Annotated in this window: 85 protein-coding genes (1 of these 85 running past the window's edge); 38 read left to right on the top strand and 47 right to left on the bottom strand. The window is 73.1% G+C overall.

Features of this window, described 5'->3' with window-relative positions:
• Positions 1-12 precede the first annotated feature (12 nt).
• The 3 genes from ABTY59_RS28545 to ABTY59_RS28535 all read left to right on the top strand — a co-directional run bounded on the left by ABTY59_RS28545 (position 13) and on the right by ABTY59_RS28535 (position 8,642).
• Positions 13-6,999 carry a hybrid non-ribosomal peptide synthetase/type I polyketide synthase gene (locus ABTY59_RS28545; protein ID WP_352021926.1) on the top strand — a complete coding sequence of 2,329 codons (6,987 nt, stop codon included), beginning with the start codon at positions 13-15 and terminating at the stop codon, positions 6,997-6,999.
• A gap of 102 nt (positions 7,000-7,101) precedes the next feature.
• On the top strand, positions 7,102-8,217 hold the full coding sequence (locus ABTY59_RS28540; RefSeq protein ID WP_352021916.1) for a flavin-containing monooxygenase: 1,116 nt from the start codon (positions 7,102-7,104) through the stop codon (positions 8,215-8,217).
• Positions 8,214-8,642, top strand: coding sequence for a hypothetical protein (locus ABTY59_RS28535; protein WP_352021915.1), 429 nt, complete (start codon positions 8,214-8,216; stop codon positions 8,640-8,642). Before ABTY59_RS28540 ends, ABTY59_RS28535 begins: the two co-directional genes overlap by 4 nt.
• A 54-nt stretch (positions 8,643-8,696) precedes the next feature.
• Here ABTY59_RS28535 and ABTY59_RS28530 read toward each other — a convergent pair whose 3' ends face one another.
• The 3 genes from ABTY59_RS28530 to ABTY59_RS28520 form a co-directional block, all read right to left on the bottom strand.
• Positions 8,697-10,340 (bottom strand): long-chain fatty acid--CoA ligase, encoded by a 1,644-nt coding sequence (locus tag ABTY59_RS28530; protein ID WP_352021914.1) that lies wholly within the window; start codon positions 10,338-10,340, stop codon positions 8,697-8,699.
• Between the two features lie 114 nt (positions 10,341-10,454).
• Entirely contained in the window at positions 10,455-10,976 is a 522-nt protein-coding gene (locus ABTY59_RS28525) for a hypothetical protein (RefSeq protein WP_352021913.1), read from the bottom strand.
• Between the two features lie 217 nt (positions 10,977-11,193).
• Positions 11,194-11,739, bottom strand: coding sequence for a hypothetical protein (locus ABTY59_RS28520; RefSeq protein ID WP_352021912.1), 546 nt, complete (start codon positions 11,737-11,739; stop codon positions 11,194-11,196).
• Positions 11,740-11,974: 235 nt separating this feature from the next.
• On the opposite strand from ABTY59_RS28520, the gene ABTY59_RS28515 reads away from it, so the two are divergent.
• Together ABTY59_RS28515 and ABTY59_RS28510 are read left to right on the top strand one after the other, a co-directional pair.
• Positions 11,975-12,604: a TetR/AcrR family transcriptional regulator gene (locus tag ABTY59_RS28515; RefSeq protein ID WP_352021911.1), complete on the top strand. Its 630-nt coding sequence runs from the start codon at positions 11,975-11,977 to the stop codon at positions 12,602-12,604.
• Positions 12,601-13,164, top strand: coding sequence for a DUF1707 SHOCT-like domain-containing protein (locus tag ABTY59_RS28510; RefSeq protein ID WP_352021910.1), 564 nt, complete (start codon positions 12,601-12,603; stop codon positions 13,162-13,164). The genes ABTY59_RS28515 and ABTY59_RS28510 overlap by 4 nt, the downstream gene beginning before the upstream one ends.
• 55 nt (positions 13,165-13,219) lie before the next feature.
• On the opposite strand, the gene ABTY59_RS28505 is transcribed toward ABTY59_RS28510, so the two are convergent.
• The 4 genes from ABTY59_RS28505 to ABTY59_RS28490 all read right to left on the bottom strand — a co-directional run bounded on the left by ABTY59_RS28505 (position 13,220) and on the right by ABTY59_RS28490 (position 17,971).
• Positions 13,220-14,677: a carboxylesterase/lipase family protein gene (locus ABTY59_RS28505; RefSeq protein WP_352021909.1), complete on the bottom strand. Its 1,458-nt coding sequence runs from the start codon at positions 14,675-14,677 to the stop codon at positions 13,220-13,222.
• Positions 14,674-15,693 (bottom strand): alpha/beta fold hydrolase, encoded by a 1,020-nt coding sequence (locus ABTY59_RS28500; RefSeq protein WP_352021908.1) that lies wholly within the window; start codon positions 15,691-15,693, stop codon positions 14,674-14,676. Before ABTY59_RS28500 ends, ABTY59_RS28505 begins: the two co-directional genes overlap by 4 nt.
• Before the next feature lie 92 nt (positions 15,694-15,785).
• Positions 15,786-17,087, bottom strand: a complete 1,302-nt coding sequence (locus ABTY59_RS28495; protein WP_352021907.1) for an esterase/lipase family protein — start codon at positions 17,085-17,087, stop codon at positions 15,786-15,788.
• 170 nt (positions 17,088-17,257) lie between these two features.
• Positions 17,258-17,971: a TetR/AcrR family transcriptional regulator gene (locus tag ABTY59_RS28490; RefSeq protein ID WP_352021906.1), complete on the bottom strand. Its 714-nt coding sequence runs from the start codon at positions 17,969-17,971 to the stop codon at positions 17,258-17,260.
• Positions 17,972-18,050: 79 nt separating this feature from the next.
• Here ABTY59_RS28490 and ABTY59_RS28485 point away from each other — a divergent pair, with 79 nt between their 5' ends.
• From ABTY59_RS28485 to ABTY59_RS28470, 4 genes are all read left to right on the top strand, one after another.
• Complete coding sequence (locus ABTY59_RS28485) at positions 18,051-20,006, top strand: hypothetical protein (protein WP_352021905.1); 1,956 nt, start codon at positions 18,051-18,053, stop codon at positions 20,004-20,006.
• Positions 20,007-20,058: 52 nt separating this feature from the next.
• A complete protein-coding gene (locus tag ABTY59_RS28480; protein WP_352021904.1) occupies positions 20,059-21,720 on the top strand; it encodes a S8 family serine peptidase in 1,662 nt (553 codons plus the stop codon).
• A 21-nt stretch (positions 21,721-21,741) separates the two neighbouring features.
• On the top strand, positions 21,742-22,011 hold the full coding sequence (locus tag ABTY59_RS28475) for a hypothetical protein (protein WP_352021903.1): 270 nt from the start codon (positions 21,742-21,744) through the stop codon (positions 22,009-22,011).
• Positions 22,012-22,100: 89 nt separating this feature from the next.
• Positions 22,101-23,141 carry a LacI family DNA-binding transcriptional regulator gene (locus tag ABTY59_RS28470; RefSeq protein WP_352021902.1) on the top strand — a complete coding sequence of 347 codons (1,041 nt, stop codon included), beginning with the start codon at positions 22,101-22,103 and terminating at the stop codon, positions 23,139-23,141.
• A gap of 40 nt (positions 23,142-23,181) precedes the next feature.
• Here ABTY59_RS28470 and ABTY59_RS28465 read toward each other — a convergent pair whose 3' ends face one another.
• Genes ABTY59_RS28465 through ABTY59_RS28455 form a run of 3 tightly spaced genes read right to left on the bottom strand, consistent with a single transcriptional unit; the run spans position 23,182 to position 26,677 of the window.
• On the bottom strand, positions 23,182-23,892 hold the full coding sequence (locus ABTY59_RS28465) for a TSUP family transporter (protein WP_352021901.1): 711 nt from the start codon (positions 23,890-23,892) through the stop codon (positions 23,182-23,184).
• Positions 23,889-25,316: an amidohydrolase family protein gene (locus tag ABTY59_RS28460; protein WP_352021900.1), complete on the bottom strand. Its 1,428-nt coding sequence runs from the start codon at positions 25,314-25,316 to the stop codon at positions 23,889-23,891. The genes ABTY59_RS28465 and ABTY59_RS28460 overlap by 4 nt, the downstream gene beginning before the upstream one ends.
• Positions 25,313-26,677 carry a uracil-xanthine permease family protein gene (locus ABTY59_RS28455; protein ID WP_502995438.1) on the bottom strand — a complete coding sequence of 455 codons (1,365 nt, stop codon included), beginning with the start codon at positions 26,675-26,677 and terminating at the stop codon, positions 25,313-25,315. The genes ABTY59_RS28460 and ABTY59_RS28455 overlap by 4 nt, the downstream gene beginning before the upstream one ends.
• Before the next feature lie 535 nt (positions 26,678-27,212).
• On the opposite strand from ABTY59_RS28455, the gene ABTY59_RS28450 reads away from it, so the two are divergent.
• From ABTY59_RS28450 to ABTY59_RS28440, 3 genes are all read left to right on the top strand, one after another.
• On the top strand, positions 27,213-28,637 hold the full coding sequence (locus ABTY59_RS28450; RefSeq protein ID WP_352021898.1) for a nucleobase:cation symporter-2 family protein: 1,425 nt from the start codon (positions 27,213-27,215) through the stop codon (positions 28,635-28,637).
• Between the two features lie 60 nt (positions 28,638-28,697).
• Positions 28,698-29,399: a helix-turn-helix domain-containing protein gene (locus ABTY59_RS28445; protein WP_352021897.1), complete on the top strand. Its 702-nt coding sequence runs from the start codon at positions 28,698-28,700 to the stop codon at positions 29,397-29,399.
• A 144-nt stretch (positions 29,400-29,543) separates the two neighbouring features.
• Positions 29,544-30,911, top strand: coding sequence for an MFS transporter (locus ABTY59_RS28440; protein ID WP_352021896.1), 1,368 nt, complete (start codon positions 29,544-29,546; stop codon positions 30,909-30,911).
• Positions 30,912-30,952: 41 nt separating this feature from the next.
• Here ABTY59_RS28440 and ABTY59_RS28435 read toward each other — a convergent pair whose 3' ends face one another.
• The 6 genes from ABTY59_RS28435 to ABTY59_RS28410 form a co-directional block, all read right to left on the bottom strand.
• On the bottom strand, positions 30,953-32,848 hold the full coding sequence (locus ABTY59_RS28435; protein WP_352021895.1) for a helix-turn-helix domain-containing protein: 1,896 nt from the start codon (positions 32,846-32,848) through the stop codon (positions 30,953-30,955).
• Positions 32,849-32,916: 68 nt separating this feature from the next.
• Entirely contained in the window at positions 32,917-33,756 is an 840-nt protein-coding gene (locus ABTY59_RS28430) for a 3-hydroxybutyrate dehydrogenase (protein WP_352021894.1), read from the bottom strand.
• A 55-nt stretch (positions 33,757-33,811) separates the two neighbouring features.
• Positions 33,812-34,294 (bottom strand): NUDIX hydrolase, encoded by a 483-nt coding sequence (locus tag ABTY59_RS28425; RefSeq protein WP_352021893.1) that lies wholly within the window; start codon positions 34,292-34,294, stop codon positions 33,812-33,814.
• Between the two features lie 195 nt (positions 34,295-34,489).
• Positions 34,490-36,088, bottom strand: coding sequence for an apolipoprotein N-acyltransferase (gene lnt / locus ABTY59_RS28420; RefSeq protein WP_352021892.1), 1,599 nt, complete (start codon positions 36,086-36,088; stop codon positions 34,490-34,492).
• A gap of 100 nt (positions 36,089-36,188) precedes the next feature.
• Positions 36,189-36,761: a hypothetical protein gene (locus ABTY59_RS28415; RefSeq protein WP_352021891.1), complete on the bottom strand. Its 573-nt coding sequence runs from the start codon at positions 36,759-36,761 to the stop codon at positions 36,189-36,191.
• Positions 36,762-36,884: 123 nt separating this feature from the next.
• Positions 36,885-37,679: a glutamate racemase gene (locus ABTY59_RS28410; RefSeq protein ID WP_352021890.1), complete on the bottom strand. Its 795-nt coding sequence runs from the start codon at positions 37,677-37,679 to the stop codon at positions 36,885-36,887.
• Between the two features lie 58 nt (positions 37,680-37,737).
• Between ABTY59_RS28410 and ABTY59_RS28405 the strand changes: the two genes are divergently transcribed.
• Positions 37,738-38,916 carry a glycosyltransferase gene (locus tag ABTY59_RS28405; protein ID WP_352021889.1) on the top strand — a complete coding sequence of 393 codons (1,179 nt, stop codon included), beginning with the start codon at positions 37,738-37,740 and terminating at the stop codon, positions 38,914-38,916.
• A gap of 250 nt (positions 38,917-39,166) precedes the next feature.
• Here ABTY59_RS28405 and ABTY59_RS28400 read toward each other — a convergent pair whose 3' ends face one another.
• Both ABTY59_RS28400 and ABTY59_RS28395 read right to left on the bottom strand, forming a co-directional pair.
• The gene (locus ABTY59_RS28400) at positions 39,167-39,427 is read right to left on the bottom strand and encodes an Imm32 family immunity protein (protein WP_352021888.1); all 261 of its coding nucleotides are present in this window, start codon (positions 39,425-39,427) and stop codon (positions 39,167-39,169) included.
• An 82-nt stretch (positions 39,428-39,509) separates the two neighbouring features.
• Entirely contained in the window at positions 39,510-46,160 is a 6,651-nt protein-coding gene (locus ABTY59_RS28395) for a polymorphic toxin-type HINT domain-containing protein (RefSeq protein ID WP_352021887.1), read from the bottom strand.
• 443 nt (positions 46,161-46,603) lie between these two features.
• On the opposite strand from ABTY59_RS28395, the gene ABTY59_RS28390 reads away from it, so the two are divergent.
• From ABTY59_RS28390 to ABTY59_RS28370, 5 genes are all read left to right on the top strand, one after another.
• Positions 46,604-50,827 (top strand): FG-GAP-like repeat-containing protein, encoded by a 4,224-nt coding sequence (locus ABTY59_RS28390; RefSeq protein ID WP_352021886.1) that lies wholly within the window; start codon positions 46,604-46,606, stop codon positions 50,825-50,827.
• Between the two features lie 277 nt (positions 50,828-51,104).
• Entirely contained in the window at positions 51,105-51,593 is a 489-nt protein-coding gene (locus ABTY59_RS28385; protein WP_352021885.1) for a DUF6643 family protein, read from the top strand.
• A gap of 53 nt (positions 51,594-51,646) precedes the next feature.
• Positions 51,647-52,471, top strand: a complete 825-nt coding sequence (locus ABTY59_RS28380; protein WP_352021884.1) for an MOSC domain-containing protein — start codon at positions 51,647-51,649, stop codon at positions 52,469-52,471.
• 121 nt (positions 52,472-52,592) lie between these two features.
• Positions 52,593-53,201: an Rv1733c family protein gene (locus ABTY59_RS28375; RefSeq protein ID WP_352021883.1), complete on the top strand. Its 609-nt coding sequence runs from the start codon at positions 52,593-52,595 to the stop codon at positions 53,199-53,201.
• Between the two features lie 267 nt (positions 53,202-53,468).
• Entirely contained in the window at positions 53,469-55,877 is a 2,409-nt protein-coding gene (locus tag ABTY59_RS28370) for a right-handed parallel beta-helix repeat-containing protein (protein ID WP_352021882.1), read from the top strand.
• On the opposite strand, the gene ABTY59_RS28365 is transcribed toward ABTY59_RS28370, so the two are convergent.
• Positions 55,847-58,246, bottom strand: coding sequence for a hypothetical protein (locus tag ABTY59_RS28365; RefSeq protein ID WP_352021881.1), 2,400 nt, complete (start codon positions 58,244-58,246; stop codon positions 55,847-55,849). The two genes, ABTY59_RS28370 and ABTY59_RS28365, sit on opposite strands and share 31 nt — an antisense overlap.
• A gap of 134 nt (positions 58,247-58,380) precedes the next feature.
• On the opposite strand from ABTY59_RS28365, the gene ABTY59_RS28360 reads away from it, so the two are divergent.
• The 3 genes from ABTY59_RS28360 (at position 58,381) to ABTY59_RS28350 (ending at position 60,232) form a co-directional block, all read left to right on the top strand.
• Positions 58,381-59,208 carry a DeoR/GlpR family DNA-binding transcription regulator gene (locus tag ABTY59_RS28360; protein WP_352021880.1) on the top strand — a complete coding sequence of 276 codons (828 nt, stop codon included), beginning with the start codon at positions 58,381-58,383 and terminating at the stop codon, positions 59,206-59,208.
• The gene (locus ABTY59_RS28355; protein ID WP_352021879.1) at positions 59,205-59,645 is read left to right on the top strand and encodes an SRPBCC family protein; all 441 of its coding nucleotides are present in this window, start codon (positions 59,205-59,207) and stop codon (positions 59,643-59,645) included. The genes ABTY59_RS28360 and ABTY59_RS28355 overlap by 4 nt, the downstream gene beginning before the upstream one ends.
• A gap of 86 nt (positions 59,646-59,731) precedes the next feature.
• Positions 59,732-60,232: an SRPBCC family protein gene (locus ABTY59_RS28350; RefSeq protein ID WP_352021878.1), complete on the top strand. Its 501-nt coding sequence runs from the start codon at positions 59,732-59,734 to the stop codon at positions 60,230-60,232.
• On the opposite strand, the gene cds1 is transcribed toward ABTY59_RS28350, so the two are convergent.
• Entirely contained in the window at positions 60,192-61,322 is a 1,131-nt protein-coding gene (cds1, locus tag ABTY59_RS28345) for an L-cysteine desulfhydrase Cds1 (protein ID WP_352021877.1), read from the bottom strand. The genes ABTY59_RS28350 and cds1 overlap by 41 nt on opposite strands.
• A 187-nt stretch (positions 61,323-61,509) precedes the next feature.
• Between cds1 and ABTY59_RS28340 the strand changes: the two genes are divergently transcribed.
• Positions 61,510-61,827: a hypothetical protein gene (locus ABTY59_RS28340; RefSeq protein WP_352021876.1), complete on the top strand. Its 318-nt coding sequence runs from the start codon at positions 61,510-61,512 to the stop codon at positions 61,825-61,827.
• A gap of 171 nt (positions 61,828-61,998) precedes the next feature.
• Positions 61,999-62,583, top strand: a complete 585-nt coding sequence (locus tag ABTY59_RS28335; RefSeq protein ID WP_352021875.1) for an ATP-binding protein — start codon at positions 61,999-62,001, stop codon at positions 62,581-62,583.
• Positions 62,584-62,653: 70 nt separating this feature from the next.
• Here ABTY59_RS28335 and ABTY59_RS28330 read toward each other — a convergent pair whose 3' ends face one another.
• From ABTY59_RS28330 to ABTY59_RS28300, 7 genes are all read right to left on the bottom strand, one after another.
• Positions 62,654-64,417 carry a trypsin-like serine protease gene (locus ABTY59_RS28330; protein ID WP_352021874.1) on the bottom strand — a complete coding sequence of 588 codons (1,764 nt, stop codon included), beginning with the start codon at positions 64,415-64,417 and terminating at the stop codon, positions 62,654-62,656.
• A gap of 163 nt (positions 64,418-64,580) precedes the next feature.
• Entirely contained in the window at positions 64,581-65,129 is a 549-nt protein-coding gene (locus ABTY59_RS28325) for a hypothetical protein (RefSeq protein ID WP_352021873.1), read from the bottom strand.
• 214 nt (positions 65,130-65,343) lie between these two features.
• Positions 65,344-65,664 (bottom strand): hypothetical protein, encoded by a 321-nt coding sequence (locus ABTY59_RS28320; protein WP_352021872.1) that lies wholly within the window; start codon positions 65,662-65,664, stop codon positions 65,344-65,346.
• 34 nt (positions 65,665-65,698) lie between these two features.
• Positions 65,699-69,511: a polymorphic toxin-type HINT domain-containing protein gene (locus tag ABTY59_RS28315; RefSeq protein WP_352021925.1), complete on the bottom strand. Its 3,813-nt coding sequence runs from the start codon at positions 69,509-69,511 to the stop codon at positions 65,699-65,701.
• Positions 69,512-69,983: 472 nt separating this feature from the next.
• Positions 69,984-72,542, bottom strand: a complete 2,559-nt coding sequence (locus tag ABTY59_RS28310; protein ID WP_352021871.1) for an ABC transporter permease — start codon at positions 72,540-72,542, stop codon at positions 69,984-69,986.
• Positions 72,539-73,309 (bottom strand): ABC transporter ATP-binding protein, encoded by a 771-nt coding sequence (locus tag ABTY59_RS28305; RefSeq protein ID WP_352021870.1) that lies wholly within the window; start codon positions 73,307-73,309, stop codon positions 72,539-72,541. The genes ABTY59_RS28310 and ABTY59_RS28305 overlap by 4 nt, the downstream gene beginning before the upstream one ends.
• Positions 73,306-73,605 carry an SHOCT domain-containing protein gene (locus tag ABTY59_RS28300; protein ID WP_352021869.1) on the bottom strand — a complete coding sequence of 100 codons (300 nt, stop codon included), beginning with the start codon at positions 73,603-73,605 and terminating at the stop codon, positions 73,306-73,308. The genes ABTY59_RS28305 and ABTY59_RS28300 overlap by 4 nt, the downstream gene beginning before the upstream one ends.
• Before the next feature lie 157 nt (positions 73,606-73,762).
• On the opposite strand from ABTY59_RS28300, the gene ABTY59_RS28295 reads away from it, so the two are divergent.
• Together ABTY59_RS28295 and ABTY59_RS28290 are read left to right on the top strand one after the other, a co-directional pair.
• On the top strand, positions 73,763-74,353 hold the full coding sequence (locus ABTY59_RS28295; protein ID WP_352021868.1) for a TetR/AcrR family transcriptional regulator: 591 nt from the start codon (positions 73,763-73,765) through the stop codon (positions 74,351-74,353).
• A 158-nt stretch (positions 74,354-74,511) separates the two neighbouring features.
• On the top strand, positions 74,512-75,096 hold the full coding sequence (locus ABTY59_RS28290; protein WP_352021867.1) for a DUF4865 family protein: 585 nt from the start codon (positions 74,512-74,514) through the stop codon (positions 75,094-75,096).
• Positions 75,097-75,337: 241 nt separating this feature from the next.
• Here the strand turns inward: ABTY59_RS28290 and ABTY59_RS28285 are convergent, their stop codons facing one another.
• Positions 75,338-76,114 carry a cyclopropane-fatty-acyl-phospholipid synthase family protein gene (locus ABTY59_RS28285; RefSeq protein ID WP_352021866.1) on the bottom strand — a complete coding sequence of 259 codons (777 nt, stop codon included), beginning with the start codon at positions 76,112-76,114 and terminating at the stop codon, positions 75,338-75,340.
• An 85-nt stretch (positions 76,115-76,199) separates the two neighbouring features.
• On the opposite strand from ABTY59_RS28285, the gene ABTY59_RS28280 reads away from it, so the two are divergent.
• Entirely contained in the window at positions 76,200-76,658 is a 459-nt protein-coding gene (locus ABTY59_RS28280) for an SRPBCC family protein (RefSeq protein ID WP_352021865.1), read from the top strand.
• A 114-nt stretch (positions 76,659-76,772) separates the two neighbouring features.
• Here ABTY59_RS28280 and ABTY59_RS28275 read toward each other — a convergent pair whose 3' ends face one another.
• Entirely contained in the window at positions 76,773-77,999 is a 1,227-nt protein-coding gene (locus tag ABTY59_RS28275) for an ROK family protein (RefSeq protein WP_352021864.1), read from the bottom strand.
• A 106-nt stretch (positions 78,000-78,105) separates the two neighbouring features.
• Between ABTY59_RS28275 and ABTY59_RS28270 the strand changes: the two genes are divergently transcribed.
• Complete coding sequence (locus ABTY59_RS28270; RefSeq protein WP_352021863.1) at positions 78,106-79,329, top strand: MFS transporter; 1,224 nt, start codon at positions 78,106-78,108, stop codon at positions 79,327-79,329.
• 32 nt (positions 79,330-79,361) lie between these two features.
• The gene (locus ABTY59_RS28265; RefSeq protein WP_403539108.1) at positions 79,362-80,105 is read left to right on the top strand and encodes a maleylpyruvate isomerase family mycothiol-dependent enzyme; all 744 of its coding nucleotides are present in this window, start codon (positions 79,362-79,364) and stop codon (positions 80,103-80,105) included.
• Between the two features lie 112 nt (positions 80,106-80,217).
• On the opposite strand, the gene ABTY59_RS28260 is transcribed toward ABTY59_RS28265, so the two are convergent.
• From ABTY59_RS28260 to ABTY59_RS28250, 3 genes are all read right to left on the bottom strand, one after another.
• Complete coding sequence (locus tag ABTY59_RS28260; RefSeq protein ID WP_352021861.1) at positions 80,218-80,883, bottom strand: response regulator transcription factor; 666 nt, start codon at positions 80,881-80,883, stop codon at positions 80,218-80,220.
• The gene (locus tag ABTY59_RS28255; protein ID WP_352021924.1) at positions 80,880-82,067 is read right to left on the bottom strand and encodes a sensor histidine kinase; all 1,188 of its coding nucleotides are present in this window, start codon (positions 82,065-82,067) and stop codon (positions 80,880-80,882) included. Before ABTY59_RS28255 ends, ABTY59_RS28260 begins: the two co-directional genes overlap by 4 nt.
• Before the next feature lie 107 nt (positions 82,068-82,174).
• Positions 82,175-82,870, bottom strand: coding sequence for a TetR/AcrR family transcriptional regulator (locus tag ABTY59_RS28250; protein WP_352021860.1), 696 nt, complete (start codon positions 82,868-82,870; stop codon positions 82,175-82,177).
• Between the two features lie 253 nt (positions 82,871-83,123).
• On the opposite strand from ABTY59_RS28250, the gene ABTY59_RS28245 reads away from it, so the two are divergent.
• The gene (locus ABTY59_RS28245; RefSeq protein ID WP_352021923.1) at positions 83,124-83,576 is read left to right on the top strand and encodes a nitroreductase family deazaflavin-dependent oxidoreductase; all 453 of its coding nucleotides are present in this window, start codon (positions 83,124-83,126) and stop codon (positions 83,574-83,576) included.
• 41 nt (positions 83,577-83,617) lie between these two features.
• On the opposite strand, the gene ABTY59_RS28240 is transcribed toward ABTY59_RS28245, so the two are convergent.
• Positions 83,618-84,943, bottom strand: coding sequence for a geranylgeranyl reductase family protein (locus ABTY59_RS28240; protein WP_352021922.1), 1,326 nt, complete (start codon positions 84,941-84,943; stop codon positions 83,618-83,620).
• Positions 84,944-85,204: 261 nt separating this feature from the next.
• Between ABTY59_RS28240 and ABTY59_RS28235 the strand changes: the two genes are divergently transcribed.
• Both ABTY59_RS28235 and ABTY59_RS28230 read left to right on the top strand, forming a co-directional pair.
• On the top strand, positions 85,205-86,569 hold the full coding sequence (locus tag ABTY59_RS28235; protein WP_352021859.1) for a dipeptidase: 1,365 nt from the start codon (positions 85,205-85,207) through the stop codon (positions 86,567-86,569).
• A 176-nt stretch (positions 86,570-86,745) separates the two neighbouring features.
• Positions 86,746-87,450, top strand: coding sequence for an MBL fold metallo-hydrolase (locus tag ABTY59_RS28230; protein ID WP_502995436.1), 705 nt, complete (start codon positions 86,746-86,748; stop codon positions 87,448-87,450).
• Between the two features lie 8 nt (positions 87,451-87,458).
• Here the strand turns inward: ABTY59_RS28230 and ABTY59_RS28225 are convergent, their stop codons facing one another.
• Positions 87,459-88,493, bottom strand: coding sequence for an NUDIX hydrolase (locus tag ABTY59_RS28225; RefSeq protein WP_352021858.1), 1,035 nt, complete (start codon positions 88,491-88,493; stop codon positions 87,459-87,461).
• A gap of 238 nt (positions 88,494-88,731) precedes the next feature.
• Positions 88,732-89,688, bottom strand: a complete 957-nt coding sequence (locus ABTY59_RS28220; protein WP_352021857.1) for an ROK family protein — start codon at positions 89,686-89,688, stop codon at positions 88,732-88,734.
• 156 nt (positions 89,689-89,844) lie between these two features.
• Here ABTY59_RS28220 and ABTY59_RS28215 point away from each other — a divergent pair, with 156 nt between their 5' ends.
• Positions 89,845-90,879 (top strand): LacI family DNA-binding transcriptional regulator, encoded by a 1,035-nt coding sequence (locus tag ABTY59_RS28215; RefSeq protein ID WP_352021856.1) that lies wholly within the window; start codon positions 89,845-89,847, stop codon positions 90,877-90,879.
• A gap of 9 nt (positions 90,880-90,888) precedes the next feature.
• Here ABTY59_RS28215 and ABTY59_RS28210 read toward each other — a convergent pair whose 3' ends face one another.
• From ABTY59_RS28210 to ABTY59_RS28185, 6 genes are all read right to left on the bottom strand, one after another.
• On the bottom strand, positions 90,889-93,093 hold the full coding sequence (locus tag ABTY59_RS28210; RefSeq protein WP_352021855.1) for a protein kinase domain-containing protein: 2,205 nt from the start codon (positions 93,091-93,093) through the stop codon (positions 90,889-90,891).
• Between the two features lie 75 nt (positions 93,094-93,168).
• On the bottom strand, positions 93,169-94,461 hold the full coding sequence (locus ABTY59_RS28205) for a DUF6986 family protein (protein ID WP_352021854.1): 1,293 nt from the start codon (positions 94,459-94,461) through the stop codon (positions 93,169-93,171).
• A 155-nt stretch (positions 94,462-94,616) separates the two neighbouring features.
• Entirely contained in the window at positions 94,617-95,579 is a 963-nt protein-coding gene (locus tag ABTY59_RS28200; RefSeq protein ID WP_352021853.1) for an electron transfer flavoprotein subunit alpha/FixB family protein, read from the bottom strand.
• Positions 95,580-95,677: 98 nt separating this feature from the next.
• Complete coding sequence (locus ABTY59_RS28195; protein WP_352021852.1) at positions 95,678-96,463, bottom strand: electron transfer flavoprotein subunit beta/FixA family protein; 786 nt, start codon at positions 96,461-96,463, stop codon at positions 95,678-95,680.
• A gap of 200 nt (positions 96,464-96,663) precedes the next feature.
• Positions 96,664-97,188: a flavin reductase family protein gene (locus ABTY59_RS28190; RefSeq protein ID WP_352021851.1), complete on the bottom strand. Its 525-nt coding sequence runs from the start codon at positions 97,186-97,188 to the stop codon at positions 96,664-96,666.
• A gap of 220 nt (positions 97,189-97,408) precedes the next feature.
• Entirely contained in the window at positions 97,409-97,720 is a 312-nt protein-coding gene (locus tag ABTY59_RS28185; protein WP_030686007.1) for a TlpA family protein disulfide reductase, read from the bottom strand.
• A 223-nt stretch (positions 97,721-97,943) separates the two neighbouring features.
• Between ABTY59_RS28185 and ABTY59_RS28180 the strand changes: the two genes are divergently transcribed.
• On the top strand, positions 97,944-98,666 hold the full coding sequence (locus ABTY59_RS28180; protein ID WP_352021850.1) for a lysophospholipid acyltransferase family protein: 723 nt from the start codon (positions 97,944-97,946) through the stop codon (positions 98,664-98,666).
• A 28-nt stretch (positions 98,667-98,694) separates the two neighbouring features.
• On the opposite strand, the gene ABTY59_RS28175 is transcribed toward ABTY59_RS28180, so the two are convergent.
• The 5 genes from ABTY59_RS28175 to ABTY59_RS28155 form a co-directional block, all read right to left on the bottom strand.
• Positions 98,695-99,294: a transglutaminase-like domain-containing protein gene (locus ABTY59_RS28175; protein ID WP_352021849.1), complete on the bottom strand. Its 600-nt coding sequence runs from the start codon at positions 99,292-99,294 to the stop codon at positions 98,695-98,697.
• Positions 99,295-99,368: 74 nt separating this feature from the next.
• Entirely contained in the window at positions 99,369-100,448 is a 1,080-nt protein-coding gene (locus ABTY59_RS28170) for a threonine aldolase family protein (RefSeq protein ID WP_352021848.1), read from the bottom strand.
• Positions 100,445-101,206, bottom strand: a complete 762-nt coding sequence (locus ABTY59_RS28165) for an SDR family NAD(P)-dependent oxidoreductase (protein WP_352021847.1) — start codon at positions 101,204-101,206, stop codon at positions 100,445-100,447. The genes ABTY59_RS28170 and ABTY59_RS28165 overlap by 4 nt, the downstream gene beginning before the upstream one ends.
• Positions 101,207-101,241: 35 nt before the next feature.
• Positions 101,242-102,648: a DUF6421 family protein gene (locus tag ABTY59_RS28160; protein ID WP_352021846.1), complete on the bottom strand. Its 1,407-nt coding sequence runs from the start codon at positions 102,646-102,648 to the stop codon at positions 101,242-101,244.
• A gap of 157 nt (positions 102,649-102,805) precedes the next feature.
• Positions 102,806-103,360, bottom strand: a complete 555-nt coding sequence (locus ABTY59_RS28155; protein WP_352021845.1) for a GNAT family N-acetyltransferase — start codon at positions 103,358-103,360, stop codon at positions 102,806-102,808.
• Between the two features lie 181 nt (positions 103,361-103,541).
• Between ABTY59_RS28155 and ABTY59_RS28150 the strand changes: the two genes are divergently transcribed.
• The 4 genes from ABTY59_RS28150 (at position 103,542) to ABTY59_RS28135 (ending at position 106,988) form a co-directional block, all read left to right on the top strand.
• Positions 103,542-104,108: a DUF5134 domain-containing protein gene (locus tag ABTY59_RS28150; RefSeq protein WP_352021844.1), complete on the top strand. Its 567-nt coding sequence runs from the start codon at positions 103,542-103,544 to the stop codon at positions 104,106-104,108.
• A 342-nt stretch (positions 104,109-104,450) separates the two neighbouring features.
• Positions 104,451-105,386, top strand: a complete 936-nt coding sequence (locus ABTY59_RS28145) for a M56 family metallopeptidase (protein ID WP_352021843.1) — start codon at positions 104,451-104,453, stop codon at positions 105,384-105,386.
• 162 nt (positions 105,387-105,548) lie between these two features.
• Positions 105,549-106,220, top strand: coding sequence for a phosphatase PAP2 family protein (locus ABTY59_RS28140; RefSeq protein WP_352021842.1), 672 nt, complete (start codon positions 105,549-105,551; stop codon positions 106,218-106,220).
• Positions 106,221-106,349: 129 nt separating this feature from the next.
• Positions 106,350-106,988, top strand: a complete 639-nt coding sequence (locus tag ABTY59_RS28135) for a TetR/AcrR family transcriptional regulator (protein WP_352021841.1) — start codon at positions 106,350-106,352, stop codon at positions 106,986-106,988.
• On the opposite strand, the gene ABTY59_RS28130 is transcribed toward ABTY59_RS28135, so the two are convergent.
• Positions 106,985-108,520: an LVIVD repeat-containing protein gene (locus ABTY59_RS28130; RefSeq protein ID WP_352021840.1), complete on the bottom strand. Its 1,536-nt coding sequence runs from the start codon at positions 108,518-108,520 to the stop codon at positions 106,985-106,987. The two genes, ABTY59_RS28135 and ABTY59_RS28130, sit on opposite strands and share 4 nt — an antisense overlap.
• Before the next feature lie 208 nt (positions 108,521-108,728).
• Between ABTY59_RS28130 and ABTY59_RS28125 the strand changes: the two genes are divergently transcribed.
• Positions 108,729-109,081: the 5' portion of a DUF305 domain-containing protein gene (locus tag ABTY59_RS28125; RefSeq protein ID WP_352021839.1), read on the top strand. The gene runs 265 nt beyond the window's last position; the window shows 353 of its 618 coding nt (coding positions 1-353); its start codon is at positions 108,729-108,731; the stop codon falls past the right edge of the window.

Genomic DNA, 109,081 nt, shown 5'->3' with positions numbered 1-109,081 from the left:
CTCGGCGACCCGATCGAAGCACAGGCCCTGCTCGCCACCTACGGCACCGAGCGCGACGGACACCCCCTCATGCTCGGCTCCCTCAAATCCAACCTCGGACACGCACAGGCCGCCGCCGGCGTCGGCGGCATCATCAAGATGGTCATGGCCCTGCACCACGCCGAACTCCCCGCATCCCTCAACATCACCAAGCCCAGCGAACTGATCGACTGGACCAGCGGCGGCGTCCAGATCCTCACCGAACCCCACCCCTGGCCCGTCGAGGAAGGCAAGACCCGCCGCGCCGGCGTCTCCTCCTTCGGCATCAGCGGCACCAACGCCCACGTCATCCTCGCCGAACCCCCGCGAAACACACCCACCGAAGAGGCGGCCGAGGAGCCGACTCAGGACGGCGCCGCACTGCCGTGGCTGGTCTCGGCGCGTACGCCCGGGGCCGTGGCCGAGGCGGCCGCTCGCCTCGCCTCTCACGTACGGGAACGGCCCGAGCTGAGCACCGCCGATGTGGCGCTCTCCCTGGCCACCGGGCGCTCCGCCTTCGAGTCGCGGGCCGTCCTTCCCGGCGCGGAGGGGCGCGAGGGGCTGCTCGCCGGTCTCGACGCCCTGGCCTCCGGGGAGATCGAGGCGGTCACGACGGCCGTCTCCGGTGCCAAGCCGGGCCGCGCGTCGAGCGCCCCCGTCGTGTTCGTGTTCCCGGGGCAGGGTTCGCAGTGGGTCGGCATGGCCACCGAACTCCTCGCCACCTCACCGGAGTTCGCCCGCGTCATCGCCGACTGCGAGACGGCCCTGACACCCTTCGTCGACTGGTCGCTCACCGCCGTCCTGCGCGGCGACGACGACGCCCCCGGCCTCGACCGCGTCGACGTCGTCCAGCCCGCCTCCTGGGCCATGATGATCGCCCTCGCCAACCTCTGGCGCGCCAACGGCGTCAACCCCACCGCCGTCGTCGGACACTCCCAGGGCGAGATCGCCGCAGCCGTCGTCGCCGGCGGCCTGACCCTCGAAGACGGCGCCCGCGTCGTCGCCCTCCGCTCCCAAGCCCTCCGCGTCCTCTCCGGCGGCGGAGGCATGGCCTCGCTCAGCGTCCCGGAAGCGCAGGCGGAGCAGCTCCTCGCCCCCTGGAGCGGCCGGGTCTCCGTGGCCGCCGTGAACGGCCCCTCGTCCACCGTGGTCGCCGGGGAGCCCGGGGCGCTCGACGAACTCCTCGCCCAGTGCGAGGCCTCGGGGGTCTGGGCCCGCCGCATCCCGGTGGACTACGCCTCCCACTCGGCCCACGTCGACGAGATCAAGGACACCCTGGCGCGCGAGCTGAAGGACGTCGCGCCCCGTGCGGGCCGGGTCGCCTTCCACTCGACGGTGACCGGTGGGGTCCTGGACACCGCCGAGCTGGACGGCTCCTACTGGTTCCGGAACCTCCGCAGCAAGGTGCGGCTGGCGGAGGTGGTGGGTGAACTGGGCGCGCCCGGCGTGGTGTTCGTCGAGGTGAGCGCGCACCCCGTGCTCGTCTCCGGCATCACCGAGACGCTCGGGGACGGCGGTGCCGTCGTCGGCACCCTCGGCCGCAACAGCGGCGGCCTCGACCGGTTCGTCCGGTCCGCCGCCGAGGCCTGGTCCCACGGCGTCACCGTCGACTGGACCACCCTCCTCGCCCCGTACGACGCCCACACCGTCGACCTTCCCTCGTACCCCTTCCAGCGCGGGCACTTCTGGCTGCTGAACGAACCCGCGGCCGTTCCGCGCGTCGCGTCGCGGCCGGTGGAGCGACCCGCCGAGCAGATGGGCCTGCTGGGCGTACGGCTGCCGTCGTCGCCGCTCGCGCAGGCGCAGTTCGCCCCGCGGCTCGACCCGGTGGCGCACCCCAGCCTGGGTGACTTCGTGGTCGGCGGGCGGCCGGTGGTCAGCGCCGGTGTGCTCGTGGAGTCGCTGATCGAGGCGGTCACCGAGCTCGCGGGGCCGGGTCCGGTGTCCGTCGAGGACCTGGAACTCCCCGTCGACCTGGTGCTCGACCCGGTCGGAGCCGCGCCTTCGGCGCCGGGTGCCGAGCGTGCCGCCCAGCTCGTCGTGGACGGGGGCGCGTTCCGGTACTACGCCCAGGACGCGTCCGGCGCCTGGCAGCTCCACGCGCGGGGCCGGGCCGGGGCGGGGGCTCCGGCCGCGCCCACGGTGACGCTCGCCCCGGTGGGTTCGGGCCGTGAGCTGTCCGGCGACGAGCTGTACCGGCTGCTCTGGCAGCGCGCCCTGTACCTGGGCTCCGCCGCGCGCTGGGTGGAGCGGATCCGGCTCGGCCGTGGTGAGGCCACGGCGGAGCTCCGGTCCGCGCTGCCCGGCGAGGCGGAGGGCTATCTGATCCATCCCGGTCTCGTCGACGCCATGTTCCAGACGGCGCTGGCCTGCTTCCCCATGGACGGCCCGGCGCTCGTGCCGGCCGGTCTCGACCGCTTCGTCCACTACGGCCGCGGGGGGACGCAGGACGGGCTCCGCTGTCATGCCGAGCTGTTCGAGGGCGGTACGCGGGCGCGGATCCGGCTCATGACCGCGCAGGGCCGGCTGGTCGCCGAGGCCGACGGCGCCCGCTTCGACCCGGCCCCGGGCCGGGCGGTGGCGGAGCCCGCCGCCGTGACCGCCCCGGCCGTGGCACCCGTGTCCGCGCTCGTCGTGTCCGAGCCTCGGCGGGAAGCCGCCGCTCCGACGGCCCCGGTCGTCGCCGAAGCGGACGGGACCCCGTCCGCCCCGGAGCCCGAGGCGGTGCGTGCGCTCGTGGCGCGGACCGTCGCCCAGGCGCTCGGCACCGTGGCGTCCCGGCTCGACGCCGGGCAGTCCCTGCAGGCGCTCGGTCTGGACTCGCTGATCGCGATGAAGATCCGGACCGCGCTGAACCGGGAGTTCGACGTCCTGCTGCCGATGGCGGCGTTCCTGAACGGCCGCAGCACCGGGGACATCGCCGCGGACGTGCTCGACGCCCTCGGCGGCGAGGCGGACGCGGAGTCCGCGCGGGGCGCCGCCGTGTCCGAGGGGAACGACGAGCACGACGCCGACGAGGACGACGCCGAGCGGTACGAGCCGTTCGGCCTGACCGATCTCCAGCAGGCCTACCTCGTGGGCCGTGGTGACGCCTTCGAGCTCGGCAACACGTCCACCTACTTCCAGATCGAGATCGACCTGGAGCAGGTCGACCTGGACCGGCTCGGCGCGTCCTTCCGGGCGATGATCGAGCGCCACGACATGCTGCGGGCCGTCTTCACCGCCGAGGGCGAGCAGCGGGTCCAGCGCGAGGTCCCGGCCTATGTGATCCGTGAGACCGATGTGTCCGCGCTGGCCCCGGCCGCGCGCGAGGCGGCGCTGGTCGCCGTCCACGAGGAGATGCGGCACCAGGTCTTCGACACCGCCCGCTGGCCCCTGTTCGACGTGCGGGTGACCCGGATCGACGACCGGGTGATCCGGCTGCACGCCGGTTTCGACGCGCTGGTCATCGACGGTTTCAGCACGTCGATCCTGTTCAAGGAGTGGGCCGCGCACTACCGCGGCGAGGAGCTGCCCGAGCTGGAGCTGCGCTACCGGGACTACGTCCGGCAGGCCCGCGAGCTGGAGACCGGGCCCGAGTACGACCGGGCGCTCGCCTACTGGAGGGACCGGTTCGACACCCTGCCGGCGGCGCCGCAGCTGCCGCTGGCGGTGGCCCCGTCGACGCTGGACCGGCCGGTGTTCACCCACCGTGGGGCGACGATCCCGAAGGAGGAGTGGGACCGCTTCAAGGAGCACGCGGCGACGGCCGGGGTGAGCCCATCGGCGGCGCTGTGCACCGCGTACGCGCAGGTGATCGCGGAGTGGAGCGCGACGCCCGACTTCTCGCTGAACCTGCTGTACTTCAACCGGCTGCCGCTGCACCCGCAGGTCGGCGACGTGATCGGCAACTTCTCCACCACGCTGATGCTGGAGATCCGCGACTCGGCCGACGACGCGTTCGCCGTCCGGGCGAACGAGGTGCAGGCCCGGCTGTGGAGCGACCTGGAGCACAGCCAGGTCAGCGGTGTGCAGGTGCTCAGGGAGCTGCACCGGGCCCGTGGCGGCTCGGTGCGGGCCGCCGCGCCGGTCGTCTTCACGAGCCTGGTGAACTTCGCGGGCCAGCAGGACACGGAGCGGCGCGGAGTCGTCCAGCACCTCGCCGGGATCGGTGAGAACGGCCGTCTGGTGAGCAACTCGGTCCGGACGCCGCAGGTGTGGCTCGACCACCAGGCGGTCGAGGAGGCCGGGGAGCTCGTCCTGAACTGGGACGTGATCGAGGAGCTGTTCCCGGCGGGCTGCGTGGACGCCATGTTCGCCGGGTACCAGCGGATGCTGCGCGAGCTCGCCGCCGACGCGGCGGCCTGGCAGCGGCCCCGGCCGGCGCTCGTGCCGGCGGCCGATCTGGAGGTGCGGGCCGAGGCGAACGCCACGGACGGGCCCGTGCCCGACGGTCTGCTGCACGAAGCGGTGCTCGCCCAGGCCGAGGCCACGCCCGACGCGCCCGCGGTCATCTCGGAGGCGCTGACCCTCACGTACGGGGAGCTCGACCGCAGGTCGAACCGGGTGGGGCACGCGCTGCGGGCCCAGGGAGCGGGTCCCGGCGACCTGGTGGCCATCGTCATGGACAAGGGCTGGGAGCAGGTCGTCGCGGCGCTCGGCATCCTGCGGTCGGGGGCGGCGTACGTCCCGATCGACGCCCGGGTGCCCGTGGAGCGGCTGCACGTGCTGCTCGACAGCGCCGGGATCAGCCGGGTCGTCACCCAGCCGTGGGTGGAGGACACGGCGGACTGGCCGGAGGGCGTGGTCAGGACCGTGGTGCGGGCCGAGGACCGGGGTGAGGACGGCCCGCTCGGCGAGTCCGGTGCCAAGCCGGGCGACCTCGCGTACGTGATCTTCACCTCGGGTTCCACCGGGCTGCCGAAGGGCGTGATGATCGAGCACGGCGCGGCCCTGAACACGGTGGTCGACGTCAACGAGCGGTACGGCGTCACCGCGGCGGACCGGGCCCTCGGACTGTCCGCGATGCACTTCGACCTGTCGGTCTACGACGTGTTCGGACTGCTGTCGGTGGGCGGTGCGCTGGTGCTGCCCGAACCGGCCGCGCACCGTGAGCCGGCCCGCTGGGCGGAGCTCGTCGCCGAGCACGGGGTGACGGTCTGGAACAGCGTGCCCGCGCTGATGGAGATGTTCACCGAGCACGCCCTGTCGAACGGTCTCACCGGACTGCCGGTGCGGCTCGTGATGATGAGCGGCGACTGGATCCCGGTGTCGCTGCCCGGACGGATCCGGCTGCTGCTGCCTGAGGCCGAGCAGTGGAGCCTCGGCGGCGCCACGGAGGCGTCGATCTGGTCGATCCTGCACCCCATCGGCGACGTCGCGGACGACGCCGTGAGCGTTCCGTACGGCAAGGCGATGCGCAACCAGCGCTTCCACGTGCTGGACGGCTCGATGCGGCCCAGCCCCGTGTGGGTGCCCGGCGACCTGTACATCGCGGGGGTCGGTCTGGCCCGCGGCTACCTGAACGACGAGGCGAAGACCCGCGCCGCGTTCCTGCACCACCCGGTCACCGGTGAGCGGCTCTACCGCACCGGCGACATGGGCCGCTTCCTGCCGGACGGCACCATCGAGTTCCTCGGCCGGCTGGACTCCCAGGTGAAGATCCAGGGCTACCGGATCGAGCTGGGCGAGGTGGAGTGCGCGCTCACCCAGTGCGAGGGGGTGCGGAGCGCCGCGGTCGTCGCGGCGGGCGAGCAGCACGGGCCGAAGCGGCTCATCGCGTACGTCGTCCTCGACGAGGGCCGCGACGACACCGAGCAGGAGATCGTCGGCGCGCTGCGCGAGCTGGTCCCGGCGCACCTGGTGCCGCAGCGCGTGCTCGTCCTGGACGAACTGCCGCTCAGCGACAACGGGAAGGTCAACCGGGCGGCGCTGCCCGCACCGGACGAGGTCGCCGCGGAGGGCGCCGGGTTCGTGGCGCCGCGCGACGAGGTGGAGCGCCGGCTCGCGGAGATCTGGGCGGAGTTCTTCGGCGTGACCGAGATCGGGGTGACGGCGAGCTTCTTCGACCTCGGCGGTGACTCGCTGCTCGCGGTGCGTCTGATGGCCAGGATCGCGCGCGGCCTCGGCCGCAGCCTGCCGCTGTCCACGCTGTTCGCCCGGCCGACGATCGAGCTGCTCGCCCAGGCGGTCCGGGAGGCCGACGGGGACGGGGGCGGCCGCAGGGCGCTGGTGCCGGTGCGCACGAGCGGTACGCGGACCCCGCTGGTGTTCGTGCATCCGGTCGGCGGTGACGTGCTCTGCTACGCGGAGCTCGCCGAACTCCTCGGTGACGAGCAGCCGTTCTACGCTCTCCAGCTGCCGGACGCGGAGCTGACGAGTGTCGGGGCCATGGCCGCGCACTACGCGGCCGCCGTCCGGGAGGCGCTGCCGGAGGGTCCGTACCGGCTCGGCGGCTGGTCGATGGGCGGGGTGATCGCCCTGGAGATGGCGGCCCAGCTCACCGCGGCGGGTGCCGAGGTGGAGCTGCTGACCGTGATCGACCTGATGGTGGAGCCCGGACCCGCCGAGGGGACCGTCTCCGACGAGCAGTTGCTGTCCTGGTTCGCCCGGGACCTGGCGGGGCTCGCCGGCGTCGACTGGGCGCTGGCGCCCGAGGCCTTCGACGGCCGGCCGCCGGTGGAGGTGCTGCACGCCGAGGCGAGGGCCGCGGGGGCGCTGTCCGAGGACATCGACCTGGACACGCTGAGCGGCATCGTCGGCCGGTTCCGGAGCAACTACCGGGCCCTGCTGGGCCACGCTCCGGGCGAGTTCGCCGGACGGGTGGTGTCGCTGCGGGCCGCGGACGGCGGTGCGACGGTCGAGACCGCGAAGCGCTGGATGCGGTACTTCCCCGGTGACGCGACCCTCGTCGACGTGCCCGGCGACCACTACACGGTGATGCGCGGCGAGCGGCTGCGCGTCCTGGCCGGCGAGCTGCGCCGGGCCCTCGACGCGCACTGACCCGAACCGGCCGGGCCGCCCGCGCGGGCGGCCCGGCCGGTCCACCCCGGACCCGGCCCGCGGTCGCGCGGGCTCCAGGTCCAAGAAGTGAGGACATTCGGTATGCGAACAGATCAGGCCGACCCGACGAGTCGGCCGACGAGCACCCTGCCGGCGACCGTGCCGGTCGCCATCGTGGGGGCGGGACAGTCGGGCCTCGCCGCCGCCTATCACCTGCGGCGGGCCGGGATACGGTGCGTGCTGCTCGACGCGGGCGGCGAGGTCGGCGAGACCTGGGAGCGGCGCTGGGACTCGCTGAGGCTCTTCACGTCCGCGCAGTTCTCCGGACTGCCGGGCCTGCCCTTCCCCGGTGAGGCGGCGCACTACCCCGGCAAGGACGAGGTGGCGGCGTACCTGAAGGAGTACGCCGAGCGCTTCGACCTCCCCGTGCTGACCGGTCACCGGGTGCTGTCGCTGCGCAGGGACGGCGACGGCTACCTGCTGACCACCGCGCACGGCGAGTGCCGGGCCGGCCAGGTCGTCATCGCCACGGGCGCGTTCGGCAGGGCACGGGTCCCCGACTTCGCCGCCGGGCTCAGCGCGGACGTGCCGGCCCTGCACACCAGCGAGTACCGGGACGCCTCGCAGGTGCCGCCGGGCACGGTGGTCGTGGTCGGCGACGGCAACTCCGGGCGGCAGATCGCCGCGGAGCTGTCCGAGACCCACAGCGTGGTCCTCAGCTGCGGCGAGGCCGTGTCGCCGCCGCTGCCGCAGACGGTCGTCGGCCGGGACATGTTCTGGTGGATGAGCGTGCTCGGCGTGATGAGCCTGCCGGTGGACATGCGGGCGCCCGACCCGATCGTCGGCGACCGGGTGGCCGGCCTGGTCGCCGCGGGCCGGATGCGCACGGTGGGGCGGATCACCGGGGCGGAGGGAGCCGAGCTGCTCGCCTCGGACGGGGAGCGCGTGAAGCCGTCCGCGGTGATCTGGGCGACCGGCTACCTCACCGACTGGAGCTGGCTCGACCCGGACATGCTCGACGAGGAGGGGCGGCCCCGGCACACCGAGGGCACCGGGGTGCTGCCCGGCAGCCACTTCCTGGGCCTGTACCGGATGCGTACCCGCGGCTCGGCGCTGATCGGCTTCGTCGGCCGGGACGCCGAGCGCGCGGCGGCGGCGATCACCGCCGCCGCGACCACCACGACCGCTTCTCCCACGGCGGAAGGCGAGCCGTCATGACCACTGTCACCACGACCGAACTCGACGTGCTGGGCGCCCTGCTGGCGTTCGACTTCATCGGCTTCGCGCAGAAGTCCGCCGCGCTCGACCCCACCGGCCCCGGGTACGGCGAGGCGGTCGGCGAGGCCTTCGGGATCGCGGCCCGCCGTCGCTTCCCGCGGGGCGCGACCGGGGAGGAGATCGGCGGGTACGTCGCCGGGTTCCTCGGTTCGCTGGAGGCCGGGGCCGAGGACTTCGACCCCGCGGCGCTCGAAGCCTTGGTCGCCGCCGGTCTGGGCGGGGCTGCGGACGGTGTGCTCCCGGACCCCGAGCGCACGATGCAGGCGCGTCTCGTCCTGACGCTCCGCTGGGTACGGGAGCTGGGGCTCGGCCCCGAGGAGCAGCGGGAGCTGCTGGCGGAGGCCGAGCGGCTGACCGCGGCCTGACGCGGGGCGGCGAGGCGGCGCCCCGGAACACCCGGGGCGCCGCCTCCCGCGCGCTCACCGCCGTGAGGTGCCGGTCTCCCGGACGTCCAGCTCCCCGTCCCCGTACAGGCTCCTGACGGCCCGCTTGTCGTACTTGCCGACGCTGGTCTTGGGCACGGCGTCCACGAAGGACCAGCGCTCGGGGATCCACCAGCGCGCCACGCGCCCGCTCAGGAACGCCCGGAGCTCCTCCGCGCCGACCCCGGCGCCCGGAACCAACGACACGCAGGCCAGGGGGCGTTCCTCCCAGCGGGGGTCGGGCACACCGACCACGACCGCCTCCAGGACGGCGGGGTGTTCGATGATCGCGTTCTCCAGCTCGATGGTGGAGATCCACTCGCCGCCGCTCTTGATGCCGTCCTTGAGCCGGTCGCTGACCACCACCCAGCCGCCCGGCTCGATCACTCCCAGGTCTCCGGTGCGCAGCCAGCCGTCGTGGAACTTCTCCGGGGAGTCCTCGGTGTGGAAGTACGAGCCGGTGACCCACGGTCCGCGCAGCTCCAGTTCGCCCACCGAGGTGCCGTCCCAGGGCTGTTCGGTGCCGTCCTCCGCGATCAGCCGCACCTCGACGAAGGGCATCACGCGCCCGCTCTTGGCGAGCCAGTCGACCTCCTCCTCGTCCGGGGTGCCGTGCGGGGGGACGGCGAAGGTGGCGAGGGGGCTGGTCTCGGTGAGTCCCCAGCCCTGCTTCAGACGGACGCCGTAGCGGTCCTTCAGTTTCCCCAGCAGGGCGCGCGGCGGGGTGGCGCCGCCGCAGCCGGCGAGCCGTACGGCGCTCAGGTCGAGGGGGTGTTCCTCGCCGTGGTGGACCAGGCTGTTCCAGATGGTGCAGATCGCGGCGACGGCGGTCGGGCGTTCCTCGTTGATGATGCGGACCAGGTCCGGGGTGTGCAGCTGCCGGCCGTTCATGATGAGGTCGGAGCCCGCCAGCCAGGCCGCGTAGGGCCAGCCCCAGGCGTTGGCGTGGAACATGGGCACGATCGGCAGGACGCGGTCGCCGTCGTGCATCGCGAATCCGGCTCCGGCGGAGACGCCGAGGGTGTGCAGGGTGATCGAGCGGTGGCTGTAGGCGACGCCCTTGGGGTTTCCGGTGGTGCCGGTCGTGTAGCAGAGCGCGGCCGCGTCGCGTTCGTCCAGGTCGGGCCAGTCGTAGCCGGGCGCCTCGGCCGCGAGGAGCGCGTCCCAGCGGTGTACGGCGATGTGGGCGGGCAGGTCCGGCTCCGGGGCGTCGCCGATGACGACGACGTGGCGCACGCTGCCCAGGCGGTCACGGAGGGGTCCGAGCATGTCCAGGAGGGTCGCGTCGACGAGGAGGACGGCGTCCTCGGCGTGCTCGACGATGTACCCCAACTGGTCCTGGTGCAGGCGAAGGTTGAGCGTGTGCAGCACCGCGCCCATGCTGGGCACGGCGAGGTAGGCCACCAGGTGTTCGGGGGTGTTCCAGGCCAGCGTGGCGACCCGCTCGCCGAGCCGTACGCCGAGCCGGCCGAGGGCGGAGGCGAGCTGTTCCGCCTGGCGGCCGATGTCGGCGAAGGTCTGTAAGGACCGCGCGGCCGGCCCGTCGGCACATCGCACCACCCGGCTGTCGCCGTAGACGCGTTGACCGTGCGCGAGGATGTCACGTACCAGCAGTTCGCGGTCCTGCATCGTGCTCTTCATGGTGTGCGGCCCCTTGGAAAGCGCGGTGGGAAGAGGGAGGCGCGGTGCGCGTGGTGCGGCGCGCCGGACATGGCGAAGCCGGCCCCGGTGGCGGAGCCGGCTCCCTCGGTGGGGTCAGCCCGTGTACTGGATGTCTCCCACCAGCGTGCTGCTGACGTGGTCGTGGTCCAGGAGGTTCACGCGGGCGGTCATCTTGCCGCTGCCGGAGACGAAGGCGTAGCTGCCCGCCCCGTTGAGGATCTTGAACGTGCCGGACGGGTAGACCATGGTGTCCGACGTCAGCGGCGCGGTGAGCGAGTAGCTGATGACGAGCTTGTCGCCGTCGGGCTCCGTCATCGTCGCCGTCCCCTTGATGTCGTACTTGCCGGGGAGGGTCGCGGTACAGACGACCTCTTGCTGGGTCCAGGTGGCGCTGGTGACCGGCTTGCCGGTGGAGGTGCCCTTGCCGGTCACGTTGTAGCCGTTGCAGCCCACGGTGTCGGGGTGCGTGGTCGCGACCACGGCGAAGTTGTTGGTGATGTCGACGGTGGGAAGCCACGTCGCCGCGGTGACGGCGGTGGGGGCGGTGTCGGCGGCGAAGGTGGCGCCCGCCGTTCCGCCGGTGATCAGTACCGCTCCGGCCACCACGCCTGCCATGCGCGCGGACCATCTGCGGGCAGCTCTCTCCATGTGTCCCCCGAACGATAGAAGTGTGCCCAACTAGGCCTTTACGCAAGGCCGTTGGGGGAAATTTTTGCCGACCGGAGGACCTCCCGTCGAGGCATTCGCAGCACGGGCGTGGCGGAGGGACGAGGAAAGGGTGGGTGAGGGCGATCCGCCCTCACCCACCCTTCCTCACCCCGGTGACCGTGGGTCAGATCTGCCAGCGGAAGCCCATGGAGCCGTCGAGGACGGCGGCGACGTGCGCCTTGTCCAGGAGGTTGACGGTGGCGTTCATCTTGCCGCCGCCGACCGCCTCGTCGAAGCTGCCGGTGCCGCCGGTGATCGTGAAGGTGCCGGTCGGGTACACCATGGTGTCCGCGGTCAGCGGCGCGCTGAGGTGGTAGGTGAAGAAGAGCTGGTCACCGTCGGCCTCGGTGATCGTCACCGACCCGTTGATGTCCCACTTGCCGGGGACGGTGGCGGTACACGCGTCCTCCTTCTGCGACCAGGTGCCGCCGCCGGTGATCCGGTTGCCGGTGACGGTCCCCGTGCCGACCACCTTGTAGCCGTTGCAGCCCGTCGTGTCGGGGTGCTCGCTGGTGACCACGCCGTAGTTCCCCGCACCGGTGAACGCGGTCGCGCCCGGAGGAGGGGTCACCGCGGCGTTCGAGACTCCGGCCGTACCCCCGACGATCAGTGCCGCACCGGCCATCACGCCCGCTATCCGTGCCGAACGACGGTGAGCAATTCGTGCCATGTTGATCCCCCGCACTATCAGTTCTTGTCGAACTCGGCCCATCTGTGGGCTCGTTGACGACAGTTTCCATGATCGGGGGCCGTTCCGTCGACCCATTCCAGCCAATCGGTTTCCGTATTCCGGTGAGACGGGACCCCTATCCGGACAACCAGGGGACTCCACCGGGTTGACCGCAGGAACTCCTATTGTCAGAGTGGACAACAAGCCGTCGGCCACTTCGACAACGGGAGGGGACGTGCCCACCGCACGACGTCGGCGCACTCCGGAACAGGCACGCGCCGAGATCCTCGACGCCGCCACCGAGCTCATCGCCCGGCACGGTCCCGACGGTGCCGGACTGCGCAGGGTGGCGGAGGCCGCCGGGGTGACGCACGGGCTCGTCACGCACTACTTCGGGACCTACCGCGCCCTCGTACGGGCCGTGCTGGAGCGCGAGAACGAGCGCAAGCGGGAGCTCGTGCGCGAGAGGATGCGGGCCGACGGAAGCGTGCCGTACGCCGACGGCATGACGGAGGTGCTCTTCGAGATCCTCGCCGACGAGCGGTACGTCCGGCTGTGGACGTGGTCGCAGCTCCACGACTGGGACGACGAGCCCGCCCCCGGCTCCCCCACGAACCTCTCCCGCCTCGTCGACGTGATCGAGGAGGGCGTCCGCTCGGTGCTCCCCCCTCCCGAGGGCCCCGACCGGGCGCGGATCGAGAGGGTCGTCCTGCTCGGCATGTCCGCCGCGTACGGCTACGCGCTCGGACGGCGCTACTGGCTCACCGACCTCGGGCACGACCCCGACCACCCCGGGCACGACGCCGCCTATCGCACCGCGCTGTCCTCGGCACTCGCCGCCTATCTCGGAGGATCGACACCATGACCCGGCACGACCTGGACGTCCTCGCCTCGGACCGTGAGCGTCACGACGCCGAGGAGCGCCTGCGGGCAGCCGTCGAGAGCGGCCGGCTGCCGCTGCCCGACCTGTCGGCACGGCTCGACGAGGTGCACGCCTCCCGTACCCGGGGCGACCTGGAGGAGGCCTGCCGCGGCCTGCCCCGGCCCGGCCCGCGGGACGCGCTCGTGGTGGACCGGGCGCCGACCTCGGGCCGCTTCGTGGCGGGTGTCTTCGGCGGCTTCGAGCGCACGGGCGACTGGGTCGTGCCGCCCCGGATGACGCTCTGGTCGATGTGGGGCGGCGGACGGATCGACCTCTCCGAGGCGCGTTTCAGCAGCCAGGACACCGAGATCCGGGCCGTCGCCCTCTGGGGCGGCACCAGGATCGTGGTGCCGGAGGACATCGAGGTCGAGGTGCGGGGGTTCGGGCTCTTCGGCCTCTTCGACAGGCGCGCCGCCCGGCGGATCGGCAGGCCGGGCACGGTGCGGGTCGTCATCAGGGGCCTGGCCCTGTTCGGTGCCGTGGTCACCCGGACCGCGAAGTAGCGGGCCCAGGAGGGCGTCCCGGAGGGCGCGGTCCGATCGGCCGACGTCCCTCAGGTCAGCGCACGCCCTCCCAGAGGAGCCGTTCCCGCGCGCGGGGGTCGGCGACCGGCGTCGGGGCGGCCGCGTCGCCGAAGGTCATCGTCGTGCGGGTCTCCGTGTCGTACGCCTTCCAGCCGGGACTGCCCGTCGTCGCGAAGGAGACCCACGCGCCGTGCACCGCGTCCGCGAGGGCCTGGGGCGGGCCGGCGCCGAGCAGCGCGGCGTACGCGGGGTCGTGGAGGCGGTCGAAGACGAAGGGCAGTTCGAGGGCGTGGCAGGCGCCGAGAGCGCCGTCGAACGCGGGCGAACGCCAGGCGAACTCGTACAGGTACGAGCCGGGGACGGACTCGGCCAGGCGGACGGCGGGGATCCGGTAGAACCAGTCGGTCGCCACCGCGTCGAGGAGTTCGCCGGGCCCTGCGTCCGGGCGGGCGGCCCGGTAGACGGGGAGCGCCGCGTCCGGGTCGAGGCCGTAGGCGGCGGTCATGGCGCGGAGCGAGGACTCGGGGAAGACGTGGAGGCGCTCGGTCGGCACGAGGAAGAGGCGGTACTCCTCGCGGTTGCCGCCGATGAGGAGGTCGACTCCGCAGTCCGGCCCGGGGAGGGCGACCCCCGGCAGGACCGGCTCGAACGGCATCATGTTGAGGACGGCCTCGCCCCAGCGCGCCGGGTCCGGGTCGGCACCCACCTCCGCGCGCAACTCCGCCTGGGCCGGGAGGAGTTCCTCCAGAGGGACGTGCTCGAAGGCCTTCGGGGTCGCTTCGACGCCCAGCTTCTCCGCGAGGCGGGCGGCGATCCGCTCGGCCGACGCGGGCCGGAGGAAGTGGTGGCAGGCCCCGCTCTGCAGGATGGCCCGGCGGAACAGCCCCCGCGCCGCCCCTGTGGTGAGCAGTGCGCCGATGCTCATCGCGCCGGCGGACTCGCCGAACAGCGTCACCCGGTCCGGGTCGCCGCCGAAGGAGGCGATGTTGTCCCGGACCCAGCGGAGCGCGGCGATCTGGTCGAGCAGTCCCCGGTTGTCGGGGCGGCCCGGGAGGCGCAGGAAGCCGTCGGCGCCGAGCCGGTAGTTGAGCGTGACGCAGACGACGCCGTCCCGGGCGAAGGCGGTCCCGTCGTACGCGGACACGGATCCGGAGCCGTGGGTGAACGCGCCTCCGTGCAGCCACACCATCACGGGCAGGCCGGCGCCCGGTGCGGGGGCGGGGGTCCAGACGCTCAGGTTCAGGCAGTCCTCCCCCGGGACGGCCTGGTCCGGGATGAGCGCGTCGAAGGGCGGGGCGTAGGGCGCGTGCGGCGCCGTCGGCCCGTGGGACGTGGCCTCGCGCACGCCCGGCCAGGGCTCCGGCGGGGCGGGCTCCCGGAAGCGTCGCGCGCCGAAGGGCGGGGCGGCGTACGGGATGCCGAGGAAGGAGGTCACCCCGTCGGGGGAGGTCCGGCCGCGGACCTCCCCCTGACGCGTACGGCACACCGTCATGCCGACAGGACCTCAAGGAGCGCCTTGCCGAACTCCTCGGGCCGTTCGAGGTGGACGGAGTGCCCGGCGTCGGGCACGGCGACCTCGCGGACCGCGCCGCCGGCCGCCGCGTACCGGTCGAGGACCTGTCGGGTCTGCGCCAGCATCGGCTGGGCGGGGGTGCCGTCCCAGCCGGGCACCGCGCCGATCGCGCCGAGGTGTGCCAGGTCGAACATCGAGGTGTCGGAGACGATGATGTCGTCCTCGCCCCGGATCCACAGCACCGGCGGCTTGGGGTCGATCAGGTGCAGGTCGTCGACGCGGAAGTGCGTCGGTGCCATGCAGTTGAGCACCCCTCGGGTGCCCGGCGCGATGCCGGGCCAGGCGGTGGACGGCTTGCTGTCGCCGGGGTAGTGGTCGTCGCCGAGACGGGTGGCGAGCATGGACTCGACGTACGCGTCCTCGTGCTCCAGGCTCAGCGGAGGCTTCACGTAGCAGCTCGTGAGGACGGAGCGCGGCGACAGCGGGGAGTCCGCTCCGCGGTCGCCCTCGGCGAGCAGCCGGACGAAGTCCGGGTTGGCGGTGCCGCCGCCCGATCCGGCGCCGTCCTCGGAGTTGAGGACGCCGTCCGTCCCGTGCGTGCCGCCGAAGCCGTACGGGGAGACGGGGCTGATGAGGGTGGCGGAGCGCACGGCGGCCGGGTGGTCGCGCAGGTACTGCAGGACGACGCCACCGCCCATGGACCAGCCGACCAGGTGGGCCCGTTCGACGCCGAGGGCCGTGAGCAGCTCGGCGAGGTCGTCGGCGTAGTCCCGCAGGCCGCGCGTGGCGTCGACGGGCAGCGGGTCGGTGCCGCCGAAGCCGCGCAGGTCGACGGCGAGGGGGCGGTAGCGCTCCGGCAGCGTGGTCAGGGTGGTGTGCCAGAAGGCGGAGGAGGAGACGTTGCCGTGGACGAAGACCACGGCTTCGCCCTCGGCCCTGGCCTCGGTGATCTGCGTGGTCAGTCGGCCGGTGGTGACGCGGCGGGTGTGCAGCATGGTCGTGTGTCCCTCGGGTCTGTCAGGAGAGGTCTCTCGGAAGAGGTCTGTCAGGAGAGGTCTGTCAGGAGAGGTCTCTCAGGAGAGGTCTCTCAGGAGAGCCAGGTGGCGACCTGGGCGGCGGCGGCTCCGGCCCAGCCCAGTTCGAGGTGGTTGGCCGTGGCGACGGTGGCCTTGCCGCCGACGGTGGGGATGCCGGTGGTGTCGAGCGCGCTGGAGATGAACACGACGCCGTCGCTCGGGCCCCGGTTCTCGTTGAAGATCCCGACGATGTCGGCGGAGCCGCCGGCCAGCAGGTAGGTGGTGACGGAGGCGGGCACTCCGGCGCCCTGCAGCGGAGCGATCAGGGATCCGGCGTCGATGGCCGCCTGGATGCCGCTGCCCGCCGTGTAGAAGCCCTGGCCGCCGTAGTACGTCGTGTACCAGTCCTGCGCGGCGCCGTCGACTCCGTACACCCCGTCCCAGCGGGCCAGCATCTGCCGCTGGCCGGGGTAGTTGTCCTGGCCGCCGGACGGGGTCATGGAGAACTCGGGGTGGGCCGTGTAGAGGCCGTAGCAGGTCATGTGGGAGTGCGGGGAGGGCGCGTTGACCTTGCCGCCGCACTCGGGCCAGAGGGAGAAGTCATGGGCCCAGCCGTGGGCGTACGGGTAGTCGTAGCCGCCGTTCGGGCCGCCGAGGGTGATCAGCCGGCGGACGTCGCCCGCGTAGGCCCGGCCCCAGCTCGGCTTCAGGGAGGACACGTACGCGCGGGTGGACATCTGGCCCTTGCTCCAGCCGACGAGGTCGACCTTGTCGACGCCGAGCTTGGCCTTGATCACGGCGATGGCGTCGCCGACGATCTGCGCCTGCATCAGGTTGTCGCCCTGCTTGTGCGCGAAGCCGACGGCGAAGACGCGGTGGCCGCGCTGGGCCAGGTACTGCATGAGCCCGGTCGACGGACAGGTGGCGGCGCCGCAGCCGTAGCCGCCCGACTCGCCGGGGTTGGCCCAGGCGCGGTCCGCGGTGTCGTTCGCGCCGTGCACGAGGAGCACCGGGGTGGTGCGGCTGCCGGTGTTCCAGCCGGGGGCCGAGTAGAGCAGGAACCGGCCCGAGGAGGGCCGGGAGACGCCGCCGAAGTACGTGACGCGCTTGCCGTCCTGGTCGCCGCGGCCGTCCGCCGGGAAGCCCTCGGTCCGGAATCCGGCGGTCGTGTCGAGGTAACGCTCGACGCTCTCCCAGCCGTTGGTGACGGTCCCCGCCCCGTAGCCCGCCTCGCGGGTGAGGTACGAGGGGGCCGCGGCGCCGCTCGCGGTGCCGGGCGCCACCACGGCGGCGCCGGCGACGACCCCCAGCACGGCCAGGACGCGCGCCGCGCGCAGTCTCCACCGGCTCTTCGGACTCCGTCTGTCGGCCATGGTGCGGCTCCCCCGCTCGTGCGCCCCCGGGCGCGTCCGCCCGATGCGCGTCCCGGCACCGGGTCCGCACACGGTAGGCGGGGAGGGACAGCACGGGGCATGTCGTCGCGCCACACAATGCGAGTGCCGGGCACGGGCGGCAACCCCACCACGTCCTGGACCGAGCGGGGTCAGGCGTCCGGGCCCAGCCGGGTCAGGAGGGCGTCGAGGCCCGCGGCGAGCTGCTCCTCGCCGCCCCGTTCGGCGAGGGCGGGGCCGTACGCCCGGAGCATGGGGAAGTCACGGGCGGGGAGGCGGTGCAGGCCGAGGCGGAAGGCGGGGTCGGGCTCGTCGGGGTCGTCGACCACCGCGCGCCGGTCGATCACGATGTAGCCCAGCACCCAGGAGATGTACGCGCGGTACACCCGCAGGGCCGCGGCGTCCTCCAGGGCGGCCGCCCGCAGCAGCGCCAGCAGGCGTTCGTGGAAGCGCAGCACCGCCTGGGGGCGCCGGGCCAGCGGGACCATCAGGGGGCGGCTCGCGCACAGGGAGATGATGTTCGGGTGCGTGCCGGCGACCCGGTACATCTCGCGGGCGATGAGGTGCAGCGCCTCCCGCAGGTCGGGGAGGGGGAGGGGCTTTCCGGCGGGGGGCGCCGGGGTGCGGACGGCGTCCGGCAGCCGCTCCTCCACCTCCAGGAAGAGGGTCTCGACGAGGCCGTCGAGCAGGTCGTCCTTGCTCTCCGTGTACCGGTACAGCGCCATCGTCTCCACGCCGAGCTCCACCGCCACCCGCCGCATGCTCAGCACGGCCAGGCCCTCGGTGTCCGCCACCGTCAGCGCGGCGCCCAGGACGCGCTCCCGGGTCAGGCGCCCCCGACGGGCCGTCGGCGGTTCGGCGCTCATGATCAGGACCACCCTTGACGATGCTGCCCCTCTCGGAGCAGCATATACGACATAAGCGGATGGAGTACGCATACGGCGCATGCGTAGGGTGGTGGTCCTGGCCATGGACCGCTGGTGGCTCCCGATCCTTCTGTGGGTCGTCCTGTCTTCCGGCCTGGTGCTCTTCCTCGCCGCCCCCCGGGTGTCGCGGTGGACCAACCGGCTGATGCTCGTGGCGGCACTCGTCACCTGGAGCGTGCTCGCGGTGGAGGCGGCCATGGCCACCTCTCCCGGGGGCGCGAGCGGCACCGTCGACGTCTCCGTCATCGACGGTGTCGGGGTCACCGTCGGCTGTCTGCTGGAGCACGGGCTGCTCTGCCTGGGCCCGCAGGAGGACCTCTCCTACCAGTTCGCCCCGGGCGTCTTCACCTGGATCGTCCTCACGGCCCTGCTCGTGGGCTTCGTGCGGATCCTGGAGATCCGCAACGCGCGCGGCGGCTCCATCGCCATCGAGGTGGACGACCTGCTGTACGCCAATCCGCGGTCGGACAGCGACAGTCCGGGCGCCTCGGGACGCCACGCCGCCACCTGCACCGCGAAGATGCGCACCATCCTCGCCACCCAGGTGCAGACACCGCCGCCGCTGCCCGGCGGCGAACCGGTCCTCAGCCTCCCCACCGTGCTCTACGAGGCCAAGCCCAAGGACGGCGACCTCTTCACCAAACTGCTCGCCCTGGCCTGGCAGTCGGCGTTCCCCCAGCGCGGCTGGCGGCTGACCGGCCACGTCCAGCGGTCCGGAACGGGGTACGGCGTCACGGTGAACATGACGGAGAAGTCGACCCACCGCAGCGTCCTCCAGGACACCTACTGGGCGGACTCCGAGGAGGAGGCCGTCTACAAGGCCGCGTACACGGTGGCGCAGCTCGCCGTGGCGAGCACCACGGGCATTCCCCGCTGGACCAAGTGGCGCGCCAAGAACGGCCGCGGACTGCGGCACTACCGGGACGGCGTCGACATGCTGCGCAACGGGGGCACGAAGCAGCACGCCGAACGGGAGTTCACCGCCGCGGTGAACCTGGACCCGGCCAACGGACTGGCCCGCTCGGAACTGGCCCTGCTCAAGGAGGGCAGCGCCGTGGGCTACCTCCAGGCCCTGGAGATGTACCTGGAGCTCGTCGCGACCTACCCGCCCATGACCCAGCCCCGCTACCGCGCGGGGATCGTCCTGGACCTGGTGGACGAGTGGCTGGACCTCTGGCTGACCGACGAGGCATGGCGCAAGCGCCTGGACAGCGCCCTCACGGGCGCGGGTCTCGACCGCGCGAGCGGACACGGTCGCGAGGAGGACCCGGGTGCGGCGCGACGGCACTTCGTCGCCACCTCCCTCGCCGTGCTCACGGCCCTGCGCGCGGACCTCGACCTCGTCCCGCTGGTCAGGCGCTGGTGGGCCTGCGAGACCCGGGGGCTCTACCGCGAGCTGGTCCGGCCGACCGGGACCCTGCGCAGGCCGACCCGGGCCGCCGTCGACGCCGCGATCCTGTCGCGGGGCCTCCACGACCGGTTCGCCCGGGACGAGGTGGTGCCGTCCCTGACGTACCTCCGGTGGGACGGCTCCGACTTCGCGGAGCAGGAGCGCCGGCTCCTGAAGGCCTGCCGGTACGCCGAGTCCCACCGGAACCGGGCCACGTCCGTCCGCTCCGCGAGCGACGGCGAGGCGCAGGGCCGGATCCAGATCGCGGGACTCGTCCAGTACAACGCCGCCTGTTTCTACGCGCGGCTGATCGGACCGCGACCCGAGGGCGACGGCGTCGCCTGGGCAGCGCGGACGGGGGAGGCCGCCCACCAGGCCCTCCGTCATCTCACGGCATCGGTACGCAACTCCGAGCTCCTGGACGACTGGTTCGTCCACCTCGCGGGCGACCCGGACCTCCGGCCGCTGTGGCGGCACCCGGAGTTCCGGGAGTGGGCCCTGAAACGGCAGACGAGGGAATTCACACGGATGGGAGACGGTCATGACCGTCCACAAGTTGGCGCCGCCGCTGGCTGCGACCTATGAACGCTACGTACAGGAAGGCCGCCGGCGTGCCCCGCTGAGGAGGCCGGCCGGCATGATGGGGCTCGTCTCCGTCGAGCAGCGCGCCAAGCCGCTGCGCGTCGTCGTCACCGTGGAGTGCGAACCGGACGCCCCTCCCGTCGGAGCGGGCGACACCGAGATCAACGAGGGCGGGCGGTCGATCCGTACGGGAATCGTCCCCCTCGACGCCCTGGAGGAGCTCTCCGCGCAGCCGGGCGTGCGCCGGATCGTACCGGCCTCGTACCTGCGGCCGTGCCGGGACCTGGCCCAGGCGAAGGTCGGCGTCCCCGAGTTCCGCGCCCGCCTCGACCGGACCGGGGACGGCGTGCTCGTCGGTGTGGTGGACACGGGCGTCTTCGTGGGGCACCCCGAGTTCTCCGGGCGGATCGAGCGCGTCTGGGACCAGACGCTGGCCGGCGGGAGCGGGGTCCCCGAGGGCGCGTACGGGGCGGAGTTCACCGACTTCGCGCCGGGCGGAGCGGTGCTGTCCCGGGACGTCGAAGGGCACGGCACCCATGTCGCGGGGATCGCCGCGGGCACCGAGGGGATCGCCCCCGGGGCGAGGATCGTCGCGGTCAAGACGGACTTCCAGGACGCCCACATCATCGACGGCATCCAGTACGTCTTCCGCGTGGCGGACGAGATGAACATGCCCGCGGTCGTCAACCTCAGCCTGGGCGGCCACTCCGACCCGCACGACGGCACGGACGTCATGTCCCTCGCCATCGAGGAGGAGAGCGGCCCCGGCAGGATCGTGTGCTGCGCCGCGGGCAACGAGGGCGAGGACGACATCCACGCCCGGCTCACCGTCACCGAGGGCGCGACCGCGTCCGTGCCCTGCCATCCCGGGCGGGTCGACGGCCGCCCCGACCTGTTCTGGCTCAACGGCTGGTACGCGGGCGGGGACCGGCTGGAGGTCGCCGTCGCGTCGCCGTCCGGCGAATCGACCGCGTTCCAGCGCGTGCTGACCTCCGGTAGCCCGGTCCGCTCGTACGACCTGGCGGACGGCACCGTGCAGATCGTCACGCCGGGCCCCGATCCGGCCAACGGCGACCACAGTTTCTTCGTGGCCGTCGAACCCACCTCCACCGCCCCCACCACCGGCTCGCCGCGGTGGCGGCTCGTGCTGCGCGGAGCGGGCGTGAACGGCCAGAGCTCCCGGGCCGACGTCTGGATCCTCGGTCAGCCGGAGGCGGATCCCCAGCCGCAGTTCAGCGGTCCGGCCGTGCACGACGCGCTCAAGATCGGCTCGCCGGGGGCGGCGACCTCGGCGATCACCGTGGCCGCGTCCACGACCCGTACCGAGTGGCGGGACATCGACGGCGCCCAGCGCGTGGCCACCTGGCTGGTCGCGGACGACATCGCGGGCTTCAGCAGTGAGGGACCGCGCCGGGACGGCATGCCGAAACCCGACGTCACGGCCCCGGGAGCGATGATCGTCTCCACGCTGTCCCGCAACGCCGTCGGACTGCAGCGGGCCCTGATGATCGACAACCGCCGTCTGGCGCTCCAGGGCACGAGCATGGCCTGCCCGTTCATCGCGGGACTCGTCGCACTGCTCCTCGAAGGCGACCCCAGCGCCGATCCCGACAAGATCCGCTCCTTCCTGACGGCCGCGGCGGCCGTCCCGGGCGGCACCCCTGGATCCTTCGACCCCAAGTGGGGCCACGGGCTCGTCGACGCCTCCCTGCTGTGACCACCGGGGCAGAATCGGGCCATGGACTACGCCAAGCTCGATCCGTCCCTCTCGGCCGCCGTGGACGCCCCGGACGGCGACCCGGAGGTCAGGAACCTCCTGGTGACCGTCCTCCTGGAACAGGCGCCCACGGCGGCACAGCGCGAGGCCCTGCGCGGCGCGGGGGTGGACGTCGCGGCACCCGGACGGACCGTCCTGAGCGGGACGCTCTCGCGCCGCGGGGTCGAGGACCTGTCCCACCGGCCGTGGGTGCGCTCCCTGGCTCTGTCCGCGAGCCGGCGCCCTCTCTGACGGGGGCTCCGGCGCAGCCGCGCGCGTCGGCGAGAATGGGGGCGCCAGCTGTGGCGAGCAGCGTCCGAGGACATGAGGAGCGACGGCAGATGCCCCCTTCCGGGCCCGGTTCGAGACCGCCCACGATCGCCGACGTCGCGCGTGCCGCCGGCGTGTCACGCACCACGGTGTCCCACGCCCTCAACGGGATCGGCAAGGTCGACCCCCGGACCCGGGAGCGCGTCAAGGAGGTCGCCGCCGACCTGGGCTACCGGCCCAACCTGCGGGCGCAGCGGCTGCGGCGCGGGGAGGCCCGGGCCATCGCGCTCGCCTCCTCGATGCCGTTCGCGGTGGCCGGCGGGCCCTCCCGGCTCGGGTTCTACATGGAGGTCGCCGCCGCTGCCGCCGAGAGCGCGCTCCTGCACGAGTACGCGCTCGTGCTCGTGCCGCCCGTGCAGTCGGGGGCGGCGCTGTACTCCGTCGACATCGACGGGGCGATCGTCGTCGAGCCGGACGTCGACGACGCGGCTGCGGCGCGGTTGAAGGAGCGGGGGCTGCCGTACGTGGCGCTCGGCCGTCCCGTCGCGCCCGACGAGGACGTGCCGTACGTCGACCTGCGCGGCGGCCTCGTCACCGAGGTGCTGCTGTCCCATCTGCGGGAGCAGGGGGCCCGGCGGCCCGCCCTGATCATCGGTTCCGGGGCACGGCACTCGTCGGTCGACGCCCGCACGGCGTACGAGCGGCTCGCGGAGGAGCACGGCTGGGAGCCGCTCGTCGCGACCGCGCCCGAGGCGGGCGGCGAGCAGGCGGGATACGAGTGCTGCGCCGCCCTGCTCGCCGCGCACCCCGAGGTCGACGCGGTGTGCGCCCTCGTGGACGCCTTCGCGGTCGGGGCGGTGCGGGCGATCCGGGACAGCGGGCGGGCCGTCCCGGACGACGTCATGGTCGTCACCCGCTACGACGGGCTCCGCGCCCGGACGTGCGAGCCGCCGCTGACCGCCGTCGACCTCCATCTGGTGGGCGCGGCGGCCGCCGCGGTGGACCTGCTGCTCGGCCGGCTGCGCGGCGACACCTCCGCCCGGGTGGCCACGGTGCCCGCGCCGACGGTGATCGCGCGGGCCTCGTCGCTGCGCCGTACGACCGGTACCTGACCGCCCGCCCCGGAGCACGGGGCGGGCGTCGGCCGACCGGTCAGGCGCCGAGGATCAGGACGACGCCCGACACCAGGGCGAAGACGAGGACGAACAGGCGCATCCGGCGTGCGTCGACCCGGTGGTGCACCAGGCGGCTCGCCCACGCGCCCGCGGCGATCGCGGGCGTCAGCGCGAGCGCCCATCCGAGGTCCGCCGGGTCTCCCTCCCCGGTCCCGAACAGCAGCGCCAGCGAGGCGACCTCGCCCACGAGGAAGCACAGGGCGACGGTGGAGCGCAGCTCGCCCGGCGGCCGGTGCTGGTAGACCAGCGCCAGCGGCGGGCCGCCGACCCCCGTGGCGGTCTCGGTGAGGCCGGTCACCACGCCCGCGCCGACGTACGCGGCCCTGCCGGGTGTGAAGACGGGGGCCGCCAGGCTGACGACGGCCGCGAGCATCGTCGCGAGGCCGACGAACAGACCGAGACCCTGGTCCGGGATCAGCCACAGCAGCGCCAGACCACCGGGCGTGGCGGCCAGCCGCGCGCCGGCGATCCAGCGCGCGCCGCGCAGGTCGAGCGCGGCCCGTTCGCGCCAGACGACGTACAGGTTCAGGGGAACCATCGACGCCAGGACGAACACCGGGAGCAGTCCTGGATCGAGGATGCCGGCCACCGGGGCGACGATCAGGGCGAAGCCGAGTCCGCTGCTGCCCTGCACGAAGGAGGCGGCGGCCACGGTGACGGCGAGCAGCGTGAGCGTCTCGCCGGTCACCGCGCGACGCTCCGTTCCCGTGCCGTCGTGGAGGTGGGGTGCACCCGGGTGATGGCCGCCCGGCCGACGGCCTCGTGGGCCAGCTCCGCCGCGCGTCGCACGAGGGCTTCGCCGTCCCAGCCCACGGGCCGGCCGTGCCGGAGCCGGAGCCGTCCTTCGACGAACACGGCGGTGATCTGGTCGCGGTTGCCCCGCCGTACGAGTTCCCAGGGCAGGTCCCAGGAGAGCGCGAGCTCCGGGGTGGTGACGTCGACGAGGAGGAAGTCGGCGGCCAGGCCCGGGGCGATCGTCCCGGTCCGGGCGCCGAGGCCCAGGGCGTCGGCGCCGCCACGGGTGGCGTGCTCCAGCCACGTCCAGCCGGCGCCGCACGAGGAGTCGCCGGTGACGAGGCCGTACGCGAGCCGCTGGGCGAACTCCGCCGCCTCGGCGAGCCGGAAGCCGTCCCCGCGGGTCCCGTCGGTGCCGAGTCCGAATCGGACGCCGCGCTCGGCCAGGGTGGTGGCGGGTGCGACGGCGTTGCCCTTCCAGGCGCTGGCGACCGGGTTGTAGCTCACCGCGGCCCCGGTGTCGGCGAGCAGCGTGATCTCGCGCGGGGTGAGCAAGGTGGCGTGCGCGGCGAGGAGTTGGGGACCGAGGGCGCCGAGCGCGTGCAGGTGTTCCAGGGGGCGCAGGCCGTGGCGTACGAGCGAGCGCTCGACGGCGGCCAGGTGCTCGTTGACGTGGATCTGGACGACGGCCCCGGCTGCCGCGGCGAGCCGGGCGGTGCGCCGCAGGGTCTCCTCGGTGGCGGCCTCGGGGATGGAGACGGCGAGGGAGGCGTGGACGAGGGGGTCGCCCTCGTGGCGCGCGAGGTGCCGTTCGGCACGGTCAAGGACCGTGTGGCCGCGGCGGGGGCGGGGCGGCCCGGCCGGGTCCGGCGGTCCCCCGCTGTCGACGTCGTTGCACACGAGGCCCAGGACGCAGCGGATTCCGGCGTCGCGCGTGGCGGAGGCGACGACGTCGACGTCCACGTCCGCGCGGGTCCCGGCGTCGGCGACGGTGGTGAATCCGCCGCGCAGTGCCTCCAGCGCGGCCAGCTTGGCCGCCACGTAGGCCGATTCCTCGTCCAGTGCCCCCTCCAGGGGCACCCACACCCGGCGGAAGATCTCCGAGGGCTCGCCGAAGGCGAGCGCCGAGCCGAAGCTCTGGGTGAGGTGGTGGTGGGCGTCCACGAAGCCGGGCATGAGGAGCTGTCCGGGCAGCCGGACGGGGGTGAGCGAGGGGTGCCGGCGGGCCAGTTCGCCGGCGGGTCCCACGGCGGTGAAGGAGCCGTCGGCGACGGCGACCGCGTGGCCCTCGGCAGGGCCTTCGGGCAGCAGGACGGCATCCGGGACCAGGAGGAACGGGCCGGGGTGGCAGGGGAGTTCGGGGGTGTGCTGGTTCATCGGTCGCTTTCCGCGCGGAAGGTGGCGAGGCGGGCGGCGACGCCCGGCCTGACGTGGTGGAAGAGGGCGTTGAGCACGGCGGCGACGAACGCGCCGACGGCGACGCCGCTTTCGAGGAGGATGCGGACGTTCGGCGGGAAGCCGTCGTACACCCCGGGGACGAGGATCGGCAGCAGTCCGAGCGCGAGGGCGACGGCCACCACGAAGGTGCTGGTGTGCCGGTCGAGGTCGGCGCGGCCGAGCATCTGGACGCCGAGCACGGTGATCACGGCGAACACGACCATGGCGGTGCCGCCGACGACGGCGGAGGGGATGACGCTGATCGCCCGGGTCACCGGGGCGAGGAATCCGATGCCGATGAGGAGGACGCCGGCCGTGGCGGTGACGAAGCGGCTGCGGACGCCGGTGACCCGGACGATGCCGATGTTCTCGCCGCTGGTGACCATGAGCGGCAGGCCGAGGAACCCGCCGAGGAGCGAGGTGAGGGCGTCCCCCCGTACGGTCTTGGGAACGTCGGCGCGCCGGTCGATCTCCTTGCCGACGGCTTCGGCGTTGATGACGGTCTGACCGGTGGCCTCGGCCATGGAGGCGAGGCTGTAGAGCATCAGCGGCAGCGCGGCGAGCAGGTTGAACTGCGGTGAGCCGAACGGCATCAGGTGCGGCAGGCCGATCAGTCCGCCGTCGGTGGCGTGGCCGAGGTCGACGCGGCCGAGCGCCGCCGCCAGCGCGGTGCCGGCGAGCAGCCCCAGCATGACGGCGAGTTGGCGGACGACGCCGCTGGAGAGCAGGTAGAAGACGACCGTGAAGCCGATGGTCGCGATGCCGAGCACGAGGTTCATGGGCTCGGCGAAGCCCGGCGCGCCGGGACGGCCGGTGACCAGGACGGCACCGACCTTCACGAGGTTGACGCCGACGATGACGATCATCGTGCCGATGACGAGGGCGGGGAAGAAGCGGAGGAGGCGGGAGAAGACGGGCAGGACGACGAAGGTGAAGAGGGCGGTCAGGATGACCGCGCCGCTCGCCGTGCGCAGGCCGTGCTGCCCGGCGATGGCGAGGAACAGCACGAGTGGGGCGCCGCCGGGCAGCATCATGAACGGCAGCCGGGGCCCGAACTTCCAGGGGCCGAGCGACTGGATCAGGGAGCCGACGCCGGAGAGGACGAAGGCGGCGGACAGCAGGTCGACGGTCAGGCCGGCGTCGAGCCGCAGGGTGGCGCTCATCAGGAAGATCGCCGAGATCGGCGTGGCGGCCATGACGAGGACGTGCTGGATCCCGAAGAGGAGGATCCGGCCCAGGGGGCGTGACGCGTCGACGGGATGGACGTCCGTCCCGTCCGCGGGGCGGGGGGTCCGCCGCAGGGGCGGTCGGTCCGTGCGGGGCGGGGACTGGCGGGGACTGGACACGTTCGAGCTCCGATCGGCGATCGACACGTCGGGGGTTCAGCCGCGATCCGGCCCTGGACGGGGAGCCAAAGCGAGGTGGCCAAATCGATTTGGCCGCTAGTATGGGAGGGGCCCGCCGGAGGCGTCAAGGGCGTGGGACCGCCGAGATCCGCACGAGCAAGGCAACGGATTCCGCAGTTTCGACGAGTCGTCACCATCGATTCGTAAGTTACCGTGCGGTTTTCCCTCGAAAACATGAGCACACGCCTTGCGTGAGGGCCTGCCCATCCGCCAGGATCTGTCTCCGGCCCGGGTCCTCCACCCGGCCCCCGCCTCCCTGTCTGGACGTCTGGCCGCGCACCGGCAATCCCGTGCCGCCAGCCGGTGGACCGCCCGATCCGCGCGGCCACCCGGATGCCCCTTCGAGGCTCTCCCCCTTCTCGCGGCCCGGCGCTCTCCACGCGGTCCGGCGCCGCCCCCTCTCATTCACCTACCCTCAGGCAAGGCAGAGATGGCACCACTGGCCCCGGGCCGACGATCCCGCACCACCACGCACCCGGTGGACGAGGTCCTTCCCCTCCCCGCGCTCTCGCTCTACGGGATCCAGCACGTCCTGGCGTTCTACGCCGGCGCCGTGCTCGTCCCGGTCATCCTGGGAAGCAGCCTCGGACTGACGAGGCAGGAACTCGTCTACCTGATCAACGCCGACCTGGTCACGGCCGGGATCGCCACGATCGTCCAGGCGTGGGGCTTCTGGCGGATCGGCGCCCGGCTGCCGCTCGTCCAGGGCGCGACCTTCACGGCCGTACCGCCCATGATCGCCATCGGCCAGGGCGCCGGCGGCGGCACCGCCGGACTGCTCGTGGTGTACGGAGCCGTGATCGCCGGCGGGCTCGCCGCCTTCCTCTTCGCGCCGTTCGCCGGGAAACTGACCGGGTACTTCCCCCCGATCGTCACCGGCACCCTCCTCACGGTCATCGGCATCGTCCTCATACCGGTGGCGCTCCAGGACGTCGGAGGCGGCTCGGCGCTCCTCGGCGGGCCGCGCTACGGGGACCCCGCGCACCTCGCCTACGCGGGCGGCACCCTCGCGTTCATCCTGCTCGTCGTGCGGTTCGGCGGGCCGTTCCTGCGCAGCGTCGCGGTCCTGCTCGGGCTGGTCGGCGGCACCGCCGTCGCCTGGCTCCTCGGCGACGCCGACCTCGGGGCCGTCGACCAGGCGGGCTGGCTCGGCGTCAGCACGCCCTTCCACTACGGGCTGCCGCACTTCTCGGTGTTCCCGGTGCTCGCGATGGTCGTCGTCATGCTCATCACCATGGTGGAGACCACCGGCGACGTGTACGCGATGGGCGAGATCACCGGCCGCGAGGTCGACGGCGACACGGTCAGCCGCGCGCTGCGGGCCGACGGCCTCGCCACCGTGCTCGGCGGAGTCCTCAACTCCTTCCCCTACGTGGCCTTCGCCGAGAACATCGGCCTGGTCCGGATGTCCCGCGTGACCAGCCGCTTCGTCGTCGTGGCGGCCGGGTTCCTGATGATCCTCCTCGGCCTGGTGCCCAAGGCCGGCGCCGTCGTGGCCTCGGTGCCCCACCCGGTGCTCGGCGGCGCGGCCGTCGTGATGTTCGGCATGGTCGCGACCGTCGGCATCCAGATCCTCGCCAAGGTCGACCTGAAGGAGGAGCGCAACGCCCTCATCCTGGCCGTCAGTCTCGGCGCCGCGATGCTGCCGAACGCCGTCGCGCCCTTCCTCGAGCGCATGCCCACCGAGGTCCGGGCCGTCCTGGGCAGCGGCATCACCCTCGGCACGCTGTCGGCGGTCACGCTCAACCTCTTCTTCCATCTGTTCGAGAACCGGCGCCGACGGCGCGCCATCGACTGGGAGGCGCTGTCCTCGTACGACGACGGGACGGGGCCGCGCCCCGCAGGGACCCGCTGACCCGCTCCCGCGCCGCGCGGCCCCCGCCGCGCGGCAGCCGTCCACCGAGGTGAACCGCCCGTGTCCCACCCTCCTTTCTCCCCCGCGCGGGCCCAGGCCGCCCGCCTGCGCATCGGCCTGACCCCCGAGCAGGTCGCCGCCGCCATGGGCCAGCTGGGCCTGCACCGCTCGCCGACCGCCGTCCTGTCCTGGGAGCAGGGCACACTGGCCCCTTCCGAGCCCGAGCTCTTCGCCCTGGCCGGGGCGTTGTGGTGCCCCGTCCCCGAACTGATGGCCCTGCGGCCCAGATCGCTGCGCGAGCACCGGCTGGCCCGGCAGTTCACCGCCGACCGCCTGGCCGAGCGCATCGGCATGGACCCCCTCGCCTACGCCCGCGCCGAGCGGGACCACCAGTGGACCGGGACCAACCGCCAGACCCTCCTCCTCGCGGAAGCCCTGGGCCTCGCGCCCGACCTGCTCCTCCGCGTGATCCGCCGGGCGGGAGACCTCGACACCCTCCTCCGCCGGGCCGTCGAAGGCCGGTGGAAACAGCACACCGCCCCGCTCGCCCTGCTCGTCGACGTCCCCGAACGCACGGTGGCCCGTGCCCTGCGCGCCCTCCACCAGGAGCACGGCCGTTTCGACGCGGCCTACATGGGCCATGTGGTCGCGCGCAGCGACGACGCGCGTCTCCGCGAGATCGCCCTGGAACGCGCCGCGTGGCTCGACGACCTGACCCCCCGTTTCCTCGCCCTCGTGGGCCACGACGGAGCGGGGCACTGAAGGGGCCGGAACGCCGGGCCATGGTGACCGGCCGCATGCCCGCGCCTCGAACTATGGTGTCCCACCACATACGCCTCTGACCTGCCCCTTCCTACGGTGTGGCGACACGAGAACGTCCCCGTCATCCGCTCGGAAGTGGTGCACATGGCCGCCGCAACAACCGCTCCCACACCCCCCGGTTCCCTCAAGCGCATCGTCGCCGCCAGTCTCATCGGCACGACCATCGAGTGGTACGACTTCTTCCTCTACGGGTCGGCCGCCGCGCTGGTCTTCAACAAGCTGTTCTTCCCCGAGTCCGATCCCCTGGTCGGAACGCTGCTCTCCTTCCTCACCTACGCGGTCGGGTTCGCCGCCCGGCCGCTCGGCGCCCTGGTCTTCGGCCACTACGGCGACCGGCTCGGCCGGAAGAAGCTGCTGGTCCTGAGCCTGCTCCTGATGGGCGGCGCGACCTTCGCGATCGGACTCCTGCCGACGCACGCGTCCGTCGGGTCCGCCGCTCCGGTCCTGCTCACGGTGCTCCGCCTCGTCCAGGGCTTCGCGCTCGGCGGCGAATGGGGCGGCGCCGTCCTGCTCGTGTCCGAGCACGGCGACGCCCGACGGCGCGGGTTCTGGGCGTCCTGGCCCCAGACCGGCGCGCCGGCCGGTCAGCTGCTCGCGACCGGTGTGCTGTCGGCGCTGACCGCGCTGCTCTCGGACGCCGCCTTCGCCTCCTGGGGCTGGCGCGTGCCCTTCCTGCTCTCCGGCGTCCTCGTGATCGTCGGTCTGTGGATCCGGCTCTCCGTCGACGAGTCGCCCGTCTTCAAGGCGGCGCTCGCCGCCGCCGAGGAGCGCAAGGCCGTCGCCGGGCAGGTCGAGAAGATGCCGCTCGTGGCGGTGCTGAGGCACCACTGGCGGGACGTGCTGATCGCGATGGGCGCCCGCATGGCGGAGAACATCTCGTACTACGTGATCACCGCGTTCATCCTCGTGTACGCGACCACCCAGGTCGGCCTCAGCAAGCAGACCGCCCTGAACGCCGTCCTCATCGCCTCCGCCGTCCACTTCGCGGTCATCCCCGCCTGGGGCGCACTCTCCGACCGGATCGGCCGCCGCCCGGTCTACCTGATCGGCGCGGTCGGCGTCGGCGCCTGGATGTTCCCCTTCTTCCTCCTCATCGACCACGGCAGCTTCGGCTCCCTGCTGCTCGCCGTCACGGTCGGCCTGGTCCTGCACGGGGCGATGTACGCGCCGCAGGCGGCCTTCTTCTCCGAGATGTTCGCGACCCGGATGCGCTACTCCGGCGCGTCCATCGGCGCCCAGTTCTCCTCGGTGGCCGCCGGAGCCCCCGCGCCGCTCATCGCGACCGCGCTGCTCGCCGACTACGGCTCCTCGACCCCGATCGCGCTGTACGTGATCGCCGCCGCGCTGCTCACGGTCGTCGCCCTGGCCTGCGCCCGCGAGACCCGCGACCGCGACCTCGGCGAGATCGAGGAGCGGACCGCCGCGGACGCCCGGGTCCGCGCCGACGCCTGATCCGCCCCGTGTCCGGGCCCCGCGCGCGGGGCCCGGACACGTCAGTTCCGCGTGACCACGTCCGCGAGGGCGTGCAGGCGCAGGGCCAGCTGGATCTCCAGGGCTCTCGCCGGTGACTGCCAGTCCGGGCCGAGGAGCCGGCCGACCCGCTCCAGGCGCTGGGCCACCGTGTTGACGTGGACGTGGAGCGCGTCCTTGGTACGGGCCGGGCTCATGCCGCCGGCGAAGTAGGCGTCCAGGGTGCGGACGAGGTCGGTGCCCCGCCGCCGGTCGTAGTCGACGACCTCCCCGATCGTCCGGTCCACGAAGCCGTCGATGTCCCGGCCGTCGGCGAGCAGCAGACCGAGGAACCCGAGGTCCTCCGCGGCGGCGCCCTGCCCCGAGCGGTGCAGCAGCACCAGCGCGTCCAGACAGCGACGGGCCTCCTCGTACGCCACGGCCACCTGCTCCGGCCGGTCGAACGGCGTCCGTACGGGCGCGGACGCACCGACGGTGACCGGTTCGCGCAGGGTGCCGCCCAGGCTCTTGGCGGTCTGGCGGGCCAGGTCGGCGGCGCTCTCCCCGGGGCCGAGCGGCAGCAGCAGGACCGTACCGCCGTCACGCGCCGAGGCCAGTCCGTGGCGGGTGGCGGCCAGATGCGAGGCAGCCGACCACAACCGCCGTCGGTCGGCGCTCTCCCGGCGGCCCGCGTCGGGTCCGGTCGCGCCCCCGGCGGCCCGGTCGACGCGGGCGGCGAGCACGACGTGCGGGGCCTCGCCGTCGGTGCGGAGCCGGGCGGCCCGCTCGCGCAGCAGCCGGAGGTCACGGTCCGGGGCGTCGATGAGGTCGTCGAGGAGCTCGCCCCGCACCCGCTGCTCCGCCTCGCCCGCCGAGCGGCGGGCGAGCAGCAGCAGGGAGGTCACCAGGGCGGCGCGCTCCAGGGTGCGCTGGTCGACGGGGTCGAGGTCGGGCTGCCCGTGGAGGACGAGCGCGCCGAGCGCCTCGCCGCCCGCGGAGACGGCCGCCACCCAGTCGTCGCCCTCGCGGACGGCGTGGCCGCCGGCGCGGCGGACGGAGCCGGCGCCCGCCTCGGTGAACTCGACCGTACCGCCGAGGACCTCGGAGACGGCGTGGGCCACGTCGTGGACGCCCCCGCCGTGCAGGACCAGTTCGGAGAGCCGGTCGTGCACCTCGGAGGCCCGCTCGATGACGGCGCTGTGCTCCCGGATGATGCCGTTGGCCCGCTCCAGCTCGGCGAGGGCCGAGCGGGTCTCGGCGAGCAGGTTGGCCGTGTCGATGGCGACGGCGGCGTGCGCGGCCAGGGAGCCGAGCAGCGCGACCTGTTCGCGCTCGAAGACCCTGGCCCTGCGGTCGGCGGCGAACAGCACGCCGATGACCTGGCTGCCGAGGCTGAGCGGCACGCCGAGGATGGCGACCAGGCCCTCGTCCCGTACGGCCGCGTCGATGGCGTGCGTGTGCTGGAAGCGCGGGTCCTGGAAGTAGTCGTCGGTGACGTACGGACGGGCGGTCTGCGCGACCAGTCCGCCGAGCCCCTCGCCCATGCCGAGCCTGACCTGCTGGAAGCGGGCGGAGACCGAGCCCTCCGTGACCCGCATGTAGGTGTCGCCGGCGGCCGGGTCGTTGAGGCTGAGGTAGGCGACCTCGGTGCCGAGGAGCGAGCGGGCGCGCCGGACGATGGCCCGCAGGACCGCGTCGAGGTCGCGGAGTCCCGCGAGGTCGTGGGCGGTGGCGAAGAGCGCGGAGAGCTCCGCCTCGCGGCGTCGGCGCCCCTCCAGCTCGGCGCGGACCCGCAGCGCGAGCTGCTTGGCCTCTTCGAGCGCGGCGAGCGCCTCCGGGCCCGCGCCGCCCGCGCGGGCGAGGAGCACGGGCCGGTCGTAGGCCTCCGTCGCGGCTCCCCGGGCGAGGAGTTCCAGGTAGGGGACGTCTTCGTGGGACATGCACACAGGGATACCGGTCGCGGGTGTGGTCGCACCACCCCTGTGGACGGGCTTCACGGATGTCCGCCTCAGTGGGCGGTCCAGCCGCCGTCGAGGGTGAGGGAGGTGCCGGTGATGAACGAGGCCTGGGGGCTGCACAGGTACAGGACGGCCTCGGCGACCTCGTCCGGTTCGATGAGCCGCTTGAGTGCCGAGTCCTTGAGGAGGACCTCGGTGAGGACCCGCTCGGGCGGGAGGGAGTGGACGGCGGCCTGGTCGGCGATCTGCCGTTCGACGAGCGGGGTGCGCACATAGCCGGGGTTGACGCAGTTGGAGGTGACGCCGTGCGGAGCGCCTTCGAGGGCGGCGGTCTTGGACAGGCCCTCCAGGCCGTGCTTGGCGGCCACGTACGCGGACTTGAAGGCGGAGGCGCGCAGCCCGTGGACGGAGGACAGGTTCACGATCCGCCCCCAGCCCTGTGCGTACATGTGGGGCAGGGCGCCGCGGATGAGCCGGAAGGGCGCCTCCAGCATCACGGTGAGCACGGTGTGGAAGACGTCCGGCGGGAACTCCTCGATGGGGCGGACCAGCTGGATGCCGGCGTTGTTGACGAGGATGTCGGTGCCGGCGGCCGCCGCCTCCGCCGCGTCCAGGTCGGTCAGGTCGAGGAGGTGGGGTTCGAGGCCGCCGGGGAGCGCGTCGGCCTCCTCGGCCAGGGTCTCCAGGCCCTCGGCGGCGCGGTCGACGGCTCTGACCCGGGCCCCGGCGGCGGCGAGCCGCAGCGCGCAGGCACGCCCGATGCCGCCGGCCGCGCCGGTGACGAGCGCGGTGCGGCCGGTGAGGTCGAGGGCGAGGCCCGCGGCGCGGGGCAGGGGCGAGGCGGCGTCCGCACCCGGCGCGGTGGCGGGGGCGGTGATGGGGGCGCTCATGCTCCGCACCCTATGAACGGGCCCCTCCCCCACCGATGTGTGTCGGGCCCATAGTTCAGCCGGTCACTGTGGTGCGGAACCATGTGGGTTCATCGGCGAGCGCCTTCTCGATCCGCAGGTACGAGAAGCGCTTCATCTCCGGCAGCGCGTCCACCGCGAACCAGCCGACCTCGGTCGACTCGTCGTCGTTGACCCGCGCCTCGCCCCCGACGGCCCGGCAGCGGAACGCGACGTCGAGGTACTGGCAGATGTCGCCGTTGGGGTAGACGACGGGCTTGCGCAGGGTCTCCACGAGCACGATCCGCTCGGGCACGCAGCGCACGGCGGTCTCCTCGTACACCTCGCGCACCACGGCGTCGGCGGGCTGCTCCCCCGGGTCGACGATGCCGCCGACGAGCGCCCAGCGGCCGTTGTCGGCCCGCTTGCCGAGCAGGACCCGGCCCCGGTCGTCGAAGACGACGGCGCTGACGCCCGGCAGGAAGAGCAGCTGGTGGCCGGCCGTCTTGCGCAGTTCGCGGATGAAGTCAGGAGTAGCCATGCCCCGACCCTAGATGATCATCCGCGGGCCGGGGTCGGGGCGGGGACCCCCCGGTCCCGGTGCCGGGACTTCCCCGGTCCCGGTGCCGGGACTCCCCCGGTCCGGGTGCCGGGACTTCCCCGGCCCCGGGGCCGAGAAGGTCCGGGTGCCGGGACTCCCTGGTCCCGGTGCCGGGACCGAGGGCGTCCAGGGTGCTCAGGCCGCCGGGGTGCGGCGGGCGCGGACCGCGCGGGCTCCGGCCCAGCCGAGACCGGCCGCCGCGAGCGCCGCGAGCAGGGCCTCGGGCAGGGTGCCCAGGCGGGTCGCGGGGGTCTGCGAGGAGCGCAGCGGCACCTCGGCGACGAGGACGTCGGGGGTGAACATCTTCGTCTGCTCGACGATCTCGCCGTCGGGCCGGATGATCGCGCTGACGCCGCTGGTGACGGGCACGACGACCGCGCGGCTGTGCTCGACCGCGCGGACCCGGCTCATCGCGAGCTGCTGGTAGGTCATCTCGCTGCGGCCGAACGTGGCGTTGTTGCTGGGGACGGAGATCAGCTGGGCGCCGTGGGTCACGGTGTCGCGCACGGCCCAGTCGAAGGCCGCCTCGTAGCAGGTCGCGAGGCCGACCTTGGTGCCCGCGAGGTCGAAGACGCCGATCTTCGTGCCGGCGCCGAAGTCACGGCGCACCCGGTCGACGTCGCTGTTGAAGATCCGTACGAAGGACCGCATCGGGATGTACTCGCCGAAGGGCTGGACGTGCCGCTTGTCGTACGTGGCGACGGGGCCCCGCGAGGGGTCCCACTGGATGAGGGTGTTGCGGAGCTTGCCGGTCTCGGGGGCGACGACGGCACCGATCACGGTGGGCACGCCGATCGCCTTCACCGCGCCGTCGATGACGTCGGCCGCGTCGGGGTTCGCGTAGGGGTCGATGTCGGAGGAGTTCTCCGGCCAGAGCACGAAGTCGGGCTGCGGCTCCCGGCCCTCCTTGACCGCCTGGGCGAGCTCGCGGGTGCGGGCCACGTGGTTGTCGAGGACGGCCCGGCGCTGGGAGTTGAAGTCGAGGCCGAGTCGGGGCACGTTGCCCTGCACGGCGGCGACGGTGGCGGTGCCGTCCTCGGCGGAGTCGTCGACGAGCGGCAGCGCGGCGAGGGCGCCGGTGACCGGGACGAGGACCGCGAGCGCCGCGGCGGCGAGCGGGCCGCGCGGGACGGTGCCGGCGGCCCGGTGGGCGCGGACCTGGCGGCCGGCCTCGTACAGGCCGAAGCCGCAGAGGGCGACGGCGAAGCCGAGGACCGGGGTGCCGCCGACGGCGGCCAGCGGCAGGAAGAGGCCGTCCGCCTGTCCGAAGGCGACCTTGCCCCAGGGGAAGCCGCCGAAGGGCACGCGCGCGCGTGCCGCTTCCGCGAGGATCCACACCCCGGCGGCGAAGAAGGGCCACCAGGGGAGCCGGGAGACGGCCGCGATGCCGAGTCCGGCGGCGGCCACGAAGAGGGCCTCGACGGCGGCGAGCGCGAGCCACGGAACGGCGCCGACCTCCTCGCCGGTCCAGACGAGGAGAGGCAGCAGGAAGCCGAGTCCGGCCAGGTAGCCCAGCCCGAAACCGGCGCGGAGCCGGCGGCCCCGGAGGGTCCATCCGAGCAGCGCGAAGGCGGGCAGCGCGAGCCACCACAGGGGCCGCGGCGGGAAGCTCAGGTAGAGCAGGAACCCGGACAGCAGAGCCGCCCCGGGCCGTACGAACCGCTTCAGCCGGGAGACCGGCGTGGGGGCGGTGTCGGGTCCGGGCGCGTCGACGGGGGTGATGGTGGCGCTCACCTTGGGGAGTCTACGTGCCGCCCCTGTGGGCGGAGAGGGAGGTGGGGCCCGGCGCGGAGGGTCTGCGCGGCCGGCGGTACGGGTGTCCCGTGCGCCGCGGTCAGACGCCGGTCGCGGCGGGCGGCACCGGTGGGGCCGTGTGGGGGAGGCGGTCGCGGATGACGCGGACCGCGGACTCGGCGTCGTCGACCGTGACGGTGAAGGTGAGGCCGTCACCGAGGCGCAGGACGAGCGCCTCGCCCCGCCGGACGATCACGGCGGTGCCCTGCTCGGGCCGCCAGCGATAGCCCCAGCCGCCCCACTGGCGCGGGGTGACGCTGGGCGCGAAGTCGGCGCCGACGACCTGGGCGAGCGGGATGCGGCGGCGCGGTACGCCCATGTGGCCGCAGCGGACCTCCATGGCCCGGTCGTCGACCCTCACGGCGACGTGGACGAAGGCGAGGGTCCCGAAGAGGACGAGCAGTCCGGCGGCGACGCAGCCGATCACCGCCATGAGGAGGGCGGCGGCGCCGGAGGTCCACGGGGACTCGACGGCCAGGGTGATGCCGAGCGCCATGCAGGCGGCGCCGGCGACGGCCGCGACCCACTGGAAGCGGTTGGTGGCGCGGCCCGTCCAGACGACGGTGGTCGGCTCGTCGGCGCGCGGGGTCGGTTTCCGGGAGTGCTCCCTCATACGGGGAGGGTACCCAGGTTCGCCGCGGACAGCGCGCCGGAGCGGGGTCGCGCGATGACGCTGGGTGACGGGCGGGGAGCGTTTCGGCGAGCTGCGGGCGGCGCGCAGGGCCGCCCCGGTCCGTCAGTGCGCGGCGGCGGTGGCGGCGAGGGTGCGGCCCTCGGCGTATCCCAGGGCGGTGGCGGGGAGCTGCCCCGGCCGTCCGCTGAGCAGGACCGAGAGGGTGCCGGTGGGGTCCGCGTCGGGCGCGGGTGCGGCACCGATGCGGCGCAGGGCCTGCGCGGCGACGGCGTCGGCGGAGCCGTGGAAGACGATCGGCGGCAGTCCGGCCCGGCGGCGGGCCTCCAGGGCGGCGACGATCCGGTCCTCGACCAGCTCGTAGTGGGTGCAGCCGAGGACGACGGCCCGGACGTCGGGCGGGGTGAGGGCGGCGGCCGCGGCGACGGCGGCGTCCACGGCGTCCCGGTCGGCGTGCTCCACGGCGTCGGCGAGCCCCGGGCAGGGCACCTCGGTGACCTCCGCGCCGTCGGCGAAGTCGCGGATGAGTCCGCGCTGGTAGTCGCTTCCGGTGGTGGCCGGGGTGGCCCAGATGGCGACCTTGCCGCCGGCCGCGGCGGCGGGCTTGATGGCGGGCACGGTGCCGATGACGGGGATGTCCGGTTCGAGCGCGGCGCGCAGGGCGGGGAGGGCGTGCACGGTGGCGGTGTTGCAGGCCACGATGAGCGCCTGTGGACGGTGCTCGGCGGCGGCCAGGGCGACGTCGAGGGCGCGCCCCGTCAGGTCCTCGGGGGTGCGCGGGCCCCACGGCATGCCGTCGGGGTCGTTGGAGAGGAGGAGGTCCGCGTCCGGCCGGAGGCGACGCACCGCGGCCGCCGCCGGGAGGAGGCCGATTCCGGAGTCCATGAGCGCGATCTTCACCCGGTCACCCTAGCCGATGAGCCGTTCGTCCCCCGCGATCCGGGGCAGACTGCCACGAATGAGCACCCTTGCCTGGTTCTCGATCGCGTCCCTGGCCGTCTGGATGTGGCTGCTCCTCGGCCAGGGCTTCTTCTGGCGCACCGACCAGCGGCTGCCACCGGTGCGGCGGACGCCGCCGGACGCGTGGCCGGCGGTGGCCGTCGTGGTCCCGGCGCGGGACGAGGCCGAGGTGCTGCCGCGCAGCCTTCCCTCGCTCCTCGCCCAGGACTATCCGGGGAGCGTGGAGATCCTCCTGGTCGACGACGGGAGCACCGACGGGACGGGGAAGCTCGCCGTGGAGCTGTCCGACCGGTACGGCGGACTGCCGCTGACCGTGGTGTCGCCGGGAGAACCGGAGGCGGGCTGGACGGGGAAGCTGTGGGCGCTGCGGCACGGCATGGCGGTGGCACGCGTGCGGGGACCGGAGTTCCTCCTCCTCACGGACGCGGACATCGCGCACGAGCCGGACAGCCTGCGACGGCTCGTGACGGCGGCCGTGGAGAACGACCTGGACCTGGTGTCGCAGATGGCCCGGCTCCGGGTGGCGAGCTTCTGGGAGCGCCTGGTGGTCCCGGCGTTCGTCTACTTCTTCGCGCAGCTGTACCCGTTCCGCTGGATCAACCGGGCTCGGCCCCTGGCGACGGCCGCCGCGGGCGGTTGCGTGCTGCTGCGGGCGGAGACGGCGGTGGCGGCGGACGTGCCGGAGGTGATCCGGCAGGCGGTGATCGACGACGTGTCGCTGGCGCGGGCGGTGCGGCGCGCGGGGGGCAGGATCTGGCTGGGCCTGGCGGACCGGGTGGACAGCGTCCGCCCCTATCCCGGCCTGGGCGAGCTGTGGCGGATGGTCGCGCGGAGCGCGTACGCGCAGCTGCGGCACAACCCGCTGCTGCTCGTGGGAACGGTGGCGGGCCTGACCCTGATCTACCTGGTGCCGCCGGTGGCGCTGGTGGCGGGCGCGTGGACGGGGGACGCGGCGGCGGCGTGGGCGGGGGGTGCGGCGTGGGCGGTGATGGCGGGGACGTACGTCCCGATGCTCCGCTACTACCGCCAGCCCCTGTGGCTCGCCCTGCTGCTCCCGTTCACCGCGTCCCTCTACCTCCTGATGACGGTGGACTCGGCGGTCCGCCACTACCGCGGCAGAGGCGCGGCCTGGAAGGGCCGCACGTACGGCCGCCCGGAGACGGCACCGGACCGGTGAACGCCCCGAGTTCCGTGCCCCCTTCACCGGAATGGCATTTCCGACAGGGGGAGTGGCGCCGTCAATTCAGCGTGTACGCATCATCGATGACTGCCCGCCAAGCCCTGTCAGCACAGGACTTGACCCAACGGACGCGCCGAAGGCACGAACCCGCATCTGCGGTATTCGAGTCCTTCGGCACATCCCATCTCAGGCCCCTACTTCTCGACCCTCGGCCACGTTCAGCCGCATATGCGAGAGTCGCAGGAACTCAGTCCGCCATTCGCTCCAGGATCAGATCGGTTTCGGATTCGATCTCCTGGTCAGCAGTAAGGTGAACGTGCATCCCAGACCTCACCTCCTCCTGCGCAAGCGTAAGAAGATGGCGCGCCAGCGAGATCAACCCCGCACGGTTGGCCTTGATGAGCACTTCCGATCGCCCCACGGAGACATCGATCTCGAAGCCCTCATCCCAAGCGAAGCGCAACCCCTCCCCAGGACGGTAGTCGGGAACGGCGATTACTTGCTCCATTGAGCACTCCTCATCATCTGAACAGTAGGTCGACACCTGAAGCAGGCCACACCGCCCAAGCAGCAGAGCGGTCCGACGCTTCCTACTCCAGGTAGATGTGTCGATTTTCAACGACCATCGGCTTTCCGGGCTTCTTCGGATTGGGCCCAAGCCGCTCGAAGTTCATGTGCGGGCCGCCGCCATGCTGGCCAGTGATATCCGATTCACCCATTCGCGCAACGCGGGTGCCATCCCGAGACACATACCGACCGCTACCCGGCACGGGCTCCCTATAGCCAGGACCGAGCCACTTCTCTGCCGCACCGAGTGCGTCATCCGTCGATATACGCGTTCCGTCTACCGGGTGACCATCGCCGTCGTACTGACGCACCGAGGTCCACGGCGGGCAGCTCGAATTGTGCACGAGCAGCGGGGTGGCACCGGCCAGCACATAGTACGTGTGCAGGTCCTCGACCGTGAGGTTGTACGTGCGCGCGTGCTGCGTGTACGGACGGTTCGCCGTGATGGTGATCTCGGCGCCGCGGTTCGTGCGGAGCGTCATGCCCGGCTTGAGGTCGCGGGCTTCGAGCCAGCGCTTCTCGGAGGCGACCCAGAAGGGGTGCTCGAACGTGGCGGTGAGCTTCGCGGGGCCGTCGGGTGTCGCGACCGTCAGCTCGTCGAAGTGTTTGTCGTCCTCGGTGACGATGAGCTGGGTGACCTTGCGGGCGCCCTGCTTACCGGTGTCCGGGTCCGTGGCCAGGACCTCGTCGCCGACCTTGATCGTCTCGATGTCCTTGGTGGTTCCGTCGGCCATGAGGACGTCCGTGCCCGCGAGGAAGCACTGGTTGCAGTAACGCAGCGGAGTCGACGGCTCCGTGGCCTTCGGCCCCGCCTTGCCCCCGCCCTTGCCGCCTCGGCCCGCGGCACGAATCCCGTTGTCGTCGCCGTACGTCGCGGCGACGACCATGATCTTGAAGATGTCGAGGTACTTGAGGTCCTCCTCCATGTCGTGCGTGCAGATTCCGCGGTTGTCTCCGTAGCAGGAGTTCGCGGCGGCGGCGACCAGGTCCTCGGGGATCAGGTAGTCGCGGTACGGCGCTGTGTGGATTTCCTTCTGGTACGCCTTGCGCCACTTCTTGTACGCGTCACCGGTGCCGAGGTTCTTCCTCGCCGTGGTGGTGATGAAGTCCTCGACCCGGTTGACCGCGTCGTCGTTCGCGGCGATGTCGTTGACCGTGAGCGTCTGGCCGGTGTCCCAGCGCTGGACGCCGTGCCCCTGCCCCGTGCCCGGCGTCTCGACCTCGGTGTGGCCGGTGCCGTCGTCGAGTCCCAGGCCCGTCGGGTCCGAGAAGGTGACGGGGTTGTTGGCGGCGTAGCTGTAGCCCGTGAGGGTCTGGAGCTTCTCGATCTCCAGCAGGGGGTCGACGCTGACGAAACGGCCCAGGTTCGGGTCGTATTCGCGGGCGCCGATGTGGGTGAGGCCGGTGTCGGGATCCCTGGTGCCGCCGACGAAGCCCTTGTCGCCCGTCCAGTCCGCGGGCTGGTTGCCGCGCGGTGCGCCGAAGATGGTGGTCTTGCGGCGGGTGACGGTCTGCTGGGCGTCGGCGGTGATCTGGGTGGTTCCGGTGCCCTGGTGGTCGGCGAGGACGAAGGAGATGCCCTTGGCCGTGCGGAGCGCGGTGCCGCCGTAGTAGCGGGTTCCGGTGGCGGTGCTCGCGCCCTTCTTGAGCAGGAGCTCGTTGCCTTCGGGCAGGTAGAGCGTGGTGCCGGTGGAGTCGCGGCGGATCAGCCGCTGGCCGGCGGTGTCGTACAGGTAGCCGGTGGTGTCGGTGACCTTGGTGAGGGACTTCAGATGGCCCTCGTCGTCCCACTCGAGGGTTTCGAGTGCGCTGTTGCCGATCTTCCGGGTCTTGGTGTTGCCGTTGTCGTCGTAGGTGTAGGTCTCGGTGCGCGGGTCGGTTCCGGTCTGGGTGACCGAGGTCAGGTCGTGCTTGCCGGGGGTGGGGGCCGCGTACGTGCGCACGGTGTCGGCGGTCGGGCCGGCCGGCGTCTGGTGCTGCGTCTCGGTCTTGCGGTTGCCGACGGCGTCGTAGGTGTAGGTGGTCCAGTACGGGTCCTCGCCGCCGACGACGCCCGCGGAGGGCGCGGCCGCACAGGTCTCGCCGGTGTTCGTCCAGGCCTGGGTGACGCGTCGCAGGGCGTCCAGGCCGAAGCACTGGGTGTCCGTGGTGCGCGCGGCGTCCTGGCCGTGGGCGGTGGCGACCTGGGTGATGTTGCCCGCGAGGTCGTAGGTGTAGCGGCTGTCCGCGACGCGCTGGGGTGCGAGCTCGCGGTCGGTGTACGTGCGCGTCAGGTTGTTGGTGTGGTCGTCGTACTCGTTGGTGACGAACACCTGCCGGCCGAAGCTGCCGTATTCCAGTCGCGTGTTGCGGCCGTAGTGGTCGTACGTGGCTGCCGCGATCAGCGGGTCGGTGCCGGCGTGCAGGGTGTTGGGCTGGCCTCCGGTGGTGTAGCTGTAGGAGACCATCTCGGCCGGCAGGTCACCGATCTCGGGCTGCTCCGTCGCCTGCAGCAGGCCGGTGTTCTGGTCGTAGTAGTTGGTCCACTCGTAGGTGCCCTTGAGAGCGCCTTCGACGTCGGGGATGGTGACCTTGGTGCCGACCGCGCGGTCCAGCTCGTCGTACGAGGTGACCTCGCTGGTGTACGCGTTGCCGTTGTCGTAGCGGATCGCCGCGGTGGGCAGGCCCTTGGCGACGGTGTCGTACGTCCACTCGGAGAGCTTGGTGGTGCCCTTGGTCAGGGTGGTGGGGCGTCCGAGCCTGTCATAGGTGCTGTGCAGGGTGACCGACGGTTCGGTGGTGCGCACCGACGTCGTGTCGACCGCACGGTCCGCCTTGTCGTAGGTCGTCTTGACCGTGCCCTTGTCGGGGTCGACCGCCTGGGTCTGACGGCCTCGGGCGTCGTGGGTGTAGGACCACTTCGCCCCGGAGGCGTCGGTGATCTGCTCCAGGTATCCGCGCTTGTCGTAGGCGAAGCGGGTGGACTGCGGGGCGGTCAGGCCGGCGCCCGCGTACTCGCGGACTTCCGTGGTCCTGCCCAGCGCGTCGACGACGGTGGTCTGCGCGGTGCCGCCGTCCGGCGGGACGACGGTGGTGGTGTCGCCCGTGTACGTGGTGGTGGAGGTCTCCTTCGGGTCGGTGAACCGCTTGGAGACCACGGTGGTGGGCCGGCCGGCGCCGTCGAAGGTCGTCTCGGTCGAGGCCGGGTACTTCGTCTCCTGCCCGGTGACGGGCGAGGTGGAGGGCTGCTGGGCCACGAAGTAGGTGCCGGAGGCGAGCCACGCCTCGCCGCGCGAGTTGTAGAACGTCTCGCTGACGAGGGAGCCGACACGGTCGGGCGACCTGGTCTGGGTCTGCCGGGAGCGCAGGAGGCCGTCGAGGTGCTCGTAGGTGCTCTGGTACTCGGAGTTGTGGTCGAGGACCTTCTTCGTGACGACGCTGGAGTCGTTGGTGCGGATGAGGTAGTCGAAGTCGATGTTCGGGCCGTTCGGGTACGACGCCTGGGGCCGGGTGGCGAGCCAGACCTTGTCGGCGCGGCCGAGGGCGTCGTAGGTCATCGTGGTGACGTGACCGTTGGCATCGGTGATCTTCGTCGTCCGGCCGCGCAGCGGCTCGGACTCCGTGACGGTCGCGTGGCCGAGCTGGTTGGTGAGCGTCACCTTCGTCGGCACCTCGCCCGTCGCCGGGGAGTACGCGGTGGTGGAGATCTCTCCGTCGGCGTTCGCGGTGGCCAGGGAGCGGCCGTACTGGTCGAAGCAGAGCTGGGTCTTGCCGGTGCCGCAGGTGGAGGGCACGGAGCTGACGGTGTCGTAGCCGGTGCCGTTGGTGCGCTCGATGCGGGTGACGTAGCCCTTGGTCGGTGCCGCTCCGTAGGCGCCGCCGTCGTAGGAGGTCCGGGTGTCGTCGATGACGTCGCCGGGACGGGTGATGGTGCTCGACTCGCAGTCCGCGGCCAGCTTCTCCACACGCGCCACGGGGGTCAGCAGGTTGATGCCGGTGTTCCGCGCGTACGTGGTGAGGGTGCAGGTCTCGTCACCCTCCTTGGCGACGTCGCCGAGCTGCGATTCGGACGCGAGCAGGCCGTATCCGTCGAAGGTCCTGACCAGCTTCGTCCTGCGCGTGCCCCCGGTGACCGTGGTCCGGGTCTCCTCGGTACCGACGTTCGTGTAGTACGCGACGAGGTCGCCGACCGCGGCCGGACGGCTGCGGGTGGCCGTCGGCGCGGAACGCCACGGCGTGTACGAGGTGGCCGAGACCAGGGCGCCGCCGTCGCCGTTGTAGACGGCGGTCTCGCGCAGCATGCCGGCGAACTGCTCGCGGTCCGTGACCGGGACGTCCGCGGAGTCGGTGACCTCTTCTCCTTCGATGCCGCGGAAATAGCGATTCTCCGTCAGCGTCTTCGGAACGGTCACGTCACCCTTGCGGACCTGGACGCGTCCGTATCCGCGGGCGACCGAATATGTCAGGTCTTCGGGCTTGCTGAACTCGTCCTTGCTCTTCGCCCACTTCGCACCGCCGAGGTACGAGTACTTCGTCAGCGTATTGGGCGTGGAAAGGACGTTGTCGTCCTCGGTCACCGTGTCGACGACGTAGGAATGGAACCAGTCGGTCTTCTTGGTGTCGCCCTCGAAAGCCCATTTCACCGGGTAGCAGCGCGTGGTGTTGGTGGCGTCGGCGGGCGGCAGGTTGGCCGGGGTGCAGCCGGTGTCGAGGTAGCTGACGCCGATGGCGCCGCCGGACTCCGTGGTGATGCTCGCGATCCGCATCCGCACGAACGGAGCCAGGCCGTCGCCCACCGCGTCCACACGGTTGGGCTTCTGCACCGGGGTGAACTTCACGGGGTTCAGCCCGACGGGGGTGGTGCCGCTCTTGCCGGTGCGGGTGATGCTGTCCAGCCACATCGGGGTAGAGATCCCATCACCCGAGCCCGGCGGATAGCTGTGGGCCAGTGCCCAGCTGTCGACGTCCTTGTAGGCGCCGCCGGTCAGGACCTGGGTGGTGATGCTCTTCAGACGGGTGCGCGACCAGAACGAGGGCGATGAATTGCCCGGGCACGTCGTGGCGGTGTCCTTGCAGTACAGGTCGAAGGGGACGTCGGGCCAGTTCTTGGCGTTCGTCGCGTCGAAGGTGCCGCAGGTGGTGAGCACACAGCGCTCGTCGACGGCGAAATTGACCTTGGCCATGGCCTTCGACCGGTAGGGCGCCGTGTCGTTCAGTCCGTACTCGATACGGTCGAGGGCGCCGCCCCGGTCATAAGGGGTCTTGGTGGAGACACCGGTCGTCGGGTTGACGTTCCGCCCGTAGTTGTTGACGTCCTTCTTCCAGTAGTACGCCATCGCGTTGCCACGCGGGTCGACGACGTAGTCGAGGTTCCAGCGCCAGGTCTGCTGGCACCATGCGGCCGCGAAGGAGGCGTTGTAGCACGGCTCACCGGAGTGGTTGCCGAAGACGGGTACCTGCCATGCCGAGTTGGTCACGGGGTCGTCGGCCAGGGTGCCGTTGTTCTGCCAGGCGGGAAGCTTGTTCCGGCCGAAGAAGTACTGGGTGCCGTCCGCGGTCGTGATCTTCCAGTGCTCACCGACACCGTCGACACCGGCCGTGCCACCGTCGTTGTTGTCGGCGCCGGTCAGCTTCTCGACCTTCTCGGCCGCGTCGTTCGCGGTGCGCCAGCCCTTTCCGGACTCGTAGACGAGCTCGGTGGTCTTCCCGCCCAGGGAGAGCACCGCGTTGTCCTTGAACCAGCACAGGTCGCCGACCTTGACCGTGTTCGTACCGCCGGTCTTGTCGTCCTCACACGACTTGTAACGGCGCTCGACGTATCCCGGGCTCCAGTCCCAGCCGTCACCGATCCAGCTCGGCTGCGCGTTCGACGCCCCCGTGAGGCCATCCACCGCCTGCGAGTTGTAGTTCAGCGCGATGCCGGGCTGGATTCCGCCCGGAACGGCGGGCACGGAGATCGGGTACGACCAGTTGAAGGCACCTGTCGATCCGCCCGCGCTCCACGCCCCGGACGGCTCCAGCGAGGTCGCCTTGTACGTCCCCGTCGGGCCGCTGTCACCGGCCGTGACGGCCAGCACCGTCGCGCCCGAACCCTTGACGGCGCTCGGCGCGAGGGACACGTCCGCACCGAGCTTGCGGGTCTCCGTGTCGTTCTTCGTCGGCAGCGGCGTGCCCGTACGACAGGCCGCCTTCTCCGGAGTCGTCAGGGCGCAGGCCGGCATCTGCACGAGGCGCAGGCGCGAGGCCCAGCCACCTCCGTACGCGCCCCGGAACGCGTCGTAGCTGATCTCGACCCGCGCGCTGCCGCCGGAGGACGCCCCGTCGGCGCGGCCCACGGACAGCAGAACGCCCTCGACGCCCGCCTTCCGGGCGGCGTCGACACCGGCCATCGACACCCTGACCTTCGCCGGCCGCTGCTTCGCTCCGCGCGCACGGGACGACGCCGCGACCGCGACGGGCAGGATCTTCCCCCGCTTCGGCGTCGCGCCCGCGTCGACCGCGACGGTCTCCGCCCCGGGCGTGGGCCATGTCACCTTCGGAGCCACCCATGCCGGCGCGGCCGCACCGGAGCGGACACCGTCGCGGCCGAACCGCATGTCCTTGACCGCGACGGCCGAGGGCTGCTTCAGCTCGGGCAGATCCGCACCGCCGCGGGCCGCCGGTGCCGCCACGGCGCTCGCGGGCAACAGGCCCACAAGCAATGCGGTTGAAACCGCCCCTATCCATCCACGCTCGCCGAATAGGCGCACGTCCCACCCCTTACAGAGTTACAGAAATTCGCCGCACAGTATCAAATCCCCCGGCGGGAAAGAGCTCGGAAACAGGTCATCAGCGGCGAATACGAACCTTGGGCAGAATGCCCGTTTCAAGATCATTAGGCCTTAGAAGAATGGAATTGGCCAATTACTCGAAAGCGGGGCCGGGGTTAAGCTGGGCGCGTTTTTCTCAATAGGGAGGGGATTGCGTGTCCATGACATTCCATAAGGGAGGGGCGTCCGGCAGACGGGCAAGACGATTGCTCGTCGCCGCGCTCGCGGGGGGACTCCTGACCACGGGGGTGAGCGTTCTGCCGGCCCGGGCGGCCGTGCCCGGTGTCGCGCCCGCCGTCCTCGCGTCGGATCCCGTGGCGGACGGTTCGATGACGGAGGCCGAAAAGGCATCGCTCGACGCCGCCGCCTCGGGTCAGCCGGTCGAGCTGATATCGCGCCGCCAGGAATCCGCCGACACCTGGGCGCTGCCGGACGGGACCTTCAAGGTCGCGCAGCACGGCTCGGTGGTCCGGGTCCTCCAGGAAGGGGTGTGGGTCGACGCCGACCCCACCCTCGTCTTCGCCGCCGACGGATCCGTCGTGCCCAAGGCGACCTCGGTGGGCGTGCGCTTCTCCGGGGGCGGGACCGGCCCGATGGTCACCGGCGTCCAGGACGGCCGAACCCTCAGCCTCACCTGGACCAAGCCGCTGCCGGTCCCCACGCTCGACGGGAACGTCGCCACCTACGCCGAGGTGCTGCCGGGTGTGGACCTGCAGCTCAAGGCCGAGGTCGAGAGCTTCTCGCAGGTGCTGGTCGTCAAGACCCGCGAGGCCGCCGCCAACCCCGAGCTCGACCAGCTCCGCTTCACCACCGACACCGTCGGGCTGACCCTGGCCAAGGACAGCGAGACGAGCATGCTGGTGGCCACGGACGCGGTCGGCCAGGAGGTCTTCACCAGCACGGCCCCGGCCATGTGGGACTCCCCCACTCCGCCCGCGGGCGGCATGTCCGCCATGTCCGCGATGGCAGCGGAGGACACGGCGACGGAGCCGACCGACCCCTTCGAGCCCGGCTCCGGCTCCACCGAGTCCGTGATGCCGACCGCCCTCAACGGCGACGTCCTGACCATCACCCCCGACCAGCAGCTGCTCCAGGGCCAGGACACCACCTACCCCGTCTACATCGATCCCGAGATCGACTACGGCGAGACGAACCACTGGACCCGGATCCACGACCTCTGGCCGGACAACTCCTACTGGGACAAGAAGGACGTCGCCCGCGTGGGCTACGAGTCCGAGACCGGCGGGACGTCGCAGTCCTTCTTCCAGATGAACCTCGGCGCCGTCGCGAAGACGGACGTCACCAAGGCGACGTTCCGGATCTGGAACACCTGGTCCTGGTCCCCCCAGGACAACCCCACCTACCTGTGGCAGGTCGACGGAATCTCACGGGCCACCACCTGGAACAAGCACCCCAACAAGGTCGGCACCGTCCTGTCCACCGTCCAGGAATCGAAGGGATGGGGCGACAAGGCACCGGGAAACCTGGAGTTCGACGCCACCCGCGCCGTGGCACCGGCGGCCAAGAGGGGCGACCGGACCATCACGCTCGGCCTCTACGCCAACGAGAGCACTCCCTACGGGTGGAAGAAGTTCGACCCGAAGAAGGCGGTGCTCGAATTCCACTACAACACCCCGCCCCCGGCTCCCGACCAGCTCGGCACCAGCCCCTACACGCCCTGCACCGCGGGCGGCGCCATCGGCAACACCGCCGTCAGCCTCCACGCGCGCGTGCGGGACGACGAGACGGGCAACCTCACCGCCGAGTTCGAACTGGACGGAGCGACGACCGCGCCCAAGACCTACTCGATCCCCGGCGCGATCAACGGCCGGGTCGTCACGGTCCTCCTGCCCGCCGGCGACACCCCCACCGGCAGCTACACCTGGCGGGTGCGCGCGCTCGACAAGGAGAGGGCGCCGTCCGAGTGGAGCCCGGTCTGCAAGTTCACCGTCGACCGGACACGCCCCTCCAAGCCGCCGACGATCACCTCCGTGGGCGGCGTCTACCCGCCCGGCAACAACGGATGGCCCGGAAACACCGGCCCCTCGCGCAACAACGCCAAGTTCGCCTTCGGCTCCAACGCGGCCGACGGCGTCCAGACCTACGTGTGGTGGACCGACACCGACCCCAAGGTCCGCGAGACCCCCGTGTCGAAGGCGACCGTCACGACGTTCGTCTCCTCGGTGGGACCCCACCTCATCTACGCCTACGGCGTCGACAAGGCCGGCAACCGTTCGGACACCGCCACCTACCTCTACTACGCCAACCGCGCGTCGAAGGAACGCGACGCCGACGGTGACCTCAACGGCGACAAGTTCGCCGACATCTGGAGCGTCGACCGCTACGGCGCCCTGATCACCTACTCCGGACTGGGACGCTCCGCCTTCAGCGCCGCAGTCAACGGCGGACAGCTCGGCGAAAGCGACGCCAAGTCCTTCCCCGACGAGCAGGTCGCCTACAGCGGTGACTGGGGCGAGGACGGCTACAACGACCTCGTCGCCCTCGAGTACAACACCGCGGACAGCGGCTACCGGATGGGTTACTACACCGGCGCCGGATCCGGCGTGATCGACCCGAACCGCTTCACCAGGTTCGAAGCCGCCGGCCCGAAGTACTGGCTCAAGGCGACCCAGGTCGCGGTGACGGACACCAACCAGGACAAGGCACCGGACGTCCTGGTCAAGGACGGGAACAAGCTCTGGGTCTACCGGGGCAGCCGGCAGGCGAACCTCACGGCGGCGGGCGGCGCCAAGCGCGTCGGCGGCCTCGACTGGGACAGGTTCACCATCGCCACGCCCGGCGACCTCAACGGCGACGGCCTGGCCGACCTGATCCTGCGTGAGGACGCCACGGGCGACCTGTACCGCTCCTACGGTTCCCTGAAGCTCGGCAAGTTCGACTACGAGCAGTGGGGCGCCGAGGCGAACCGCACGAAGATCGCCACCGGACTGCTGCCCAAGAGCAAGTACACCAGCTTCGGCACCCCCGGGGACTTCGACGGCCAGAAGCCGGCCACCGGCGCCACCGTCGTCGGCGACGGCATCGTCGACCTGTGGGCCCGCAGGACCGACAACACGATGACGGCCTGGCACGGCACCGGCACGCCGACCAACCTCACCGGTTTCGGTACCCAGTTCACCATCGACGGCATCGTCGGCGGCGCCCGTCTGTTCCCCGGAGCCGTCATCTCCTCCGGCGAGACCGTCACCACCCGCTCCAACTCGCTGACCATGGGCGTCGACGGCAACCTCGTCATCAAGTCCAAGGCCGGCAAGGTCCTCTGGGCCACCAGCACCATCGGCAACAACGGCGCGACCGCGCGGGTGGAGCGCGACGGCAACATCTCGGTCGTCCGGACGGACGGCACCGTCGCCAAGTCCACCAACGCCCCGTCCTCCACGGCCGACGGCTACGCGGTGCTCCACGACCGCGGTGACCTGACGCTGTACGACGCCAAGGGCCAGTCGTTCTGGTCCAGCGGCACCGCCATCCGGCACGACTACAACAGCGACGGCCGCAGCGACATGGCCGACTGGTACGCCTACGGCGACGGCAGCGACAAGCTCCACACCTTCACCACCAACGCCGACGGCACCTTCAAGCCCCCCATCCACGCGTGGGAGGTCGAACCCGGTAACTACTGGGCCGAGAACATGAAGCAGACCACCGGCGACTTCAACGGCGACGGCATCGGGGACGTCGCGTCCTTCTACGGATACGAGGACGGCCGCCTGAACCTGCGCACCTGGCTCGGCAAGGGCGACGGCTTCTTCAACGCCCCGTCCGTCTCCTGGGAAGTGGACGCCGGAAACTGGAACTTCGACGCGATCCGCGTCCTGTCCGGTGACTTCAACGGCGACGGACGCGACGACATCGCCACCTGGTACGCCTACGGGGACGGCAGCGACAAGCTGTTCACCTTCATCGCCAATGTCAGGGGAGGGTTCAACTACCCCTTCTCGTCCTTCTACAGGGCCGACGGCTGGCACGCGCCGAACATGAAGTTCACCACCGGTGACTACAACGCGGACGGCCGCGACGACATCGCCGCCTTCTACGGCTATTCCAACGGCGATACGAAGCTGTTCACCTTCACCGCCAAGGCCAACGGCGCCTTCAACGAACCGGTATCCGGCTGGAGCAGCACCGATTGGGGCAGCTTCGAGGCGACCTCGGTCCACTCGGGCGACTTCAACGGCGACGGCCGGGACGACATCGTCACCTGGTACGACTACGGCGACGGCCACGACGAGATGATCAGTTTCACGGCGACCGGCACCGACGGAAAGTTCGGCGGCCGAAAGCAGGTGTGGACCATCGCGCCCGACAACTTCTGGCGCCCGAGCCTCAAGATCGTCACCGGTGACTTCAACGGCGACGGCCGGGACGACATCGGCGGCGTGTACGGCTACTCGGACGGCAAGGTGAGGACCCTCACCTGGACCGCGAAGCCGGACGGCACGCTCAACTCCCACGTCGGGGGCTGGGAGACCGATCCCGGGAACTGGTACTACCCCTCGATCCGCATGATCGAGAGGTACGACCCCGCGTAGCGGTCACGCGCGCGGGCCGGCCGACGGTGTTCGGCCGGCCCGCGCGCCACGACCGACCGGACCCTCGTCGTCCGCGTCGTCGAGCCACGGCCGGCGGACGCTGTTACGGTCGGTAATACGGCGATAATCCTGAGTTCCGGACCCCCCCGAAACCCCCTGCCGTTAACACGCTCTTTATGAATGTTTTGGCAGGTCAGGCCGACAAAACCAGTGTAAATCGGATGACCCGAAGATGGGGGCTCCCCAACCGGCACATCGTGGGCTTAACTTATGTGCCATGACCTCCCCCCGCTCCACCTATGGAGGCGGTTACCACACCGCGCCGTCCTTCCCGGACACCCCGATCTACGACTCCCTGGTCGCGGAGCGGGGCACGCCTCAGATCGCCCCGATCCGAGTGCCCGCCGCCTACGACACCGGCAGCAGCTTCCCCGTGAGCGGCTCCTACCTGCCGGCGCTCCCCGCGGCGCTGCCCGCCCTTCCGGCGGCGCCCACCCCGCAGCCCGCCTACAACAGCGGCTACGGCTACCCCCAGCCCGCGCCGCAGATGGCCCCCGTCCCGCTGCAGCACGCCCCGACCCCGTACATCCCGCAGCAGCCGGTGGCCCCGCGCGGCTACCAGGGCGGCCCGTACCCGCAGCAGCCCCGCCCGGCCGCCGCCGGCTACGAGGCGATGCGCCCGGCGGCGCCCCGGCCCGCGCCGGTCCCCGCCCCCGCGCCGTACGACGACCCGTACAACCGCCCGTACCAGGCCGGGGGTTACTGACGGGCTTCGCTCCCGGGCTCCGGCGTGGCCGGAGCGGCTGGCAGGATGAAGGCATGCCGACATCTGTGCTCCGCTCCGTCCACGTCCACCCGGTGAAGGCCATGCGCGCGCTGGACCGCACGGAGGCCGAGGTGCAGCCCTGGGGGCTGGCCGCGGACCGCCGCTGGGCCGTCGTCGACGCCGCGGACAAGGTCGTGACCCAGCGCCGTCACCCCCGGATGGCGCTGGCCACGGCGCTGCCGCTGCCGGGCGGCGGCGTCTCCCTGTCCGCCCCCGGACACCCGGTGCTGGACGTCGAGGTACCGCACCCTTCGACGACCCTCACCATGTCGATCTTCGACAAGCCCGTCGAGGTGGTCCCGGCCGGCCCGGCCGCGGCCGCCTGGCTCTCGGCGTTCCTGGAGAGCGACGTACGGCTCGTGCACATGGACGCGCCCGAGCACCGGCGTCCCGTCGACCCCGACTACGCGCTGCCCGGCGAGACCGTGACCCTCGCCGACGGCTATCCGCTGCTGGTCGCCACCACCTCCTCGCTCGACGCCCTCAACTCCCTGATCGCCCAGGGCGACCACGCCGACGAGGGTCCCCTGCCCATGAACCGGTTCCGGCCGAACCTGGTCGTCGAGGGCACCGCCCCCTGGGCGGAGGACGGCTGGACGAGGCTCGCCGTCGGAGAGGTCACCTTCCGCGTCGCCCGTCCCTGCGGCCGCTGTGTCGTCACCACGACGAACCAGCTCACCGCCGAGCGCGGCAAGGAGCCCCTGCGCACCCTGGCCCGGCACCGCACGAGCGACGGCCGGGTCATCTTCGGCCAGAACCTCGTCCCCGAGCACACCGGCACGGTCCGGGTCGGCGACGCCGTGAAGATCCTGGACTGAGCCGGTCTCCCGGGCCCGGGAGACCGGCGGCGCGCGTCACACTTCCCCGGCCCGACGGGCGGGGAACCCACCCCCGGGGCACACTCGTTGGAGGAGCGGTGAACAACGAGGGGGTCCACACGTGCGCGCAGCCACCGGACTCTGGCGCTGGCGGCACAATCCCCTGCGCCGGACCACCGATCTCGTCGAGGCGTGGGTCGCGTTCGCGGCGGCCGTCCTGCTCTGCCTCGCGGTGCCCGTGACCGCCTGGGCGGCGGGCACCTCCGCCTACGGCTCGCTGTCGCGCGCGGTCCGCGCGCAGCAGGAGCAGCGGCTGCCGACGACGGCCCGGGTGGTGCGGCTCGCCGACGGGCCCGTGAGCGGTCCCCGGTCCGTCGAGACCGCCGGTGAGGAGCGGCTGCGGCGCTCCGTCGTGGCCCGCTGGACGGCGCCGGACGGCTCGGTCCGCACGGGGACGGTGGCCACGGTCCGGCAGCGCTCCACGCCCGGCTCCGCGTTCACGCTCTGGACGGACCGGGACGGGCGGCCGACGGGGCCGCCGATGCAGCCGGGGACGGCGCGGGCGCACGCGGTCATCGCCGGTCTGACGGCCGCGCTCCTCGCCGGGCTGCTCGTGGAGCTGCTCCGCCGTCTCGCCGTCCGAAGACTGATGGTGCGGCGGTACGCGCGCCTGGACCGCGCGTGGGCCGCCGCGGGCCCCGACTGGGGCCGCACGGGCACGGGAAGCTGACGCGCGGCGGCCCGGGGTCTGCCTTCCGGAGCATGCCGGGCTCGCGGGGCGGGCACGCCCCACGCCCGGACCGCGTTCGGGTGCGACCGCCCGGCGACCGAGACCGACCGCTCCGGACCGCCCCGGGACCGGCCCTGACGCGCCTTCGGCAGTGCCCGCCCGCCGGCACCGGCGCGGGCCGGCGACCCGTCAACCCGGCGGCGCCGCGCGCGCTACGGTGGGGCATCGGATCAGCGGCGAGGCATGAGGCGGGGGCAGGACACACCCATGGCACAGGGCACGGTCCAGGTGACGCACACCGGTACATCGCGGTGGCGGCGCCGCACGGGTGAGTACCCCTCTCTCGCCGCCGCCCTCGAGGCCGCCGGCGACGGGGACGTCCTCACCGTCGCACCCGGCACCTACCGGGAGAACCTGGTGGTCCGGCGGGCCGTCACCCTGCGCGGCCCCGAGGGCGGGGTCGGTTCGGTGCGGATCGCGCCCCCGGACGGGGTGCCGCTGACCCTGCGCGCCTCCGTCACCGTGCAGGACCTGCACATCGAGGGGCAGGACGTGGCCGCGCCCGCGCTGCTCGTCGAGGACGGCACGCCCGAACTGCTCGACCTGCGGATCATGACCCGCTCCGCCGCCGGGATCGAGGTGCGGGGCGCCGCCCGCCCGACGGTCCGCCGCTGCACGGTCGACAATCCGGCCGGAGTCGGCATCGCCGTGCTCGACGGCGCGGGCGGGGTGTACGAGGAGTGCGAGATCGTCTCCGCCGGGCAGGCGGGCGTCTCGGTGCGCGGCGGCGCGCATCCGCGTCTGGAGCGCTGCCGGGTGCACCACGCCTCCGGGGCGGGGATCGCCGTCACCGGCGAGGGCAGCGCCCTGGAGGGCATCGGCTGCGAGGTGTACGAGATCAAGGGCGCCGGACTGCAGATCGCGGCCCGCGCCACCGCGCACCTCACCGACTCCTCCGTGCACCGCACCTCGGCGGACGGCATCACGCTCGACACGGACGCGGTGCTCACCCTCTCGGACTGCGACATCCACGACGTCCCGGAGAACGCGGTCGACCTCCGCTCGCGCTCCGTCCTCACGCTGACCCGGTCGACGGTCCGCCGCTTCGGGCGCAACGGCCTCTCGGTGTGGGACCCGGGGACGCGGGTGGACGCCAACCAGTGCGAGATCCACGACAGCACGGGCGACTACCCGGCGGTGTGGGTGAGCGACGGCGCGACCGCCGTCCTCGACGCCTGCCGGGTGCACGACGTGCCGGACGCCCTGTTCGTCCTCGACCGGGGCTCCCGCGTGGACGTCGTCGACAGCGACCTGACCCAGGTGAAGAACACGGCGGTGTCGGTGAGCGACGGGGCCACGGCCCAGCTCGACGACTGCCGGATCCGGGAGGCCTCCACCGGCGCCTGGTTCCGCGACCACGGCAGCGGCGGCACCCTCGGCGGCTGCACCATCGACTCCGTGCAGACCGGGGTCATCGTCACCAAGGGCGCCGACCCCACGATCGACCGGTGTGTCGTGACCTCGCCCGCCGAGGCCGGTTTCTACGTGTCGGCGGAGGGCCGCGGCTCCTTCCACGGCTGCCGGGTGACGGGCAGCGGCGGGTACGGCTTCCACGTCACGGACGGCTGCCGGACGGTCCTGCGCACCTGCCGTACGGAGCGGTGCGCGCGCGGCGGCTACGAGTTCCCCGAGGAGGGAGCGAGCGCCGAGGACTGCACCAGCGACGAGAGCGCGGTCCGCTCCTCCGTACCCGACGGCGGCACGGTCCTGACGGCCGGCCGGTCGGCGGGGCTGCTCGGCACGGTTCCGCCGCCGCGCACGCCCGCGCCGGCCGCGCCTCCCGTGCCGGAGCCCGCGCCGGAGACCCGCACCTCGCAGGACGTGCTCGGCGAACTGGACGCCCTGGTGGGTCTGGAGAGCGTCAAGCTGGAGGTGCGGACCCTCACCAACATGATCGAGGTGGGGCGCAGGCGCCAGGAGGCGGGGCTCAAGGCCGCCTCGGTCCGCCGCCACCTGGTCTTCACGGGCAATCCGGGCACGGGCAAGACGACGGTCGCCCGGCTGTACGGCGAGATCCTCGCCTCGCTCGGGGTGCTGGAGCGCGGGCACCTGGTGGAGGTCTCCCGGGTGGACCTGGTCGGCGAGCACATCGGCTCGACGGCGATCCGCACGCAGGAGGCCTTCGACCGGGCGCGCGGCGGGGTGCTCTTCGTCGACGAGGCGTACGCGCTGTCGCCGGAGGACTCGGGGCGGGACTTCGGCCGCGAGGCCATCGACACGCTCGTGAAGCTGATGGAGGACCACCGGGACGCGGTGGTGGTCATCGTCGCCGGGTACACGCACGAGATGGAGCGCTTCCTCACCGTCAACCCCGGTGTGGCCTCCCGTTTCTCCCGGACCATCACCTTCGGCGACTACACGCCCGAGGAGCTGCTGCGGATCGTCGGCCAGCAGGCGGACGAGCACGAGTACCGGCTCTCCCCGGGCACGGACGAGGCGCTGCTCAGGTACTTCGAGAAGCTGCCCAAGGGTCCGGCGTTCGGCAACGGCCGTACGGCGCGGCAGACCTTCGAGTCGATGGTGGAGCGGCACGCGGGCCGGGTCGCCGCGCTCGCCGAGGCGAGCACGGACGACCTGACCCTGCTCTACCCGGAGGACCTGCCCGAACTCCCGTGATCCACGGCCTCGTCCGCCCCGCGCTGATGGGGCAGTGCGGGCGGGAGCCGGTCGAGGAGCGCGGAGCGGCTGCGGGCGAACGCCGGGTCGGCCTGGTAGTCGGAGTGCCCCAGGATCGGTTCGGGCAGCGGATGCGCGCGGGTGCGGCCGTACGCGACCGGGTCGAGCAGCACCTCGCCGTCGACGGCCGGACGGCCGTCCTCCGCGGGGACCCGGACGGGACCGCCGATGGGGTCGGTGGCGCGGTACAGATTGCTCCAGCAGTGCACCGTGCGGTTGAGTCCGCGCAGCGCCTCGGGGCCGAAGTAGGCGGGGAACCAGCGGCCGTAGAGCCGCTCCAGGGGGGAGCCGTACGTGAGCAGGGCGACCCGGCGACGGGTGGCGGGCCGCAGCTGCCAGACGGCGGCCGCGGCGAGCACGCTGCCCTGGGAGTGCCCGGAGATGACGAGCCGGCCGCCCGTGGCGCGGGTCCAGGAGCTCATCCGCCAGGTGAGGTCGGGGACGGCCCGCTCGGCGTAGCAGGGCGGGGCGAAGGGGTGGGCGGCCCGCGGCCAGAAGGTGCCGACGTCCCAGAGGATGCCGATGGTGCGGCGGGCGGAGGCGTCCTTGTAGGCGCGGCGGCCCCAGGTCACGAAGAGCAGGAAGCCGAGGCCGATCATCCAGGAGCCGAGCGCCTGGGTGGCGGAGGCGAGCGAGGCGATCGCGGGACTGGCCCCGTCGAAGGCCCGGCCGGGGACGTTGCCGCTGGCCCAGGCTCCGGCCACGGACGCGGCCCCGAGGAGCAGCGTCGCGCCCGAGATCACGCCGACGAGGACGGGCGCGGAGTCGGTGAGCGAGGCGCGGGCGCGGCCGGTCGCGATCTGTCCCGTACGGACCGGGTCGCGCTCGTCGGCGGCGCCGTAGTCCGCCTCGACGGCGGACCGCAGCCGCCGGGCGTCGACGACGGTCCGTACGGCGAGCAGGGCGGCGGGCGCGACCAGCAGCAGGAGCAGGAGGGGGATGACCGACGCCTGCCAGCTGAGGAGGACCGGCGGGCCGATCCTGGGGCCGCCGTGGTCGCCCATGCCGGGGGTGGCGGGGCCGTCCAGCCAGTCGGCGACCCGCTGCGCCACTCCCCCGGACATGACCCCCGCGAGCGCGCAGGCCAGCATGGCGACGGCGGGCCCGCCGAGCCCGCGCAGCGCGGTGCGGGGGTCCCTGCGGGGCCGTTGGAGGAGCAGGGCGACGACGCCGAGCGCGACGACGAGTCCGCCCTGGACGAGGGTGAGGGCGCCGAAGACGGCGTCGCCGGGGAGGGTTCCGGACGACGTCCAGCCGGGGCGGGACCAGCCCGCGTGCACGGCGGTGAGCGCGAGCAGGGTGAGGGACGCGGCGGGCAGCCAGGAGACCAGGGCCCGTTCGACGCGCAGGTCGATCCTGCGCTCGCTGCGGCCGCGCCGGCAGACGACCCAGAGCACCACGACGGCGAGGACGGCGACGGCGGCCTGGAGGATCCAGCCGAGGACGGTACGGAGCCCGGGGGCGCCGGCGTCGTGCCGGGCGGTGGCCGTGACGAGGGCGGCGGCGACCGTGAGGAACCCGGCTGCGGTGTGCGCGGCCCTGAGGCGGGCGACGAGGCGGCGGCCGTACCAGAAACCGGGGCGGCCGAGCGCGGGGCGGAGTTCGACGGGGCCCGCGGGGTCGGCGGCGTCGGCGGCCTCCGTGTCCGGGGCGGGTTCCGTGACGGGCGCGTCGTATCCGGTGGGCGGGCGCTGCGCCTCGTAGGCGCTCCAGGTCCGGTTGGAGAGGTACCACAGCAGGCCGACCAGCGCGGTCGGCACGAGGGCGGCGAGGGCCAGGCGGCGGCCGGGGACCGACCACCAGCCGTCGCGTCCGGCGGAGAGGAAGCCGAGCCACGAGTACCGGTCGGTGCAGGCCGTGGTGGCGGCGCACTGCCAGGCCGTCAGGTCGAGCGCGACCTCGCAGGCGGCGGCGGTGAGGAGCACGGTGAGGGTGAGGGCGACGAGCCGGACGAGGACCCCGTAGAGCCGGACGAGGCCCTGCCGCCCCTGGGCCGGCGGCCGCATCCAGTGCGCCAGGTTGGCCACCATGAAGGGCAGGAGCAGCAGCCACAGGGCGCGGGCGCCGTCGCCGGAGGTCAGGTTGGACCAGCAGTACGCCTCCGGGACCGGGCGGGCGGCGTAGCGCTCGGGGTGGTCCTCGGCGTCGAGGTCCTCGCCGCGCCGGAAGACGGCGGCCGTCCGGTCGCCGGTGACCCGCACGGTCCTGGGGTCGTCGAGCATGTCCTGGGGGGTCGCTCCGCCGACTCCGTGGACGAGGAGTTCGAGCGCCGCGCCCCCGCTCTCCGGGGCGGGTGTGGCAGGGGACACTGAGGGGACTTCCTCTCAGAGTGGGAAGATGCGACGTCGGCAACAGGATCGCGGATGGCCGTGCGACCGCGCACGGACTCTCACCGAATCCGACACTCATCCCCTTGTCTCCTGCGGAAGGACCGGCCCCGGCGGTGACTGACAACCAGAACCTCCTCGCGGAGCAGCGGCGTGCCCTGATCCTCGACGAGGTACGGCGGCGTGGTGGCGTACGGGTCAACGAGCTGACCCGTCGCCTGAGCGTCTCGGACATGACGATCCGCCGCGACCTGGACGCGCTGGCCCGGCAGGGCATGGTCGCGAAGGTGCACGGCGGGGCCGTTCCGGTGGTCGAGGCGAGCACCCACGAGCCGGGCTTCGAGGCCAAGTCGGTGCTCGAACCGAGCGCCAAGGACGAGATCGCCCGGTCGGCGGCGGCGCTGGTCGCCCCCGGCACGGCGATCGCCCTGTCCGGCGGGACGACGACCTACGCGCTCGCCCGGCACCTCCTCGACGTGCCGGACCTGACGGTGGTCACCAACTCGGTGCGGGTCGCCGACGTGTTCCACGAGGCGCAGCAGACCGGCGGCGGGGGCGAGGCGCGGCGCGGGGCGGCGACCGTCGTCCTGACCGGCGGGGTGCGCACGCCCTCCGACGCTCTGGTGGGCCCCGTGGCGGACCGGGCGATCCGCTCGCTCCACTTCGACCTGCTGTTCCTGGGTGTGCACGGCATCTCGGTGGAGGCGGGCCTGTCGACGCCGAACCTGGCGGAGGCGGAGACGAACACCTGTCTGATGCGTTCGGCGCGGCGGGTCGTGGTGGTCGCCGACCACACCAAGTGGGGGACCGTCGGCCTGAGTTCCTTCGCCTCCCTCGACGAGGTCGACACCTGGGTGACGGACCGGGGCCTGCCGGAGGGCGTGCGCGCGGAGGTGGCGGAACACCTGCCGGGCCTCGTCGTCCCGGGCGAGGAACAGGCGTGAGCCTCTTCCGGATCGAGCGGACGGTGCCGCTGCCGCCCGCCGAGGCGTGGCGGCGGCTCACCGACTGGCCGGCGCACGGCCGCCAGGTGCCGCTGACCCGGACCCGGGTGCTGACGCCGGGGCCGAACGGTCCGGGCACGCGGTTCACCGCGCGGACGGGCCTCGGGCGGCTGTCCTTCGACGACCCGATGGAGGTCGTCCGCTGGGAACCCCCGGCGCCGGGCCGGCCGGGCGTCTGCCGGCTGACGAAGTCAGGGCGGGTGGTGCGGGGCTGGGCGCTGGTGGAGGTGGCGGACGCGCCGGGCGGCGGGAGCCGGGTGTCGTGGACCGAGGAGCTCTCGGTCCGGGGCCTGCCGCGGGCCTTCGACCGGGTGCTGTCGGCGGTGGGCCACCACGTCTTCGCCCGGGCGCTGGACGGCCTCTTGCGCGCACCGTGATCCGGTCCACGCGCCCAGGCGCACTGGGCAGTTGACGAGACGTCAGGTATCGTGCCGCATCCGCTCGCGTCCCCCCGGGAGGGTCCGTGGCACGTCGACTGCAGCCCGTGGAGCTGGGATTCACCGCCTCCGCCCCCGTCCGTCTGGTCTTCACCGCCACCCTCGCCGCACCGCCCCCGGCCGTCTACCGTTCGGTGGCCGTGGAGGTGGGGAGCCTGCCGTCCTGGTTCACGGCGGTGACCTCCGCCGTACCGACGGCCGACGGCGCCGGCCGGAGCGTGCGACTGCGCGGCGGGATCGCCTTCGACGAGACGATCCTCGCCTCCGAGCCCGACCTCCGCTACGCGTACCGGGTGGACGCGACGAACGCCCCGGGTGTGACGGCGATGGCGGAGGAGTGGGTCCTCTCCCCCACCGGGACGGGCACCCGGCTGCGCTGGACCATGGCGGCCGACGGCGCCGCCCCGTTCCGGTTCGCGCTGCGCCTCGCGGCGCCGGGCGTGGGGTACTCGTTCCGGGACGCGGCCCGCCGGCTGGACCGGCGGCTCACTCCGGCCAGGCCCCCGTCGCCAGGAAGCGTGCGATAGCGGCGGAGTAGGGCGCGATGTCGAGGCCCTGGGCGGCCAGCCAGTCGTCGGAGTAGTACTTGTCGAGGTACCGCTCGCCGCCGTCGCAGATGAGGGTGACGACGCTGCCGGTGCGCTCGTGGGCGACCATCTCGGCCACGATCTTGAAGGCGCTCCACAGTCCGGTGCCGGTGGAGCCGCCGGCCTTGCGGCCGATCGCGGTCTCCAGGGCGCGGACGGCGGCGACGCTCGCCGCGTCGGGGACCTTCATCATGCGGTCGACGGCGCCGGGCACGAAGCTGGGCTCCATGCGGGGGCGGCCGATGCCCTCGATGCGCGAGCCGCAGTCGGCGGTGGCGTGCGGGTCGTGGTGCGTCCAGCCGTCGAAGAAGCACGAGTTCTCGGGGTCGGCGACGCAGATCCGGGTGTCGTGCTGCATGTAGTGGACGTAGCGGGCGATGGTCGCCGAGGTGCCGCCGGTGCCGGCCGTGGCGACGATCCAGGCGGGCTCCGGGTACCGCTCCAGCCGCAGCTGCTGGTACATCGACTCGGCGATGTTGTTGTTGCCGCGCCAGTCGGTGGCCCGCTCGGCGTAGGTGAACTGGTCCATGTAGTGGCCACCGGTGCGTTCGGCGAGCGCGGCGGCCTCCTCGTACATCGTGCGCGAGTCGTCGACGAAGTGGCACTGGCCGCCGTGGAACTCGATGAGCCGGCACTTCTCACGGCTGGTGGTGCGGGGCATGACGGCGATGAACGGGACGCCGATGAGCTTCGCGAAGTACGCCTCGGAGACGGCGGTCGAGCCGCTGGAGGCCTCGATGACGGGCTTTCCGGGGCGGACCCAGCCGTTGCAGAGGCCGTAGAGGAAGAGGGAGCGGGCCAGGCGGTGCTTGAGGCTGCCGGTGGGGTGGGTCGACTCGTCCTTGAGGTAGAGGTCGATGCCCCACTTCTCGGGGAGGGGGAAGCGCAGCAGGTGGGTGTCGGCGGAACGGTTGGCGTCCGCCTGGACCTTGCGCACGGCCTCCTTCAGCCAGGCCCGGTACGCCGCGTCGCTGCGGTCGACGTCGACGGTGGCCGCCGCGGCGGTCGCACTCTCGTGGGTGGTGCTCATCCGTCCCTCTCCTCATGTGTCGCCCCATGGCTCCCCCGAGTACCGACAATACCGCTCTCACCTGGGCAAACGTTCCCTTTGACGATCCATAGGCATCCCTTGTGGAAGGACCCGCGAGGGCTACTGGTGCGGGCGGCGACGGCCCGGCACACTGGATACGGCAACCGGGTGAAAGGGGCGGATCGGCATGGCGGAACCGGAGTTCAGCGCGAGGGGCGTTCGGATCGCACGCTGGCCGCGCTCGCTGACGCGCGCGGGAGAGGTGCGGATCGAGGACGGCCGCCTCGCGCTCCTCACGAGTTACGGCAGCGAGATCGACAGCGCGCCGGTCTCGGCCGTACGGGCGGGGCGACCGTGGTTCGCTAAGGCGGACGAGACGGTGGCGACCGTCAACGGCACGAGGTACCGCTTGACGCTCCAGGAGCACGACCGGGGCCGCGACAGCGGGTCCCCGGCGTCGGGGCGCTTCCTCGCGGCGCTGAAGAAGGCGGCCGGACGGTCCTGAGCTGCGGAGGCTCGCGGCGAGTTGCGGGGCGGTCACGGCTGGTCCAGGCTGGAACCCACCTCACTGAGGGTTCTGCGGTGGTGACGCTGCGATCGGGTCGCCACCCCTTCTGTACCGCATGACAGATCCGAATCTTCGTCTTCTTCCGGACCACTTCGGGGAGTCGCAGCCGTGATCAGCGAGCCGAGCAGGTACTACGCGGTGGAGCTTGAGGCCCTGCCGTCGCGGATCGGACAGGTCCGCCGCATCATCTCCGCCCACCTCCGACATTGGCAGCTGGACGCCTTGATCGACCAGGCCGTGCTGGGCGTGACCGAACTTCTGACGAACGTGCACCGCCACGCCCAGCCGGACAAGGACTGCACGGTCGAGATCGAGCTGCTGCTCGACCGTCTCACCGTCTCGGTCCGGGACCACGATCCCCGGCTCCCCGAGGTCAGCCCCGCGACCGCCTCCGGCCTGCCGGACGACCTCGACGGGCTCGCCACCTCCGGCCGGGGCCTCGGAATCGTCGGGGCCGTCAGCGAGAGCTGGGGCATCCGTCCGTGCGGCGCGGAAGGCAAGGTCGTGTGGTTCACCCTCACGGCGCCGGCGCCACCCGTCCCGTTCGAGGCGCTCCGGCAGGCCGTGCCCGTCGCCCTGGCGGAGGGCGTCTTCCCCTCGTACGGCCTTCTCCCCGGGGTGCCGATCAGCGTGCCGAAGGAGCCGCTGAGCGCCCCGGCCCACGCGGTCCGCGCCCCGGCGGGCGTCCGCTGAGCGGTGCCCCACGCGAAAGCCGCCCGGCCGGTGAACCGGACGGGCGGCTGGAGCGCGGCTGGGGAGCCGATCAGAGGCGTGCCCACTTGGCGTTGGCGCCGTTGCCGCAGGCCCACATGCCGACGGCGGATCCGTTGGCGGTGGCCTCGCTGAAGACGTTCACGCACTGGTCGGGCTTGACGGCGCTGGTGATGGTGACACCGTCGTAGTTCCACTTCTGCTCGGCCCGGCCGTCACACGGCAGGACCTGCAGGCGGGACGTCTGGGGGACGCCGGGCTCGGCGGTGAGACAGGTGTTGCCCGCGAGCCGGAGTTCCTTGGCGGGGGTGTAGTCCCACTGCTGGTTGGCTCCGCCCCAGCAGTCCCAGATGGTGGCGTTGGTGCCGTTGAAGTCCAGGCAGCGGTTCGACTGCGCGCCGCGCAGGCTCAGGCTGCCCCAGCGGGGGCCGCCTTCCTTCCAGCGCACGGTGACGCTGCCGTTGGTGTCCAGGGTGGCGTAGGAGCCGGCGCCGCCCCAGGTGGCGCTGGACCAGATCCCGCCGGTGCCGTTGCCGGTGCCCTTCTTGTACAGCACGAGGTTGCCGTCCGCCTGCATGTGCAGGTAGGAGTACCAGTCCCAGGTGTACCGGCCCCACAGCTCACGGCCGGTGGCGATCTCACGGACCAGGACGTTGCCCTGGATGTCCATGATCAGTGCCTGCTTGCCGTTGGTCAGCCACCAGCCCGGCATGAGCTTGGCCCCGGAGGCGAGCTGGCTGCCGCGCGGGTAGGTGTCGGAGTGCCAGAGGTGGCCGCCGATCCCGTGGCCGCCGTCCTTGGTGTAGACGACCAGGTTGGCGTCGCCCTGAAGCTCCAGGCGCGCACCCGCGTTGTTGTGCGTCCCGGACGCCCAGAGGGCGGCGGAGGCGTCGCCGACCTTGCCGTCCTTCGCGTAGACCACGAAGTTGCCGTCGGCCTGCATCGTCGCGAACGCACCCGGCTTGCCGCCGGTGTTCGACGCCCACAGGGCGGCGTTCCGCCCCGTGCCTCCGGTGATGTGGTACAGCACCAGGTTGCCGTCGGCCTGCATGACCAGCTTCGCGTTCTCCGACTCCAGCTCGTCGCCGGGTCGCAGCGTCTCGCCGCCCTTGAAGACCACGGGGCGCTGCGTGGCGCTGGTCACCCAGGAGGCGAGGCCGTCGGCCCGGGTGTCGACCGCGCCGGTGCGGGTCTCGGCAGCGTCGATGCCCAGACAGCCGCCCTGCCAGGCACGGGAGGTGACGGACACGAGCTCGGTCACGCCGTTGACCGTGCGGAGGGAGGGGCCGCCCGCGTCGCCCTTGCAGACCGTCGCGGTGTCGGAGGGGTCGACGTTCAGCGTCGTGGCCGCGCTGGACGTGACCGTGAAGGCCCCGGTGTGGAGCCTGTCGGACGTCCACTCGGTCCTGGTCCGGCCGAAGCCGGCCTTCGTCAGCTTCTCACCCTGGGCGGCGGGCGTGGCGGCGATGCGCACCGGGGCGATGTCGGTGATCCGCGTGGCGAGCCGGACCAGGACCAGGTCGCGGTCCGCGTGCGGCACGAGTTCGACGGCCCGCTGGACGCTGCCGCCCGTCTGGGTCACGTCGACGCGGCCGACCGTGACGGTGGTGGGGACGGCGGGCTTGCCCGCGGCCGGCTTGCCGTCGGCGGCGAAGCAGGTGGCGGCGGTCAGCACCCACTGCGGGGCCACGAGGGCACCCGTGCAGGCCGACTGCTCACCGACGTCGATCTTCGCGGTGAAGTTGAGCTGTGCGGGGGCGTCCGGGCCGTCGAGAGCGAGGGCGCTCTGGGCCGGAGAGACTACGGTGGCGAGCACGAGTGCGGCGCCGGTAGCCCAAGCGAAGCGTGAACGCTTGGCGATCATGGGTTTTCCTTGGGACGTGGGGCCGGCGGAGGGCCGGCGACCCGGTTGTCGCGGCGGTGGTTCGAGGGACGGCCCCGCGTCGTACCCCTGGGGAGGGGAGTGGGCCTTCCGGGTGCTACTTGGTGGACCGGATCTCCACGAGCGCGTGCTGCCGGCCTTCGGGGTCCACGGTCTCGCCCACCGACGTCCAGGCGTTCTTGGCGATGTCGAAGGACTTCTCCTCGGTGCCGACGGTCATGTCGACCTGGGTGGCGTAGGAGTTGCCCTTGATGAGGTGGACGGAGGGGATCTCCATCGTCAGCCAGCCGCCGTTGCCGGTGATCTTGAAGCAGATCTTGGACTTGTCGCGGGCCCAGACCTCCAGGAAGCCGGTGCCGCCGGCGCAGTCGGCGAGGGTGATGTGGCCGTCGCCGCGCTTGAGGACGATGTTCTTCTCCGTGAGGATCTTGTCGGCGTGGGGATAGCCGTGGTCCTCGACGACGGAGCCGGGTGCCTCGTCCGCGACCGGGGCGACCGCCTGAGGCGGGGACGTCACTCCGGCGCCGGTGCCGGTGCCAGTGGTCGCGAGCCAGGCCAGGGCGCCGGCGACGGCCGCGGCGCCGAGCGCGCGAGCGAGGGGTCTTGTGCGCTTCGCCTGCGCCGTACGTGCAGTGTGTGTCTTCATAAAGAATCCTTGAGAAAAAACCGGTGGCTCATATGCCAGGGGCGTACCCCGCAATGAAATCCCGTCCACTGATCTTTGTCCAATTCGCCGCCCCATGCGGACGGTTGGCCAGAAAGGAGTCGAGGGATTCTCACCCGAGGAAGCGAACGGGTGGTGCCGGAGCCCTTCGGATTCCGGCACGACCCGTTCGCACATGACTGTCAGTGCGCTGACATCAGCGCGTGTCCGGCCCGCCGCTCCGCTGCGCGAGCGATGCGAGCTCACGCACCAGTCGAGCCAGCGCGAGCACGTAGATCGTGAATTCGTTCAGGCGGGTGGATTCCTCTTCTCCCTCCACCCGGATCTCCCCGATGCTGTCGCACAGGTCCTCGACGTCCCGGACCAGGGCCTCGATGTCCCGCATCTCCCGGGGATCCAGGGATCCCTTTTCCACACGGACGGCATATCCCGCGACGTACCCATCGACTTCGAGCAGCGAGGAACCCCAGGCTTCGAGTTCCGATGTGACCGGCCGACCGGGAAAAGGCAGGGCCATGAACGCTTCGAAGGCCCGGCGGAATTCTCCTGGGTCAGTCCCACCAGGTGACGATCTTTCCTTCATTCGTGTAGATGCCCTTCCCGCCCCAGAGGCCGCCGTCGATCGTCCAGCCCCAGGAACCGTCCGCGAGCTTGGTCTTCACACGGTCCCCCGGCTTGGATTTGTCCCAGAGAGCTTTCGCTTCCTTGGTGTACTCGGCAAAGGTCCGCCCCTTGCCGTGCTTGTCGATATGGTATTTCGCGCTGTCTTCCACGGACATGTTCGTCCCGGCCCAGTGCTCCATCGCATCGGCGTCCTCCCCGCACAGGGGCTTGCCGCCGGCGTTGTGGACCAGGACCGGCGTCGCCCCCGCCAGCACGTAGTACGTGTGGAGGTTCGCGACGGTCAGGTTGTAGACGCGCTGCTCGGGAACGGTCCACGTGCGGACCGAGTCGACCGGCACGTCCTCGCCGTCGGCGGTCCGCAGCGGCATGCCGGCCTTGAGGTCGGCGGCCTTCTTCCAGGTGGCACCCGCGATCCAGAACGGGTGTCCGTCGGTGGCGACCACCGAGCCGTCGGCCGCGTCTCCGGGGCCGTCGACGCCGAGCTCGACCAGGTTCTTCGAGCCGTCACCGACGATCGTGGCCTGAACGGGCTCGGGCGCGGTGCGGCCGGTGAGCGGGTCGGTGGCGAGAACCAGGTCGCCGATCCGTACGTCCTCGATCGCCTTGGTGCGGCGATCGGCCATCAGGACGCGGGTGCCCGGCAGGAAGCTGTTCCCCCGGCACGGAGTCCTCTTGAGCATCTTCGCCCGGAGGGCGAGCAGGGCGATGTCGCCGAGGCACCGCGGCGACTTGGTCTGGAGGCACTGCTCGATCTCCTCCGCGCCGATGTACCAGGCGATCAGACGGTCGAGATAGGTGCTGCTGGTGCAGCCCATTCCACCGGCGCCGTCGCTGCCGCAGACGAGCAGCGTCTCCCCCGGCTTCAGCTCCCCGTTCGCCAGGAGATGGTGGCGGTACGTGACCAGCCGCCTCTCGACGGCCTCCCGGAGCTCCTTGTCGGACAGCGGCTTGCTGACCTCCTGGGCCTCCCGCTGGATGTCGGCCTTCATCTCCTCGACCAGCATGTCGGCGGCGGTCTTCAGAGCCGTGTCGCGGGCGGTCGCCGCCGCCTCGGCGTCCTTCCCGGCTGCCTCCGCCGAGAGGCCGGCCTGGTAGGCGGACGTCCTCGCCTGGGCCGCGTACCGCGAGGCGAGCATCGCGGAGTGCTGGGCCTGCTCGGCCGACCGGGCCGCCGACCGGGCGGCGTTCTGGGCCGAGGCGGCGGCGTTCCTCGCCGTCTTCGCCGACTCGGCGGCGCGGCGCGCGGACACCTCGGCGGCGTCCGCCGAGGCGTCGGCCTGCTTCGCGTACGTGGCGGCCGCCTCCGCCGAACCCCGTGCCTTCGCCGCCCACTCGCCGGCCTCGACGGACGCCTTCCGGGCGTTCGCCGCGGCTTCCTGGGCGTGGTTGGCGTCCTCCAGGGCGAGCTGCGCCGACTTGAACGCGGACTGCACCAGTCCGTTGACCTGGGCGATGTGGGTGGCGGCGTTCGCGTCCCGCTGGCGGGCCTTGTACAGCCCGATCTGCAGGAAGCCGCGCAGTCCGTCGGGCGGGCCCGAAAGCGCCGCCTGCGCCGCGGCCTTGACCTCGGGACCGCCCTGCGCCAGTTCCTTGCCGACCGCCACGCGGTCGTCGTCCTCACGGGCCTCGTACTGCCCGGTCTCGAGGAACGCCGCCATGTCGGCCGCGGTGCCGTCGAGCGCGGCGCTGGCCGCCGCCTTCACGCCCGCTCCGCCCGCGGCGGAGATCTTGCCGATGGCGATCCGGTCGTCCTGCGCCTTGCCCGGATACTCCCGGGTGCGCAGGAACTCCCGCATCTGCTCCACCGGCTTGTCCATCGCCTCCAGCGCGGCCTGCCGCTGCGCGGGGATCGCGCTGTTCGCGGCGATGTGGCCCACGCTCGCGCGGTCGTCCTGCTCCAGGGCGGTCGCGAGTCCGGAGCGCACGAAGCGGACCACGTCCTCGTCGGTGCCCGACAGAGCGAACTCGGCGGCGTCCCGCACCCACAGCCCGGTCGTCCCGAGCATGTTGACCGCGGCCTGACGCCCCTTGGCGGCGGTGACCCGCGGGTCCGTCGCCTGCGTGGCCTCGCTCAGCGCCTGCCGCGTCTGCGTGTTGAGCTGCTGGAGGCGACCCACCTCGTAAGCGGCGGCGGCGACCTCGGCCTCGTGGGCCCGGTTGGCCTCCTCGGCCGTGAGGACCTCTTCGGCCTGCTGCTGCGCCAGGCGCTCGGCGTCGGCCTTGCGGGCCGCCTCGACCACGTTCGAGGCCTGGACGGCGGCGGCCAGCGCCCGGTTGGCGGCCTCGGTGGCCGCGTTCGCCGCGGTGGTCGAGGCGGCCGCGGCGTCCGCCGCCTTGCCCGCCTCGTCGGCCGCCTTGTTCGCCGCGGCCGCGGCCGCTTCGGCGTGCGCCGCGGCGTCGTTGGCCGCGTCCCTCGACTGCCGGGCCGCCCTGCCTGCCTCCCGGGCGTTGGCCTCCGAGGCGTCGGCCGCGCGCGTGGCCTGGTCGGCGAGCCGCTGCGCGCGAGCCGCCGCGGCCTTCGCCTCGTCGGCCTTCGCCCCGGCCTGACCGGCCCAGTTGCCCGCGCTCACGGCCGCGGCGGCCGCGGCCGCCGCGTTCCTGCCGGCGCTGGACGCGGCCCGCGCGGCCGACGCCGCGTTGTCCGCGGCGATACCCGCCTGGTCCGCAGCGTCCGCGGCCTTGCGCGCACCGGAGGCGGCCGCGTTGGCCTGCTCCGCCGCCTCACGCGCCTGCTTCGCCTGCTTGGCGTCACCCGCCGCCGCACCGGCCGCCGAACGCGCGGCGGAAGCCGCCTTGCCCGCCCGGCCGGCCGCGTAGGCCGCCTGCGCCGCCGCCGTGGCGGCCGTCCGCGCCGCGGCGTTCGCCGCCGCTGCCGCCGACACGGCGGTACGGGCGGCCTGTGCGGCCCGGTCCGCCGCTGCCGCGGCACGCGAAGCGGCCGCGGCCGCCTTGGCCGCCGACTCCTGGGACTCCCCGGCCTCCTTCGCCGCCTCCAGCGCCGCCGCCTTGGCCGCCTCGCTGGCCTTCTCCGCCTTGGCGGCCTCCTCCTTGGCGGTGTCGGTCAGCTCGCTGGCCTGCTTCTGTGCCTTGTCGGCCAGCTCCGCCAGCTGCGAGACGGAGAGCGCCTCCTGATCACGCGCGGCCGCGACTTCCCAGCCGTGGTCCAGGAACTCCTGGATCTCCTCGGGAGTGCCGTCGAGGGCCTGATTGGCCATCAACTTGATGTTGGGCCCGCCCGTCGCGAGGAGACGGCCGACGCGGACGCGATTGTCGTCTTCCCGCGCCCGGACCTGCCCCTTCTGCAGGAACTGGATCTGATCGTCCGGAGTGCCGTTCAGCGCCGTGTTGCCGGCTCGCTTGGCTCCGGGACCGCCGAAGGCCATCACCCGGCCCACGTCGACCCGCAGGTCCTCCTCGTAGGCCGTCACGAACCCGGCGTCCAGGAAGTCCCGCAGCTGCTCCGAGGTCCCCTTCAGGGCCGCGTCGGCCGCCGCGCGGACGCCGGGACCGCCCTTGGCCATGATTTCGGCGACCTGCGCGCGCAGGTCGTCCTCCTCACGCTGTGGAAGTTCCTGGGCCATGAACGCCTGGATCTGCGTGTCCGACCCCAGGAGGGCTGCCTCGGCGGCCCTCCGCACCGCCGGGCCGCCGAACTTCCAGGCCGTGACGACATCGGACCGCGTGTAGATCGGGACCTCGTCGGCCGTGGCCCGAGGCAGATCTGCGACGCCCAGAGTCATCACCAAGGTGACGAATATCGTCACGACTCCGCGCCATCCAGGCGCGGGCCGCACCCCGTATTTCAACGTGTTTCCCCATCATTTGAATGACATTCAGCCAGACCCTGCTCGCATGCGAAGTCCTGCCCGCGCGTCTCCTTCGAGGGACGCGCGGGCAGGAGGGAGCCCCTGAAGTCCGGTGGTACGGAGGGGGTCCGACGGCACGGAGGGGTTCTCCTCCGTCACCTGCCGTCCGGCATATGAGCATCGGCTTGGTCAAGGCCCATGGCGGGCGCCCTCCGGAGGGTCTGCTCGACCTCACCGGGGATGCCTTCTTGGTGATCATTCTCCATGACGCGAAACACCCCAGAAGGGACGCGAGTTGACGCGAACCTGTGATGTGCACCACGCAATTCCCGCCAGTCGTGGCGCAATTCCGGCCCCCGCCACCGGGTGAGTCCGCAAGGGGTGGCGGGGGCCGGCCAGCCGTCGGTCACTCGGTGGCGATCGCCCGGAGAACCTCCAGACGGGCCGCACGGCGGGCCGGGCGCCAGGCCGCCACGGCTCCGGCCACGAGGCCGACCAGGGCGACGGCCGCGAGCCGCACGGTGGGGACGGCGAAGGCGAGGGCGCTGTCGCCCGAGAGGTCCGAGGCCCGGACGAGCACCCAGCCGAGGAACCCGCCGAGCGCGAGTCCGCCGACCGTGCCGAAGGCGGCGACGAGCACGGACTCCCAGCGGACCATCGCCCGCAGCTGGGACCGGGTCTGCCCGACGGCCCTCAGCAGGCCCAGCTCGCGCGTCCGTTCGTGGACGGAGAGGGTCAGGGTGTTCGCGATGCCGAGCAGGGCGATCAGGACCGCGAGCGCGAGGAGCGCGTAGATCAGGGTGAGCATCATGTCGATGCCGCCCGCCGAGGCCTCCGCGTACTCGTCCCGCGTCTGCACCTCCGGATGGCCGTACCGGTCGGCGACCTCGGTCACGGCGGCCTTGCCCTCCTCCGGCCGGACGCCGTCCGCGAAGGAGACGGCGACGAGCCGGTCGGCGTCCTGGGTGCGGTGCGGGGCCCAGGCCTCCCGGGTGAGGAGGTAGTCGCCGGCGAGGTCGGAGCGTTCGTACACCGCGCGGACCGTGAAGGTGTGGCGGCTGCCGTCGGTGAACGTCAGCACGGCGGTCCGGCCGGGCGCCAGACCGGAGTCGGCGGCCTCGTCGGCGGCGACGGCGAGCCCGTCCGTACCGAGTCCGGCGAGGGAACCCCGTACCTCTCCCAGGTCGAGGGTGCGGGCGAGGGCCGCCGGCTCGGTGACCGTGAGCGCGCGGCCCCGGCCGTCCACCTCGGCGACACCCCGCCCCAGGCCCACGGCGGTGTCGACCTCGGGCAGCGCGGCTACGGCCGGGGCGAGCCGGGGGCTGAGCCCGCTGCCGCCCGCGCCGAACGAGGGCGCGCCGATGGCCACGTCTCCGGCGAAGGAGCGGTCGACGGTGCGGTCCATCGTCGCCTTGAGGGAGGCGCCGAAGACCGTGAAGAGGGTGACGACGGCGACGCCGATCATCAGGGCGGTGGCGGTGGCGGCCGTCCGTCCCGGGCTGCGCAGCGCGTTGCGGCGGGCGAGCCCGCGGTTGGTGCCGCGCAGCGGGCCGCCGAGCACGCGTACGGCGAGGGAGGCGGCGACCGGTCCGAGGACCACGAACGCGGCGACGGCGAGCGCGGCACCGGCCGACGCGAGCCACAGCGACGGGGTGCCGAGGACGCCCACGAGGACCGTGCCGACGGCGGCGGCGAGCAGCGCGCCGCCGGTCAGCGCCCGCCGGCGCGAGGTGCCCGAGGCGTCCACGTCCGTCTCGCGGAGCGCGGCCAGCGGGGCGGTGCGCCCGGCCCGGACGGCCGGCAGGAGCGCCGAACCGGCGCAGACGGCGAGCCCCACTCCGAGCGGCAGGAGGAGGGAGGTGCCGGTGACGACGAGGTCGCCCTCGGGGAACGGGAAGCCGATCGCGGGGAACAGCGCCTGGAGTCCGGCGGCCACGCCGATCCCGGCGAGGAGCCCGGCGAGGGAGGCGAGGAGACCGACGGCGAGCGCCTCGGCGAGGGTGCCGGTGACGACCTGGCGGCGGGCGGCGCCGATGGCGCGGAGCAGGGCGTTCTCGCGGGTCCGCTGGGCGACGAGGACGGCGAAGGTGTTGTGGATGGTGAAGACGGAGACGAGGACGGCGACCCCGCTGAACACCAGCAGGAAGGTGGTGAACAGGTCGAGGAAGCGGCCGGAGATCATCTCGGTGTTCTCCTCGGCGGCCCGCTGTCCGGTGATCGCCTCGACGCCGTCCGGCAGCACGGGCCTCAGCGCGGCGACCAGTGCGTCCTGGGAGACGCCGGGCCCGGCGCGTACGGCGATGCTCGTCGCCTCGCCGGGGCGGGCCGTCAGGTACTTCTCGGCGTCGGCGCGGGTGAGGCCGGTCCAGGTGACCTGCCCCATGCCGTCCGCGCCGCCGAAGGTGGCCAGGCCGACGACGGTGACCTTCACCGGGTCGGGGGTGCGCAGGACGGTCGTGTCGCCGACGGCGAGACCGGCCGTCCTCGCCGCGCCCCGGTTGACGACGGCCTCGCCGGGGCCGCTCGGCTCGCGGCCTTCCGCGAGGCGGTACGGGTTGAGGGCGGGGTCCTCGATCCAGTTGCCCGCGAGGGTGGGCGGGCCCTTTCCGCCGACGGGGGTGCCGTCGGCGGCGAGGAGCTGGCCCGCGCCCTCGATCCGGGGCGCGGCGGCGGCGACTCCGGGGACGCGGGCGAGCCGCTCCGCGAGGCCGGCGTCGACGGGGCCGCGGGTGCCCTGGGCCTCGCCCGCGGCGGTCACGGTGGTGGCGCTGCGGACGACGGCGTCGGTGCCGCGGGTGGCGCTGGTGAACATCGAGTCGAAGCTCGCGCGGAGGGTGTCGCCCATGACGAGGGTGCCGGTGAGGAAGGCGACGCCGAGGAGGACGGCGGCGAAGGTGCCGAGGAAGCGGCGCCGGTGCGCGCGCAGGGAGGAGCGGGCGAGCCGGAGGGTGGCGGGGGTGTTCATGTCGCACCTCCGGGGACCCTCGCGGTGCCCGTGTCGAAGGCCTTCAGGCGGTCGAGGACGCGGTCGGCCGTGGGGCCGGTCATGCGGTCGACCAGCCGGCCGTCCGCGAGGAAGATCACCTCGTCGGCGTGGGCGGCGGCGACCGGGTCGTGGGTGACCATCACGACCGTGCGGCCGGTGTCGCGGACGGTGCGGCCGAGCAGGCGGAGGACCTCCTCGCCGGACCGTGAGTCGAGGTTCCCGGTGGGTTCGTCGGCGAAGACGACGTCGGGATCGCCGGCGAAGGCGCGGGCGACGGCGACGCGTTGCTGCTGTCCGCCGGAGAGTTCGCTCGGCCGGTGGTGCAGCCGGTCGCGCAGTCCGACGGTGTCGACGAGCCGGTCGAGGCGTTCCCGGTCGACGGGGTGTCCCGCGAGGTCCAGCGGGAGGGTGATGTTCTCGGCGACGGTGAGGGTCGGCAGCAGGTTGAAGGCCTGGAAGACGAAGCCGATCCGGTCGCGGCGCAGCAGGGTCAGGCGCCGGTCGTCGAGGGTGGACAGATCGGTGTCGCCGACGAGGGCGGCTCCGGAGGTGAGGGTGTCGAGTCCGGCGGCGCAGTGCATCAGGGTGGACTTGCCGGATCCGGAGGGGCCCATGACGGCGGTGAAGCGGCCGGCGGGGAAGTCGACGCTCACCCCGTCGAGGGCCCTGACCTCGGTGTCGCCGCGCCCGTAGACCTTGACGGCGTCGACGACGCGGGCGGCGGGGAGCGGGGCGGGGGTGGTCATGTCCGGCGCCCCTTCGGGTCGGCGGCGCGGCCGAACTGCTCCTCCAGGACGCTCAGCCGGCGCCAGTACTCGTCCTCGTCGATCTCTCCGGCCGCGAACCGGTGGCCGAGCAGGGCGATGGGCGAGTTCTCGTCCGGTCCCGCGTCGCGGCGGAAGCCGCCGCCGGGACCGAAGCCGCGTCCTCGGCGCCATCCGGCGCGGCGGACGACGGTGACGACGCCGATGACGACGGCCGCCCAGACGAGCGGGAAGAAGAGGATCCACGGGCCGGGGCCCGCGTAGGCGAGTGTGTTCATGAGGGTTCAGCTCCTCCGCTGAGCGATGCGGTGCGGTTCGTGTTTCGAGAGTCGCTCCGGGAAGGGGTCCGGGTCGTCGTACGGGCAGCGGCTTCCGCCGTACGACGCCGGGAGTACGTGCTGCGCCGGGAACTGCTTCCGCTCTGTACCTACTGGTATGTACAGTGCGCTCATGAGCATGAACGCGTCGGAGCGGCTGATCGAGGCGACCCGCGAGCTGCTGTGGGAGCGGGGCTACGTGGGCACCAGCCCCAAGGCCGTCCAGCAGGCGGCGGGGGCGGGCCAGGGCAGCATGTACCACCACTTCGCCGGCAAACAGGAACTGGCGCTCGCCGCCATCCGCCGCTCCGCGGACGAGCTGGGCGCCGCCGCCGAGGCGGTCCTGGGCGTCGGGGGTTCGGCCTACGCCCGCATCGAGGCGTATCTGCTGCGCGAGCGCGAGGTCCTGCGCGGCTGTCCGGTGGGGCGGCTGACGATGGACCCGGAGGTGATCGCGCACCCGGAGCTGCGCGCGCCGGTCGAGGAGGTGCTCGGCCGGGTGCGCGGCAGGCTCGCCGAGGTCGTCCAGGAGGGCCTGGACAGCGGCGAGTTGAGGAGCGGCCTCGATCCCGACGCGATCGCGGCCTCGGTGCTCGCGACCGTGCAGGGCGGATACGTGCTGGCCCGCGCGACGGGCTCGCGGGCGCCCTTCGACAGCGCCGTGCGCGGGCTGCTGACCCTGCTCGCCCCACCGACCCGGACGCCGTGACCCCCTGGCCGCACCGGCCCGGACGCCGTGTTCCGGGTTCCCCCCACCCGGGCCGGACGCCACGTTTCCGGGTCGCCCCCACCCGGCCCGGACGCCACGTTTCCGGGTCGCCCCCACCCCGCCCGGACGCCGGGTCCGGAGAGACGGAGCCCTTTCCCGTGCACGCCGCGCAGTACGAGATCACCCTGCCCGCCGACTACGACATGGAGATCATCCGCAAGCGGGTCGCCACGAGGGGCCATCTCCTCGACGACTTCCCCGGACTCGGCCTGAAGGCCTATCTGATCCGGGAGCGTGACGCCGGTTCACCCGTGAACCAGTACGCGCCGTTCTATCTCTGGAACACCCCCGAGGGCATGAACTCCTTCCTCTGGGGCCCGGGTTTCCAGGGCATCGTCGACGACTTCGGCCGGCCGGTGGTGCAGCACTGGACGGGCCTGTCGTACGAGGAGGGGCCGGCGGCCGCGTCGGCGCCTGGCACGGCGACGCGGCGCAGGACACCGCTCGGCGAGGCGGTCCCGCCGGGCGAGGCCGTCGCGGAGGCGGTCGCCCGGCATGCGCGCGAGGCGCGGCGGGACGGGGTGGTGGCCTCCGCGCTGGCGGTCGACCCGCGCCACTGGGAGCTGCTCGCGTTCACCCTGTGGGCGGGCACGGAAGCCCCGGCCGAGGAGGGCGAGCGCTTCCAGGTACTGCACCTGTCCCAGCCCGGCCGGCCGGCGCTCCGGAGCGGGCGGCTGTGGTGACCGCCCGGCCTGAGCCTCAGGGGGAGGCCGAGGCCACCGCGCCGAGCACGGCGTGAGCCTCAGGCCACCGCGACCGGCAAGGCGTGCGGCTCAGGCCGACCGCGGCCGGCAAGGCGCAGGCTCAAGCCACCGCGACCGGCAAGGCGCAGGCTCAAGCCACCGCGACCGGCAAGGCGCAGGCTCAAGCCACCGCGACCGGCAAGGGGCAGGCTCAGGCCACCGCGACCGGCAAGGCGTCGGCTCAGGCCACCGCGACGAGCGTCAGGTAGGCCATGCCGAGCACCCTCCGGTAGCCATTGAGCCAGCCGGAGCGCTGCGCGTCGACGCGCTCCCGCGTCTCGGCGGCGAGCGGGTGGTCCGGATGGGCGGCGAGCCAGACCTCGGTGTCGTACCGGTAGCCGGATTCGAACTCCTCCCACTCCTCCGCGCTCGCGGTCTCGATCCACGCCGGACGGAACCCGGCCTCGATCGCGAGGTCGACGAGCGCGCCGAGCGAGTGGTGGTCGCCGGCACTCGCCCCGGGCCACATCCCCGCGAGATCCGCCTCGGTGGGCGTGCGCTCCCAGAAGCCCTCGCCGAGCACGACCCGCCCACCGGGCCGTACGAGCCGGCGCAGCTCCCGGAGCGCCGCGGCCGGGTCGTGCGGCAGCTCGGGGTCGCAGAGCGCCTGGCTGGACCCGAGGCAGAGGATCGCGTCGACGGGGCCCCGGTCGGTGCCGAGCGCCGACTCCTCGACGAAGGCCACGCGGTCGGCGAGCCCGCGCTCCTCGGCGAGTGCCCGGCCGCGGGCCAGGTCCTCGGCGTTGATGTCGATCCCCACGCCCTTGGCCCCGGGCTCCGCCTCCAGGAGGCGCAGGAGCAACTCGCCCCAGCCGCAGCCGATGTCGAGGGCGTCGGCGGGCCCGGCGGCGGCGAGCCGCTCGATCATGCGGGTGGCGCGCCGCTGGGAGAGCGGGCCGTGGAAGGTGAGGGCACCGAGGCGCGGAGGAAGACCGGATGCGGAGTCTGAAGTGATCACGGTGGGGAAGGGTACGACGCCGCCCGTCCCCCCGCGCGCCGATTTCCGACGGCGGCCCGGCCGGTGCGCGGCTAGCCTGGGAGGCGTGTACACCACACGCGTGTCCCGCCACATCGACGCCCCCGCCTCGGTCGTCTACCGGTCGCTGCTCGATCCGGAGGCCGTCGCCCGCTGGCGGGTGCCGTACGGCATGACCTGCGAGGTGCACGCCTTCGAGGCGCGCGAAGGGGGCGCGTTCCGGGTGTCCCTGCGGTACGAGTCGTCGGAGGGCCTCGGCAAGTCGGGGGCCGCCACGGACACGTACCACGGGACCTTCCTGGAACTCGTGCCGTACGAACGGGTCGTCGAGAGCATCGAGTTCGAGACCTCGGACCCCCTGCTCCACGGCACCATGATCCTCACGACGACGCTGACCGAGATCGGTGAGGGGACCGAGGTGCGGGTCGTGCACGAGGGGGTGCCGGACGGCGTTCCGGCCGACGACAACGAGGCCGGCACGCGCACGGCCCTGGACCGGCTCGCCGCGCTGGCCGAGGGACGGTAGGACGTCGCTCCTCCGGGGCCCCGGCCAGCCCGGACGCGGCTCGGCTCGCCCCGGGCCCCGCCCTGCCCCACACGGCTCGCCCCGGGCCCCGCATCCGGCCCGCGATGTCCCGGCTCAGACGGACTCGCGGCCCAGCGCCGCCAGCGGGTCGTCGAGGACCGGCTGCCAGGCCAGTTCGGCGGCGCCCACGAGGCTGTTGTGGTCCAGGGTGCACGGCAGGATCGGCACCCCGCCGCTGCGCCCCCAGAGGCTGCGGTCGGCGACGACCGCGCGGAGCCGCTCGGGATCCGCGTCGAGGAGTTCGCGGTGGAGCCCGCCCAGGATGATCCGGTCCGGGTTGAGGATGTTCACCAGGCCGGCGAGGCCCAGACCGAGCCGGTCGATCAGCTCCCCCACCGCGACCCGGACCCCCGGGTCGCCGGGGCTCGCCCGCAGCAGGTCACGGGACTGCTGGAGCAGCGAGACCTCGGGGCCGGGGACCCGGCCCGCGGCCGTGAGGAAGGCGAGCGGGTCGGTCTCGACGTCGAGGCAGCCCCGGCTGCCGCAGTGGCAGGGGCGGCCCTCGGGGTTGACCGTGAGGTGGCCGACCTCCAGGGCGAGGCCCGAACTCCCGGTGTGCAGGCGACCGTCGAGGACGAGCGCGCCGCCGACGCCCCGGTGACCGGTGGCCACGCAGAGCAGGTCCCGGGCACCGCGCCCCGCGCCGTGGCGGTGTTCGGCGAGCGCGGCGAGGTTCACGTCGTTGCCGGTGAAGGCGGGGCCTTCGATGCCGGCGGCGCGCACCCGCTCGGCGAAGATCTCCCGGACGGGCGCACCGGCGGGCCAGGCCAGGTGGAGGGGGTTGAGCGCCGTCCCCTCGGGTTCCGCGACGGCCGACGGTGCCGCGAGTCCGGCGCCCACGCAGCGGCGGCCGCTCTCCGCGAGGAGCGCGGCCCCCGCGTCGACGACCGCGCCGAGTACCTGTGCCGGGTCGGCCGAGACGGTGACGCAGCCGGGAGCCGTGGCCACGATCGTGCCGCCGAGCCCCACGAGGGCGGCGCGGAAGCCGTCCGCGTGGACCTGGGCGGCGAGGGCGACGGGACCCTTCTCGTCGACGGCCAGTCGGTGCGAGGGCCGCCCCTGGGAGCCCGCCGCGGCACCGGGGTTGGAGTCGACGCGGATGAGGCCGAGGGCCTCCAGCTCGGCCGCCACGGCGCCCGCGGTGGCCCGGGTGACACCGAGTTCGGCGGTGAGGACGGCCCGGGTCGGAGCCCTGCCGGTGTGCACCAGCTCCAGTGCGGGGCCGAGCGCGCCGCGCCCCCTGTCCAGCCGTGTCCGGGTCGTCGTCGCCTTGCCGTTCATGGGGGTGAGTCTCCCATGATCGGGCGGCTGGGGTGACCCCCGGCCGGGGCGGGCGGATGTGCCCGCCGGGTTGATCGACCGTGGTGGTGGGCCCTATCCTGAGTTTGTGCCGCTACTAAACAAAGTACGGACGGCCGTATCGGGGGGACCCGGCGGAGACACCGCCGACCTCTCCCTGTCCCGCCTCCGCTCCGCCCTGACCCTCTTCTTCGCCCTCGACGGCTTCCTGTTCGCCGGCTGGGTCGTCCGGATCCCCGCCGTCAAGCAGCAGACCGGCGCCTCCGCCGGCGACCTCGGCCTCGCCCTCCTCGGCGTCTCCGCGGGCGCCGTGATCACGATGACGCTGACCGGACGCCTCTGCCGCCGGTACGGGTCCCACGCCGTGACCGTCGTCACCGCCGTCCTGCTCTCGTTCTCCGTAGCGCTGCCCGCACTCACCCGCTCCCCGCTCGCCCTCGGTCTCGTCCTGCTGCTCTTCGGCGCCGCGTACGGCGGGATCAACGTCGCCATGAACAGCGCCGCCGTCGATCTCGTGGCAGCGCTGCGCCGACCGGTGATGCCCGCCTTCCACGCCGCGTTCAGCCTCGGCGGCATGCTCGGCGCCGGCCTCGGCGGGCTGCTCGCCGGGAGCCTGTCCCCCGCCGTCCACCTCGCCGGGCTCACCGCCGTCGGACTCGCGCTCACCGCCGTCGCCGGACCCGTTCTCCTGCGGCACCCCGCCCCCGTGCCCCCCGAAGCCCTCCCGGCGTCGTCCGGCACCCCGTCACGGACCGGCGGGTCACGCCGTACGGTCCTCGTCTTCGGCGTCATCGCGCTCTGCACGGCGTACGGCGAAGGGGCGCTGGCCGACTGGGGCGCCCTCCACCTCGCGCAGGACCTGCACGCCCACCCCGGCGTCGCCGCCGCCGGCTACTCCGTCTTCGCCCTGACCATGACCGCCGGCCGGCTCTCCGGCACCGCTCTGCTCGAACGCCTCGGCCAGACCCGCACCCTGGTCTTCGGCGGCGCCACCGCCGCCTGCGGCATGCTCCTCGGCGCCCTCGCCCCGAGCGTCTGGGCCACGCTCCTCGGCTTCGCGATCACCGGCCTCGGCCTCGCGAACATCTTCCCCGTCGCCGTGGCCCGCGCGGGCGCGGTCGCGGGACCCGGCGGGGTGGCGACGGCCTCCACCCTCGGCTACGGCGGCATGCTCCTCGGCCCACCCTCGATCGGCTTCCTCGCCGACTGGTTCTCCCTGCCGGTGGCCCTCACCACGGTCGCGGTGCTCGCCGCCGGCGCGGCCGCCATGGGCTACGGGGCGCGCAACGCGGGTGCTGGACCGGAGAGTTGAGCGGAGATGCCAGAATCCGCTCCATGGACACCCTGACGACCATCGCGCACATCGAGGCACTGGAGACGGCCGGCCGCGGCCTCGCGGACGCGGCCGCCGGGGCGGGGACGGACTCCGAGGTGCCGAGCTGCCCCGGATGGCGGGTCCGCGACCTGCTCCGCCACACGGCCTCCGTGCACCGCTGGGCCACGGCCTTCGTGGCCGAGGCGCTCACCGCGTACCGGCCGGAGGGCGAGGAGACGACGCTCGACGGCGACGAGCTGACGGCGTACTACCGCGAGGAGCACGCGCGTCTGGTCGCCGCCCTGCGCGCCGCCCCCGCCTCGCTGGAGTGCTGGACGTTCCTCCCGTCGCCCTCCCCTCTGGCGTTCTGGGCGCGGCGGCAGGCGCACGAGACGCTCGTCCACCGCGCGGACGCCGAGTCCGCGCTCCGGGGCGCCCCGGGGCCGGTCGCTCCGGCGATCGCCGCCGACGGCATCGACGAGCTGCTCGCCGGCTTCCACTCCCTCGACCGCAGCCGGGTACGCACGCCCGAGCCCCGGACCCTGCGGGTACGGGCGACGGACACCGGTGACGCCTGGACCGTCCACCTGACGGCGACCGAGCCGCCCAGGACCGAGCGGAAGGACGAGGGCGGAGGCGTCGACACGGAACTGAGCGGCCCCGCCGACCGGCTGTACCTGACCCTCTGGAACCGGCTGCCCACCGACGCCGTGACGGTCACGGGCGACGAGGGGCTCGCCCGGCTGTGGCGGGAGACCTCGGCGATCGGCTGAGACCGGGAGACGCAGCGGCCCCGCCCGGCGTCAGCTCCGCCCACCGTCAACCCCCGCCCGGCCCCAGCCCCGCCCGCCGTCCGCCCCGCCCACCCGTCGACCCCGCCCGGCGTCAGCCGAGCCAGCCGGGGCGGACCAGACCCGACTCGTAGGCGAGGACGACGAGTTGGGCGCGGTCACGGGCGCCCAGTTTCACCATGGCGCGGCTGACGTGGGTCTTCGCGGTGAGGGGGCTGACGACCAGCCTGCGGGCGATCTCCTCGTTCGACAGGCCAATGCCCACCAAGGCCATCACCTCCCGCTCCCGCTCGGTCAGGGCGCCGAGCGCGGCCGTCGCCGCCGGGGCCTTGGAGCGGGCCGCGAACTCCTCGATGAGGCGGCGGGTGACCCCCGGCGAGAGCAGCGCGTCGCCGTGGACGACCGCCCGCACGGCCCTCAGCAGCTCCTCCGGCTCGGTGTCCTTGACCAGGAAGCCGGAGGCACCGGCCCGGAGCGCCTCGAAGACGTACTCGTCGAGCTCGAAGGTGGTCAGCATGACGACCCGCACCTCGGCGAGGTCCGGGTCGTCGGTGATGCGCCGGGTCGCCTCCAGGCCGTCGAGCCGGGGCATCCGGATGTCCATGAGCACGACGTCGGGGCGCAGGGCGCGGACCCGCTCGACCGCCTCGTCGCCGTCGGCGGCCTCGCCGGCCACCTCGATGTCGGCCTGGGCGTCGAGCAGCGCGCGGAACCCCGCCCGTACCAGCGACTGGTCGTCGGCGAGCAGCACACGGATCACGAGGTTCGTCCCTCCGGGCGGAGCGGGAGTACGGCGTGGACGCGGAAACCGCCGTCCGGGCGGGCACCCGCCTCGATCGTGCCACCGAGCGCGCCGGCCCGCTCCCGCATCCCGGCGAGTCCGTTGCCGCTGCCGCCGGCCTCGGTGCCGGTGGCGGGGCCGTCGTCGTCGACGGTCAGCTCCAGGCGTCCGGTGCCGCGCCCGATCCGCACCCGGGCGGTGCGCGAGCCGGAGTGGCGCACCACGTTGGTGAGCGCCTCCTGCACGATCCGGAAGGCGGCGAGGTCCGTGCCGGGCGGCAGCGCGGCCTCGGGGCCGCTCGTCACGACGGTGACCGCGAGGCCCGCGGCGGCGGCCTGCTCGACGAGCTCGGGAAGCCGGCCGAGTCCGGGGGCGGGGGCGCGCGGGGCGTCGCCGGGGGTACGGAGGGTGTCGAGGACCTGCCGGACCTCGCCGAGCGCCTCCTTGCTGGCCGCCTTGATGGTGGTCAGCGCACTCCTGGCCTGCTCCGGGTCGGAGTCGAGGAGGGCGAGCCCGACGCCCGCCTGCACGTTGATCACGGAGATCGAGTGCGCGAGCACGTCGTGGAGTTCGCGGGCGATCCGGAGCCGCTCCTCGTCGGCGCGGCGCCGCTCGGCCGCGGCCCGTTCCGCCCGCTGCTGCGCCCACTGCTCGCGCCGCACCCGGACGGCCTCGGAGGCGGCGAGCACGGCGACGGCGAACGCGGCGGCCGGCAGCTCCTGCCCCCAGGGGGCCGGCCCGTCGCCCGGCGGGGGCAGCCATCGGTAGAACCAGTGCGAGAGCAGCAGATGCCCGGCCCAGAGCAGGCCGATGGCCCACCAGGCGGCTCGCCGGTGGCCGTGGACGACGGCCGCGAAGCAGGCGACGGCGACCATGACGAAGACCGGGCCGTACGGGTATCCGGCCGCGAGGTAGCCGAGGGTGACGGCCGCGACGGCGAACACCGCCGGCACGGGCCGACGGTGACGGAACAGCAGGGGGACGGCCCCGGCCAGGAGCAGCACCCGGCCGACCGCGTCGAGGGCCTCCCGGTCCGGCTGGTTCCGGGCGGCGAAGCCCGTTCCCGCCATGACGAGGACGGCGATCAGCAGCGTCGACCGCCAGGGCAGTCCGCCGCCCCGCCCCCATCGCTCCCAGGGGCCGCGCGGCCGCTCCTCGTGCATACCGGCGTCCATACCGGTCACGCTAACCGCGCGGGCCCCGGCCGCACGTCAGCCCGGCGGGGTGGTCGCGCCTACTCCCCCGGGAGTACGAGGGCGGGGTCGTCGCGTCAGGAGCGCGGGAGCAGGCCCACGTCCTGGCCCAGCCGACGGGCGGCCGCCGCGAAGAAGGCGTCCCGGTCCTCGACGACGCGGTGGAACTGGCCGAAGACCTCGAAGGAGACGAGGCCGAAGAGCTGCGACCAGGCGGCGACGAGCGAGATGGCGAGGGCCGGCGGGAGGTCAGGGGCGAAGTCGGCGCTCATCCGGACGGCCTCGGGGCGCAGCTCCTCCGGCAGCGGCGGGAGCGCGACGCCCTCGCCGGTGTGGGCACGGCGGGCGATGTCGATGAGGACGAGGCCCACGCGGGAGGCGGGGACGACCGTGTCCTGGGGGGCGGTGTAGCCGGGGACCGGGGAGCCGTAGATGAGGGCGTACTCGTGGGGGTGGGCGAGGGCCCAGGCGCGGACGGCGCGACAGACGGCGGTCCAGCGGTCCAGGGGGCGCTGTGCCGCGGTGTCGGCCGCGGCCTGTTCGGCGGTGGCGCCGACGGCGTCGTAGGCGTCGACGATGAGTGCCGTGAGCAGGTCGTCGCGGCTGGGGAAGTAGCGGTAGAGCGCCGAGGAGACCATGCCCAGCTCGCGGGCGACGGCCCGCAGGGACAGCTTGGCGGCGCCTTCGGCGGCGAGCTGGGTGCGGGCCTCGTCCTTGATGGCGGCGGTGATCTCGATGCGGGCGCGGGCGCGGGCTCCTCGAACGGTCGTCATGGAGAGCAGTGTGCCACTTTCGGAGCACGGGAACGAAACGAGAGCACCGCTCTTGCTTGCGAGCGGCAAACCGTGCACACTGATCTCAAGAGAGAGCAGTGCTCACACTTTGCAGCCGCAGGAGGCCCCCGTGTCCGCTCAGCCCACCCCGTCCACCCCGTCCACCCCGTCTGCCCAGCCCGCTCAGTCTGCCCAGCCCGCTCAGTCCGCCGAGCCCGCTCAGCCCGCCGGCTCGGCCCCCGCCGCCCACGTCATGAAGCCCGGCTGGTTCACGGTGAACGTCCTCAACCGCGCGGTCGCCTGGATGACCCGCCGCGGCATCAGCGTCTGGGGCTCCCGCGTGCTCGCGGTCCGCGGCCGCAAGAGCGGCGAATGGCGCCGCACCCCCGTCAACCTCCTGACGGTGGACGGCGCCCAGTACCTCGTCGCCCCCCGCGGCCACGTCCAGTGGACCCACAACATGCGGGCCGCCGGCGGCGGGCAGCTGCACCTCGGCAAGCACGTGCAGGAGTTCACCGCCGTCGAGGTCGCCGACGACGACAAGCCCGTCCTGCTCCGCGCCTACCTCAAGCGCTGGAAGGCCGAGGTCGGCGTCTTCTTCGACGGGACCGGCCCCGACTCCTCCGCCGAGGAGCTGCGGGCCATCGCGCCGAAGCACCCGGTCTTCCGCATCACGACGACGGGCCCCGCCACCCCGGCGGCGTGAAGCTGCCGGGGCGGCGGAGCCCGTATCGGACGGACCGGGCGTCAGGCCCCTTCCGGGACCTCCGGGGACTTCGTCTCCTCCGGCTCGGACGCCGAGGCCTCCCGCCCCCCGACGCCCCGCCCCGCGGGGCCGACACCGGACGTGGTGTCCATGCGCTTGTCGAGGAGTTCGAGAGCCCGCCTGGCCATGCCGTTCGAGCGGACCATGCCGCCGAGCGTGGCCGCGCCCCGGGTGATGTCCGCGAAGGCGTTCCAGGCCGGCCGCACTCCCGTTATCACCGCGTGCAGCAGACCCGGCCGCCGCTCGAAGACGGCGAGCATCCGCCGCCCGACCGCCATCTCGACGCCGAGCCCCGCCTTGATCGCGAAGGCGTAGTTCAGGGCCTGGCGCCGCGCGTCGACCGCGTCGTTCGACTCGGCGACCCGCACCGCCCACTCGCCGGCGAGACGGCCCGAGCGCAGCGCGTACGAGATGCCCTCGCGCGTCCACGGCTCCAGGAGACCGGCCGCGTCACCACAGACGAGGACCCGGCCGCGGGAGAGCGGCGAGTCGTCGGTGCGACAGCGCGTCAGATGGCCGGAGGAGACGGTGGGCTCGAAGCCGGCCAGGCCGAGCCGGGCCACGAAGTCCTCCATGTACCGCTTGGTGGCGGCGCCCTCACCGCGCGCCGAGATGACGCCGACGGTCAGCGTGTCGCCCTTGGGGAACACCCAGCCGTAACTGCCGGGCAGCGGGCCCCAGTCGATGAGGACCCGCCCCTTCCAGTCCTCCGCCACGGACGGCGGTACGGGGATCTCCGCCTCCAGGCCCAGGTCGACCTGGCCGAGCTTCACCCCCACATGGGCGCCTATCCGGCTGGCGCTGCCGTCCGCACCCACGACCGCGCGCGCGAGCACGGTCTCGCCGTCGGCGAGGACAACGGCGACCGTCCGCCGGTCCGGCACCGCCGGGCCGTGCTGCTCCACCCGGGACACCGTGGCGCCGGTCCGCAGCTCGGCGCCGGCCTTCTGCGCGTGCTCGACGAGCTGCGCGTCGAACTCCGGGCGGTTGATGAGCCCGAAGAGCATCCGGCGCGAGCGGCGGGTGCGGGCGAAGCGTCCCTCCAGGGAGAAGGTGACGGCGTGGACGCGGTCCTGGAGGGGCAGTTCGAAGCCCGGCGGGAGCGAGTCGCGCGAGGGGCCGATGATGCCGCCGCCGCAGGTCTTGTACCGGGGCAGCTCCGACTTCTCCAGGAGCAGCACCCGGCGGCCGGCGACCGCCGCCGCGTAGGCGGCCGAGGCGCCCGCCGGTCCCGCGCCGACGACCACGACGTCCCAGACGTCCGCCGACTCCTCGGCCCCGGGGGCCGAAACCTCCTCGTCCGACACCGCGTCCGCGTTCCCCGCGCCGCTCCCGGTGGCCTCAGGAGCCGTGTCTCCGGGCTCGGTGGGCTCCGGACCGGCGTTCTCTGCGTGCTCGCTGCTCACGTGTGCTTCTGCTCCTGATCCGACCGGTGGTCTGCTCCTGACGCATCCTACGGCGCGGTAGCCAGGTGCCCGCCCGTAGGATCGACGGTGCGTTCGGCGTACCACGACATACGGCGAACGTCCTCCTCACGTCGTAACGTCGCACCCATCAGGAGCGTGCCCATGACCTCGAATCCGATCGCCGAGACCGTCCGGTCCCTGATGCCCCGGGCCAAGGCCGAGCTCACGGAGCTGGTGGCCTTCGAGTCGGTGGCGGACGAGGCCGTGGCGCCCCGCAGCGAGTGCGAGGCGGCCGCGAACTGGGTCGCGGACGCCCTGCGCGCCGAGGACTTCCAGGACGTGGCGCTGCTCGACACCCCGGACGGCTCGCAGTCCGTGTACGGCGTGCTGCCCGGCCCGGCCGGCGCGCCGACCGTCCTCCTGTACGCGCACTACGACGTGCAGCCGAAGCTGGACGAGTCCGTCTGGCTCTCGCCGCCGTTCGAGCTGACCGAGCGGGACGGCCGCTGGTTCGGGCGCGGCACCGCCGACTGCAAGGGCGGCTTCATCATGCACCTGCTCGCGCTGCGCGCCCTCAAGGCGAACGGCGGCGTGCCCGTGACGGTCAAGGTCATCGTCGAGGGCTCGGAGGAGCAGGGCACCGGCGGTCTGGAGCGGTACGCGGAGCAGCACCCCGAGCTGCTCACCGCCGACGCCATCGTGATCGGCGACGCCGGCAACTTCCGCGTCGGGCTGCCGACCGTGACGGCGACCCTGCGCGGCATGACGATGATCCGGGTCACCATCGACACCCTGGAGGGCAATCTGCACTCCGGTCAGTTCGGTGGCGCCGCGCCCGACGCGCTGGCCGCGCTGATCCGCGTCCTGGACTCGCTGCGGGGCCCGGACGGCTCCACCGTCATCGACGGGCTCGCGGGCGACCAGGTGTGGGAGGGCCTCCAGTACCCGGAGGAGGACTTCCGCCAGGACGCCAAGGTCCTCGCGGGCGTGTCCCTGCCGGGTGCCGGCACGGTCGCCGACCGGATCTGGGCGCGGCCCGCCGTCACGGTCATCGGCATCGACTGCCACCCGGTGGCCGGCGCGACCCCGTCGGTGCCGAAGTCGGCCCGCGCGCAGATCAGCCTGCGGGTGCCGCCGGGCGAGGACGCGGCCGAGGTGACCAAGCTGCTCTTCGCGCACATCGAGAAGCACACGCCGTGGGACGCCCGGGTGTCCCTGGAGCAGGTCGGTCAGGGCCAGCCGTTCCAGGCGGACACGTCCAGCCCGGCGTACGCGTCGATGGCCGAGGCGATGCGGATCGCGTACCCCGGCGAGGAGATGCAGACGGCGGGCATGGGCGGCTCGATCCCGCTGTGCAACACGCTGGCCTCGCTGTACCCGGAGTCGGAGATCCTGCTGATCGGCCTGAGCGAGCCGGAGGCGCAAATCCACGCGCCGAACGAGTCCGTCTCGCCGGAGGAGCTGGAGCGGCTCTCGGTGGCGGAGGCGCACTTCCTCGTCAACTACGCCCGTTCGAAGCAGGCCTGACGGCAGCTCGACGCGCGTGACGGCAGCTCGACGCGCGTGACGGCAGCTCGACACGTCCGACGGCAGCTCGACGCGCGTGACGGCAGCTCGGTCCGGCGCTCGGTTCAGCGTTCGGCGAAGCTCGCCGAGAGCGTAGAAGCGCACGGCGGACCTGCGCGGATGCGTAGGTTCGCCGTATGGCATCCATCGAACTCGGCAGGATCACCCCGCGGTTGCACCTCCTCGACTACTCCATCGGCCAGGCGTACCTGTGGCGGGACGAGGAGGAGCTGACCCTGATCGACGCCGGCTGGGCCGGGACGGCGGACGCCACGGAGGCGGCGATACGGTCGGCCGGTCTGGATCCGGCGCGGCTGCGCCGGATCGTGCTGACCCACTGCCACCGGGACCACGTGGGCTCGGCCCAGGAGCTGGCGGACCGGCACGGGGCGGAGATCCTCGCGCACCGGCTCGACGCACCGGTGATCCGGGGCGAGGCCCCCGTCCCGGACCCGGACCTCCTGGACTGGGAGCGTCCGATCTTCGCGCACGGCCTGACCTCGCCGGAGGCGCCGCCGACCCGGGTCGACCGGGAGCTCGAGGGCGGCGAGGAGCTGGGCTTCGGCGACGGCGCCGTGGTGGTGCACGCCCCCGGCCACACCCCGGGCTCGATCGCCGTCCATCTGCCGCGCCACGGCGTGCTGTTCACCGGGGACACGGTGGCCTCGGTGCCGGACGTGATGTTCGGCGTGATGCACGTCGACCGCGCCCTCGCCCTCGACTCGATGCGGGCCCTCGCGAAGCTCGCCCCCTCGGTGCTGTGCTGCGGGCACGGGGCGCCGGTGACCACGGACACGGCGGACCGGCTGGCGGCGGCGGTCGTGGCGGCGGAGGCTCCGTAGGGAGGAGGTCAGCCCACCGGTACGCCCGCCTCCAGGTTGAGGACCGTGCCCCGTTCGCGGGCGCGCAGGGCCCAGCGGAGGCGCCGGTAGCGGACGGGGGGCAGCAGTTCTTCGGCCTCCTCCTCGGTGACGAACCGCCAGCCGCGCAGTTCCGCTCCGGGAAGGTGGAGGCGTGCGGTGTCGGCGGTACGGAGGGTGCCGCCGTCGAAGAGGAGGCGGAGCCCGCCGTAGCCGGGAGGCTGGGGGCGTTCCCAGTCGACGAGCAGCAGCCGGGGGACGGCGTCGAGTTCGAGGCCGATCTCCTCGGCGACCTCGCGCATCCCGGCCCGGGCGGGCGCCTCGCCGGGTTCGACGACTCCGCCGGGGAACTCCCAGCCGGGCTTGTAGGTGGGGTCGACCAGGAGGAAGCGGTCCTGCTCGTCGAAGAGCAGGACGCCCGCGGCCAGCGTCTCGCCGGTCGGCTCGGGCGTCTGGACGATGCCGCAGGGGGCGGCCTCCCCCGCCTGGACCGCGTCGGCGACGGCCCGGGCGGCCTCGGCGGCGGTCAGCGCCGAGGTGTCGAGCGTGTACGCGTCGGCCGCGAGCCAGCCGAGGGCGGCGCGGTACGGCGGCAGGTGCTGGTGGCACCATTCCCGGACGCGCGCGTCGGCCTCCGGGTCGCCGCTCTCCGCCCGGCCCTCGATCCGCTCGCGCAGGATCGTTTCCTCCGGGGCGAGCAGCACATGGCGCACCTCGATGCGGCGGGCGGCGAGCCCGCCGAATATCTCGTCCCTGTACTCCTGGCGGAGCAGGGTCATCGGGACGACGAGGACGCCGCCGACCTCGGCGAGCAGGGCCGCCGCGGTGTCGACGACCAGACGGCGCCAGATCGACAGGTCCTGGTAGTCCTCGACCTCGGCGAGCCGCTTGGCCGGGAGGAGCCGGCGCAGTCCCCCGCCGGTGAGCTCGGGGTCGTACAGGGTGCTGTTCGGGATCAGATCGACCAGCTCGCGCGCGGTGCTGGACTTTCCCGCACCGAACGTACCGTTGATCCAGACGATCACGTTTCCCCCTCTTCGATAGCCCCCAGTGGCTTGCCCGCAACACCCTGCCACGGAAACCACGTACACATGTCCCGGCATGTGCCGGTCGCCCCCGGGCCGCCGCCGTCGGACGCGGGGCTGCACCGGGCCGGGGAACGTCCTCCCTCCGCCAAGGCGCGGGTGCCCCGCGTGCGGCTCCCGCGCGGGCGAGTCCTTCGGACCTCGGCTCACGCGCGTGGGGCCCGCGGCCCGCGGTCCCTCAGCTCGTGGCGGCGCCCCGCGCGGGCATCGCCGCCGCCGCCGCTCCGAGGAGGCCCGCGTCGGTGCCCGTGACGGCGGGCACGACTGTCAGGTCCCGGACGAACGAGAGCGTGGCGTAGTCGCGGAGGCTGCGCCGGAGCGGAGCGAAGAGGACCTCGCCGGCGCCCGCCACCCCGCCGCCGACGACCGCGATGTCGATCTCGACGAGCGTGGCGGTGGCGGCGATGCCCGCCGCGAGCGCCTGGGCCGCGCGCGCGAAGGAGGCGAGGGCGATCGGGTCCCCGGCGTGCGCGGCGGCGGCCACGGCGGCGGCGGAGACGTCGCCGTCGGGCCCCGGCCGCCAGCCGTTCTCCAGGGCCCGGCGGGCGAGGTGCGGTCCGCTGGCGATGCGCTCGACGCAGCCGCGCCCGCCGCAGGCACAGGGCTCGCCGTCGAGGTCCACCGGGATGTGGCCGATGTGACCGGCGTTGCCGGTGGGGCCCGGGTGGATCCGGCCGCCGAGGACGAGGCCGCCGCCGACGCCCGTGGAGACCACGAGGCACAGGGCGTCGTCGTGCCCCCTGGCCGCCCCCAGCCAGTGTTCGGCGGCGGTCATGGCGACACCGTCGCCGACGAGGGTGACCGGCCGTCCCTCCGTGGCCCGGCGGACCCGCTCGACGAGGGGGTAGTCGCGCCAGCCCGGCACGTTCACCGGGCTCACCGTCCCCCGGGAGGCGTCCACCGGGCCGGCGCTGCCGATGCCGACGGCCCCGGCGGACTCCCACAGCGGGGAGGCCGCCAGCTCGGCGAGCACCGCCTCGACCGCGCCCATGACCGTGTCGCCGTCCTCACGCGCGGGCGTGGGCCGCTGGGAGCGGACGCGGACGCGTCCCTCGCCGTCGACCAGGGCGCCGGCGATCTTGGTGCCCCCGATGTCGAGGGCGGCGACGAGGCCCGTGGCGGGGTCGGTGTGCATGGGCGCGGGGTCTCCAGTCGGCGGCCGGGGGGCGGGATGTCGTTCCGTACAGTCTTACCCCGCCTGACAACGTTGTCCAGGCTCTATGCTCGAACCGAGATCGACTCGACACCCCTCGTCCCCACCCATTCGACCGCTTCGGAGGAACCGCACACCGTGGCCGACATCGCCCGCCGCTCCGAACTCCGCTACGGCAATCGGCCCACGATGAAGGACGTCGCCGCACGGGCCGGCGTCGGCCTCAAGACGGTGTCCCGGGTCGTCAACGGCGAACCGGGCGTCACCCCCGACACCGAGCGCCGGGTGCGGGAGGCCATCGACGCCCTCGGCTTCCGCCGCAACGACAGCGCGCGCGTGCTGCGCAAGGGCAGGACGGCGACGGTCGGCCTGGTCCTGGAGGATCTCGCCGACCCCTTCTACGGACCGCTCAGCCGGGCCGTGGAGGAGGTCGCGCGGGCGCACGGGGCCCTGCTGTTCAACGGTTCGAGCGCCGAGGACCCGGACCGGGAGCAGGAGTTGGCGCTCGCGCTCTGCGCCCGGCGGGTCGACGGTCTCATCGTCATCCCCGCCGGGGACGACCACCGGTACCTGGAGCCCGAGATGAGGGCGGGGGTCGCCACGGTCTTCGTCGACCGGCCCGCCGGGAGGATCGACGCCGACGCGGTGCTCTCCGACAGCTTCGGCGGGGCGCGCGGGGGCGTGGCCCATCTCATCGCGCACGGCCACCGCCGCATCGGCTTCATCGGCGACCGCCCCCGCATCCACACCGCGGCCGAGCGGCTGCGCGGCTACCGCGCGGCCATGGAGGACGCGGACCTCCCCGTCCGGGACGACTGGGTCTCCGTCGGCCCGACCGATCCGGAGCGGGTGAGCGCGGCGGTACGGGAGATGCTGGCGGCGCCCGAGCCCGTGACGGCCCTGTTCTCGGGGAACAACCGGGTCACCGTGACCGTGGTCCGGGCCCTCGCCCGGCACGCGCGGCCGGTCGCCGTGGTCGGCTTCGACGACATCGAACTGGCCGATCTGCTCGGCGTCACGGTCGTCGCCCAGGACGCCGCCGCGCTCGGCCGGACGGCGGCGGAGCGTCTCTTCCGGCGCCTCGACGGGGCCGAGGGCGCCCCGGAGCGGGTGGTGCTCGGGACGAGGCTGCTCGCCCGGGGATCGGGCGAGATCGCGCCGCCGGCCGTCTGAGGCCCTCGCTCAGCAGATCCGCAGGCCCTCCACGGGGCCGCCGCCCGCCCCGCCCGACAGGTGGAGCACGCTGAGGTAGACGTTGGTGTTGCCGCTGTCGTCGTCGGTGCGGGCGAACCAGCGGCTGGTGCTTCCGCCGTACGTCTCGGTCCGGTCCAGGTCGACCTGGCAGAAGAAGGAGTGCGGTCCGGCGCCGACCGTGCCCATCTCGCCGCCGTCGTACCGCGTGGTCGTGGCGCTCCGCACGACCTGGCAGGTCGCGGAGGAGCCGGACGCGGTGCAGCCGGCGGCCGGCGGCGGGGCCTCGGTGGTGGGCGCGGTCGTCGCGCCGCCCCCGCCTCCGGAGGCGTCGCCGGTCGTGCTCGCGCCCCCGGCCGTGGCGGTCCCTCCGCCCTGTCGGCCCGGAGCCGTGGTGGCGCCCGCGCCGCCCGCCCCCGACGCCGCGCCCTGGCCCGTACCGCCGGCGGCCGGGCCGCCCGCGGTCGCGTCCGGATCCGAGCCGTCCGAGCCGGGGCCCTCGGTGGCCGGTGCTCCGCCGGCCGCCGCCCCCGGCTCCCGGCCTGAGCGGGTGGCACCGGCGGCGGGGGTGGCGGTGCCGCTCGCCCGCCCGCCGGAGGCGGTGCCGTTCCCCGGGTCCAGGACGCGGCCGGAGCCGCTCCCGGAGTCGCCGTCCCCGTCGCCGTCCTGGACGGTCCGGCCGGTGGCCCGCGAGCTGTCGTCGCGGTCCACGAGGACGTACGTGACGCCGCCGCCGGCCAGCAGGACGGCGGCCACGGCGGCGGCGACCAGCGCGTTCCTCCGGCGCGGCGCCGTCTCGGCACGCCGGGCCGCCCGGCTCCCCGCGCGGGGGCCGGGCGCCGTGTCGGGCCCCACGGGCGGCACCGGGACGGCGGGCCCGAAGGCCCCGGCGGGAGGAGCGGCGCCGGTCAGCGGCGCCGGGCCTCCGGCCTCCGGACTTCCGGGCTCCGGGCTTCCGGGCCCCGGGCTTCCGGGCCCCGGGGCGGAGGCGTACGGGCTTCCGGCGTACGGGCCTCCGGCCGCCGGACTTCCGGCCTCCGGGGCGGAGGCGTACGGGTTCCGCTCCGGGGAACCGGCGTGGGGGTGGATGCCCGCCGGCGGCCCGTACGGGTGCGCACCCGCCGGACCCGCGTAGGGGTTCACGTCCGGCGCACCCGCGTACGGGGAAGGCTCCGCGGCGGCCGGGGCAGGGCTGGTAGGGCCCGCGGGCGCAGCCGGGTCCGGGCCCATGGGGCCGGGGTGCGGGTCCGGGGCCGCGGGACCCGCGTGCGGGTCCCGCGCGGGCGTTCCCGGTGCGGGCGCCCCCGGGGCGGTCCCGGCTCCGCCCGTCGCCGGCTCCGGCGCGGCGTCCGGTTCCCGGGCCGACCGCCCCACCGCGCCGAGCATGCGTGCCGCCTCGCGGGCGGTGGGGCGCGACGCGGGGTCCTTGTCGAGGAGGCGGAGCAGGACGGGGGCGAGGGGTCCGGCGCGGCGGGGCTCCGGGAGGGGTTCGGTGACGATGGCGGCGAGGGTCGACCAGGTCGAGGTGCGGCGGAACGGCGAGGCGCCCTCGACCGCCGCGTACAGGGTCGCGCCGAGGGCCCAGACGTCGGACGCGGGGCCCGGGTCCTGGCCGCGGGCGCGCTCGGGGGCGAGGAAGTCGAGGGAACCGACGATCTCGCCGCTGCGCGTGAGGTGGGTCGCGGAGCCGTCGCCGGGGTCCTCCATGGTGGCGATGCCGAAGTCGGTGAGGACGATGCGGCCCGAGGCGTCGAGCAGGATGTTGCCGGGCTTCACGTCCCGGTGGAGGACGCCCACGTCGTGCGCGGCGGCCAGCGCCTCCAGGACGTGGGCGCCGATGCGGGCGGCCTCGGCGGGCTCGATGGTGCCGCGCTCGCCGAGGACGTCGTCGAGGGAGGGCCCGTCGACGAGCTCCATGACGATCACGGGCCGGCCCTCGTGCTCGGTGACGTCGTGGACGGCCACGACTCCGGGGTGGCGGACCCGGGCGGCGGCGCGGGCCTCGCGGGTCATCCGCAGGCGCAGGTCCGCCAGTTCGGGCGCGGCCGCGTCCGAGAACGTACGGAGTTCCTTGACGGCCACCTCGCGGCCGAGGACCTCGTCGACGGCCCGCCAGACGACGCCCATGCCTCCGCGGCCGAGCCGGCGCACGATTCTGTAGCGGCCCGCGAGCCGCCCGTTCTCCCCCGATGACACCGCTGTTCCGTCCCCCGGTCGATCATGTGAATGAACTCGACCAGGGTACGGGGCAGTTGGCGGGAAAGTGACCGTTTAGCGATCAGTGGTGACCGTGAGGTCGCCTCGGCGCGGGGCGGCGAAGCGGTCGAGGTCGGCGCGGGTCATGCCGGTGAGGGCGTCGACCTCGGCGGTGTCGAGCGCGCCGCACTGGAGGCCGCGCAGCAGGTAGGAGGCGAGTGCCTTGGCGGTGGCGGGCTCGTCCATGACGTCGCCGCCGGCGTGGTTGGCGTAGGCGGAGAGGCGCTTGGCCGCGGTCTCGAAGCCCTCGCGGTAGAAGGCGAAGACGGCGGCGTATCGGGTGGGGATGTGGCCGGGGTGCATGTCCCAGCCCTGGTAATAGGCGCGGGCGAGGGCGCGGCGGGTGAGGCCGTAGTGCAGGCGCCAGGCCTCGTGGACGTGCTCGGTGGAGCCGACGGGCAGGACGTTGGTGGAGCCGTCGGAGACGCGGACGCCGGTGCCGGCGGCGGCGACCTGCATGATCGCCTTGGCGTGGTCGGCGGCCGGGTGGTCGCTGGCCTGGTAGGCGGCGGAGACGCCGAGGCAGGCGCTGTAGTCGAAGGTGCCGTAGTGCAGTCCGGTGGCGCGGCCCTCGGCGGCGCCGATCATGCGGGCGACGGCGGCGGTGCCGTCGGCGGCGAGGATGGACTGGCTGGTCTCGATCTGGATCTCGAAGCCGAGGCGGCCGGCGTCGAGGCCGTGGGCCTTCTCGAACGCCTCCAGGAGCCGGACGAAGGCGGAGACCTGCTCGGGGTAGGTGACCTTGGGGAGGGTGAGGACGAGGCCGTCGGGGAGGCCGCCGTTCTCCAGGAGGCCGGTGAGGAAGACGTCGGTGGTGCGGATGCCGCGGTCGCGGACGGCGGCCTCCATGCACTTCATCCGGATGCCCATGTACGGGGCGGCGGTGCCCCCCGCGTACGCCTCGGTGATCAGGCGGGCGGCGCGGGCGGCGTCCTGGTCCTCGTCCTGGCCCGCGTAGCCGTCCTCGAAGTCGACGCGGAGGTCCTCGATGGGCTCGCGCTCCAGCTTGGCCCGTACGCGGCCGTAGACGTCCTCGGCGAGGTCGTCGGAGAGACCGAGGACGGCGGCGAAGGAGCCGGCGTCGGGGGCGTGCTCGTCGAGGGCGGCGAGGGCCTGGTCACCCCAGGAGCGGATGGTTCCGGCGTCGAAGAGGTTGCCCGGGACGTACACGGTGTGGACGGGCTGGCGGGTGCCGGGGTCTCCCGGGTAGCGCCGGTCGAGCTCGGCGTCCACCGTCGCGAGCGAGGCGCTGATGCCCTCGCTGACCGCGCCCGCGAGGCTCGTCGACACCTTCTCCTGCTGACCCATCCTGCATCCTCCTGTTTTCCGCTGCACGGAATCAACAATCCGTATAGCGAAGTTAATAGGCGCCGGGACCTGCGTCAATGGTTGTCCGAAACGGCCGGGGGCCGCACGGCGACAGATCGCCGTGCGGCCCCCGGGACCGACAGAACCGCAGGTCATCAGCCCTTGCGGGTCTTGACCTCTTCGGTGAGCTGCGGGACGACGTCGAAGAGGTCGCCGACGACGCCGTAGTCGACGAGGTCGAAGATGGGCGCCTCGGCGTCCTTGTTGATCGCGACGATGGTCTTCGAGGTCTGCATGCCCGCGCGGTGCTGGATCGCGCCGGAGATGCCGGAGGCAATGTACAGCTGCGGCGAGACCGACTTGCCGGTCTGGCCGACCTGGTTGGAGTGCGGGTACCAGCCGGCGTCGACGGCGGCGCGCGAGGCGCCGACGGCGGCACCGAGCGAGTCGGCGAGCGCCTCGATGATCGCGAAGTTCTCGGCGCCGTTGACGCCGCGGCCGCCGGAGACCACGATCGCGGCCTCGGTCAGCTCCGGGCGGCCGGTCGACTCGCGCGGCGTGCGGGCGGTCACCTTGGTGCCGGTGGCCAGCTCGCCGAAGGAGACCGCGAGGGCCTCGACGGCACCGGCGGCCGGGGCGGCCTCGACGGGGGCCGAGTTCGGCTTGACCGTGATGACCGGGGTGCCCTTGGAGACACGGGACTTGGTGGTGAAGGAGGCGGCGAACGCGGACTGCGTCGCGACCGGGCCCTCGTCACCGGCCTCCAGGTCCACGGCGTCCGTGATGATGCCGGAGCCGATGCGGACCGCGAGGCGGGCGGCGATCTCCTTGCCCTCGGCGGAGGACGGGACGAGCACGGCGGCCGGGGAGACCGCGGCGACGGCGGCCTGGAGCGCGTCGACCTTGGGGACGACGAGGTACTCGGCGAACTCGGGGGCGTCGGCGGTGAGGACCTTCACCGCGCCGTGCTCGGCGAGCGCGGCGGCGGTGTCGGCGGCGCCGTTGCCGAGGGCGACGGCGACCGGGTCGCCGAGGCGGCGGGCGAGGGTCAGCAGCTCCAGGGTGGGCTTGCGGACGGCTCCGTCGACGTGGTCGACGTAGACGAGGATGTCAGCCATGGGACTTCAATCTCCTGCGAACGGAAGGGGCGGTCTGGTGGGCTCTCGGGAGCCTTAGGCGCTGTGCCGGCCCGGGGGCGACCCCGGACCCGCGGCGCCTAGATGAACTTCTGGCTCGCGAGGAACTCGGCCAGCTGCTTGCCGCCCTCGCCCTCGTCCTTGACGATCGTGCCCGCGGTGCGCGCCGGACGCTCGGCGGCGGAGTCGACCGCCGTCCAGGCACCCTCCAGGCCGACCTCGTCGGCCTCGATCTCCAGGTCCTCCAGGTCCAGGGACTCGACCGGCTTCTTCTTGGCGGCCATGATGCCCTTGAAGGACGGGTAGCGGGCCTCGCCCGACTGGTCCGTCACGGAGACGACGGCCGGAAGCGAGGCCTGGAGCTGCTCGGAGGCGGTGTCGCCGTCGCGGCGGCCGGTCACGACACCGTCCTCGATCTTGACCTCGGAGAGCAGGGTGACCTGCGGGACGCCCAGGCGCTCGGCCAGGATCGCCGGGAGGACGCCCATGGTGCCGTCGGTGGAGGCCATGCCGGCGATGACGACGTCGTAGCCGACCTTCTCGATCGCCTTGGCGAGCACCAGCGAGGTGCCCATGACGTCGGTGCCGTGCAGGTCGTCGTCCTCGACGTGGACGGCCTTGTCGGCGCCCATGGACAGCGCCTTGCGCAGCGCGTCCTTGGCGTCCTCGGGGCCGACCGTGAGCACGGTGACCTCGGCGTCGTCGGCCTCGTCGGCGATCTGCAGCGCCTGCTCGACCGCGTACTCGTCGAGCTCCGACAGCAGGCCGTCGACGTCGTCGCGGTCGACGGTCAGGTCATCGGCGAAGTGCCGGTCGCCGGTGGCGTCGGGCACGTACTTCACACAGACAACGATCCTCAAGCTCACGCCGGCTCTCCTACTGCATCGGTCATAACTGGGCTGCCTTGTTGCTCGCAGCATAGGCGCCTGAAGGGCGGGTTTCCGGTCGGGGCGCCTGACGCCCCGACCGGAATATTACTCGTCAGTACACCCAGTTCGTTACCACTGAGCAAGCGCTCAGGCATGTGACCTTGCCAACGCGCGGAGAGCGGCGCGCGCGGGAACCCTCAGTCGCGCAGGGCGTTGAAGCTCCCGTGGTGGTAGAGGAGCGGCCGGCCCGCCCCGTCCGGGTCCCCGGCGACGGCCTGCGCGATGACGATCCGGTGGTCCCCGGCGGGCACCCGGGCGACCACGCGGCAGACCAGCCAGGCGAGGACCCCGTCGAGCACGGGCACGCCCTCGGGGCCGACGCTCCAGCGCGTGCCCTCGCCGAAGCGGTCGGCGCCGCTGCGCGCGAAGGTGGCCGCGAGGTCCTGCTGGTGCTCCCCGAGTATGTGCACGCCGATGAACTCGGTCTCGGAGACCACGGGCCAGCTGGAGGAGGTCGTGCCCACCCCGAAGGAGACCAGCGGGGGGTCCGCGGCGACGGAGTTGAGCGAGGTGGCGGTGAAGCCGACCGGCCGCTCGCCGTGCGCGGTGATGACCGCGACTCCGGCCGCGTGCCGGCGGAAGACGGAGCGGAGCAGATCGGGAGAGGCCTGCCGGGGTGCGCCGATCGTGGGAACGGCACGGAGCTCGGGCGAAACCGTCATGGAGTTGTCCTTCTGCGAGGGCGTCATGAGAGGGGTCCTGGGGTGGTCAGACACCCGGACAGCGCGCGCTCGCGTTGCGGGCCAGATCCACGTGGGCCCGGCCGTAGAGGAGGAGTTCCATGGGCACTCCGTCAGGGTGACGATCGATGGACGGCGCAGTCAAGTGCGTACCGGAATGTGGGAGAAGTGTCACGACGTCAGACCCGCCCCGGACCCCGCGTCAGACGGCGCGCCCCAGGGCGGCGATGACGTCCGCCCTGCGCGGCTGCCCCGCGGCCCTGCGGACGACGCGGCCCGCGGCGTCGAGGACGAGGACGGTGGGGGTGCGGGCGATGCCGAGCTCGCGCACGAGGTCGAGCCGCTCCTCGGCGTCGATCTCCACGTGCCCCACGCCGGGCACCATCGCGGCCACCTCGGCGAGGGTGCGGCGGGTGGCCCGGCAGGGCTGGCAGAAGGCCGTCGAGAACTGGACGAGGGTGGCCCGCTCCCCCAGTGCGGCGCCCAGCGCCTCCGGCCCCAGGACCTCGGTCATCCCACTCCCCTTCACTCGCCCGTTCCTCCGGTGCAGCACCGGGCGCCGCCGATCGATTCCCGCCACGGCCACCGCGAGTGACGAGAATCTCCCTGTACGAAGCCGCCTGGACTGGTCACGAGGCCCCACATGGGGCACGATCTGCCCAAAGCCGAAAACCTACGGCCGCGTAACTTCGCCGGGAGAACCCGCTCCGGGCACATGAAGAAGAGGTTCCTCTCCGATGGCAGAACTCGTCTATCGGCCGGTCATCGGCGCCGCCCTGACCATGTTCAAGGCGCTCGACCTGAAGATCGACACGCAGGGTTCGGAGCACATCCCGCGGACCGGTGGCGCGGTGCTCGTGAGCAACCACATCAGCTATCTGGACTTCATCTTCACCGGTCTCGCGGCGCTCCCGCAGAAGCGCCTGGTGCGCTTCATGGCGAAGGACTCCGTCTTCAAGCACAAGATCTCCGGACCGCTCATGCGCGGCATGAAGCACATCCCGGTGGACCGCTCCCAGGGCGAGCACGCGTACCGGCACGCCCTGGAGTCGCTGCGGGCCGGCGAGATCATCGGCGTCTTCCCCGAGGCGACCATCTCCCAGTCCTTCACGCTCAAGGGCTTCAAGACGGGCGCCGCGCGCCTGGCGCAGGAGGCGGGCGTCCCGCTGATCCCGATGGCGCTGTGGGGCACCCAGCGGCTCTGGACGAAGGGCCGGCCCCGGAACTTCAAGCGGAGCCACATCCCGGTGACGATCCGCGTCGGCGAGCCCGTGGAGGCCCCGGCCGACCAGTACGCGGGCGCCATCACCCGGCGGCTGCGGGAGCGCGTCCAGGAGCTCCTGGAGGCCGCGCAGCGCGCCTACCCGGTGCGCCCGAAGGACGCGAGCGACACCTGGTGGGTGCCCGCACACCTCGGCGGTACGGCTCCGACGCCGGCCCAGGTCAAGGAAGCCGGCTGACGGAACCGTTCCCGCCCCGCTCGCCCGGTCAGAGCTCCGAGGGGAGCGTCAGGCCGAGGGACGGGCGGTCCGGGGCGGCCTTGAGCGCGCCCAGCACAGCGGGGTGGGGCTCGGCGTACAGCTCGGGATAGTCGACCTCGCCGAGCTCCGGCCGCACGACCCAGGCCGGCCGCTCCTCCCCCAGCGAGAACCGGGCGTCGACGCCCGGCTTGTTCCCCCGCGCGTCCTGGCGGGCCCAGGTCCGCTCGCCGGGCAGCAGGACGGCGACGAGGCCGTGGACGACCGGGTCCGAGCCGTCGTCCTCGGTGAGCCGCTGGTAGCAGAGGGCGGCGGGGATGCCGCGGGCCCGCAGGAGCGCGGCGTAGGCATGGGACTTGGCGTAGCAGATGCCGGTGCGCCGCTCCAGGACGTCGGAGGCGCGCCAGGTGACGTGGAGATCGCCGGAGTCCATGGAGTGCGGGATGGTGTCGCGGACGTACACGTAGGCGGCTTCGGCGTATGAGTATGCATCGGGATGCTCGTCGGCGAGGCGGTCGGAGACCGCCCTGACGAGCGGGTGCTCATGATCGACGACCTCGCCCGCCGCAAGGTAGGCCTCGATGTCGGGGTTCTGCTGGATGAGTTCCATGCGGGACGACCCTATGAAGACGGCCGGACGGAGTCAATAACTTTCCGTCCGGCCGTATATTCATTCATCGTGCCCTAGCGCGCCAGCTCTTCCTTCAGCGCCTGGAGGAAGGCGTCCACGTCGTCCTCCGTGGTGTCGAAGGCGCACATCCAGCGCACATCACCGGCGGCCTCGTCCCAGAAGTAGAAGCGGAACCGTTCCTGCAGGCGCCGGGTCACCTCCTGCGGGAGGCGGGCGAAGACCGCGTTGGCCTGCACCGGGTAGAGGATCTCCACCCCGTCGAGCTCACGCACCCCGGCGGCGAGCCGCTGGGCCATCGCGTTGGCGTGGCGGGCGTTGCGCAGCCACAGGTCCTTCGCGAGGAGGGCCTCCAGCTGCACCGACACGAAGCGCATCTTCGAGGCGAGCTGCATGGACAGCTTGCGCAGGTGCTTCATGTGGCTGACCGCGTCCGGGTTGAGGACGACGACCGCCTCGCCGAAGAGCATGCCGTTCTTCGTCCCGCCGTACGAGATGACGTCCACGCCGACCGCGTTGGTGAACGCGCGCATCGGCACGTCGAGCGAGGCGGCGGCGTTGGCGATGCGGGCCCCGTCGAGGTGCACCTTCATGCCCTTGGCGTGGGCGTGCTCGACGATCGCGCGGATCTCGTCCACCGTGTAGACGGTGCCGAGCTCCGTGTTCTGGGTGATCGAGACGACCTGGGGCATCGCCCGGTGCTCGTCCTCCCAGCCCCAGGCCTGCCGGTCGATCAGCTCGGGGGTGAGCTTGCCGTCCGGCGTGGGGACGGTGAGCAGCTTGAGGCCGCCCATCCGCTCCGGCGCGCCGCCCTCGTCCACGTTGATGTGGGCGGTCTCGGCGCAGATGACGGCGCCCCAGCGGTCGGTGAGCGCCTGGAGGGCCGTCACGTTCGCCCCGGTCCCGTTGAAGACCGGGAACGCCTCGGCGGTGGGGCCGAAGTGGCTGTGCATGATCCGCTGGAGGTGATCGGTGTACTGGTCCTCGCCGTAGGCGACCTGGTGGCCTTCGTTGGCGAGGGCGAGGGCCGCGAGGACCTCGGGGTGGGCGCCGGCGTAGTTGTCGCTGGCGAAGCCCCGGACCGACGGGTCGTGGTGACGACGTGCGTCGGTCCTGGGGCCGAGTGCCGCGGTCACGGCTTGGGGGTCAGCCACAGACGCTGTCCATTCACTTCCTGGGCGGGCTTGTCCCAGAGCCCGGCGATCTCCTCGGCCAGGTCCTTGACGTCGGTGAAGCCCGCGAACTTCGCGTTGGGGCGTTCGGCGCGCATGGCGTCGTGCACCAATGCCTTGATCACCAGGATGGCAGCCGCCGCCTGCGGTCCTTCGTCGCCCCCCAGCTTGCGGAAGGAGTCCGCCATGGCGAGGGTCCACGCCTCGGCGGCCGCCTTGCCCGCGTTGTACGCGGCGTTGTTGGCGACCGGCTTGTGCGCGCCGGACTGACTGATCAGGGCGTACCGGCCGCGCCCGCCGGCGCGCAGCAGCCCGTCGTGGAAGGCGAGCGAGGTGTGCTGGACCGTGCGGATCAGGAGCTTCTCCAGGAAGTCCCAGTCCTTGAGGTCGCTCTCCGTGAAGGAGGGCGCGCCGCGCCAGCCGCCGACGAGGTGGACCAGGCCGTCGATCCGGCCGAACTCCTTCTCGGTCTTCGCCGCCCAGTCGCGCGTGGCCTCCAGGTCGAGCAGGTCGACGGTGTCGCCGACGACCTTGGCGCCGCCGTGGGCGTAGCGGGCGGCGTCGACGGCCTCGGCGAGGCGCGCCGGGTCCGCGTCGGAGCCGACGACCGTGGCGCCGGCCTCGGCGAGACGGAGCAGGGTGGCACGGCCGGCGGGGCCGGCCGCACCGGCGACCGCGATGACGGCGCCGTCGAGCGGTCCGCCGTTTCCGTTGGAGATCATGGGCGACGCCTCCTCGGAGTGCTCGGTGAGGTCGCTCACGCGGCGGCCCGCTCGGTGCTCGGGACGTCGGCGGCGGTGATGCCCTTGGTGTCGGCGATCACGCCCTTCAGCTTCTTGGCGAGGGCCTCAAAGAACATGCTGAGCGGAAACTCGTCCGGAAGCACGTCGTCGACGAGCTTGCGCGGCGGGAGGGAGAGGTCGAGGGCGTCGGGACCCTTGGCCCACTTCGAGCCCGGGTGCGGGGCGAGGTAGCCGGAGACGAACTCGTACGCCTTGAACCAGTGCACCAGCTTCGGGCGGTCGATGCCCTCGCGGTACAGGGTCTCGATCTCGGAGCAGAGGCGGTTGGTGACCTCGGGGGCCCGCTCCCAGTCGATCGTGAGGACGTTGTCCGTCCAGCGCACCACGTCGTTCTTGTGGAGGTACGCGAAGAGGAGCTGGCCGCCCAGACCGTCGTAGTTGCGGGTGCGGTCGCCGGTGAGCGGGAAGCGGAACATCCGGTCGAAGAGGACCGCGTACTGCACGTCACGGCCGTGCGCGTTGCCCTCGGCCTCCAGCTTCACGGCCTCCTTGAAGGCGGTGAGGTCACAGCGGAGCTCTTCCAGGCCGTACATCCAGAAGGGCTGGCGCTGCTTGATCATGAAGGGGTCGAAGGGCAGGTCGCCGCGGCTGTGGGCGCGGTCGTGGACCAGGTCCCAGAGGGCGAAGGCCTGCTCGCAGCGCTTCTGGTCGCCGAGCATGACGGCGATGTCCTCGGGCAGCTTCACGCCGAGGGTGTCGACGGCGGCCTCGGTGACCTTGCGGAAGCGCGCGGCCTCGCGGTCGCAGAAGATGCCGCCCCAGGTGAAGCGCTCGGGGACCTCGCGGACGGCGACGGTCTCCGGGAAGAGGACGGCCGAGTTGGTGTCGTACCCGGCGGTGAAGTCCTCGAAGGTGATGCCGCAGAAGCCCGGGTTGTCGTAGCGGGTGCGCTCCAGCTCGGAGAGCCACTCGGGCCAGACCATGCGGAGCACGACGGCCTCGAAGTTGCGGTCCGGGTTGCCGTTCTGCGTGTACATCGGGAAGAGCACCAGGTGCTGGAGTCCGTCGGCGCGGCCGGCGGCCGGGTGGAACTCCATGAGGGAGTCCAGGAAGTCCGGCACGGTGAAGCCGCTCTCGACCCACTTGCGCAGGTCCGCGACGAGGGCGCGGTGGTAGGCGCCGTCGTGCGGGAGGAGCGGGGAGAGCTGCTCGACGGCCGCGACCAGGCGGTCGACGGTCAGCTCGACGAGCGCGCGGGCGGGGGCGCCCTCGGCCTCGAAGTCGACGGAGCCGTCCGCGGACTGCCAGGGACGGATCTCCTCCACGGCATTCTTGAGCTCGGCCCAGGCCGGGTGGTCGATCACAGGGGCGTCGGTGGATATCCCCCCACCGGTCACGTCCTGCACAAGAATTTCCGTCATGCCTCTTCCTCCACAGGAGAACCTCGCGTCAAGACAACGTAACCATCGACGCGTGGTTCCCACAAGAGGAGCCAAGAGAAATTATCCTGTGCGACCCCCCTGACGGCAGAAATTTTTCCTGCCAGTCAGGGTTGAAGCCACTCTTCCGCCGGAGGGATCAGTTCAGCGGCTTGATCAGCAGCTCGAACTCCAGGTCGTCGCGCTGCGGCAGTCCGAACCGCTCGTCGCCGTACGGGAACGGGGTCATCCGGCCCGTGCGCCGGTAGCCGCGCCGCTCGTACCAGGCGATCAGCTCCTCGCGCACGGAGATCACCGTCATGTGCATCTCCCGCACGTCGTCCCACAGCTCGCGCACCCGGCGCTCCGCCTCCGCGATGATCAGCTTGCCCAGACCCGCGCCCTGCAGATCGGGCCGGACCGCGAACATGCCGAAGTAGGCGGCCTCACCCCGGTGCTCCAGCTGGCAGCAGGCGACCGGCTCACCGTCGCGCTCGACGACCAGGAGCCGGCTGCCGGGGGCGGTGATGACCGCAGCCACGCCCTCGGGGTCGGTGCGCTGCCCCTGGAGGATGTCCGCCTCCGTCGTCCAGCCGGCCCGGCTGGCGTCGCCCCGGTAGGCCGACTCCACGAGCGGGACGAGCGCCGGAACGTCGTCGAGCACCGCTTCGCGATAGCTGATCCGGCCGGTCTCCTGAGACGTGGCGGTGTCCATGTTTCCGTGCTCCCCTCGGGCGCTGACGATCGGCGTGCGCGATCGTCCCGAGCCTAACGCGCGCGCCCTTCGCTCCCCTCGTACACCTGTGCGCGCCCGTGCGCCCGCGTGCGATGCCCAGGAGGCGGGCATCGCTCAGTGGAGGGGACGGCACAGGACAGGCCCTGGGGGGAGGTGCGCCGTGCACGGACCGGCCCTGACCGGATGGCTCCTGGTCGCGCTGTGCGCGGCGACGGGGGTGTACTGCCTGCTGCGGATGCGCGCCTGCGCCGGCGAGGAGCGGCGGGCCGCGGGCGGCGAGGCGGTGATGGGCTTCGGGATGGCCCTCATGGCCCTGCCCGCCGCGGTGCTCAGCCCGCCGGAGTGGGGCTGGACGGTGTACGCGGCGGTGTTCGGCGCGGCGACGCTGCACGCCCTGCTCGCGCTCCGGCGCGGCGGTCACCACGCGCACCATCTGGTCGGCTCGCTCGCCATGGTCTACATGGCGCTGACGATGGCCGCCCCGGGCGCGGCGGGGGCGCACGCGGGGCACACGGCCGGGACGGCGGCGGCCGGGGGCATACCCGTGCTCACGGGCGGGCTCCTTCTCTATTACACGGCGTACGTGCTGCGCGCCGGGACGCGGCTCGTGCCGGTGGCGGCCGCCGCCGGCGGGCCGGGGCCCGCCTGGGCGACCCGGCCGGAACTGACGCTCGCCTGCCGGCTCGCCATGGCACTGGCCATGCTGGCCATGCTGGTGACCCTGTGAGGGCGGGCCAGTTCCGGCACGGTCGGGCGAACCGGCACGGTCCGGCATTCCGGCACGGTCGAGCGAACCGGCAGGGTCCGGTGTTCCGGCACGGTCGAGCGAACCGGCACGGTCGGGCGTTCCGGCAGGGTCGGGCGTTCCGGCAGGGTCCGGCGAACCGGCACGGTCGGACGTTCCGGCACGGTCCGGCGTTCCGGCACGGTCGGGCCTACCGGCACGGTCCGGCGTTCCTGCGCGCGATCCGGACTTCGGCAGCGGCTTCCGGCCAATCAAACCGTGGCGTACGTCACTTGCCGTCCGAGCCCATACCCCCGGCGAGCGGCGCCCTCATAGGCTGACGCCATGTGGGTCTCCCTCGCGCTGTTCCTGCTCGGCCTCCTGACCGCCCTCGCGGCCCCCCGGCTGCTGTCCCGGGCGGACTGGGTGGAGCGAGAACCCGTGGTGGCCCTGTGGGTGTGGCAGTGCGTGGTGGCCGCCGTCCTGCTGAGCTTCGCGCTCTCCATGACGTTCAGCGCGTCCGCCGCCTGGCAGGCCGTCCGGGGGCAGGTGTTCGCGGGCGCGCCGCGCACGGTGGTCGACGCGTACGAACTCGGCACGTCCGGGCCCTGGTCCGCGGTGCTCGCGGTGGTCCTCGCGGCCGGCGGGGTCTGGTCCGGGGCGATGCTGGGCCGCGAGATCGGCATGGCCCGCGCCCGGCGCCGGCAGCGCCGCTGCGACCTGCTGGTCCGCGCGCCCCTGCTGCCCGGGGAGGAGCCCGGCGGCGAGCGGCTCGTCGTCCTGGAGGGCGAGCGGGCGGACGCCTGGTGGATGGCGGGCGCCACGCCCCAGCTGGTCATCACCACGGCGGCGCTGCGTCGCCTGAAGGGGCGTCAGCTCGACGCGGTCCTGGCGCACGAGCAGGGGCACGCCCGCGCCCGGCACGACTGGCTGCTGCACGCGTCGGGGGCGCTGGCCGCCGGATTCCCGGGGATCCCCGTCTTCGCCGCCTTCCGCGAGGAGATGCACCGGCTGGTGGAGCTGGCCGCCGACGACGTGGCCTCGCGCCGCTTCGGCCGGCTGACGATCGCGCTCGCCCTGGTCGAACTGAACGAGGACCGTGGGGTGTTCGGCGGCGGAGCGGGTCCCGCCGCCGGTCTGCCCCAGCGGGTGAACCGGCTGCTCACGGCCGCACCACGCCTGACCGCGGGACGGCGGCTCCGGCTGACGGCGGCCGCGTCCCTGGTGCCCGTGGTCCCCGTCCTCGTGGCCTTCGTCCCGGCCCTGAAGGCGCTGGGTTAGCAGAGGGTGCGTGCCCGCGCGGCGGACACGGCGGGGGTCGTCGGCGCGGCGGACACGGCGGGGGCCGTCGGCGCGGCGGACACGGCGGGGGCCGTCGGCGCGGCGACGCGCGGCGGGCCCCGGGAAGGGCGGCCGGAGCGGGGCGTCGGGCAGGATCGGCGCATGCGCACCTCCGCCCTGATCTCCGGAGCCCTCGCCCTGCTCCTGCTCCTGCTCGTCGTCGTGGGGTGGTCGCCGCTGCTCTCCGCGGACCGGTCCGTAGCCGAGGCGTTGCACCGCAGCGCCCTGGCGCACCCCGGGTTCACCCACGTCAACCGCATCCTCAGCGACTGGGTGTGGGACCCCTGGACGATGCGTGCCCTGGCCGCCGGCACCGCGGTGCTGCTGTGGTGGCGGCGGGAGCGGCGGGCGGCGCTGTGGGTGGCCGGGACGACCCTGTTCGCCGTGGGGTTCCAGCAGGCCCTCAAGGCGCTGGTGGGGCGGGAGCGGCCGGTGTGGGCCGAGCCGGTCGACTCCGCGCGGTACGCCGCCTTCCCCTCGGGGCACGCGATGGCGGCGACGGTCACCTGCGGGCTGCTGCTGTGGGTGCTCGCCCTGCACTGGCGGGACGAGTGGCGCGGCTGGGGCACGCTGGCGGGCGCGGCGGTCGTCTCGGTGCTCGGCGTCGGCTGGACGCGGGTCTATCTGGGGGTGCACTGGCCCTCGGACGTCGTCGAGGGCTGGCTGCTCGGCTGGTGCTGTGTGGCCGTGGCGGTGATCACGTACCGGCGGACCGCCCCGGAGGGTGACGACGGCGCCGGTAACAGCGGGAGCAGAATGGGAGAAAAACGATGAAGCCGCCTGTTCTGGACGATCCCCCGTGTCGCCCAGAACAGACGGCATCCCCGGCGGTATGCCACAGCGGCATGCCGACGGGATGCGCCGAGTATATTGGCTGGCAGCCAGTCAACGCAGGAGTCCAGCATGTCCCCGCGTAGCCCATCGGTCAATGAAGAGCTTCGGCGCCGGTCGCGGGAGCGGATCCTCCAGGCCACCGTGGACCTGGTCGACGCCCACGGCTACGAGGCGACCACGCTCGGTGACATCGCCGAGCAGGCCGGTACGGCGCGGGGGCTGATCTCCTACTACTTCTCCGGCAAGCACGTGCTGCTCCAGGCGGCGGTGCACCGGCTGATGCACCTCACCCTGGAGGAGGCGCTGGAGCGGGAGCCCCGCACGGAGGACGGCCGCGAGCGGCTGGCGCGGGCGATCGACGCGATCCTGGGGCTCGCGGTGACGCGGCCCACCCTGATGCGGACCCACATGGCGGGCATCCTGCAGGCCGACGGGTTCGTGCAGTGCGAGGAGCAGCAGCGCCTGGCGTTCCTGCTGAGGGACACGGTCACGCGGTACGGCTCCGCGGACGTGGACACGGACTATCCGCTGCTGCGCGCCCTGCTGATGGGCGCGGTGGTGGCGGTGCTGCTGCCCGGGGCCCCGATGCCACTGTCGCGGCTGCGGTGGGAGCTGTTCCAGCGGTTCGGCCTCGACTGGGAGGCGGGCATGCCGCCGGACGGGGGTCCGCCCGACGGCACGCCGAGTCCGGGAAGCGGTGGCTCCTAGAAGTCGTCGAAGTAGTCCGGCTGGGTCTGGACGTTGAGCTCGTCCATCCGGATCCGCTTCGCCGGGTCCGTACGGCGGTCGGAGAGCTTCAGGACGTCGAAGCCCTTCGCGATGTCGTTCGAGTAGATGTAGCCGTTGTAGTAGTAGGCGGACCACGAGCCGCCGACCGAGAGGGTGGTCGCGGAGAGCGGGCCTCGCTCGAAGTAGGCGATCTCCTTCGGGGCGGAGGAGTCCGTGAAGTCCCAGACGGAGACGCCGCCCTGGTACCAGGCCTGGACCATCAGGTCCTTGCCCTTGACCGGGATCAGCGAGCCGTTGTGGGCGACGCAGTTCTCGGTGTCGGCCTGGTGGCGCGGGATCTTGAAGTAGCTGCGGAAGACGAGCCTGCGCTTGTCGCCCTTGCCGGCGATGTCGTAGATGCCGTCGGCGCCCCGGTTCGGGCCGACCTCGGCGTTGCAGGTGGCACCGCCGCCGCCGCCGAGCTCGTCGGTGAAGACGACCTTGTTCGCCTTCTGGTTGAAGGTCGCGGAGTGCCAGAAGGCGAAGTTGACGTTGTCCTGGACCTGGTCGATCACCCGCGGGTGCTCGGGGTCCTTGATGTCGAAGAGGATGCCGTCACCCATGCAGGCGCCGGCCGCGAGGTCCTTCTCCGGCAGCACGGTGATGTCGTGGCAGCCGGTGGTCTTGGAGACGCCCGGGTTGGTGGGCGCGCCCGGGTTGCCGCCGCCGTCCGGGCCCTCGCCCGGGAAGAGGACGGGGAAGTTGACGACCGCCGCCTTCTCGGGCGACTTGCGCGGCACCTTGATGACGGAGAGGCCGTCGTGCGGGGGCTGGCAGTCCGGGAAGGCCGCGTTGGGCGAGTACGAGGCGACGTAGATGTACACGTTCCTGCCCTTGGGCAGGATCGTGTGGGTGTGGGAACCGCAGGCGGTCTCGACGGCGGCGACGTACTTCGGGTTGGTGATGTCGCTGATGTCGAAGATCTTCATGCCCTCCCAGGATTCCTTCACCGAGGCGGGCTGCGTCGTGCTCGCGCACGAGTTGTCGCTCCGGGAGGAGTCGGTGGACAGGAAGAGCAGGTTCCCGGAGACGGAGATGTCGTTCTGGGAGCCCGGGCAGAGGACCTGCGCGACGGTCTTCGGGGCCTTCGGGTTGCTGATGTCGTAGATCCGGAAGCCGTCGTAGTTGCCGCCGAAGGCGTACTTGCCCTGGAACGCCAGGTCCGTGTTGAGGCTCTGGAGGGCGTCCTTGGGGACGTTCGCGAGGTGCTCGATGTTCTTGCTGTGGACGATCTCGTCCACGCCGGGTATCTCGCCGCTCCGGATGGCGGAGCGCGCCTCGGCCGCCTGCTGCGCGGAGACCGTGCCCTGTGCGGGGCCGGCGTCTCCGGGGTCGGGGATGGCGGCCGCGGGGCCTGCCGCCAGCAGTGTGGCCAGCAGCCCGGCGGCGGCGGATGCCACGCCCAGGCGTCTGAACCGGGCACGCGGGTCGCGCGTGTCGGACGTGGTACGCGGGGTACGCAACGAAGTCACTCCGTCCTCCCTGGTATCCGTTCAGCTGTGAACGGGTGTTGGACCCCGGCAGTATCTTCCGTGGCGTGCACATCTCAACAGATGGCAACACAGACGTAATGAAGGTTTTTGATCGGTCCCCGCGAGAAAGTGCTAAGAACGGTCGCTGTCCCCGCAAGAACACCTGGAGGTCGCGTTGTTGATCCGCCGTCAGCGTGCCGTCGTCGCCGTGGCTCTGTCCGCCGTCGCCGTACTCGCCCTGGGCGCCTGCGAGTCGGGCTCGGGCCGGGACGCGCCGCGAGCCGGGGCCTCGACCGCTCCCTCGGTGGTGGCGCCGGGGAAGCCCGGCGAACCGGCGCGGCGGATATCCCCGGAGGAGGCCGCCCGGCTGCTCCCCGACGAGAGCCCGAACGGCGCGGACTTCCGGTACGTGCAGATGATGACGGTGCACCACCGGCAGGCCCTGACGATGACCGGACTGGTCCCGGGGCGGGCGTCCTCGCCCCAGGTGAGGAAGGTCGCGGAGCGCATCGCGGCGGCGCAGCGGCCGGAGATCGACGCGATGGAAGGTTGGCTGAAAAG

The sequence above is a fragment of the Streptomyces sp. NPDC096079 genome (genome assembly GCF_040303145.1).
GTDB lineage: Bacteria > Actinomycetota > Actinomycetes > Streptomycetales > Streptomycetaceae > Streptomyces.
Note: the sequence above shows the minus strand (reverse complement) of the source record. Positions and strands in the feature narration are given on the sequence as shown.

Bases quoted from the DNA above. Each gene is read 5' to 3' on its own strand.
- ABTY59_RS28520 (WP_352021912.1), bottom strand. From the start codon at position 11,739: ATGGCACGAATTGCTCACCGTCGTTCGGCACGGATAGCGGGCGTGATG.
- ABTY59_RS28275 (WP_352021864.1), bottom strand. From the start codon at position 77,999: ATGAACGGCAAGGCGACGACGACCCGGACACGGCTGGACAGGGGGCGC.
- ABTY59_RS28200 (WP_352021853.1), bottom strand. From the start codon at position 95,579: ATGGCTGACATCCTCGTCTACGTCGACCACGTCGACGGAGCCGTCCGC.
- ABTY59_RS28205 (WP_352021854.1), bottom strand. From the start codon at position 94,461: ATGGGTCAGCAGGAGAAGGTGTCGACGAGCCTCGCGGGCGCGGTCAGC.
- ABTY59_RS28440 (WP_352021896.1), top strand. From the start codon at position 29,544: ATGGCCGCCGCAACAACCGCTCCCACACCCCCCGGTTCCCTCAAGCGC.
- ABTY59_RS28165 (WP_352021847.1), bottom strand. From the start codon at position 101,206: ATGATCTCCAACGGAAACGGCGGACCGCTCGACGGCGCCGTCATCGCG.
- ABTY59_RS28495 (WP_352021907.1), bottom strand. From the start codon at position 17,087: ATGGCCGACAGACGGAGTCCGAAGAGCCGGTGGAGACTGCGCGCGGCG.
- ABTY59_RS28340 (WP_352021876.1), top strand. From the start codon at position 61,510: ATGGCGGAACCGGAGTTCAGCGCGAGGGGCGTTCGGATCGCACGCTGG.
- ABTY59_RS28530 (WP_352021914.1), bottom strand. From the start codon at position 10,340: ATGAAGAGCACGATGCAGGACCGCGAACTGCTGGTACGTGACATCCTC.
- ABTY59_RS28145 (WP_352021843.1), top strand. From the start codon at position 104,451: ATGTGGGTCTCCCTCGCGCTGTTCCTGCTCGGCCTCCTGACCGCCCTC.
- ABTY59_RS28135 (WP_352021841.1), top strand. From the start codon at position 106,350: ATGTCCCCGCGTAGCCCATCGGTCAATGAAGAGCTTCGGCGCCGGTCG.
- ABTY59_RS28370 (WP_352021882.1), top strand. From the start codon at position 53,469: ATGGCACAGGGCACGGTCCAGGTGACGCACACCGGTACATCGCGGTGG.
- ABTY59_RS28460 (WP_352021900.1), bottom strand. From the start codon at position 25,316: ATGAACCAGCACACCCCCGAACTCCCCTGCCACCCCGGCCCGTTCCTC.
- ABTY59_RS28185 (WP_030686007.1), bottom strand. From the start codon at position 97,720: ATGACCGAGGTCCTGGGGCCGGAGGCGCTGGGCGCCGCACTGGGGGAG.
- ABTY59_RS28415 (WP_352021891.1), bottom strand. From the start codon at position 36,761: ATGAGGGAGCACTCCCGGAAACCGACCCCGCGCGCCGACGAGCCGACC.
- ABTY59_RS28160 (WP_352021846.1), bottom strand. From the start codon at position 102,648: ATGACGGAAATTCTTGTGCAGGACGTGACCGGTGGGGGGATATCCACC.
- ABTY59_RS28540 (WP_352021916.1), top strand. From the start codon at position 7,102: ATGCGAACAGATCAGGCCGACCCGACGAGTCGGCCGACGAGCACCCTG.
- ABTY59_RS28245 (WP_352021923.1), top strand. From the start codon at position 83,124: ATGAAGCCCGGCTGGTTCACGGTGAACGTCCTCAACCGCGCGGTCGCC.
- ABTY59_RS28470 (WP_352021902.1), top strand. From the start codon at position 22,101: ATGCCCCCTTCCGGGCCCGGTTCGAGACCGCCCACGATCGCCGACGTC.
- ABTY59_RS28385 (WP_352021885.1), top strand. From the start codon at position 51,105: ATGACCTCCCCCCGCTCCACCTATGGAGGCGGTTACCACACCGCGCCG.
- ABTY59_RS28315 (WP_352021925.1), bottom strand. From the start codon at position 69,511: ATGACTCTGGGCGTCGCAGATCTGCCTCGGGCCACGGCCGACGAGGTC.
- ABTY59_RS28505 (WP_352021909.1), bottom strand. From the start codon at position 14,677: ATGACGGTGTGCCGTACGCGTCAGGGGGAGGTCCGCGGCCGGACCTCC.
- ABTY59_RS28230 (WP_502995436.1), top strand. From the start codon at position 86,746: ATGGCATCCATCGAACTCGGCAGGATCACCCCGCGGTTGCACCTCCTC.
- ABTY59_RS28250 (WP_352021860.1), bottom strand. From the start codon at position 82,870: ATGACGACCGTTCGAGGAGCCCGCGCCCGCGCCCGCATCGAGATCACC.
- ABTY59_RS28490 (WP_352021906.1), bottom strand. From the start codon at position 17,971: ATGAGCGCCGAACCGCCGACGGCCCGTCGGGGGCGCCTGACCCGGGAG.
- ABTY59_RS28235 (WP_352021859.1), top strand. From the start codon at position 85,205: ATGACCTCGAATCCGATCGCCGAGACCGTCCGGTCCCTGATGCCCCGG.
- ABTY59_RS28435 (WP_352021895.1), bottom strand. From the start codon at position 32,848: ATGTCCCACGAAGACGTCCCCTACCTGGAACTCCTCGCCCGGGGAGCC.
- ABTY59_RS28400 (WP_352021888.1), bottom strand. From the start codon at position 39,427: ATGGAGCAAGTAATCGCCGTTCCCGACTACCGTCCTGGGGAGGGGTTG.
- ABTY59_RS28180 (WP_352021850.1), top strand. From the start codon at position 97,944: ATGGCAGAACTCGTCTATCGGCCGGTCATCGGCGCCGCCCTGACCATG.
- ABTY59_RS28220 (WP_352021857.1), bottom strand. From the start codon at position 89,688: ATGCACACCGACCCCGCCACGGGCCTCGTCGCCGCCCTCGACATCGGG.
- cds1 (WP_352021877.1), bottom strand. From the start codon at position 61,322: ATGAGCACCACCCACGAGAGTGCGACCGCCGCGGCGGCCACCGTCGAC.
- ABTY59_RS28320 (WP_352021872.1), bottom strand. From the start codon at position 65,664: ATGGCCCTGCCTTTTCCCGGTCGGCCGGTCACATCGGAACTCGAAGCC.
- ABTY59_RS28500 (WP_352021908.1), bottom strand. From the start codon at position 15,693: ATGCTGCACACCCGCCGCGTCACCACCGGCCGACTGACCACGCAGATC.
- ABTY59_RS28325 (WP_352021873.1), bottom strand. From the start codon at position 65,129: ATGAAGACACACACTGCACGTACGGCGCAGGCGAAGCGCACAAGACCC.
- ABTY59_RS28175 (WP_352021849.1), bottom strand. From the start codon at position 99,294: ATGGAACTCATCCAGCAGAACCCCGACATCGAGGCCTACCTTGCGGCG.
- ABTY59_RS28475 (WP_352021903.1), top strand. From the start codon at position 21,742: ATGGACTACGCCAAGCTCGATCCGTCCCTCTCGGCCGCCGTGGACGCC.
- ABTY59_RS28300 (WP_352021869.1), bottom strand. From the start codon at position 73,605: ATGAACACACTCGCCTACGCGGGCCCCGGCCCGTGGATCCTCTTCTTC.
- ABTY59_RS28305 (WP_352021870.1), bottom strand. From the start codon at position 73,309: ATGACCACCCCCGCCCCGCTCCCCGCCGCCCGCGTCGTCGACGCCGTC.
- ABTY59_RS28480 (WP_352021904.1), top strand. From the start codon at position 20,059: ATGATGGGGCTCGTCTCCGTCGAGCAGCGCGCCAAGCCGCTGCGCGTC.
- ABTY59_RS28140 (WP_352021842.1), top strand. From the start codon at position 105,549: ATGCGCACCTCCGCCCTGATCTCCGGAGCCCTCGCCCTGCTCCTGCTC.
- ABTY59_RS28525 (WP_352021913.1), bottom strand. From the start codon at position 10,976: ATGGCAGGCGTGGTGGCCGGAGCGGTACTGATCACCGGCGGAACGGCG.
- ABTY59_RS28535 (WP_352021915.1), top strand. From the start codon at position 8,214: ATGACCACTGTCACCACGACCGAACTCGACGTGCTGGGCGCCCTGCTG.
- ABTY59_RS28190 (WP_352021851.1), bottom strand. From the start codon at position 97,188: ATGACGGTTTCGCCCGAGCTCCGTGCCGTTCCCACGATCGGCGCACCC.
- ABTY59_RS28295 (WP_352021868.1), top strand. From the start codon at position 73,763: ATGTACAGTGCGCTCATGAGCATGAACGCGTCGGAGCGGCTGATCGAG.
- ABTY59_RS28510 (WP_352021910.1), top strand. From the start codon at position 12,601: ATGACCCGGCACGACCTGGACGTCCTCGCCTCGGACCGTGAGCGTCAC.
- ABTY59_RS28390 (WP_352021886.1), top strand. From the start codon at position 46,604: ATGACGGAGGCCGAAAAGGCATCGCTCGACGCCGCCGCCTCGGGTCAG.
- ABTY59_RS28405 (WP_352021889.1), top strand. From the start codon at position 37,738: ATGAGCACCCTTGCCTGGTTCTCGATCGCGTCCCTGGCCGTCTGGATG.
- ABTY59_RS28380 (WP_352021884.1), top strand. From the start codon at position 51,647: ATGCCGACATCTGTGCTCCGCTCCGTCCACGTCCACCCGGTGAAGGCC.
- ABTY59_RS28425 (WP_352021893.1), bottom strand. From the start codon at position 34,294: ATGGCTACTCCTGACTTCATCCGCGAACTGCGCAAGACGGCCGGCCAC.
- ABTY59_RS28430 (WP_352021894.1), bottom strand. From the start codon at position 33,756: ATGAGCGCCCCCATCACCGCCCCCGCCACCGCGCCGGGTGCGGACGCC.
- ABTY59_RS28155 (WP_352021845.1), bottom strand. From the start codon at position 103,360: ATGGACACCGCCACGTCTCAGGAGACCGGCCGGATCAGCTATCGCGAA.
- ABTY59_RS28450 (WP_352021898.1), top strand. From the start codon at position 27,213: ATGGCACCACTGGCCCCGGGCCGACGATCCCGCACCACCACGCACCCG.
- ABTY59_RS28485 (WP_352021905.1), top strand. From the start codon at position 18,051: ATGCGTAGGGTGGTGGTCCTGGCCATGGACCGCTGGTGGCTCCCGATC.
- ABTY59_RS28255 (WP_352021924.1), bottom strand. From the start codon at position 82,067: ATGCACGAGGAGCGGCCGCGCGGCCCCTGGGAGCGATGGGGGCGGGGC.
- ABTY59_RS28310 (WP_352021871.1), bottom strand. From the start codon at position 72,542: ATGAACACCCCCGCCACCCTCCGGCTCGCCCGCTCCTCCCTGCGCGCG.